Here is a 112,034-nt window from a genome sequence, read left to right as displayed (position 1 = left end):
CGGCTTTGTCGTATGGGGCGATGTTCCGGACCTGCCGACGCTTGCCGGCATTGCCATCGTCGTTGCCACCGGACTGTACAGCCTGATGCGCGAGCGCAAGAAGCTCAACGCCGCCGGCCCGGCCGCGACGGCGGACCTGCCGCGCTGACTTTCAGACCTGCCGAAACTTGCCATTCACGCTTCGCACGCCGTAAAGCAGTTCCTATGACAAAACCCTTATCCCCGGCACTTTCGGAGCGGCGCCCGACAATCGCGCTTCTTGTTGCCGTCTCAGCCGTCAATCCGCTTGCCCTCAATATCTACCTGCCGTCGATGCCGACGCTGGTCGGCATTTTCGAGACGACTGCCGGCATGGTGCAGCTCACGCTGTCGCTCTATCTGGCAGCCGTTGCCGTCGCCCAGATCGGCATCGGCCCGTTGTCGGATCGGCACGGCCGCAGACCGGTGCTGCTGTGGGGGCTGGCGATCTTCATTCTCGGCAGCACCGTCTGCACCCTGGCGGATACGATCGAGACGATGCTGGTGGGTCGGGTGCTGCAGGCGGCCGGCGGCTGCGCCGGCATCGTGCTCGGACGCGCCATCGTGCGCGATCTCTTCGATCGCAGCCAAGCGGCCAGCATGATCGGCTACGTGACGATGGGGCTGGCGGTGGCGCCGATGATCGGACCGGCGCTCGGCGGCGCTCTGGACGAGAATTTTGGCTGGCGGACCAGTTCCTATCTGATGGTGGTGCTGGGCATCGTTGTCTTCGTCTGGGCCTGGTTCGAACTGCACGAGACGAACCACAACCGCACGCCGGCGGGAGGCGGCCTGAGGGGGCTGGCGCAGAGCTATGCCGTGCTTGCCCGGTCCTCGCTGTTCATGAGCTATGCGATGACCTCCGCCTTCACGTCGGCGGTGTTCTTCTCCTTCCTTGGCGGAGCTCCCTTCATTGCCGCCGAACTGCTGCACATGACGCCGTCGACCTATGGCCTCTATTTCATGTTGGTGGCTGGCGGCTACATCATCGGCAACTGGACGTCGGGCCGGTTCTCCGCCCGGATCGGCATCGGCCGGATGATCAACGGCGGCAATGCCGTCCTGAGCGTCGCAGTGCTGGCGATCGCGGCCGCGTTCTGGACGGGGCACCTGCATCCATTGTCGCTGTTCGGTCCGATGTTCGTGGTCGGGCTCGGCAACGGCATGTCGCTGCCAAATGCGATTGCCGGTGCCGTGAGTGTCCGCCCGGATCTTGCCGGCGCGGCCTCGGGCTTCACCGGCAGCATGCAGATCGGCGCGGGCGCGATCACGTCGGCGCTGGTTGGTTGGCTCTTGTCCGGCGTGCTGTGGCCGGGCACGATCTGGCCGCTGGTTCTGGTTATGGCCGTCTGCTGCTGTATCGCCGTCGGTTCGGGGGTCGTCGCACGTCTGCTGGAGCCCTCCGACTGTTAGGGAACGCCCGGCCAGTGGTTCGGGAAGTACGGGCCGCGGGTTGCCGGCCGGGGGAGACACGAACGCGGAAAACCGGGCGCCGCGCCGTCACGACGGGGCCGAAAGCGAGGACAAGCCAATGACCAACAGACAGGATCGGCGCGCTGGTCGTGCGACGGGGACGCTCGACACGACAGGCTTCCTGCAGGTGGCCGCAAGGTTCATCGACTTGGCCAATCGCGAGAACCGCAAGATCGCCGCCACCGACCTGCAAATGGCCTTCCTCTGGGCCGCCGCGCGCTACAACGCGCATGTCGCCAAGGCGGTGATCGGGGTCGAGGATCACGAGGAGTTGGTCACTCAGATGGTGGAGAGCTATCGCGAGATGCTGCGCCAGAACCTCGCGGATCCGGAACTCGATCCGCCGGCCGGCAGCGCCTGAGGATCGTCCGGGAGACGCTGTTCACCACGTTGCGCGAACCGGTGGGTCGTCAACTGTCCTTCAGGAAGTCCTCCGCGGTCAGCGCCTCCCTGTCGAGCGCGAGATAGTCGTCGGTGGTGATAACCCTTGGGCGCGCTCCGCCGCGCAGCGGCGTATCCTCCATCTCCCACTGAGCCGAAATCCGGCAGTCGTCGCACATCTCGATCAGGGCGATCTGCTCGGCGCGCTGGAACATCCAATGCTTGCCGGAGAGCTTCTCACGGATGCGGGCGATGGAGGCTTTCGTGCCGAAGGCTTTGCCGCAGGACACGCAGGTGGCCGGCTCCTCCTCGTGCAGCACCTGCGGCCTCATCGCAGCCGGCGTGGCGTTATAGCGGGCCTCCAGCGTGATCACCTGCTCCGGACAGGTGTTGGCGCAAAGCCTGCACTGGACGCAGGCGGCTTCCGTCAGGCTCACCTGCGGTTTGTCGGGGTTGTCGGACAGGGCCGCCGTGGGACAGGCCGAGACGCAGGCAAGGCACAGCGTGCAGCCCTGCGCGGCGATGCGGATCCGGCCATAGGGCGCATGCGAGGGCAGGGCGATGATGTCTTGCGCCGAAGGGGCGCTTTCCAGCAGACGGGCAATGGCGCTGCGCGCAACATCGCGCTTGCCGCCGACCGGGTCGACGCTTGTCGGCCTGATGGCGGGACCAAGCGCGGGCAGGGCGAAGTGTCCATCGAGACGGTCCGGATCGTCTTCCACGGCGATGGTGAACATCTCGGCGGCGTCGTAGCCCATGCCGGACAGCAGGCTCTCGCAGAGCTCGATTTCCATTCGCAGCGCATCGAGTTCGTGCGCCTTGGTCGGCGGACAGAGGAAGACGACGCGCCTTGCGCCGGCAAGGGTGGCGGCGAGGATCGCGTCATGGCCGAAACTGGTGACCGAGTGGACGGCATGCGGCAGGACATTGCCCGGCAATCCCTCGCCGAAGCGGGCGAGCGCGTTGATCAGGTCGCCGCCATGCTGGCCGTCATGGACGAGAAGCACCGCGTTGCTGCCGCCCGCCTCGCGATAGGTGCCGATGAGAGCCTGGAGGCGGCGGATCTCGCCGCGGCGATCGGGATAGCGATAGCTGACCGCCCCGGTGGGGCAATGGGCGGCGCAGGAACCGCATCCGCCGCAGATGCCCGGATCGATGACGATTTCGCGTCCCATGCTGGAAATCGCGCCGGCGGGACAGGCATCGAGACAGTTGGTGCAGCCGGTTTTGCCGGAGCGGCCATGCACGCAGATCGAGGCGTCATAGGTGACATAGAGCGGCTTCTCGAAGGTGCCGACCATGTCCGCCACGTCGAACAGGGCCCGCGCCACCGCCGCCGGAGCGCCCGGATCGACGCGGACATAGCCGTCGCGCTTTGCCGGCGCGCTGACGAGCGGGGTCTCCCCGGAAAGATCGAGAATGAGACTGCATGTCGCCTTCGCTCCGTCGCGCGGCAGCGCGAAGGACGGGGCTCCTCGCGAAGAGGGCAGCATCTGGGCATAGCCGTCGACGGTCACCGAGAAATCCCCGAGCGAACCGGCAACGGTGCGGATGCGGCCGGCATGGACGGGGATCTCCAGAGTGCTGGGCAGGAGAATCTCGGACGCGTCGCTGAGCAGCAGCGAGACGGACAGTCGCCCCTCCAGCGCCCGCGCCGCGTCGAGCGCCTGCTGGCCGGCGCCGTAGACGAGGCAGACCCCGTCCGAGTCGATCGAGTGCAACACGGCGGGTTCGACCGGCGTGAGGGCTTCGGCGAGAAGCGCGGAGATCTTCGGATGCGGATCGCTTGAGGCAGGACACCAGCCCGCCCGTTCGCGGATGTTGACGAAGGAGAGATCCTGATCGGCGCCGCGCTCCTCGGCGATTTCCTGGAAAAGCGGGGCCTCCTGCGTGCACGCCACCAGTAGCGGTTCGCCGGTCGCGAGCGCTTTTTCGAAGGAGGTCATCTGGGCCCGGCACAACTGGGTGTGGATGATGTGGTCCTTCTCCAGACCGGCGATGCGGTGCGCGTCGAGACGCATGGTCTTCTCGCAATTGCACAGCAGGATTCTGGGGTTGCTCGAAGCCATGTCGTTCCTCCCCGGCATACGGCCTCAGCCTGTCTGGCAAGCCGCCGCGCCTTATGATTGCTCCGCCGGACACTAGCGCAGTTACGAAGAGTTTTCCCCTTTCGCCTGGAGGACGCAAGTCCAGTGGCAGGCGAACGCCGTGGAGGGGCCGGATTGTCTTTGCCGCGCATGTGCTCCAGAGTCATACTCTCGAGGAGAGCATCCGGACTGCGGTCTACCGGGAGGAAGTCAGGTGCACAGGGAAGTGACAGCGATGTTCGGTATCGTGCTCGAACGCCGCCCATCGCCGTCAAAATGGGCGGACTGGTCCTGGGCGGTCGTCGAGGTGATCCCCGATGCGCCGCCGACCGAAGGCTGGACGGTGATCGAGGACCAGGACGGCGTCACCCGCTACCTGTCTTCGCCGCACATGCTGGTCCTGCATCACAAGATGGTCGAGGCCTATGACGCCAATATCGAGACCGGCGAGCCGTCGATATGGGCGATGCTGGACGACGAGATCGTGGCGAGGAATCCGCCCTACAGGGTGCGCGGCGTGACGGCGGATCCGTACGAAGCGCAAGGGGTACTCGACAGTGCCGAAGGCCTCGTCGAGCGCGTGCCGATGCCGCGGGAAACGGTCGCCTGGATGGCCCAGTATCTTGGCTCCCTGCCGGAGGCGCCCGCCTTCCGCAAGCGCCGCCGCGACCGTGTCGAGTTGGAGAAGCAGATTTTCGGCAAGGAGCCGATCTTCTCGCCGCTCGGCCGCAAGGAGGAGCGGGATCAGTGACGAGAGAGGCCGACAGCGGATTCTTGTCGCGGTGGTCGCAGCGCAAGCAGGCGGCACGACAGCAGGAGAGAACCGCTGGGAGTGACGATCTGGCGGGGATGGAGCCGGCTGGGGCGGCAGATGCCGATACCACTGCGCAGGGCGACGCGGCGCTGGAAAGGCCTTCGCAGGAGGAGACTGCCGCTGCCAACCAGGCCGCGGCCGAGTCCGTCGATCTGGAGACGCTCGGCTTTGAATCCGATTATTCGGTCTTTCTGAAGGACGGAGTTTCCACCCAACTGAAAAATGCCGCCTTGCGCAGGTTGTGGCGGTCGAACCCTGTGCTGGCCTGCCTTGATGGGCTCAACGATTACGACGAGGACTATCGCAAGGTCGAGACCTTCGCGCACGGCGTCCGTTCGTCCTGGCTGGTTGGCAAGGGTTATGGCTGGATGGCCGAAGTCGACGAAAACTTGGAGGCGGTCGCGGACAGCGTCGACGGAGTGCCCGCTCCGGACCGTGCCGGTGACCTCGCTTCCGGTGACCTCGTTTCCGGTGAACCCGTGCAGGACACACCGGAGCGCGCCGAGGCGCTGCTCCCTGACGCTGCCGAGCGCGGAGGCGAGGATCCGCAAGACCAGGTGGCGGGTGCAAGCGAAGGGGAAGACGAGCGCGGGGAGGCGGGTCTCCAACTCGCCGCGCCGGCGACCCGCGAGACTGACGACACGGTGCGTCCGCACTCGTCTGCCGCGTCAGAGCCTGTCCGTCCCGCGCGGCGGCGGGTCCGCTTCACCTGACGAGACGACCCGGCGGCGAGCCTATTGCGGCGGAAACTGAGCCTCGCAATAGCTGACGGCGCGCGCCCGGAACGTGTCGTAGCGCGCCGCGTCGACCAGCCCATCCCGGCGCATTTGATCGACCGCGCCGACACGCTCGGCAAGACAGGCGTCAAGCCGAGGATCGGCGCCCGGGGCCAGTCCGGCGCGAACGGGGCCGTCGCCTTCGAATGGTGTCATGGCAACGCCGGCAAACCCGACTTTGCCGATCCACACCATCGCCGCGGCCAGACAGACCGCCACCGCGAGAGCGGCAATCCTTGCGCCGCGACCGTCGATCCCTCGCGGGCGCGACTGCCGACTATCGCGCGCCGCCGCCATCTCAGCCGCCGGTTACGCTCATGTGACGGCTGACGGCAGGCTGGCGGGTGCGCCGATCGATGATGAAGTCGTGGCCCTTGGGTTTGCGGCCGATCGCCTCGTCGATGGCGGTGTGCAGAAGGGCGTCGCTTTCGGAAGCCCGGAGCGCGGCACGCAGGTCCGCGCTGTCGTCCTGGCCGAGACACATGTAGAGCATGCCAGTGCAGGTGATGCGGACGCGGTTGCAGGTCTCGCAGAAATTATGGGTCATCGGCGTGATGAAGCCGAGACGCCCGCCGGTCTCGGCGATGCGCACGTAGCGGGCAGGGCCGCCGGTCTTGTACGGGATGTCCTCCAGCGTCAGATGCTCTGCCAGATTGGCACGAACCAGCGAAAGCGGGAGATACTGGTCGGTTCTGTCTTCCTCGATCTCGCCGAGCGGCATGGTCTCGATCAAGGTCAGATCGTAGCCGTTGCCGTGGCACCATTCGATCATGGGAACAATCTCATGATCGTTCACGCCTTTAAGGGCGACCATGTTGATCTTGATCGACAGGCCGGCCTCGCTGGCGGCGCGGATGCCATCCATGACTTTGGCAAGGTCGCCCCAGCGGGTGATCGCCCGAAAGCGGGCCGGGTCGAGCGTGTCTATGGAGACGTTGATGCGCCGCACGCCGCAGTCGCTGAGTTCCGCTGCATACCGGGCGAGCTGCGATCCGTTAGTGGTGATCGTGAGCTCCTCGAGATCGCCGCTGTCGATATGGCGCGAGAGCGAGCGGATCAGGCTCATGATGTTCTTGCGGACCAGCGGTTCGCCGCCGGTCAGACGCAGCTTGCGCACGCCCTTGACGATGAAAGCCGAGCACAGCCGGTCGAGTTCCTCGAGGGTCAGTACCTCCCGCTTGGGTAGGAAGGTCATGTCCTCGGCCATGCAGTAGACACAGCGGAAGTCGCAGCGGTCGGTGACGGAAACGCGGAGATAGCTGACTGTTCGCCCGAACGGGTCGATCATCTGCTGGGACATCGTGTGTTCCTCGCTCGGTCGGTTGGTCCGGCCTCGTGATACGCGGATCCCGATGCCTGATGCATCCGGCCTCCTCCCATTTGGGTATGAAGGTAGCGGAAAGAAGAGTTGCGTCAATTGTGCGCGCGCAGGAGATGCTGGCGACCAACACCTGCCCTTGCAGTTTGCCGAGGCGCCACTATCGTCGCCGGCACGCAAGACAACGCAACCCGGAAGGATTGGCACCGTGACCGACAGCAAGCCCTGGCCGACCGAGATCCGTCTGAGCAAGGATCGGAAGCGGTTGACCGTGACGTTCGACAGCGGTGCGGCGCACGAGTTTTCCGCCGAATACCTGCGCGTCTGCTCGCCCTCCGCCGAGGTGCAGGGACATTCGCCGGCTCAGCGCAAGACCGTGCCCGGCAAGCGGGAGGTCGCAATTCTCCAGATCGATCCGGTCGGCAACTATGCGGTGCGCCTTCATTTCGACGATCTGCACAATACAGGGATCTTCTCCTGGGACTATTTCCTGAAACTTGCCCATGACCGCGAGGAGCTCTGGGGCGGCTACCTGCGCGAACTGGAGGAGAAGGGGCTCTCACGCGAGCCGAAGCGTTGAATCGGAGCGTCGACAGGTGTGCGGAATCATCGGCATAGTAAATTTGAGAGAATCATTTCGGAGAGTGCGGATCGTGAGCGGTGATGGAGCGATGACCCCGGGTTTCGGGCTAGGCGAAGCCGGACAAGCGAAGGGGTTGAGCCGCCGCGCGCTGCTGATTGGTCTGCCGCTGCTTCTGGCTGCCTGCCAGAGCAAGGGCGGGGCGATCCGCAACGCGGGCCTGGAAATCACCACCGAGGGCAAGCCCGATTATGCGCTGGCCTATGCGGCCCGGCGTGACGGTGGCTTCAACATTCCGGCCATTCCCTGGAAAGAGTTCGACCCGAAATATCTCCGGCAGACGGTGCGTTATGTCAGCCGGCACGAGCCGGGGACGGTTGTGGTCGATCCCCACGCCAAGTTTCTGTATCTCATCCAGCCGGGCGGCACCGCGATCCGCTATGGGATCGGTGTCGGCCGGGCCGGATTCGCCTGGTCGGGCGATGCGACGATCCGTTTCAAGCGGGAGTGGCCGAAGTGGTTTCCGCCGGCCGAGATGATCGACCGCGACCCATCGCTTGAAAAGTACCGGGACGGTCAGGAGGGTGGCCCAAGCAACCCGATCGGCGCGCGGGGCCTGTATCTGTGGCAGGGCAATGTGGACACGCTCTACCGCATTCACGGCACCAACCAGCCCCGCTCGATCGGTACGAACGCATCGTCGGGATGCATTCGCATGTGGCACCAGGACATCATCGATCTTTACGACCGGGTGAATGTCGGAGCCAAGGTGGTTGTGCTCGGCTGAGATCAGCGCAAGCTGATCGCGAGCGTTTCCGCATAGGCGAGGATCGCTTCCAGATCGTCGGAGGTGAGAACGACCTCAGCGAGGGTGGCCGGACTGTCGGGTGGGCGTTCGGGCTCGTTCTCGAAGCGCAGGTGGGCCGGATGCGGGCGTCGCGCGAGGAAGGTCTCGAAGCGTTCGTGCCAGTCTTCAAGCGCGCTGATCATGATCATGAAGGACGGTGTGGAGGAGATGCCCGTCATGCGGTTCTCCGGAGTCACCACGTGACAGCGGGCACAGTGGAGCCGTGACAAGGCCTCGCCGCGTTGGGCCAGCGCCGTGTCCTGCTGGGCGCTTGCCGGCCCCGGCCCGCCGGGAGGTAGGACAGCCAGTTGGCAGCCGAGGCCGATCATCACCATGAGCCGGCGCGGCCGTCCGGCCTTCTCGTGCCGATGTGACCACCTGTACCCGGCCATGGCTGCCATCCGTGCCTCAACCGCGCGGCCCCAACTGCGCGTGCTTATGCCCGATCCGGCTCAGGATCGCCGCTGGTCGGTTGCCGGTCAATGAAAAAGGGGCCGGCGAACCCGCCAGCCCCTTCAGACCGCTGGAACCCGTGAGGCTCAGCGCTTGACCACGACACGGGTGCCGATATCGACGTTCTCGTAAAGATGAATCACATCTTCGTTGGCCATGCGGATGCAGCCGGATGAGACGGCGGTACCGATGGTCCAGGGCTCGTTCGAGCCGTGGATCCGGTAGAGCGTGTTGCCGAGATACATGGCGCGGGCGCCCAGCGGGTTGTTCGGTCCGCCCGGCATATGCGCCGGCAGCACGCGGCCCTTGGCACGTTCGCGGGCCCGCATCTGCGGCGGCGGCGTCCAGCCCGGCCACTCCGCCTTGCGGGTGATCCGCTGGGTGCCAGCCCACTGGAAGCCCTCGCGGCCGACGCCGATGCCGTATTTCATCGCGCGGCCATTCTCCTGCACATGGTACAGGCGGCGCTCGCCCGTATCGATGATGATCGTGCCCGGCGCATACGGGCCATTGTAGCGGATGCGTTCGCGCGGGATCGGCGACTTGCCGCTAGGCATGCCGTGGGGGCTGTACTCCACCCACTTGCGGGTGGCGGGATCAAAGAAGCTGTTCGCAGCCGCAGGCGTCGCGATGGTCGCGGCGACGAGCGTAACGGCAAGCATTTTGAAAAAGCGCATAGTCAGGTTCCCCATCCGATGGTCATGCGAACCAGCCACTGACCCCATGCAACGACGCGGTGGAAACCGGTGCCGTCCCCGGCGGGGAGGCGAGGCTGCCGAAAGGTCTTCGGCAAGGGGTCCGCGTGGCACTGCCTGCCGATCTGGCTCGTCGACGATACTTCCCATTGTCCCTTGCAATGCAGTTAATGCAAAGGTCTCGACAGGACAGAAACTGCCGCAAACGGACGAGGGTTGGCGTGACGGCGGTCACATGATCGTGAGTTTGCCGTTCAAGCGGCGGGCTGCCACCGTCACGCCGGAATGAGGCAAGGGATTTCAGCTTCAGCCGAGGTTCAACTCCTTGAAGAAGTCATTGCCCTTGTCGTCGATGACAATGAAGGCGGGGAAGTCCTCGACCTCGATACGCCAGATCGCCTCCATGCCCAGTTCGGGGAACTCGACCACCTCGACCTTCTTGATGCAGTCCTGGGCAAGGCGGGCGGCCGGGCCGCCGATGGAGCCGAGATAGAAGCCGCCATGGGCCTGGCAGGCACGGCGCACCTGGGCGGAGCGGTTGCCCTTGGCGAGCATCACCATCGAGCCGCCGGCGGCCTGGAACTGATCGACATAGGCATCCATGCGGCCGGCGGTGGTGGGGCCGAACGAGCCGGACGCATAGCCTTCCGGCGTCTTTGCGGGGCCGGCATAGTAGATCGGATGGTTCTTGAAATAGTCCGGCAGCGGCTGGCCGCTTTCCAGACGTTCGCGCAGCTTGGCGTGGGCAAGGTCGCGGGCGACGATCAGCGGGCCGCTCAGCGACAGGCGGGTCTTGATCGGGTGCCGCGTCAGTTCGGCGAGAATCTCCGGCATCGGCCGGGTAAGGTCGATCTTCACCACATGATCGGAGAGCGTGTCGTCGGTCACCTCCGGCATGTACTTGTGCGGCTCTCGCTCGAGCTGCTCCAGATAGATGCCGTCACCCGTGATCTTGCCGAGCGCCTGCCGATCGGCCGAGCAGGACACGCCGATGCCGATGGGCAGCGATGCGCCGTGGCGCGGCAGGCGGATGACCCGGACATCGTGACAGAAATACTTGCCGCCGAACTGCGCGCCGACGCCGGTCGCCTGCGTCAGCTTGTGGATCTGCTCTTCCATCTCCAGATCGCGGAACGCATGCCCCAATTCGGAGCCGGCCGTCGGCAACTGGTCGAGATAGCGCGCGGACGCGAGCTTGACGGTCTTCAGCGTCATCTCCGCCGAGGTGCCGCCGATGACGATGGCAAGGTGATAGGGCGGACAGGCGGCCGTGCCGAGCGTCAGGATCTTCTCCTTGATGAACTCGACCAGCCGGTCCGGGGTCAGCAGCGACGGGGTGCCCTGATAGAGGAACGTCTTGTTGGCCGAGCCGCCGCCCTTCGCCATGAAGAGGAACTTGTAGGCATCGTCCCCCTCGCTGTAGAGCTCGACCTGGGCCGGCATGTTGTTGGACGTGTTCTTTTCCTCGAACATCGACAGCGGCGCGAGCTGCGAATAGCGCAGGTTCTTCTTGAAGTAGGCGTCGCGTGCACCTTCCGCGAGCCGCGCCTCGTCGCTGCCGTCGGTCCACACGCGGCGACCCTTCTTGCCCATGATGATGGCGGTGCCGGTGTCCTGACACATCGGCAGCACCCCATGCGCGGAGATGTTGGCGTTCTTCAGCAGGTCGAAGGCGACGAACTTGTCGTTTTCGGTCGCTTCGGGATCGTCGAGGATCTTGCGCAACTGCTCAAGGTGTCCGGGGCGCAGGTAGTGATTGATGTCTGCGAAGGCCTCCTCCGCGAGAATGCGGAGGCCCTCAGGCGCGACCATCAGAACGTCCTCACCGTTGAAGGTGGCGGTGGAGACGTGATCGGATGTCAGCTTGCGGTAGGGAGTGGGATCCGCACCCAGGGGAAACAGCGTGGAATGGCGATAGTCGGGAGGGGTGGTCTCGGACATCGATCTGCCTTGGCTGGAAGCTGAGGTGGATAGGTTGGGTTGCCTTGTACGCCATCCCGTCGCCTCCCGCCAAGTCGACTTGCGCCGCAGCCCGCCAGTAGTGGGAAGCGCGACGGGCGCCGCGCTCCCAGGACCTGCTATCGGGTGGCGGTGATGACCAGTTTTACAGCGACTTCGTCACCGACGGTCGAAGCGGGAATGTCGGAGCCGATGCCGAAGACCAGCCGCAGGACCGGAACTTCCGCCTGAGCGCGGGCGGTGTCGCCATCGATCTCCAGCGTGAAGGGGAGGGTGAGGGGCACGGCCTTGCCCTTGACCGAAAGCTCTCCGGCCGCCTCATAGCGCCCGTCGCCGAGCGCGGTAATCCGCGACGATTCGAAGATGGCCTGAGGATGGGTCGACGGATCGAACCACGAACCGCTGACCAGCGTCTGGTCGACCTGCGGCTGGCCTGTGCCGACAGATCCGGTGTTGAGCACCGCGCGAATGTGGGCGCCGTCGAGGTTTTCAGGATCGAATTCGATCTCGGCGGTCCACTCCTGGAAACCGCCCTCAACGGAGTTGCCGTTCTGCGTCGCGACGAAGGACAGGCTGCTTTCGGCCTGGTCGACAGTCCAGGTGCTGGCTGTGGCCGGACCAGCCGCAAGGAGCGCGGCGAACGCCAGGCCGAGGGCGTGCGTGTGCAGCGTTCGGAGAGGGGAAAACATTGTGGTGAACCTCGTGGTTGAACGGTGCCGCGTCCAGGCGCTCCCGGGAGGGAAGGTCGTCGGTCCGGTGCGACACCTGTCTCGGTTGGGGTGTTAGCGCCGGTGTGGTTCGCTTCCAGTGCGGACCATGCGCCGCAGGACGTCGTCCCGGTTGAGGAAATGGTGTTTGAGCGCGGCGGCGACATGCAGCACGACCAGGAGCAGAAGACCGTTGGCCAGCAATTCATGCAGGCCCTTGAGCGTACGCTCCGCTTCCGCCTTGCTGCCCAGAGCGTCCGGCACCGGCAGGTGCGGGACAGGCAAGATGTCGAAAACGACCGTCGGAATTCCCCAGGGAGAGGCGGAAACCATCAGCCAACCCGACAGCGGGATCGCCAGCATCAGCGCATAGAGGCCGGCATGCCCGAGATGGGCAGCCAGCCGCTCGATACCCGGCATCGTCTCGGGCAGTGCGGGAGACGGATTTGCCAGCCGCCAGGCAAGCCGGGCGAGCACGAGGGCGAGCACCACGAAGCCGAGCGACTTGTGCAACTGGTAGAGTGCGAAAGTATCCGGCGCCATCGGGTCGAGCCCGGTCATGTACTTGCCGAACAGGAACAGCCCGATGATGAGAAGTGCCATCACCCAATGGAAGAGGATGGCGACAAGACCATAGCCTGAACGAGTGTTGCGCAGTTGCATGACGGCTTCCGTTCCTGCTGCCGTGAGAATGCGGGAGACGGACGGGGAGGCGCCCGTCTCCCGCCTGAAACCTTACTTGGCCTGCAGTGCCTCGGCGCTGAAGGAGATCGTCACCTCGTCGCTCACGAACGGCACGAACATATCCATGCCGAAGTCCGACCGCTTGACCACCGTGGTCGCGTCAAATCCAACCGCCGGGACCTTCTCCATCGGGTGTTCGCCGATCGCGTTGATCGTGACGTCGAAGGTTGCCGGCTTGGTGACGCCCTTGATGGTCAGATCGCCAGCGACGGAAAGGGTCTTCTCGCCGGTCTTCTCCACGCTGGTGGAGACGAACGTGGCGGTCGGATGGGTCGTCACCTCGAAGAAGTCGGAGCCCTTGAGGTGCTGGTCGCGCTCGCCCCAGAACGTATCGAGGCTGTCGACGTTCACCGTCAGGGAAACGCTGGAGTTGGCCGGGGTCTCCTGATCGATCACCAGTTCGCCGTTCCAGTCGCCGAAGCGGCCATCCGTGGTCGAGTAGCCGAGATGGTTGTACGAGAAGGTCAGGTTGGCGTGGGACTTGTCGAAATCATAGGCAACCGGTTCGGCGATCGCGGGTGCGGCGGCAAGGGCGACCGCGAGCACGGCGGCAGAAAGACGGATCATGAGGAACTCCTGGCATTGCTGTTAAAGGATCAGCGCTGACCGCGTCGGGCGGCCTGCCGTGGAAATCGTATGAACGCGTTGCGTCATCAACCGCGCCCTGCTGAATTCACTGTCTGCGTGCGGTGAACAATAGCAGACGGTGAGTCATGACTGTATGACGCTTGCGTGTTCCCCCCGGCTCGGGCACTTTCCCGCTGGCCGTGTCTGGACGGAGCGGCGCATGGCGGCAGAATCGAGGTCCGCCGGGTTTGAACTTTCGGAGATGCGGGACATGATCGATCTCTACACTTGGAGCACGCCAAACGGCCGCAAGGTCTCGATCATGCTGGAGGAGAGCGGGCTTCCCTACACGGTCTTCCCGATCGACATCACCAATTCAGAGCAATACGCGCCGGCCTTCGTCCATATTTCGCCGAACAGCAAGATCCCGGCGATCATCGACCGGGAGGCTGGTGTCAGCCTGATGGAGTCCGGAGCCATTCTGCTCTATCTCGCCGACAAGACCGGGCGGTTCCTGCCGCCCGAGGGGCCGGAACGCCTGCGCGTCATCGAATGGCTGATGTGGCAGATGGGTGGCTTCGGACCGATGCTCGGCCAGGCCCATCATTTCCTGCATTTCCATCCGGGCAAGGCGCCTTACGCCGAAGAGCGGTATGCCAACGAGGCGAGACGGCTCTATCGCGTGCTCGACCGCCAGCTTTCCGAGCACCAGTTCGTGGCTGGCGACTATTCGATCGCCGACATGTCGATTTGGCCATGGGCCAGTCGGTTCGCATGGCAGGGGGTCGATTTTGCGGAATATCCCAATGTCCGGCGCTGGTATCTCGAAGTTGCGGCGCGGCCAGCGGTCCAGCGCGGCTACGACGTGCCGAGTGTTTCCGCCGAGATTCCCATGCCCGCCTGAGTGGCGGACATGGGATTGCGGGTCTCAGGCGGGAATGGAAATACCGCGAACCGAGGCCGGGCGCTGCGAGCAGTCGGCGAACCAGCGCTGGACATTGGCGAGCTTGTCGAGCCCGGTGATCTCGCCGGCACCGTAGAAGCCGCCCAGCGTGCGGATCCAGGGCCACACCGAGATATCGGCGATGGTGTAGTCGTTGCCCATGATATAAGCGCGCCCGTCCAGCCGCTGCTCCAGCACCGCGAGCAGGCGTTTTGCTTCCGCCGTATAGCGTTCGCGCGGATAGGGATCCTTGACCTTGTCGGCCGCGAAATGATGAAAATGGCCGAGTTGCCCGAACATCGGCCCGAGTCCGCCCATCTGCCACATCAGCCACTGGATGCAGTGGTAGCGCTCGGCCGGATCGGCCGGGATCAGCTTTCCGGTCTTGTCGGCGAGATAGAGCAGGATCGCCCCGCTCTCGAACAGCGCCAGCGGCGCGCCGCCCGGACCGTCGGGATCAAGGATCGCGGGGATCTTGTTGTTGGGGTTTAGCGACAGGAATTCAGGTGTCATCTGATCGTTCGTCTCAAACGACACCTTGTGCGCCTCGTAGGGAAGGCCGAGCTCTTCGAGCGCGGCGGACACTTTGATGCCGTTCGGCGTGGCAAGCGAATAGAGCTGCAGCCGGTCGGGATGCGTCGCCGGCCAGCGGCGGGTGATCGGGAAGTTGTCGAGTGCGGCCATAAGTGCTTCTCCTGATGCGAGCTTTCTGTGCTTCTAGGGGATCATCGCGGGTCTGTCTCGGCGGATTTCCCGTCGCAGGCCTCCGGTTTGGGTGCAGAACCGCTCGCGGTGCAATTTTGGTCTTGGACTTGTCACGATTGCGTGCTCGGATCTGCCTCCTTGGAAATGCGAACCGCATCGGCACCGGAGCACCCGGGGGTGGAATGGTCTCTCAACGGGCCGTCAAACCAGGCCGGAAGATCGGGGGAAGGGGTAGGCATGCGCGGCAAGTTCGGGTTCTTCGGCCTCGGCGGCCTGGTGGTTCCGGCGCTCGCCGGCCTGCTGGTCTTGGGTGTGACGGAAGCTCCGCAGGCACAGGCCCAGGACGCGTCGGAGCGACGGATCGTCACGATCGACAATGCCGACTATTTCGGCGCGGATTTCGAGACGCTCAAGGACGTCGATCTCGACACCTGCAAGGCGGCGTGCCTGGACAGCAGGCAGTGCCGCGCCTTCACCTACAACACCTCGGCGCGCTGGTGTTTCATGAAATCCGATGTGGGCCAGTTGCAGGCCTTCACGGGCGCTGTGGCCGGGCGCATCGTCACGGTGGCGCGGCGCGACGATGCAAGCCGCAAGGCGCGTGGCGACGAACTGTCCTTCCTGTCCGGCTCGCTGGTGAGCGATGCGGCGGCCTATGCCCGGCGGTTGCCACGCGATTTCAGGGCGGGCGGAGAAAGCGTCGGCCAGTTGGAAAACCAGGCGCGTGCGGCCTTTGGCAGCCGCGGTTTCGATGAGGCCGAACGCCAGTTCGCCCGTGCCCTGACGGTCGATGCCGAACGCCCGGACCTGTGGACAGGACTGGCCGGATCGTTGCTGGCTCAGCGGCCCTCGGATTGGCAGCGACAGCGCCAGGTGGAGGCCGATGCAACCGGTGCCGCGATCAACGCCTATCTGGTGTCCGGCAGCCAGGACGAGCGTGTCGAGGCCCTCGATATCCTCGTCTCGGCGCTGGAGCGCCGCCAACTGTACAAGCCGGCGATCAAAGCCCTGCGGGCCGCCCTCGCGCTCGAGGAGACATCGACGCGCCGTCAGCGTTACGACCAGATGGTGGCGAGCTACGGCTTCCGCATTCTCGACCATCAGGTCGATTCCGATGCGGCGACACCGCGCATCTGCGTCGTCTTTTCCGAAACCCTGCAGAGGGGGCTGGATTTCTCGCCCTTCGTGCAGGTGACCGGCGCGGGATCTTTTTCCATCGAGGGAGACGGTGCCCAGATCTGCATTGACGGCATTCGGCACGGCGAGCGCTACGGAGTGCTGCTGCGCTCGGGTGTCCCGTCGGCGGATGGCGAGACGCTGGACAAGTCGGCCGAACTGACCGTTTATGTCCGCGACCGCGAACCCTCCGTGCGCTTCCTTGGTCGCGCCTATGTTCTGCCCTCGGGCGAGGGCGCCACGATCCCTCTGGTTACCGTCAACACCAACACCGTCGAGGCGGAGATCTACCGCATCGGCGAGCGCGGCCTTTCGCCCGCCCTGCGCGATCGCCGGATCCTGTCGCAGCTCGACAACTATCGCTCCGAGCAGGTCCGCGACGAGTATGGTGAAAAGCTGTGGTCGGGAACGGTCGAAACCGAACTCCGCCTGAACCAGGATGTGACCACCGCGGTTCCCGTCGCCGAGTTCGGACTGACCATGCAGCCGGGCATCTACGCGATGGTCGCCCGGCCCCGCGGCGACACGCAGAACGCCTGGGGACCTCACGCAACCCAATGGTTCCTCGTCTCGGATCTTGGCGTCAGCGCCTATACCGGATCACAGGAAACGGCGGTCGTCGTTCGCAGGCTGTCCGATGCCGGGCCTGTCGAGGGAGCGAAAATTCGTCTGGTCGCGGTCAACAACGAGGTGCTGGGCGAGGCCACCAGCGATGCGGACGGCTTCGCGCGGTTCCCGCCCGGCCTGTCGCGCGGGACGGGCGGCAGGGCACCGGCGCTGGTCAGTGCCGAAACTCCCGAAAATGGCGACTATGCCTTTCTCGATCTGACCAAGCCGGCCTTCGATCTGTCCGACCGGGGCGTTGAAGGCCGCGCGGCGCCAGGTCCCGTCGATGTGTTCGCCTGGCTTGATCGTGGCGTGTTCCGCCCGGGCGAGACGGTTCATGTCGGCGCGATGGCCCGCGACCGGGATGCCCGGGCGACGGCCGACGTGCCCCTGACCTTCATTTATGAGCGGCCCGATGGGGTCGAGCACAGCCGAGTGATGATCGGTGACGCTGGCGCCGGCGGGCGGTCCCACGCCCTGCAGGTCCCCGCCACCGCGCAGCAGGGGAGTTGGTCGGTCAGGATCCACGCGGACCCGAAGGGAGAGGCCTTGGCGCGCCTGTCGTTCCTGGTGGAGGATTATCAGCCGGAACGGGTGGATTTCACGCCGCAGACCGAGGCCAAGGCCTTCGACCCGGAGGCGCCGCCGACCGTCTCGCTGGAGGCGAAGTTCCTCTACGGTGCCCCCGCCTCGGGACAGCGCATCGAAGGAGAGGTCGTGGTGTCCCCGACCCGGCAGTCGCCGGCCTATCCGGGCTACACGTTCGGTCTGGCCGACGAGCAGATCTGGCCGGAACGGGCGTCCCTTCCCGACGGGATCTCGACCGATGACGACGGCAAGGCGAGCTTCACGCTTCCCGTGCCGCAGTTGCAGCCGACGACTGCCGGCTACACGGCCAGGGTGATCACCCGGGTGGTCGAAGCCGGCGGGCGCTATGTCGAGCGCAGCCTCGACCTGCCGGTCGTCGCCGACGGTCGCAGGATCGGTGTCAAGCCGGCGTTCGACGGGGGCGTCGACGAGGGAGCTCCGGCCGAGTTCGAGATCATTGCCCTTGACGCGCGAGGCGAGCGGATCGCGGCGGACGTCCAGTGGACGCTCCTGAACATCGACACCCGCTACCAGTGGTACAGGTCGGATGGACGTTGGTCCTTTGAGCCGGTAACGACGAGCCGAAAGGTCTCAAGTGGCGACCTTGCTGTTACCAAGGACGGCTTGGCCCGTCTGTCGGTGCCGGTGAAGTGGGGCGAGTATCGCCTTGAAGTGGTTGCCAACGGGCGCGAGCCGGCAGCGACGAGCTTCACCTTCAATGCCGGCTGGTACGTCTCCTCGGCGTCGTCGCAGACGCCGGATGTGCTGGACGTCGGCCTCGACAAGACGGCTTACCGGTCTGGCGAGACGGCGAAGTTGCGGTTGAAGCCCCGTTTCGACGGCACCGCGCTGGTGTCGGTGATGGCGGATCGGCTGATCGAAAGCCGCGTGGTCGACGTGACGCAGGGCGAGACGGAGATCGATCTCACCGTCACCGATGACTGGAGCAGCGGTGTCTACGTCACCGCGACGCTGCTGCGTCCGATGGATGTCGAGGCGAAGCGGATGCCTTCGCGGGCGCTCGGCCTGCAGTGGCTTTCCGTCGATCCGGGCGAGCGTCGCCACACGGTCGAGATCGAGGCGCCGGCCACCCTGCGCCCGCGTTCGACCATGGAAGTCGGCCTGACGATCCAGGGCCAGCCTGCCGGCACGCCGGCCTTCGTGACGGTTGCCGCGGTCGATGTCGGCATTCTCAACCTCACCCGTTTCCAGACCCCGGATCCGGCCGGCTGGTACTTTGGCCAGCGGCGTCTTGGTATGGAAATCCGCGACTACTACGGCGAACTCATCGACCGGACCGTGGGCGATCTCGGTGTGGTGCGGTCCGGCGGCGATGGCGGCGGACTGGCGTCCGCCGTGCCGCCGCCGCAGGAAGAGCCGATGGCGCTGTTCTCGGGCGTTGTTGAGACCGACGCCGACGGACGCGCCATGGTCTCCTTTGAGGTGCCGGACTTCAACGGAACGGTGCGTCTGACCGCCCTCGCCTGGAGCGAAAGCGGCGTCGGGCATGCCGAGCGTGAGGTGACCGTGCGCGATCCGCTCGTTGTCACCGCCACCCTGCCGCGCTTCCTTGCACCGGAGGATCAGTCGCGTCTTCTGGTCGAGATCGACAATGTCGAGGGGCAGGCGGGTGACTATGTGTTGCAGACCATCGTCGATGGGCCGGTCTGGCTGCAGGCGGAGGACGCCTCCCGCACGCTGACGCTTACCGCCGGCGAACGGCAGACCCTGCGCATTCCGCTGATGGCCGACACAGGCACGGGAGATGCGTCCCTGACGCTGACGCTCGCCGGGCCGGATGGCCCGGTCGCGGAAAAGACCCTGGCTCTCGGCGTTCGCGACACCATGCCCCCCTTGATGCGTCGCTCCTTCGTGACGCTCGCGGCCGGTGCCGGCCTGACGTTGGACGGCGGCACGCTCGCCGGCATCGTGCCGTCCGGCGCCAGCGTGACGGTCTCGGCCGGCGGCGCCGCCCGGATCGACATTCCGGGCCTGCTCGCCGCCCTTGATCGGTATCCCTATGGCTGCACCGAACAGGTGACGAGCCGGGCGCTGCCGCTGCTCTATCTGAACGAACTCGCCGTCGCGAGCGGGTTGGAGACCGATGGCGAGGTGCGCAAGCGGGTGGAGCAGGCAATCGTTCGTGTGCTTGGAAACCAGAGCTCGAACGGGTCCTTCGGCCTGTGGTCGAGCTTCGGGTCTCAGGACACGTGGCTCGATGCCTATGTGACCGATTTCCTGCTGCGGGCACGTGAGCGGGACTACGACATCCCCTCGCTTGCCCTGGAGTCCGCGCTGGAGAACCTGGAGAACCGCATCGCCTATGCGTCCGATTTCAACGATGGCGGCGAGGCGATCGCCTATGCGCTCTACGTTCTGGCCAGCGCCGGACGCGCCTCGATCGGAGATCTGCGTTACTACGCGGATGTGAAACTCGACGATTTCGCAACATCGCTCGCCAAATCGCAGATCGCCGCCGCGCTCGCGCTTTACGGCGAAGCCGGCCGCGCGGAGCGTGCTTTCGCTGCCGCGGTCGGGGAGAGCGGGCGCGCCGAGATGCTCAGCTACCGTTCGGACTATGGCACCGTGTTGCGCGACAATGCCGGTGTGCTGGCTTATGTGACCCGCGCCAGCGCCACGTCCGTTGATGCGGCGGCCCTGACACGCGATGTCGCCAATCGGCAGGACGCGACGCCCGTGCTTTCGACGCAGGACATGGCCTGGCTGCTGCTTGCCGGTCATGAACTGGAGAAGAAGGCGGAGGCCGCGCGCTTTGCCGTGGATGGATCTCCGGTGTCCGGTCGGCTCGACAGGCGGCTTGCGGGCACGGCGGTGTCCGCACAGCCCATGCGGATCGAAAACCGCGGCGACAAGGCCACCGATGTGGTGATCACCGTCAGCGGCCGGCCGGTCGAGCCGGAGCCTGCCGGTGGTACCGGCTACAGCATCACCCGAGCGTTCTACGATCTCGACGGCAATGAACTGTCTACCGAAGCGGTGCCGCTCAACACCCGCGTGGCCGTGGTGCTGACGGTCACCCGTGATCGGCCGGGCAGGGGGCGGATCATGGTGGTGGACCGTCTGCCGGCGGGCCTCGTCATCGACAACCCGCGGCTGGTGCGCTCCGGTGACCTTGGTGGCCTGGACTGGTTGTCGACGGTGGACAACACGGAGCATGTCGAGTTCCGTGACGACCGCTTCGTGGTTGCGCTGGACGAAAGCCAGCAGAACCTCGACGTGATGACCTTCGCCTATCTGGCACGCGCGGCGCTGCCGGGCAGCTTCGCCCATCCGCCCGCGACGGTGGAAGACATGTATCGGCCCGACCTTGCGGCCCGCACCGACACCGGGCGGCTGGAAGTGCTCGGCCCGCTGCGCTGACGGTGGGGCGGGAAAGGCAGGCGGATGAGGCAAGCGAAACCCGGCAGGCGGGTGCGGCGGCTGGCGATCGGCCTGTGCTGCGCCGGCCTCTTGGGTCTTGCCGCGCTCGCCGCGGCGCTGGTGGTCCAGGTTGCCACGCTGGATCGGGAGGGTCTGCCCGGCGCCGTCGAGATGTCCCGGTCGGTGAGCGACCGGAATGGCCGGCTGTTGCGCGCCTTCCAGACGGCGGATGACCGCTGGCGGATGCCGGCTTCCCCCGAGGATGTGGATCCGCTCTATCTGAGCCTGCTTTTGGCCTATGAGGATCGACGGTTCAACGATCATCATGGTGTCGACCCGCTGGCGATCCTGCGGGCCGCCGCCCAGTCGCTGGCGAACGGACGCATCGTGTCGGGCGCCTCGACGCTGACCATGCAGACCGCACGGCTGCTGACGGAGACGCCGACGCGCACGCCTGTGTCGAAGTGGCGGCAGATCGTGCTGGCGCTCGCGCTGGAGCGCCATCTGGACAAGCGGGAGATCCTGTCGCTCTACCTCGCTCGCGCCCCGTTCGGCGGCAATATCGAGGGCGTGCGGGCGGCCAGCCACGCATGGTTCGGCAAGGAGCCTGCCCGACTGACGCCGGCGCAGGCCGCGCTGCTCGTGGCCTTGCCGCAGTCGCCCGAGGCACGCAGGCCGGATCGGTTTCCCGATGCGGCGCGCGCCGCACGCGATCGGGTGCTGGCGGCGGCGCAGGCAGCGGGTCTGCTCTCCCACGAGGATGTGGTCGCCGCGCAGAAGGAGGCCATCCCCCGCACTCGCCGGCCGGTGCCGATGCTTGCACCCCATGCGACACGACAGGCACTCGCCCGCAGCGAAGCGGCCGATCAGCGCCTGACCATCGATGCGGACGTGCAGGCCCGGCTCGAGGCGCTGGTCGCCGAGCGCGCCGGACGGCTCGGCAGCCATGTGTCGGCTGCCGTGATCGTTGCCGACCACGGCAGCGGCGAGATCCTCGCGCGGGTCGGATCGGCCGGGCTGCTGTCGCAGGCACGGCGCGGCCATGTGGACATGACGGGCGCCATCCGCTCGCCCGGTTCGACGCTGAAGCCGCTGATCTATGGTCTGGCCTTCGAACAGGGGGTGGCGCATCCCGACAGTCTGATCGAAGATCGGCCCACCACCGTCGCCGGTTACAGCCCGACGAATTTCGATCTTTCCTTTCAAGGCACGATCCGTGTCCGCGAAGCCCTGACTGCCTCGCTCAACGTGCCAGCGGTCGCGCTCCTCGATGCGGTCGGCGTTGCCCGGTTCGTGTCGCGGCTGAAGCGCGCCGGCACCTCGCCGCGCTTCCCCACCGGAGAGGCGCCGGGACTTGCGGCGGCGCTTGGCGGGTTCGGCATCTCGCTGCGCGACCTGGTAGCCCTCTATGCCGGCATCGCGCGCGGCGGCGTGGCGGTTCCGCTGCGCGAGAGCCTTGCCGAGGGGAGCGGAGAGGCGCTGCTGCCGGAGGGACGCCGCTTCCTGTCGGAAACCGCGGCCTGGCGGATTGCCGACATCTTGTCGGAAGTGCCGCCGCCCGATACGGCGAATGGTGCCGGTATCGCCTACAAGACCGGGACGTCCTACGGCTACCGTGATGCCTGGGCGATCGGGTTCGACGGACGTCACACCATCGGCGTCTGGGTCGGGCGTGCCGACGGAACGCCGGTGCCGGGATTGACCGGCTACAAGTCGGCGGCGCCGCTGCTGTTCGACGCGTTTCAGCGTGTGGCCGCGCGGCGCACACCGTTGCCAAGGCCGCCTCGTGATTTCGATCCGGTGGCGGACGCGGTGCCAGCGCCCATGCGCTACGCTCGCACGGTGGTGCGTCCGGACGGCCTGCATGCCCGGCGTGGGCCCGAGATTTTCTTCCCGCCGGATGGCGCGACAGTGGACCTGGGGCTTGGCGAGGGCCGCGATGCGGCGTTGGTGGTGAAGCTCCGCAGGGGCCGGGCGCCGTTCCTCTGGCTCGCCAACGGGGCGCCGGTGGCGAGCGGGCCCTTTGCGACATCGCTGGTCTGGCAACCGGACGGTCCTGGCGCGTCCACCATCTCGGTCATTGATGCGGATGGCAATTCCGCCCGCGTGACGCTCGACCTCCGATGAGTCTACCCTGTCCGGAACTCATCGGGGGCGGGCAATCGCGGTCTCGTCTCTTGAGCCCCCCGTGTTCCGGCTTCCACGCGAGACGACGTCGGAAACCGCCGCGACAAGTGCGGTTGCCGTGACCGCGGGAGAAGTCCGGCTCAATGTTGCGTCAGTCCCGCGCGCCGACTATTGTGCGCCACCCGGGCAGCCTGTCCGGTCAAACGCCACACTCCAAGAGGTCCAGCATGTTCAAGGGATCCATCCCCGCACTCGTCACGCCGTTTCGCAACGGAGCTGTCGACGAGAAAGCGTTCCAGGAGTTTGTGGACTGGCAGATAAAAGAGGGCAGCCACGGGCTTGTCCCGGTGGGCACCACCGGCGAGAGCCCGACGCTGAGCCATGATGAGCACAAGCGCGTCATCGAGCTGTGCATCGAGGCCGCCGGCGGCCGCGTGCCGGTGATGGCGGGCGCGGGCTCGAACAACACCGTCGAGGCCATCGACTTCGCGACCCATGCGGAGAAGGCGGGCGCCGATGCGCTGTTGATCGTGACGCCCTATTACAACAGGCCGAACCAGGCCGGACTGATCGCCCACTACCGGGCGATCGATGCGGCTGTCAGCATCCCCATCTACATCTACAACATCCCCGGCCGGTCGGTGATCGACATGCAGCCGGAAACGATGGCGGAGCTGTTCAGGACGTCGCGCAACATCAAGGGCGTGAAGGACGCGACCGCGAACATGTCGCGCGCCAGCCGCCAGCGCGAGCTGTGCGGGCCGGACTTCGTCCAGTTGTCGGGCGAGGATATCACCGCGCTCGGCTTCAACGCCCATGGCGGGACGGGCTGCATCTCGGTCACGGCGAATGTTGCGCCGCGGCTCTGTTCGCAGTTCCAGGAGGCGATGCTGGCAGGTGATTTCGCAACGGCCTTGTCGATCCAGGATCGGTTGGCTCCGCTGCACAATGCGCTGTTCATCGAGCCGAACCCGACCGGGGCGAAATACGCCCTGTCGCTGCTCGGCAAGCTCGAGAACGAGCTGCGCCTGCCGCTGGTTCCGGTCTCCGAGCCGACCAAGGCTGCAATTCGCGATGCCATGACCCATGCGGGTCTGCTCAACTGACAAGGACGGTTTGCCGAGCGGCGTGATCCGCTGCCCGGCGCCGGTAAATGAAAATGGCCCAAAAGAGCGCCGCCGACAGCAACCGCAAGCTTATCGCCGACAACCGCAAGGCCCGGTTCAACTATGAGATCGAGGACACGCTGGAAGCGGGGATCGAGCTCAAGGGGACCGAGGTCAAGGCGCTGCGCGAGGGCAAGTCGATGATTGCCGAATCCTACGCCAGCTTCGAGGGCGGGGAGTTCTGGCTGATCAATTCCTACATTCCCGAATACCTGCAGGCCAACCGCTTCAACCATGAGCCGCGCCGCAAGCGCAAGCTCCTGTTGCACAAGCGGGAAATGGCCAAGCTCGCCCTCGCCGTCGACAAGGACGGTAAGACGATCGTTCCCCTGAAGCTCTATTTCAACGAAAAGGGACGGGCCAAGGTCGAGCTCGCACTTGCGCGCGGCAAGAAGCTGCACGACAAGCGCGAAACCGAGCGCCAGCGGGACTGGAACCGGGAAAAGGCGCGCCTGTTGAAAAACGCTGGATAAGCTGGGGAGAAACGCTGGGTGAGTGGTGGAAAACGCAGTGCGTGTTTTTGCTTTGTTCCTGATATTTTACTTCAGAAAACTTTCACAACTTACTTGAAGTTCACGAGATCCGGATTTTAGAGGATCGTGCTCAGAAGCGCGCGCCGTTCGCCGTCGATCGGAACCGGCCGCCTTGTGGATCGATCGACCTGTACGTGGACGAAGCGACCTTGCGCGCTGGCGGCATGTTCTTCGCCGGCAAAGAGTGCGATCTCATACGTCACCGACGAGCCCCCGAGCCGGGCGACCCTGACCCCGGCCGTCACTGTGCCGGGAAAAGTCAGTTCCGAGAAATAGGCGCATTGCGTCTCGACGACGAGAAACACCGTCTCGGAGCCTCGCGGATCGAGCACGCCTTCTTCGATCAGCCAGCCGTTCACCGCTGTATCGAAATAGCTCAGATACTCGACATTGTTGACGTGGCCGTAGATGTCGACATCCATCCAGCGCGTCGGGATCGACCGGAACAGGCGGAAAACGTCACGGGTCAGCGGTGTGGGGCGGGTCATTGGCAGACACTCCCTCTCGTCACAGCGTGCGGCGGCCGAACGTGTTCGTGCGCGGAAAGCCGTTGGGGGGCAGGCGTCCTGCCTGGGCGCGGTCGCCGCGCCAATCCGTCAACTCGTCCATCTTGCGGTTGAAGCTGCGTCCGGACGAGTCGACCCAGGACAGGCCGTCCTCGGCCTTGAACACCGTCACGTCGGACACGCCGCCGTCGCGATAGCGCTGCAGCCGCACGCCGCGCCCACGTGCCATCTCGGCGACCTGCGCCAGCGGGAAGACGAGCAGCTTCCGGTTGCGTCCGATGATCGCCACATGGTCGCCCTCGGCGGCAACGCAGAGCCGCGCCTCGATCGGTGGCGTCACATTGAGAACCTGCTTGCCCTTGCGGGTATTGGCGACGACATCGGCCTCGTTGACCACGAAGCCGCGCGCTTCGTCGGAGACGACGAGAAGCTTCCGGTCGCCGCGATAGACGAAGACGTCGATGACGTCCTGACCTTCCTCCATGTCGACCATCAGGCGGATCGGCTCGCCATGGCCGCGCCCGCCCGGCAGCTTGTCGGCGCCGAGCGTGAAGAACTTGCCGCCGGTGGTGAAGACGAGCAGCTTGTCCGTCGTCTCCGCCAGGAGGTGCAGTTTCAGGCTGTCGTCCTGCTTGAAGGTCAGCGAGGAAAGGTCGGACTGATGCCCCTTCAGGGCGCGGATCCAACCTTTCTGCGAGATGACGACGGTGATCGGTTCCTTCTCGATCATCGCCTGATGAATGTCGGTCAGGTCGTGGTCGGGTGCATCGCCGAAAGTCGTGCGGCGCTTGCCGAGCGGTGTTTCCGGTCCGTAGGCCTTGGCCATCTCGCCGATCTGCTTGCCGATCTTTGTCCACTGGCGCGCCTCGGAGCCAAGCAGCGTCAGCAACTCGTCGCGCTCGGCGGTGAGCTTGTCGTGCTCCTTGCGGATCTCGAGTTCCTCGAGCTTGCGCAGCGAGCGCAGCCGCATGTTGAGGATCGCCTCGGCCTGCACCTCCGTCAGGCCGAAGGCCGCCTTCAGCGACACCTTGGCATCGTCCTCCTCGCGGATGATGCGGATCACCTCGTCGAGGTTGAGATAGGCGATAAGGTAGCCGCCGAGCACTTCCAGCCGATGCTCGATCTGCGCCAGCCGGTGCTGCGAACGGCGAACCAGGACGTCCTTGCGGTGGTCGAGCCACTCCTGCAGCGCCTGCTTGATCCCCATCACCATGGGAATGCGGCCGCCCGAAAGGACGTTCATGTTGAGCGAGAAGCGGTTCTCCAGATCGGTGAGCTTGAACAGCGACTCCATCAGCAGCGCCGCATCGACATTCTTGCTGCGCGGCACGAGGACAAGGCGGACATCCTCGGCGGACTCATCGCGCACGTCGTCGAGCAGCGGCAGCTTGCGGGCCTGTAGCAGCTCCGCGATCTTCTCGATCAGCCGCGACTTCTGCACCTGATAGGGGATCTCGGTGACCACGACCTGCCAGGTGCCGCGACCAAGATCCTCGACCTCCCAGCGAGCCCGCACGCGGAAGCCGCCGCGGCCGGTCTCATAGGCCTCCAGGTAGGCCGCGTCGCTCTTGACCAGAATGCCGCCGGTCGGAAAGTCCGGCCCCTGGATGAACTGAAGCAGTTCCTCGGTCGAGGCGCGGGGCGTCTTGATCAGATGCTGGGCGGCGGCGCAGAGCTCGCCGATATTATGTGGCGGAATGGAGGTCGCCATGCCGACGGCGATGCCGGCCGCGCCGTTCGCCAGCAGATTGGGGAAACCGCCCGGCAGGACAACGGGCTCCTTGTCGAGCCCGTCATAGGTCTCGCGGAAGTCGACCGCGTCCTCGTCCAACCCGTCGAGGGTGCGCACGGCGATGTCGGTGAGGCGCGCTTCCGTGTAGCGCATGGCTGCCGCGCTATCGCCGTCGATATTGCCGAAGTTGCCCTGACCGTCGACCATCGGGTAGCGGACGGCAAAGTCCTGCGCCAGGCGGACGAGCGCGTCGTAGATCGCCTGGTCGCCATGCGGGTGATATTTACCCATGACGTCGCCGACGACGCGGGCGCATTTTTTGAAGCCGGCATTCGGATCGAGCTTGAGCAGCCGCATCGCGTAGAGGAGGCGACGATGCACGGGCTTCAGCCCATCGCGTACATCCGGCAGCGCGCGGTGGGTGATGGTCGACAGCGCGTAGGAGAGGTAGCGCTCCTCAAGCGCCGAACGAAGGTCGACAGGCTCGATACCGCCCGGCTGAATCAGGTCTTTTCCCATGCCCTACTCGCTACAGGCATTCGCAGTCCGAGGCAATGCGCGAGCCGTCGCCAATGGCGGTTTTCAGCCGCTTTCCGCCTCTTGGAGCTGGCGCTTGATCGCCTCGATGAACCCGTCGCGGGCCGGAGACATCTGTAGCAGGCGCGGGGCGAGAACATGCCGGTCGAGAAAGTAGCCGGTGAGGCGGAAGGCATCCTCCAGCGCCTTTCGATCCGGAAGCCTTCCTGCGAGTTCGGAAGGGATGCCTTCCGCGCGAGGGGAGGACGCTTCTGGCGCCAGAAACGGCGGCAGGGGCAGCAGGCGAGGGGCGTAAGGCAGCCCCGCCTCGCGGCAGACCGCGCGTCCCGATTTCGGCGAAACATAGATCAGGTCGTCGCTGCGTCCCGTTGCGGCGCATTCCGTCAGGTCCAGCCCGAAGCCGAGTTCGGCAAGAACCTGCAGTTCGAAATGCACCATCAGCGCACCGGCGACCAGCGGCTCGTGCAGATGGGCGATGATCGCCTCGAGCCCGTCATGAAGCTGCGGATGCGGATCGCGTTCAGGGAGGAAGTGCAGCAGGGCCGCGAGCGCCTGGATGCCGTAGACGCCGGTCGAACTGGTCATCAACTGGGCGGCGCGCAGTTCCAGCGGCTCGATGGCGTAGAGACCGAGGTGATCGTCGAGGCGGGCCCGCCAGACGAGGCCGACGCGATTTCCCGGCTGCAGTGCCGCCTGCATGCGCCGGCTGCGCCCGCCGCGCACGAGACCCAGATGCCGGCCGCGCTCGCGCGTCATCGCCTCGAGGATCAGGCTGCTCTCGCCGTGTTTCCTCGTCGCCAGGATGATGCCGTCAGCGCTCCATTCCATGGGTATGCGGCCAGATCGGTGAGAGGTGCTACCTTGGGAACTCCAGGCCCATCTCGCGGTAGCGCTCGGGGTCGTCGGACCAGTTCTCGCGCACCTTGACGAAGAGGAACAGGTGGACCGGGCAGCCGGCGGCCTCGGCGATTTCGGCGCGGGCGGCCTGCGAGATCGCCTTGATGGTGCGTCCGCCCTGGCCGAGCACGATCATCTTCTGGCTGTCGCGCTCGACATAGATCGTCTGCTCGATACGGACCGAACCGTCCTTGCGCTGCTCCCAGGCCTCGGTCTCCACCGTCGACATGTAGGGGAGTTCCTGATGCAGGCGCAGGAACAGTTTCTCGCGAGTGATCTCGGCAGCCAGCATGCGCATCGGCAGGTCCGAGGCCTGGTCCTCCGGATAGAGCCAGGGGCTTGGTGGGACGCGCTCGGCGAGATCTTCCATCAGGTCGTCGAGACCGGAGCCGGTGACGGCCGACACCATGAAGGTCTTGTCGAACTGGACGATGTCGTTGGCCTTCTGCGCCAGCGCCAGCAGTTTCTCGCGCCTGGTGACGTCGATCTTGTTGAGGATCAGCAACTTCGGCAGCTTCACATCCGCGAGCCGCTCCAGGATGCTGGCGACCTGATCGTCGATGCCCTTGCGCGCATCGATCAGCAGGGCAACCACGTCAGCCTCGCGCGCGCCGCCCCAGGCGGTGTCGACCATGGCGCGCTCCAGTCGCCGCGTGGGACGGAAGATGCCCGGCGTGTCGACGAAGATCACCTGCGAGGCCCCGTGCATGGCGATGCCGCGCACCAGGGTGCGCGTCGTCTGCACCTTGTGGGTGACGATAGAGACCTTCACGCCGACAAGGGCGTTGAGCAGGGTCGACTTGCCGGCATTCGGCGCCCCGATCAGCGCGACGAAACCGGCCTTGGTGGCGGTCTCGTTCGTCTCGGGGGACATGCCGGTGCCCTCGGTCGGGGCCTGGTCGCTGGTGCTCACTTGATATCCGTCTCCGTCCAGACGCCTTCCCGCAGGAGAGCCGTCTCTGCCGCCCGCTGTTCCGCGAGCCGTTTCGATCCGCCGGTTCCCGTGGCCGGCTCGTATCCGTCGATCTCCACCTGGACGGTGAAGCTGGGCGCGTGGTCCGGGCCGCTGCGCTCCGTCATCACGTATCGCGGGGCGGCCTTGCCGCGTCCTTGCGCCCATTCCTGCAGCATCGTCTTGGCATCGCGCAACGGGCCGGTATAGCCGGTCATCCGTGGTCCCCAGTGGCGCTCGATCAGAGTTTGCGCCGCCTCGAGCCCGCCGTCCAGATAAACGGCGGCAATCACCGCCTCGCAGACGTCGGCGAGGATCGCCATCTTGCGCTTGCCGCCGGTCTGAGCCTCGCTCTCGCCAAGGCGGATGGCATCGCCGAGCTTCAGGTCCCTGGCGACTTCCGCGCAGGTCTCCTTGCGCACAAGCTGGTTCAGCCGCCGCGCCAACTCGCCTTCCTCGGCCCTGGGAAAGCTGCGATGCAGCATCGTCGCGACCGCGAGCCCGAGCACCCGGTCGCCAAGGAACTCCAGACGCTGGTAGCTTGCCGCCGGCCCGCTACGCGCGGTGGCGCTGCCATGGGTCAGGGCGCGCGCGAGAAGCTCACCGTCGCGAAAATCATGGCCGAGGCGCTTCTGCAGTTGCGCCTCGGCCTTTTTCTGCACATCGGACTTCATGTCGAGGTCTCTAGGCCACCTGCTTCACAGCAGCTTGAACAGCCGGCTGCCGCGCACGGTCCAGGGCCACTTCCAGAACATCCAGGCCGACGCATCCTCGTCGACGGAGAAGAACAGCATCTCCGCGCGGCCGACAAAATTCTCGAAGGGAACATAGCCGACGGCGGACAGGACACGGCTGTCGGTGGAGTTATCGCGGTTGTCGCCCATCATGAAATAGTGGCCGGGCGGCACCTTGTAGACGCCGGTATTGTCCCAGGTGCCTCGGGTCGTCAGGTCCAGCGTGTCGTAGGTGACCCCGTTGGGCAGCGTTTCCCGATAGCGGGGAACACGCCGCACATTGCCGAACTGGTCGGTGGTGATGAAATCGTCGATCTGGGTCCGTTCCACCGCCGTGCCGTTGATGTGCAGAACCCCGTCGATCATCTGGATTTCGTCGCCGGGCAGACCGATGACGCGCTTGATGTAGTCGACGGAGGTATCCTTCGGCAGCTTGAAAACGGCGACGTCGCCGCGCTCCGGTTCGCTCGCCCAGATGCGCCCCTCCATCGGAACGAGCCCGTAAGGGAACGAGTATCGGGAGTAGCCGTAGCTGTATTTCGAGACGAAGAGATAGTCGCCGATAAGCAGCGTATCCATCATCGAGCCGGACGGGATATTGAAGGGCTGGAACAGCAGGGTCCGCACCACCAGGGCCAGCAGCAGCGCCTGCACAAGCACCTTCACGGTCTCGTAGAGGCCACCTTCCTTGCTCTTGCTATCGTCGGACACGCTCATTTTTTCCTTCGTGACGGTCGCTCCCCGGCGCCGGCCTGATGGCTTGCGGCCCGTCTGGGAGGCAGTCCCGCCCGTGCCGCATCGCCGCTGATCTTCGGCTGGATTCGGGAAAGGGACTGCGCCTTGTCTCCAAGGCTTGTACCGGCTTGCCCCAATTGACGCAATGCAAACGCCGCGCGCCGCGCCAGGGCGCAGGGTCCGCGCCGGTTTCCCGCGGAATTTTCAGGGTCTGGCGCTTGCCCGCCCCGCATCCATCCGCCGCCGCATTTCGCGGATTGCCGCTTCCAGGCCGATGAAGATGCCTTCGCCGACGAGGAAGTGGCCGATGTTCAACTCGGCAAGCTCAGGGATCGCCGCGACGCCTTCCACGGTGTCAAAGGCAAGGCCGTGTCCAGCATGGACCTCCAGCCCCAATGCCACGCCGTACCGGGCGGCCTCGCGGATCCGGTCGAGTTCCAGGGCTGCCGCTTTCGCGTCGCCGTCATTGTGAAGATCGCAATAGCGACCGGTATGCAGTTCCACCACGGGTGCGCCAAGGGCGACTGCGGCATCGAGTTGAGCCTTGTCGGCCTCGATGAACAGCGAGACGCGCGTACCGTTGTCGGCAAGGGCCGCGATCAAGGGCTTCAGGTGGTTATGCTGGCCGCGTGCGTCGAGGCCGCCTTCGGTCGTCCGTTCCTCGCGCTTTTCTGGCACGATGCACGCCGCGTGCGGGCGCGCCTCGAGAGCGATCTTCAGCATTTCCTCGGTTGCCGCCATCTCGAAATTCAGCGGCAGGTCGATTTCCTTGCTCAGTCGCGCGATGTCGTGGTCGGAGATGTGGCGGCGGTCTTCGCGCAGATGCGCCGTGATGCCGTCGGCGCCGGCCTGGGCCGCGAGATGCGCGGCACGCACCGGATCGGGAAACCGGCCGCCGCGCGCGTTGCGGATCGTTGCCACGTGATCGATGTTGACGCCAAGACGCAGGCGCTGACTGAGCATGGGAAACTCCTGGGGAGGTCGGTCTGTCGAACCGGAAGGCAGGTTTGCGCCACTATGTGGCTTCCATCTCCTGTCTTCAACGGGAAAGCGACTGGCGGGGTCGCTCTCGCCGCGTCAGGCGTCGGCGTCGTGCGTTGCGCCCTTGACGCCGCCGGGGAGCCGGCGCGATGCCAGCTTGAGACGGCGCGAGCGTTGATAGGCGCGCACGCTGTAGAACACCAGGAAATAGAAGATCGTCGCGGTCAGCAGCCCGAGCGGGACCGCCCCCACCAGCATCGGCTTGATCAGCGGCAGGAGCGTATCCAGCGACTTCTCGAGAAAGCCTCCGTCCAGATGCCTGTCGATGGTGCGGTGGTCGAGGGTCTTGGCCTCGCCATAGATGATCATGGAGCCGACCTTGTAGGTCGAGGCCCAGATGAAGGGAAAGGTGAGGGGATTGCCCACCGCTGTCCCCAGGGCGGCGGCGACCATGTTTCCGCCGACGATGAAGGCGAGAACGAAGCTCAGAAGGAAATGCAGCCCGATGAAGGGCGTGATCGAGGCAAAGGCGCCGGCGGCGAAGCCGAGGGCGATCGCATTCGGGCTGGCTGTCAGCCTCAGCACACGCTTCGAGAAGTACCGGGCGGAGCGAGCGAAGCTGTGACGCGGCCAGACTGCGACGCGCAGGCGTTCCAGATGGTTCGGCTTGTCACGACGTTTGAAAAGCATGCCTCGTCTTCACGTCCTCTTGTACGTCCGCCAGCGGCGATGCCCGGTCAGCCGATCTCGCGTGTGACGCTGGACACATTCGGCTTTGCCCGTAGCTGATTGATGATGCGATTCAAGTGCTTCAGATCCCATACCTCAAGATCGATAAGGATTTCATGAAAATCTGCGGCCCGTCGCAGCATTTTCAGATTGTCGATATTACCACCCAGTTCGGCAATCGTTGCGGCAATCGTCGCGAGAGATCCAGGTTCGTTGAGGGCGTAGACATTGATGCGCGCCGGGAAGCGTTCCCGCTTCTCTCCGCCCATGTCCCAGCGAACGTCCAGCCAACGATCCGTTTCATCCTCGAACGCCTGAAGTGCCGGCGACTGTATCGGATATATGGTGACGCCGACGCCCGGTGTCAGGATGCCGACGATACGATCGCCGGGGACGGCGCCTCCTTCCGGCGCAAAGGAGACGGGAAGATCGCCGGACAATCCGCGAATCGGCAGTGATCCCTCGCCGTGGCGGCCGTCCTCGCCATCCGGGATGCGGAACTTCATGCCGCTTCCGGACTCAAGGCCGAACCAGCCCGGCTCGCCGGACTGCATCGCATTTGGCAGACGGTCGTCCTGGTAATCCGGGTAAAGGGTGGTGACGATCTCGTGCGCCCGCATTTCGCCGCGTCCGACCGCGGCGAGCAGATCCGCAAGCGCGCTGAAGCCGAGATCGGGCAGCGCCCCTTCGATCCGCTCCTCGTTGAACGCATGCCCTGCCCGACGGAACGCCCTTTCGAGAATGTGCCGGCCCAGCGAGCCATATTGCTGGCGGGCGTTCTCGCGGGTCGCGCGACGGATCGCGGCGCGGGCCTTGCCGGTAACGGCGATCGATTCCCAGGCCGGAGGCGGCGTCTGTGCCTGGCTGCGAACGATGTCGACCTCGTCGCCGTTGCGAAGCTCGGTGACGAGCGGCATGATCTGGCCATTGACCTTGGCGCCGACGCAGGTGTTGCCGATATCGGTGTGGACCGCATAGGCGAAGTCGATGGGCGTTGCGCCGCGGGGCAGGGCGATCAGTCGGCCCTTCGGTGTGAAACAGAACACCTGGTCGTGGAACAGCTCCAGCTTGGTGTTTTCGAGGAATTCTTCGGGCGTATCACCCTGCGACAGCAACTCGATCGTGCGCCGCAGCCATTCGTAGGCGCGGCTTTCGTCGTTGAGCTTGTTGATGTTTCTGCCGCCCAGCTCGCCATCCTTGTAGAGCGCGTGCGCGGCGATCCCGTATTCGGCGACGCGGTCCATCGCCGTTGTGCGGATCTGCAACTCGACGCGCTGACGGCTGGGACCGACGACGGTCGTGTGGATCGACCGGTAGTCGTTCTGCTTGGGAGTCGACAGATAGTCCTTGAAGCGATCGGGCACCGCCGGCCAGGTTGTGTGGACCACGCCGAGCACCCGGTAACAGGCCTCGACCGTGCCGACCACCACGCGAAACCCGTAGATGTCCGACAATTGTTCGAAGGCGATCGACTTCGACTGCATCTTGCGGAAGATCGAGTAGGGCCGCTTCTCCCGCCCCTTGACCAGAGCCGCGATGCCACGCTCTTCCAAGCGCGCCATCAGGTCGTGCTCGATGTCGGTGATCAGGCTCTTGTTCTTGTCGCGAAGCGCCGTCAGCCGATCGGTGATCGTGGAATAGGCATCCGGATTGAGGGTCCTGAAGGCGATGTCCTCCAGTTCCTCGCGCATGTCGTGCATGCCCATGCGTCCGGCGAGCGGCGCATAGATCTCCATCGTCTCCTCGGCGATCCGGCCGCGCTTGTGCTCCGGCATATGGTGGAGCGTACGCATGTTGTGGAGCCGGTCCGCCAGCTTGACGAGCAGGACACGCACGTCATCGGCGATCGCAAGAAGCAGCTTGCGGAAGTTTTCGGCCTGCTTCGCGCGCTTGGATGCAAGATCGAGACGCTTGATCTTGGTCAGTCCGTCGACGAGCTTGCCGATCTCGGGACCGAACATCCTGTCGATCTCGTCGCGGGTCGCGGATGTGTCCTCGATGGTGTCGTGCAGCAGGGCGACAGCAATGGTCGCATCGTCGAGACGCAGATCCGTGAGAATCGCGGCGACTTCGAGAGGGTGGGAGAAGTAGGGATCTCCCGACGCGCGCTTCTGGGTGCCATGCTTCTGCATGGCATAGACATACGCCTTGTTGAGAAGCGCCTCGTCGGCATTCGGATTGTATCGCTGGACCTTCTCGACCAGCTCATATTGCCGCATCATTGCGGAAACGCCTCACACATCGGTGCGGCCGAGACCATGCCGCTGTCCCACGGGACGCCACGACAGACGACTGCAGGGACAGACGACCGCACGCCGCCGCTCGGCGGCATACGCCGCCAGGCGTCCGCGTTCAGATGTCGTCCTTGCGCTCCGGCGGCACAAGGCCCTCGAGGCCGCGCAGCAGATCTTCCTCGGACATGCGGTCGAACTCGACCGAGCTGTCGTCGACGGCGTTGACCTCGGTTCCGCCTTGACTCTGCGAGGAGGTGTTGGGGACCATCGGAACGGCTTCCGCCTCCGGCTCGTCCACCTCGACATACTTCTGCAACGAGTGGATCAGATCTTCCTTCAGATCCTCGGGGCTGATGGTCTGCTCGGCGACCTCCCGCAGGGCAACGACAGGATTCTTGTCGTTGTCGCGATCGATGGTCAACGGCGAGCCGTTGGAAATCATCCGGGCCCGATGGCTCGCAAGCAGCACCAGTTCGAAGCGGTTCTCGACCTTGTCGATGCAGTCTTCGACTGTCACGCGCGCCATAGGTATGCTCCATTTAAACGGTTGTCAGCAAGCGGCGATATGTACTGTGTTGCACCGCAAGACGCAAGCCTTACGAGGAAGGAGGCTACGGTTTTGTTTTTTAATCACGTTTCTAATTTCGCCATGTTTTCCTGTAGACTCTTTCCTTAAACCTGCAGAAGCTCAGTTGCCGCTTTATGGCAAAATGGTGTAGGTGGAAATACTCACAGACGGTTGAGTGTACCGTCCAAAGCAAAAAGACGGGATGCTTGCAGGATTGCATCCCATGGGCACGGAAGCCGGATGGAAATCCGGATTGCAGGTCGATCCGAAAACGATGTCGAGTCGAGCCTCAACTCCTGACGCGGTGGGCGAACCCGCGTCATAAGGCAGCTCGCTGACTTTCCCTTGGGTGCGCTTCTCCCTCGGGGTGGTGGTCGCCCTGCATTGCAATGAAAGGTATTGTACGAGATGTTCGATCCACGAGAGAAGGTTGCGTTGTTCATTGACGGCGCGAACCTGTATTCGACTGCGCGCAGTATTGGATTTGATATTGACTACAAGATGCTGCTTCAGGAATTCCAGAAGACTGGTTATCTTTTGAGGGCGTATTACTATACAGCTCTGATCGAGGATCAGGAATATTCGTCGATCCGTCCGCTGATCGACTGGCTGGACTACAATGGCTACAAAGTTGTCACCAAGCCGGTGAAGGAGTTCGTGGACTCGACCGGGCGTCGCAAGATCAAGGGCAACATGGATATCGAGCTTGCGGTCGATGCCATGGAAATCGTCGAGCATGTCGATCACATCGTCCTGTTTTCCGGCGACGGCGATTTTCGTCCGCTGGTCGAGGCCCTGCAGCGCAAGGGCCGAAAGGTCAGTGTCGTCTCCACCTTGCAGACCCAGCCGCCGATGATTGCCGACGACCTGAGACGGCAGGCCGATCATTTCATCGACCTCGCGAATCTTGCCAAGAAGGTCGGACGCGATCCCGCCGAGCGGCCGGCACGGCCGGCGCCACGCCGCGCCGAGGTGGAAGAAGACGACGATTATTGAGGCAGGCCGAGGTGTCAGACCTGCCTGATCCTGGACGGGACTGTCCGTTCTGCCCGCGTCTCGTGGCCTTTCGCGAGCGGCACAGGGCGGAGCAGCCTGTCTGGCACAACGCGCCTGTTCCAACCTTCGCCTCCGAGCGGCCCCGGTTGCTGATCGTCGGACTTGCGCCGGGCCTGAGGGGCGCGAACCGCACCGGGCGTCCGTTTACCGGCGACTATGCCGGGGATCTCCTCTATGAGACGTTGGTGGATTTCGGCTTTGCGCGTGGCCAGTACCAGGCGCGACCGGATGACGGGCTCGAACTCGTTGATGCCGCCATCACCAATGCAGTGAGATGCGTTCCGCCGGAGAACAAGCCGACAGGGGCGGAAATCCGAACCTGTCTGCCCTATCTCGCGCAGACCTTCGAGGCCTTGCCCTCGCTCAAGGCTGTGGTGGCGCTCGGGCGTATTGCGCATGATGCGACGCTGTCAGCCCTGGGTGTCAGGCGCGCGGCCCACCCTTTCGGCCACAACGCGCGGCACGAGCTTTCGTCAGGACCCGTTCTGTTCGACAGCTATCATTGCTCCCGCTACAACACCAACACCGGCCGGTTGACCCGCGAGATGTTCCGCGACGTCTTTGCGGCGGTGCGTGTGCAGGTGGATGCGGCGCGGGACGATTGAGGCGATCACATCACGCCGATGCGATCAGGTGGACGGGTCTGCGTCGGGCTCCGCGGCAGAAAACCAGCCGCGCGGGCCAAGATGATCCTGCGGCTGGAAGCGTGCCTTGTAGTCCATCTTGGGCGAGCCCTGCACCCAGTAGCCAAGATAGACATAAGGCAGACCCAGCGCCCTTGCGCGTTCCACATGGTCGAGGATCAGGTGGGTGCCGAGACTTCGGAGCGGAGCTTCGGGCTCGAAGAAGGAATAGACCATCGACAGTCCGTCGCTCAGTCGATCGGTAAGGGCGACCGCGAGAAGCGGGCCGGCGCCACGGCCGGTGAGGAACGTATCCGGCCCCCGTCGGCGGTATTCGATCAGCATCGTCTCCACATGGGTGTCCTCGATCATCATCGCATAGTCGAGAACGGTCATGTCCGACATGCCGCCATTGGCGTGTCGTGCGTCGAGATAGCGGCGGAAAAGGTCGTATTGCTGCGACGAGGGGGCCGGATCGCTGATGCTGCCCACCAGATCCGCGTTTCGCTTCCACAGGCGGCGGAAGGATCGGGTCCAGCGAAAATTATCGACACGCACCCGGATGGAGACGCAGGCGCGGCAGTTCTCGCAGGCGGGACGATAGGCGATGTTCTGGCTGCGGCGGAACCCGCCCTGGGTGAGCACGTCGTTGAGGATTTGCGCCCGCGAGCCGACGAGATGCGTGAAGACCTTTCTCTCCTGCTTGCCAGGCAGGTAGGGGCAAGGCGACGGCGCAGTCAGGTAGAATTGCGGTGTGTCGGTCGGATGTCGCGTCAAGTGCGTCCTTCCCGCTCAGCGCGTCTCACTACATCGAGAAGCCATAATATATGGGTGCGACAAAAGTGAAAGTCAGCCAGAGCAACAGCGCGAGCGGTGTGCCGGCGACGATAAAATCCGAAAACCGGTAGTGGCCGGGCCCCATGACGATCAGGTTGGTCTGGTAGCCGATCGGCGTCGCGAAGGAGCAGTTGGCGGCGAAGATGACGCAGGTGACGAAGGCTTCCACCGGCATGCCGCTCTGGATCGCCATGTTGACGGCGATTGGTGTGAACAGCACCGCAGTTGCGTTGTTCGACAGAACGTTGGTCAGCAGCATGACCAGCAGGAAGAGGGAGGACAGCATCACCATCGGCCGCTGACCCTCAAGTGCCAGCACCAGGAGATCGGCGATCATGCTGGCTCCGCCGGTGACTTCCAGGGCGCTGGCGGCCGCGATGGAGGCGCCAATGAGCATGAAGATCCGGCTGTCTACCGCGCGCAGCGCCTGCCGCGTGTTGAGGCACCCGGACAGCACCATCGCCAGGGTCGCCGTGATCGAGGCGATGACGATGGGGACGAGGCCGCTGGCGCTGGCCGCCACCATCAGCGCGAAGATGGCGAGCGCTCGCGGGGCCATGCGCCGCGGCGGCAGCTCTGCGGTCGACCAGTCGAGCAGCAGCACGTCGCGGTTCGTGCGCAGCTTCTGGACGCTGGAGGCGTGGCCGGCGACCAGAAGAACGTCTCCCGGCTCGAGCCGGATTTCCGTCATCGCCATGCGCGGCATCCGCGACCGGCGCTGAACGCCCATCACCACGCAGTCCGTCTCGCTGTGAAAGCCGCTCTGGGCGATCGTGCGCCCCGATAGACGTGAGGCGGGAGCGACCACCACTTCCGCAAGCGTGAGCGAACGCTGCGGCAACGACGTCTCGACCTCGGACGGCTCCTCGCTTTCCGTTGCCATCAACGGGCGCCGTTGCGAGAGGGCGGCCGTCAGCGCATGGCGTGTGGCGGCCACGATCACGGTATCTCCCGGCATCAGGGTGACATTCTCGAAAGGCGGCAGGATCGGTCGCTCGCCGCGCTGGACGAGCCGGACGGTCATGTCCTTCAGAGCGGGAAACAGGCCGGTGACGGAGGTGACGCCTTCCAGAGGATGCCCGGCGGTGATGCCGATCTGGGCGATGAACTGTTTCCCGGACGAGACCTGCAACTCTTCTGCCATCGAGCGCCGCGGCTTCAAGAGATACGGCATGACGAACAGGACATAGAGGATGCCGACGCTCGCCAGGATGCTGCCCATGCCGGTGAAGCTGAAGAAGCCCAGCCGGAGATCGCTGGTGCGGGCCGCCACATCGGCGACCAGCAGGTTGGTCGAGGAGCCGATCAGCGTGGTCATTCCGCCGAGGATGGCGATGAAGGACAGGGGCATCAGCAGCCGCGCCGCCGGTTTGCCCTGCGCCGCGGCGACGGCGGACAAGATCGGCAGGAACATGACCACGACCGGGGTATTGTTCAGGAAGCCGCTGATCACGGCGACGGCGATGAGGATCGGTGCCGCCGCCAGCACCGGACGTTTGCGTGTGGCGTCGACGATGATCTTGGCCGGTTTTTCGAGCGCATCCGTCTGGAACAGCCCCTGTCCGACGATCAGCAGGCAGATGACGGTCACCAGCGCGGGATTGGCGAAGCCGGCGAGCAATTCGGCCGGGCCGATCGTGGCGGTGCCAACGGCCGGTTGGAAAAAGCTGAAAATCAAAAGGAAAGCGACGACGGATCCGAGCGCGACCACTTCCAGGGCGACGCGCTCCAGAGCGTAGAGCACGACGGTGGCCACGATCACCACGAAGGTCAGCAACATCGCGGGATCGATCGGCAGCATGTGGCGGGCTCGTGTCCTTGGTGGGGAGCACGCGAGTTGCGTGCAGCGCGGCACGCGCCATGTGCTTTTTTAATGGGGCGGCGCACTTTCGCAAAGCGGCAATGAGCTCATCCACCGCTTGCTCTTCAGAATGGATTTGCTTGCAAAGACTATTTGGCGGTCAATCCGTTTCGCGCCCGCGGTTCACCACCACCACGCCGAGCACGATGTCGTGCAGCAGACGCTTTTCCGCATTGAAGAAGCTGACGAGCAGGACGAGCGGCGTGAGCAGGCTGAAGGAGAACCAGAACAGCAGGGCATGCATGGCCGCAATCAGCATGTCGGGGCGCCGGCCGTCCAGCATCCGCATGGTGATCCCCATGGCCCGCATGCCGGGCGTTGCACTGTGCGGTCCGCCGAGCGTGATGCTGACATAGGCGAGCGCGACGCCTGGGCCGAGCACCGGGAACAGCAGCCAGCCGAGGCCGAACGTGAAGAGGCCGAGGAACAGAAGCAGCAGGCCGCCGGCAAGGGTCAGGGCGACGATGACCGCCGCATCGATGAAGAAGGCAAGAATGCGATTCGTCCGCAAACCGTCGAACAGTCTCGGATCGAGGCCGGGGATGCCGCGCCCGTCGTCTGTCTCGCCACCGGAACCCGACGCGTTCCGCTCATACATCGTCAAGCCTCCTTGTCGTCCCTGCAGGTGGTGATGCGGGCGGCTCATGTCAAACCGCTTGTGCGCAAGCCGGTCGCCGGCGATCAGATCCGGGATTCGCCGAGATCGAGCGGGTGCACGGAATGGCCGGCGGCTTCCAGCGCCCCGTGGATGCGGCCCGCGTGATCGCGGTCGTGCGTTTCCATCGTGACGTCGAGGGTCGTGCCTTTGGCCGGCACGTTGAGAAACAGCCGATGGTGGGAAACCTCCAGGATGTTTCCCCCAAGACGGCCGATCAGGGTCGCAATCTCCCCGAGAATGCCCGGACGGTCGGCAGTGGTGATGCGAATCGAGAGCAGGCGGCCCTCGCGGGCGAGTTCCCGCACCATGATCGAGGAGAGCAGGCGTGGGTCGATGTTCCCGCCGCACAGGACAAGACCGACACGCTTACCTGCAAAGCGCTCCGGATAGGCGAGCAGGGCGGCGAGACCGGCCGCTCCCGCGCCCTCGGCCATGGTCTTCTGCCGGGTCAGATAGGCATTGACCGCCCGCTCCAGCGTTGCCTCGTCGACAAGCAGGATGTCGTTGACGGTCTGGCGAACGATCTCGAGCGTGAGCTTGCCGACATTCTTGACCGCAATGCCCTCGGCCAGCGTCGCACCGCCACAGGTGACCGGTTCTCCGCGCAAGGCGCCGATCATGGAGGGGTAGAGGGCGGCCTCCACGCCGACAATCTCGATGTCGGGCCTGGTGGCCCTGGCCGCGACGGCGATCCCCGAGATCAGCCCGCCGCCACCGACCGGAACGACCAGGCAATCGAGGTCCGGGTGGTCTTGCAGCATCTCCAGTGCAATGGTGCCCTGGCCGGAGATGATTGCCGGGTCGTCATAGGGGTGGACCCAGACGAGCCCTTCCTCGTCGGCAATGCGCTCCGCCTCTGCCTGGGCATCGGCCAGGACCTCGCCTGCAAGTACGACACGGGCTCCATAGCCGCGCGTTGCCGCGACCTTCACGAACGGGGTCGGCTCCGGCATGACGATGGTGGCCGGAATCCCGAGCCGAGCGGCATGATAGGCGACGGCTTGCGCATGATTGCCCGCCGACATGGCGATGACACCGCGCCGGCGCTCGGCATCTGCAAGCGCGGAGAGCTTGACGAGGGCGCCGCGCTCCTTGAACGCGTTGGTGACCTGCAGGTTCTCGTATTTGACGAAAACCTCCGCCCCGGTCAGTTGCGAAAGTTTCGGTGCCGGCAGGCACGGCGTGCGCATCACGGCTCCCTCGATGAGCCTTGCAGCCTGAACGATCGTATCGAGGGAAACTTGCATGTGAGTGGTCCGGCTGCGCGAAAAGTTGCGCCCAACTGCCATCAAGCCGGGATCATTTGCAAGCTCAGGATGGTCGCCCCGACCATCAGGCCGGCCAGAGCGATCCGCAAACCGTTCAGCAGACCGATGTTCCCGGTATTGCTGCGAATCCAGCTTCCCGCCAGCAGCCACAAACCGTTCAGGAAACCGCCGAGAAGCAGAAACGTCAGCGACAGGATCAGCGCATCGGCGAAGTAGCGCTCGGCCGAGACGAACTGACTGATTCCTGCGATCTGCATCGCATAGGCTTTCGGATTGAGCGGATGCACCCAGAAGCCCCGGCCGTATCCCGGGATGTGTCCCGCCTTGCTGCCGGCTTGTACCGGGCTGCGAACGATCACCCAGGCAAGATACAAAATGTATCCAAGGCAGAGCACCCTCAGCACGTCGAACACCTCCGGCGCGGCTTTCAGCAACGCGAAGAGGCCGGCGACGTTGAGCCAGTATATCACCTGAAAACCGGACATGGTCCCGAGCATGAACGGAAGCGCGGGACGCGCACCAAAGGACATGCTGTTGGCCATCAGCGACATGTTCGCCGGACCCGGGGATCCGACCATGGCCGAGACGAACAGTGCGAGCAGCCCGAACTGGGCAAGAGGCATTATGAGATCTGAAGACATCTGACGGAGGCTTTCCACGAACCGAGGCCGAACGAATGTCCGACTGCGCGCCGCCAGAATTGAGTTGAGCCAAGAGGAGATACAATAGTAACATTGTTCTTATGACAATATTTGCGGATCTGCCGGCCGGCTCGGCAACGACTGTCACCACGCGAGCGCTGGAAGCGCATTTGCGCGATGCGATCGAGCACGGCAACCTGAAGCCCGGAGACCGGTTGCCGCCGATCCGCGAGGCGGCATGGAAGCTCGGTTGCGCACCTGGAACCGTGGCCCGCGCCTATCGTGCACTGGAGCTTGCAGGCCTCGCGCACGGGGAGGTCGGTCGCGGCACCTTCATCACGGCCGGCGACAGGAAGCTCGGCTTTCCCCAGCCTGCGGAACCATCGGCGCGTGCTGTCACCGATCTCGCCGTGAACAGCTTTCTGCTCGATGACGCGACCGACCTGCTGGGGGATGCGATGGAGTCGGCGCGCCAGGCATTGGCCGGCGGCGCGCTGCCGCTTGCCTATCTGGCGCCGGGCGCCGATGCCGATATCCGGCAGGTTGCGTCGACGTTTCTCGGCAGATGGTGCGCATCTCCCGATCCCGACCGGATTGTCGTGACGTCCGGTGCCCAGGCCGCCATTGCCGCAACCTTCCTGGCGCTCACTGAAAATGGCGGCGGCATTGCCTGCGATGTCCTGACCTATCCGGGAGTGATCGGTGCGGCCAGTGCCGCGCGGGCGCGGCTGCATCCGGTGCGAATGGACCAGGAAGGCATGGAGCCGGAGGCGCTGGATGCTCTATGCCGCCGCTCCAGCATTTCCTGCGTCTTCCTGATGCCATCGGTCCAGAATCCGACAGGCAGGCAGATGTCGCTCCGCCGCTGCCGGGAACTGGCGGCTGTTGCCGAGCGGCACGGTATCGTGATCATTGAGGATCAGGTTTACGGGTTCCTGCGCGAGCCGGGATCATTGCCGGGTTTTTCCGGTCTTCTGCCTGACGCGACGGTTCTGGTGACGGGACTGTCCAAATGTGTTGCACCGATCCTGCGCGTTGGCTTTGTTGCGGCGCCGCGCCCGCTGACCAGGCAGATTCTCGCTGTGGACAACGCGCTCAGCCTGATGGTGTCTCCGGTCCTGACGCACATGGCCGGGCATGTTCTCGCCGATCCGCGCTTCGAGGGAAGGCTGGAGAGGCTCCGGCGTGCAGTGGCAAGGCGCGCGCCCCTTGTCCATGAACGGTTTCCTGCCCTGCGGCCGGAAACGCTGCAGGGCGGGCTTGCCTGGCTGCCCCTGACCGGTGGGTGGTCGGCGGATGCGTTCGCCGCCGAGGCGGAGGCGCTCGGCGTGCGGGTGGCGCCGGGACGTTGCTTTGCGGTCGAGCCGCGCGGCGCTCCGGATGCGGTCCGCATCTGCCTCGGCTCCGTCTCCGACGACGCCACATTCCTGCGCGCGCTGGAAGACCTCGCCGGCCTGATGTCGCGACCACCGCGCAGCCTGCAGGCGCTTCCCTGACGCCTGCGCCTTAGTCGATGCCCTTGAGCTTGCGCGCCACACTCACAGCGAAATAGGTCAGAACGCCATCGGCGCCGGCACGCTTGAAAGCCATCAGGCTCTCCATCATCGCCCGCTCGCCATCGAGCCAGCCGTTCCCCGCGGCGGCCATGATCATCGCGTATTCGCCCGACACCTGATAGGCGAAGGTGGGGCGCTCGAACGTGTCCTTCACCCGTCGGATGATGTCGAGATAGGGCAGGCCCGGCTTGACCATGATCATGTCGGCGCCTTCCTCCAGATCCAGCGCCACCTCGTGCAGTGCCTCGTCGCTGTTGGCCGGATCCATCTGGTAGGTCCGCTTGTCGCCGACCAGCGTCGCGTTGGTTCCGACCGCGTCGCGGAACGGACCATAGAAGGCGGAGGCATATTTCGCCGCATAGGACATGATCTGGACGTCCGCGTAGCCTGCCGCGTCGAGGCCGGCACGGATCGCGCCAATACGGCCATCCATCATGTCGGAGGGAGCAATGACGTCGGCGCCGGCCTCCGCCTGCAGCAAGGCCTGGCCCACGAGTTGGGCGACGGTCTCGTCGTTGAGGATCGTCTCTCCCGCCATCAAGCCGTCATGGCCATGGCTGGTATAGGGATCGAGAGCGACATCCGTGACGATGCCGATCGGCAGACCCGCCGCCTTGATCGCCCGGCAGGCTCGGCAGATCAGGTTCTCCGGATTGAGCGCCTCGGAGCCTGCGGCATCGCGCAAGACCGGATCGGTGTTGGGGAACAGGGCGATTGCCGGGATACCCAGTTCCGCGGCGGTTTCGACTTGGCGCGCGATCCGGTCGACGCTGTAGCGCATGACGCCGGGCATCGACGAGACAGGCTGCTCGACATCCGTTCCATCGGTCAGGAAAAGCGGCCAGATCAGGTCGTCCACCGTGAGCGTGTTCTCGCGCACCATCCGACGGGACCAGTCGGTGCGACGGTTCCGTCGCATGCGCCGCCCCCCGAGGATGCCGGGGACGTCGGCAGAGGGACGGAGGGCGGAGGGGCGCTGGTCAGCGGTCATGTCGGGTTCCGTGCAACACTGGCAATTGAGGTGGTAGACCCTAGCACCGCAGGAGCGGCGTTCGAAAGCCTGCCGCGCAAAGCATCCAAGGCCGGATTGACGCAGGCGCGGGGGCTGGCTAATCCAGCTAGCGTCAACGTGGAAGGTTGGGTTCCCCCTTGCCGGCACGGCGACAGGTTTGGGAGGACGCAGGCGATGGATTTTACGCTCGGAGAGGACCAGCGCGCGTTTCAGGATGTCGCCCGCCAGTTCGCACGCGACGAGATGGAGCCCAAGGCTCGGGAGTGGGACGAAAAGTCGTTCTTTCCCGTCGAGACGCTGCGCAAGGCCGCCGAACTCGGCTTTGGTGGGATCTATGTCGGCGACGACGTCGGTGGCTCCGGTCTGGGGCGGCTGGATGCCGCGGTGATCTTCGAGGAACTCGCCGCCGGCTGTACCTCCACGGCCGCCTATATCTCCATTCACAATATGGCCGCGTGGATGATCGACCGCTTCGGCACGCAGGAGCAGCGCGAGCGGTTCCTGCCGGAGCTGTGCTCGATGGCGCGCTTTGCCAGCTACTGCCTGACCGAGCCTGGGGCCGGCTCGGATGCGGCAAGCCTGTGCACGCGCGCCGTGAGGGACGGCGATCATTACGTCGTGAACGGCTCGAAAGCCTTCATTTCCGGCGGCGGGGCATCAGATGTCTATGTGGTCATGGTCCGTACGGGCGGCGATGGCCCCAAGGGGATTTCCTGCCTCGTCGTCGAGAAGGACACGCCGGGGCTCGGCTTCGGTGCGCAGGAGATCAAGCTTGGCTGGAAAAGCCAGCCCACGGCCCAGGTAAACTTCACCGATTGCCGGGTCCCGGTCGCCAACCGCATCGGCGAGGAAGGCGAGGGCTTCCGCATCGCGATGGCGGGCCTCGATGGTGGCCGCCTGAACATCGGCGCCTGCTCGCTCGGCGCGGCGCAGAGCTGCCTGGACCGCTCCATCGCCTATCTCAAGGAGCGCCGGCAGTTCGGACGGCCGCTCGCGGAGTTCCAGGCGCTGCAGTTCCGCCTCGCCGACATGGCGACGGAGCTGGAAGCCGCGCGGCTGCTGCTGCACAAGGCGGCGACGCTGGTGGATGCGAAGACGCCGGATGCGACGCGCATGGCGGCAATGGCCAAGCGGATGGCCACGGATGTCGGCTTTGCCGTCGTGAACGAGGCATTGCAATTGCACGGTGGTTACGGCTATCTGCGAGACTATCCGGTGGAGCGTTATCTTCGTGATGTCCGGGTGCATCAGATTCTGGAAGGCACGAACGAGATCATGCGTGTCATTATCGCCAGGGATCTTCTGAAGGATTGACCTGGAAGGACGGTAGTTCCGCGAATTATGCGCTCTATGTGTTTCGAATTAATCGAGAGTTCCGGCGAATTTTTGAGGATACTTGATGAGCGAACCCGAAGTTCTGTTTGATCGGATCGGCCATGCCGGCGTCATGACCCTGAACCGGCCGAAGGCGCTCAACGCCCTGAACCACGGCATGGTGCTCGCGATGGCCGATCAGTTGGAGCGGTGGGCAGGCGACGACGCGGTGCGCCACGTGATCGTGCGCGGGGCGGGAGATCGCGCCTTTTGCGCGGGTGGCGACATTCGCAAGATCTATGACCAGGGCATGGCAGGCGATCCGACGCGGGCACGGTTCTTCGCGGACGAATATCGCCTGAACGTCCGCATCAAGCGCTTCCCGAAGCCCTATATCGCGCTCATCGACGGGATCGTCATGGGCGGCGGAGTGGGAGTTTCCGTCCATGGCAGCCACCGGGTCGGCACCGAGCGCACGACCTTCGCCATGCCGGAGACCGGCATCGGGTTCTTTCCCGACGTCGGCGGCTCCTGGTTCCTTCCACGCATGCCGCAGGAGACCGGCATGATGGCGGCGCTCTCCGCCGGCCGCCTCAAGCAGGCCGATGCGCTGTGGACCGGCATCCTCACGCATGGAATTGCGTCCACCGACATGGAGGCGCTGGCGAGCGCGCTGACCGAGACCGACGCGGTCGACGAGGTCATCGCCGGTTTTTCGCGGCGCCATGACGCCGGCGCGGCGCCAATCGCGGCGCGTGCACCGAGGATCGCCGAGATCTTTGGCCGGGCTTCGGTTGCCGAGATTCTCGAGGCTCTCGATGAGCTGGCTGGCGCGGCGGGCGACCCCAATGCGGACTGGGCACAAGGTCTGGCGGACACAATCCGCGCCAAGTCGCCGACCAGCGTGATGCTGGCGTTCCAGCAGTTGCGACGCGGCGCGGAGCTCGATTTCGAGGCTTGCATGCGCCTTGAATATCGGATCCTCAGTCACATCCTCCAGGGGGCCGACTTCTATGAGGGCGTCCGAGCGGTGATCGTCGACAAGGACAATGCGCCGCGCTGGTCACCAACCCATCTTGCCGATGTGACGAAGGCCGACATTCTCGCGCATTTCGAGCGGCCCGAGAGCGGCGACCTCGACGTGTGAGGCGTGCTTCCGGCAGGGGGCGGAAAGGCTTTTCATGACTGCGCTGTTTCTCGATTTCCTGAAGAACAGGCCGCCCTGGTCGGTCACGCTGGTCCTGTACCTGCGGGCCATGGCCATTCTGCTGCTCTTCGCCGGTCTCATCCACTGGGGCCGCATCGTCGGCATAACGCCGTGGCGCGGCCAGTGGTTCTGGGAAATGCCGGTCGAGTGGCAGGCGGCGACGGTGTTCTTCGCCGTGCTCGACCTGGTCGCGGCCATTGGCCTCTGGTTGACGGTCTCCTGGGGCACGGTCATGTGGCTGACCAGGGCGCTCAGCCAGGTCGTCATGCACACGCTGTTTTCCGACATCTACGGTCGCCGGCCCTACGAGATCGCCTTCTATCTGACGACCATCGCGATCTATCTGATCCTGCTTTATTTGAGCGAGCGGGAACAGAGGCGTTGACGACGCTGCCGCAATCGGGGCCGGACCAACCGGGCCGGATCGTCAGGATATCGCCCGGCCATCGGGGCGGCGGGCGTGAGTGACATGGTTTGCCCGAGGGGGCGCAAAAGGGAGAAGACGCTTATGGCAACGGTCGGGTTTATCGGGCTTGGCAACATGGGCGGGCCGATGGCCGCCAATCTCGTCAAGGCCGGCCACGATGTGCGCGGGCTGGACCTTTCGGCGGACGCCAAGGCCCGTCTGAAGGAGGTGGGCGGCAGGCCCGTGGACAATCTTGCGGAGGTGGCGGCCGACGCGGATGTGATCGTTTCGATGCTTCCTGCCGGCGGTCACGTGCGCAAGGTCTACACGGGGGAGGGCGGTGTGCTCGCGCATGCCCGCCCCGGGACGCTGCTGATCGACAGTTCGACGATCGATGTTGAAAGCGCCCGGGCGGTGGCCGCCGCTGCCGAGGTGGCGGGCATGCCGATGGTCGACGCACCGGTTTCCGGCGGCGTCGGCGGCGCGACTGCGGGTACGCTGACCTTCATGGTGGGCGGCCCCGATGCGGCATTCGAGGCGGCGCGGCCGTATCTTGAGGTGATGGGCAAGACGATTGTGCATGCCGGAGGCGCCGGAACGGGGCAGGCAGCCAAGATCTGCAACAACATGCTTCTCGGTATCTCGATGATCGGCACCTGCGAGGCTTTCGTGCTGGCGGAGCGCCTCGGCCTGGATGCGCAGAAGCTGTTCGACATTTCCTCCACCGCATCGGGGCAGTGCTGGTCGCTGACCACCTATTGTCCGGTGCCGGGCCCCGTGCCGACGTCGCCGGCCAATCGGGACTATCAGCCAGGGTTTGCTGCAGCGATGATGCTGAAGGACCTCAAGCTGGCCCAGGAAGCGGCCCATGCCAGCGGCGCGTCTACGCCCCTGGGAGCGGAAGCTGCGGCGCTTTACAATCTTTTCTGCAATTCCGGCGAGGCCGATACGGATTTTTCCGGCATCGTCCGCTTTCTGCGGGGCAAGGCCCAGGATTGAGCCCCCGGAATCTCCGGCAGTCTGTTTCCTCACGGCACGGCGCGGGATACTTGTCCCGCGCCGGTTTGCGTTGCAGGGCTTGGAAAGCGCGGAACTCGGCAGCAAATATCCTTAACGGAAGGTATTTCGTGGCATCCTGCATTGCTTTTGCGTGTTAACCAGAGATTTAGTCTCCTTTTTAAGCGGATTTTAGAGGCCTGCCCGTATTGTCGGTTTCAAGGTGACGACAAACGCACCACCAACAATACATGAGGCGCAAACAAATGATGACGGCAAAGAAGGCAGTCGACGTCGCGTTGCAGGTTGAAGAAGGCGACGACATCAAGCCGCTCTACCTCGAGGCTCTGACTCTGGTCGAGCGTCTGCATCGGCGGCTGCTCGACGTGATCAAGGACGAGTTCGACCGCGAAGGGCGTGCAGACGTGAACAGCGTGCAGGCGCTGCTGCTGTTCAACATCGGCGATGCTGAACTGACCGCCGGAGAACTGCGCACCCGCGGCTACTATCTCGGCTCGAACGTGTCGTACAACTTGAAGAAGCTCGTCGACATGGGCTTCATCCACCATCAGCGTTCGCGCACCGATCGCCGGTCGGTTCGTGTCAGTCTGACGCCGAAGGGCAAGGATGTCGCGGAGAAGGTGAACGCGCTCTATGAGCGGCACATGTTGTCGGTCGAACAGGTCGGCGAGATCGGTCCGGACGATTTCAAGGTGCTCAATCGCTCGCTGCGCCGGCTGGAGCGCTTCTGGACCGACCAGATCCTCTACCGTCTCTGACAGTGCGGGACAGACAGTCCCGCGTCGTCTTCATCGAAGCCGTCTCGTGCTTGACCGCTCGGGACGGCTTCGCTGCATTCGGGCGCGGCATGCCGCCGTTTTTCGCGTTGCGACATGAATGCGCCATAATGGAGTGGCTTACGGAGACGGCACCATTCGGCTGGGATGGGGCGGTCCGGGCAGAGGTGTTGCCGCGTCGGGCCGGGGCTGGTTTCGTTTGCGCGCGGATCGTGAGTATTTGTTAAGTCCGTCGACGTATCCTTAACGGGACCTTTCTGAGCTTGATCTGGGACTGGAGTCGATACGGTGGGATTTGCAGTGACCGACCTTTTCGAAGGACGCATGTTCGGGTTGCGTGCCGGTGCGAAAGGCGCCGCACTTGCTCTTACGGGCATTTTCGCCTCGTTTGCCGCAGGGGATGCCGCCACGGCGCAGCCGGCTCCTGTCCAGATGATGCTTGAGCAGCAGCGGGTCGAATGGCGCGACCAGTTCGATACGACGATGCGGACGCTGCAGGCTGTCGAGTCGACGTTTCCAACCCTGTCTCCGGACACCGCCAGCTATGTCGAAGGCGCCATCCAGCGCTATTCCATGATCGTGCAGCAAGGTGGCTGGCCGCAGGTGACGAGCGGCCGCCAGGCCATGCGCCTTGGCGTTCGCGAGGAGCATGTGCTGTCGCTGCGCCGCCGGCTGATGGTCTCCGGCGACCTTGAGCAGACGGCCGGGTTTTCGGACACCTTCGATTCCTATGTCGATGCTGCCGTGCGCCGCTTCCAGCTCCGCCACGGGCTGTCGCCGGATGGCGTGGTCGGCAAGACCACGCTGATCGCCATGAACGTGCCGGCGGATGTCCGACTGTCCCAGTTGGAGACCAACCTGGTGCGGCTGCGCTCCATGTCGGGCTTCCTTGGCGATCGCTACGTGATGGTCAATATTCCGGCGGCGGAGATCGAGGCGGTTGAAAACGGGCGCGTGCGCTCGCGCCACACGGCGGTGGTCGGCAAGATCGACCGCCAGACGCCCATCCTGAACTCGTCGATCTACGAGCTCAATTTCAACCCGTACTGGACGGTGCCGGTTTCGATCATCCGCAAGGATCTCATCCCCAAGATGAACGAGGATCCGGCCTATCTGGAGAAGAACCGCATCCGGATCTTCGACTGGAAGGGCAACGAGCTCGCTTGGCAGCAGATCAACTGGAGCACCGACGAGGCGACCCAGTACCAGTTCCGCCAGGATCCGGGCGAGATCAATTCGCTTGGCTCCGTGCGGATCAACTTCCACAACACGCATCAGGTCTATCTGCACGACACGCCGTCCAAGTCGCTCTTCGGCTCGGATTACCGTTTCCATTCGTCCGGTTGCGTGCGTGTGCAGAATGTCAGGGAACTGATCACCTGGCTGCTGGAAAGCACCACCTCGGACTGGAGCCGCGCACGGGTTGACGAGACCATTCGCTCCGGAGCCCGCGAGGACGTGAAGCTCGGGACCAAGATCCCGATCTACATGTCCTATGTCACTGCCTGGGCGACCGCCGAGGGCGTGGTGCATTTCCGTGAAGACATCTACAACCGCGACGGTCTGCTGATGAGCGACGCGACGATGGGCAGTGCGTCCCTGCAGTGATTGTGAGGCTGCGGCACGCCGCAGCACGGGGGCACGTCGCCTGCCGGCTGCCCTGGGCGGCCTCCGACACGTCGGAGGCCGTAAGTCGTATGGCTGAAGACTGGTGCTTGCAGACGGGGGCCTGAAGCCGGGTACCTGAAGTCGGGCGGGGGAAGTCGTGACCCTGGGAAAGCCGCCGAAAGGCGAGGTCTATTTCGAATTCCATCCCATCGGGCGCCAGGTCCGGGTTGCGGCAATCGATGGCGATACCGGCACCGAGGTTGTCGTCATGGGGCCGATCCAGGCCTCGCAGGCCGACCTGCAGCAGCTCGCTCTCCGCAAGCTCATGAAGCGTCTGGCCGAAATCGGGCCAACGCGCTGAAGGGCCGGGCATCGTGAGCCGGCGTGATGTCGGGCGCCGGCAATGGCCCTTGGTTCCCGCGTGCGGCTGTGCTATCTGGCGAAGCCTTTCGGATGGACCGGACCGGGCAGCATTCAGCAGCGCTGAGTCCGGTAGGCCGGGCGTTTTCCGTTCGCCTGCGGTTGCGGCGCCTGTGGTCGCGATGCGCGGCTGATCTCACTTCAGGACTGCTAGAGGGGACCGACGATGTCGATGACTGAAACCACGCTCGACACGCCGATTTATCCGGATTTCTTCACCCGTTCGCTTGCGGACGTGGATCCGGAAATCAATGCGGCGATCACCAGCGAACTCGGTCGCCAGCGCCATGAGATCGAGCTGATCGCGTCCGAGAACATCGTCTCGCTCGCGGTGCTTGAGGCCCAGGGCACGATCCTGACCAACAAGTATGCGGAAGGCTATCCGGGCAAGCGCTACTATGGCGGCTGCGAGTTCGTCGATGTCGTCGAGACGCTGGCGATCGAGCGCGCCAAGCAGCTTTTCGGCGCACAGTTCGCCAATGTGCAGCCGAATTCCGGCAGCCAGATGAACCAGGCCGTGTTCCTCGCCCTGCTGCAGCCGGGCGACACCTTCATGGGGCTTGACCTCAACTCGGGCGGTCACCTGACCCACGGCTCGCCGGTCAACATGTCCGGCAAGTGGTTCAACGTCGTGTCCTATGGTGTACGGCAGGATGACCATCTGCTCGACATGGACGAGATCGCGCGCCTTGCCGAGCAGCACAAGCCGAAGCTGATCATCGGCGGCGGCACGGCCTATTCCCGAATCTGGGACTGGAAGCGCCTGCGCGAGATCGCCGACTCGGTCGGCGCCTATCTGATGGTCGACATGGCTCACATTGCCGGCCTGGTCGCCGGCGGCGCGCATCCTTCGCCGCTGCCGCATGCCCATGTGGTCACCACCACCACGCACAAGTCGCTGCGTGGTCCGCGTGGCGGCCTCATTCTCACCAACGACGAGGCGATCGCCAAGAAGGTGAACTCGGCCGTTTTCCCGGGGCTGCAGGGCGGGCCGCTGATGCATGTGATCGCGGCCAAGGCGGTTGCGCTCGGCGAGGCTCTGCGCCCCGAATTCAAGACTTACGCGCAGGCCGTTGTCGCCAACGCCAAGGCGCTTGCCGCCAGCCTGCAGGAGCAGGGGCTCGACATCGTCTCCGGCGGCACCGACAACCACCTGATGCTCGTCGACCTGCGCCCGAAGAACGCCACCGGCAAGCGCGCCGAGGCGGCTCTCGGCCGTGCCAACATCACCTGCAACAAGAACGGCATTCCGTTCGATCCGGAAAAGCCCTTCGTCACGTCCGGCATTCGTCTCGGCACCCCGGCGGGAACCACCCGTGGCTTCGGCCAGGGCGAGTTCCGCGAGATCGGTCGCCTGATCGGTGAAGTGCTCGATGGTCTGCGCAGCGCCAACAGCGAGGATGGCAATGCGGAGGTCGAGGCGCGGGTGAAGGAGAAGGTGATCGCACTCACCGATCGTTTCCCGATCTACCCGACTCTCTGAGCGCGAGCCGGCGCGCAGGTCGCGTGCCGGCAGCCAGTCTCCGTGGATCGCCTCTTGCAGGGGTCCGCCGGCCCGGAGCCAAGACAGCATGAAGTGCCCGTATTGCGGGTGTGACGACACCCAGGTGAAGGACTCGCGTCCCACGGAGGACAACACCGCAATCCGCCGCCGTCGGATCTGCACGGCTTGCGGTGGCCGCTTCACCACGTTCGAACGGGTCCAGTTGCGCGAGTTGACCGTGATCAAGCGCAGCGGCCGGCGTGTTCCCTTCGATCGTGACAAGCTGATGCAGTCGGTGCGCATCGCCACCCGCAAGCGTCCGGTTGAACCGGAGAAGCTGGAGCGGATGGTGAGCGGCATCGTCCGGCAGCTCGAAAGCTCGGGAGAAAGCGACATCAAGGCGAGCGACATCGGCAACCTGGTCATGGAGGGCCTGAAGGTGATCGATGATGTCGCCTATGTCCGCTTTGCTTCCGTCTACAAGAATTTTCGCGAGGCCAAGGATTTCGAGGCGCTCCTCGACGAGATGAGCGGGCCTGACGCCGCTCCCGTCGGCGAAGGCTGATCCTTGGACATGAACTGACCATGCCGGACAGTTGGGACGATGATCGTTTCATGGCCGCCGCCGCCTCTTATGCGCGGCGAGCGCTGGGACGCGTTTGGCCCAACCCGGCCGTCGGAGCGCTGATCGTGCGCGACGACGGCGACGGCCCCGTTGTCGTCGGACGCGGCTATACCCGTCCGCCGGGAGGTCCCCACGCGGAAGTGGTCGCGCTCGCACAGGCAGGAGAAGCGGCCCGGGGGGCTACCTGCTACGTGACGCTGGAGCCGTGCTCCCATCACGGGCGGACGGGGCCGTGCTGCGTGGCGCTGGCCAAAGCGGGTGTGCGGCGTGTGGTGATTGGTCTGCTCGATCCCAACCCGCGCGTCGCCGGGCGCGGCGTCGCCATGTTGCAGGCGTCCGGCGTCGAGGTTCGCTCAGGGGTGCGGGAGGATCTGTGCAGCGCGCTCCACGCAGGTCATGTCAGCCGCCTGACCCGGGGTCGTCCGCTGGTCGTGTTGAAGCTGGCGGTATCGCAGGACGGGTTCATCGGCCGGCGCGGCGCCGGCCAGATCGCCATCACGGGGGACGATGTCTTCCGCCGTGTGCATGTTCTTCGGGCCGAGTGCGACGGGATTCTGGTCGGGATCGGCACGGCGCTCGCCGACGATCCGATGCTGAACTGCCGATTGCCGGGGCTGTCCCATCGTTCGCCCGTTCGCATCGTTCTCGACACGACCGCGCGGTTGCCGCTGGAAAGCAGGCTGGTGAAGAGCGCGGGCGACATCCCGCTCTGGCTGCTGGTGGCGGCCGACGCGGAGGTCGAAAAGGTCGACGCGCTGAGCGCGGCGGGCTGCACGGTGATCCGCCTGGCGCGAGCCAAGGGAGAGCCGATCGACCCACGGACCGCCGTTCGTGCTCTTGGCCAGCGCGGCATTACCAAGCTGATGGTCGAGGGAGGCTCGGCGGTCGCCCGTGCGTTTCTCGATGCCGATCTGGCCGATGAAGTCATCATCTCGCAAAGCGATCTGACCATCGGCGACGGCGGCATCCTTCCCTTTGGGGAACGCGGGGTCGACCTGGTGACCGCTAGCGTGTTTTTCCGCAAGGTCGGGGCAAGGCGGTTCGGTGCCGACACCATGACCCATTTCCTTCGTGAAAGGAGCTGAGATGTTCACCGGGATCGTCACGGATATGGGGCGGATCGCGTCGGTCGCGACGATTCCGGCCGGACTGCGCACGCGGATCGTCACCGCCTATGATCCCGAGGGGATCGAGATCGGCGCGTCGATCGCCTGCGACGGGGTGTGCCATACGGTCACCGCGCGCGGCCGGGACGGCGGCGAGAACTGGTTCGAGATCGAGTCGGCGGCAGAGACGTTGCGTCTGACCACCGTCGGAAGCTGGACAGCGGGCGACCGTGTCAACCTGGAGCGCTCGCTGAAGATTGGGGATGAACTGGGCGGACACATCGTCCAGGGCCATGTCGACGGAACGGCCGAGATCATCGAGCGGGTCGACCACCCGGACTCGGTGTTCTTCCGCTTCCGCGTCCCGGCGGATTGCGCGCCGTTCATCGCCAGGAAGGGCGGCGTGGCGCTGCATGGCACATCGCTTACCGTCAACGAGGTGGAAGGGGACACATTCACCGTGTTTCTCATCCCGCATACCCTTGCGGTCACCACCTGGGGCGAGCGCAAGCCCGGCGACAGGATCAATCTCGAAGTCGACATGATGGCCCGCTACGCGGCCCGGCTCGCCGAGTATCGCTGACCTTCGTCCCGCCCGGTCTGCACCTTGCGCGGCTATCCCGCGGCGGCATGGCCGCCCCCGGCAATCCGCGCTGGACAAACGCGGCCCGGCATGGTTCCTACCGGCACCTTGACGCCGGCTGGACCGGCTTTCGGAGTGGCGATCTGTTTCGTCCCGCATGCGCCCGGCGACCGGGCCGCAACGATATGAAAGCGAAGAGAGCGACATGACGACTCCCCGAATCCTGATCATCGACGCCCGCTTCTACGAAGACATTGCCGATGCCCTGCTTGCCGGCGCCATGGAGGTGCTTGAAGGGCAGGGGGCGGATGTAACCCGTGTCTCCGTGCCTGGGGTCCTGGAAATCCCGGCCGCCCTCGCGATGGCGCTGGCCGCCATGGAGGCCGGAACCGCCGACTATGACGGCTTCGTGCTGCTCGGCTGCGTGATCCGCGGCGAGACCTCCCATTATGACATCGTCGCCAACGAATCCGCCCGCGCCGTGATGGAACTGGTGATCGATGCGGCGCTGCCGCTCGGCAACGGCATCCTGACCGTCGAGAACGGCGAGCAGGCCTGGGTGCGCGCCGATCCGGCGAAAAAGAACAAGGGCGGCGCCGCGGCGCAGGCCGCGCTCGACATGATCGCGATCAGGGACCGCTTCGGGATCTGACATGACCGAGGACAACGAAGCCCGGACGGAGCCGCTGGTGCGCCCCGCCAACAAGCGGGGGGCTGCCCGTCTGTCTGCCGTGCAGGCATTGTACCAGATGGATGTCGGCGGCTCGAACCTTGCCGATGTTCTGGCGGAGTTCGAGGCATTCCGTCTCGGGGCCGAACTCGACGGCGAACAGTACCGGGAGGCGGATGCGAGCTGGTTTCGTGACCTCGTCAAGGGCGTGGTCTCCGAGCAGCGCTATCTCGACCCGGTGATCCATCGCTCGCTGGTGGCCGGCTGGCCGCTGAAGCGGATCGACACGACCTTGCGCGCCATCCTGCGCGCCGGTGCCTTCGAGCTGATGCGGCGCAAGGACGTGCCGGCCCGCGTCGTGATCAGCGAGTACATCGATGTTGCCCGCGCCTTCTACGAGAAGGACGAGCCGCGTATGGTGAACGGCGTGCTCGACAAGCTGGCACGGGAATTCCGCGCGGCGGAGTTCGACGGGCCCGGCAAACCGGAGCCGGCGGAAGACGACGCCTGATCTGCCTGCCCTTGCGTGAGGAGTGAGTCCGTGGAGCTGCGGCGATTCGTCGTGGCTTGCGCCTCCTGCGCGATCCTGCGGCCCTGGCACAACTTTTCTAAATGGAAATGCCATGAGGCGGAACCGGATCAAGTGCCGGTGGAGCCGTCCGTGGAGCAGCTCCTTGCACCCGCCGGTGCGGCTCGTTCCGGGCGATTCCGGTAAATCTTCCGCAGCGTAAGGAATGGCGGCCCAGCCTTGCGGGCAGGGCAGGGCCTGATGCTGCTGGTCGTGTCTCCTTCCGCAACAGGGTGGAAACTCGTCCTTGACGGGACGCACAGGACAGATACCGTTCCTCCCGCAGGACCAGACAAGAACAAGAAAAGGTCCTTTCGCGTCCTTCATTGGGGGGAAGTATGCTCGAGCTCGTAATCGTAATCCTGTGTGGCCTACTGTCCATCGCCTATGGCGCGTGGGCCATTCAGTCCGTCATGGCGGCAGATGCCGGCAATGCGCGCATGCAGGAAATCGCCGGCGCCATCCAGGAGGGCGCGCAGGCCTATCTCAACCGTCAGTACACAACGATTGCCATCGTCGGCGTTGCCATCTTCGCAGTGGTCGCCTGGTTGTTGGGCATGCTGGTCGCCATCGGCTTCGCCATCGGCGCGATCCTGTCGGCCGCCGCCGGCTATATCGGCATGCACGTCTCCGTGCGCGCCAACGTGCGCACCGCGCAGGCGGCCAGCACCTCGCTTGCCGCGGGCCTCGAGATCGCCTTCAAGGCTGGCGCCGTCACCGGTCTGCTGGTCGCGGGCCTTGCCCTGCTTGGCGTCGCTGTCTATTTCACGATCCTCACCGAAATCCTCAACTATGAGGCTCAGAGCCGGGTCGTCATCGACTCACTGGTGGCGCTCGGCTTCGGTGCGTCGCTGATCTCTATCTTCGCCCGTCTCGGCGGCGGCATCTTCACCAAGGGTGCGGATGTCGGCGGCGATCTCGTCGGCAAGGTCGAGGCCGGCATTCCGGAAGACGATCCGCGCAACCCGGCCACCATCGCCGACAATGTCGGCGACAATGTCGGCGACTGCGCCGGCATGGCGGCAGACCTGTTCGAGACCTATGCGGTGACGGTGGTTGCCACCATGGTGCTGGCATCCATTTTCTTCACCGGAGCGGCGGCACTGGAACTGATGCTTCTGCCGCTGGTGATCGGCGGAGCCTGCGTCGTCACCTCGATCGTCGGCACCTTCTTCGTGAAGCTCGGCGCCAGCAACTCGATCATGGGCGCCCTCTACAAGGGCTTCGTCGCAACCGCCGTGCTGTCCGCTGTGGCCCTGTTCGGCATCGTGTTCTTCTGGCTCGGCTTCTCGACCGAATACACCACCTCCGGCGGGCTGACATTCTCCGGCCGGCATCTGTTCTATTGCGGGCTTGTGGGCCTTGTGGTCACCGGCCTGATCATCTGGGTGACGGAGTATTACACCGGTACAGATTACCGGCCGGTCCGCTCCATCGCCCAGGCTTCGGTTACCGGTCACGGCACCAACGTGATCCAGGGCCTTGCCGTTTCGCTGGAAGCGACGGCACTGCCCGCCATCGTCATCATCGCGGGTATTCTCGGCGCCTACAACCTGGCAGGTCTCTTCGGCATCGCCATCGCGGTGACGACGATGCTGGCGCTGGCCGGCATGGTGGTTGCGCTCGATGCCTTCGGCCCGGTGACGGACAATGCCGGCGGCATCGCCGAAATGGCAGGGCTCCCGAAGGAGGTGCGGGTCACCACCGACGCACTCGATGCTGTCGGCAACACGACCAAGGCGGTCACCAAGGGCTATGCCATCGGCTCGGCCGGTCTGGGTGCTCTGGTGCTGTTTGCGGCCTACACGGAGGATCTCAAGTTCTTTGCGGCCAATGCGACGCCGGGCTCCTATTTCGACGGGGTCGTCGTCGATTTCTCGCTGTCCAACCCCTACGTGGTGGTTGGCCTGCTGTTCGGCGGCCTGCTTCCCTATCTCTTCGGCGGCATCTCGATGACCGCCGTCGGCCGCGCCGCCGGCTCGGTCGTCGAGGAGGTGCGTCGGCAGTTCCGCGAGAAGCCGGGCATCATGGAAGGCACGGAGAAGCCGGACTATGGCCGCGCCGTCGACATGCTGACCAAGGCGGCAATCCGCGAGATGATCATCCCGTCGATGATGCCGGTCCTGTCGCCGATCGTGGTGTTCTTCGTCGTCACTGCCATTGCCGGCAAGTCTCAGGGCTTTGCCGCCGTCGGCGCCATGCTGCTCGGCGTCATCGTCACCGGCCTCTTCGTCGCCATCTCGATGACGGCGGGTGGCGGTGCCTGGGACAATGCCAAGAAGTCCTTCGAGGATGGCTTCGTCGACAAGGACGGGGTCCGGCACATGAAGGGCTCGGAAGCGCATAAGGCCTCGGTCACCGGTGATACGGTCGGCGATCCCTACAAGGATACGGCTGGTCCTGCGGTCAACCCGATGATCAAGATCACCAACATCATGGCGCTGCTGTTGCTGGCCGTGTTGGCGCATGCCTGACCAAACTGGGGCCGTCGCTTGCCGGCGGCCCTGCCGCTTCCATGCCGTGCCGCATGACAAAAAACGCCCGCAGCCTCGGCTGCGGGCGTTGCGTTTGAAGAGGCCGAACGGGCTCTAGAGGTTGAGGCTCGGGTTCTGGGCGCCGCGCAGGATCTGCGACAGGAAGCCGTAGTCGGAGCCGCCGGTGCGGGTCTTGCGGTTGAGGATGTCGACGACCTTGCCGTCCTCAAGGCTGTAATAGGCGGTGTCGCGAACGAAGCCGTCCTCATCGAAATAGACCGCAACGACCCGCTGTTCGACCGTCCGCGGGCTCATGAAGGCCGTGGTCCGCTTCACCTGCGAGATATAGTAATAAGCCTCGCCGTCGAGCCGTGAGGCGGTCGAGGGCGAACCAAGCAGCAGTTCGACCTGCTCACGGCTCGATCCCACCTGGATGTCCCGCACCCGGTCCGGCGGGATGACATGGCCGTGATTGAGCGTCGTGGTGAAGCAGCCACCGAGCGGCAGCGCCAGAACGCCTGCCAGCAATGCTCCGCGAATCCATGTCTTCATATGAAGCGTATCCTGTTGCTTTCTGGCAGCTCTCACGACCGGAAGGCAGCCGTGCGCCATCTTTATCGCTCCGCGCGTCCTTGGCAAAGTCCCTAACCTGCGTTAGGCCACTTGGCAACCTTCGTCCAAGCGAGGCAACCCATGGTCTTCGGTCTCTTTCGCCGGCGTCAGCGTCCGGAAGTGCTCGCCGCATACACCTCGATCGTGGCACAGGCGCGGCAGCCCTGGCTCTACGTCCGCTATAACGTGCCCGATACCGTCGATGGCCGTTTCGAGATGGTCATGCTTCATACGATCCTGGTGCTCAACCGGCTCCGGGGCGAGGGAGGGGAAGTCGCCAGTTTCTCCCAGGAGCTTTTCGACACGTTTTTCGCCGACATGGACGGGTCGCTGCGGGAAATGGGTGTCGGCGATCTTGGGGTTCCGAAAAAGGTGAAGAAGATGGCCGAGGCCTTCTATGGTCGCGCCGCGGCGATTGCCGAGGCTCTGGCCGCCGACGGCTTGCAGGAGCTTGCAAGCGTCGTTGACCGCAATCTTTTCGCCGGCGCGTCGGACATGGGTGCCGCGCATGCGATTGCCCGCTACCTGCGCGAAGCTGCGGACGGGCTGGACCGCCAGCAGGCATCGCAGATCGTCGCCAGCGGCCCCAAGTGGCCGGGCGAGCCGGTCGACATAGGGTAAAGCTGGAAGGAGACGTTCATGGCACTCGCTGACTTCCCTCTGTCGCACCCGCAGGACATCCAGCATCTGACCGACAAGCCGTTGGTGGTGGATCTGCGGCCGGACGAGGCGCAACTCCAGCGCCTGACCAAGGCCTACTCGCTGCTCGCCTTGGAAGATCTCGTTGCGCGGTTCGAACTGCGCCGATGGCGCCGTGACGGCGTTGCGATCGAAGGCCGGCTCCAGGCGCGGGCGACTCAGGCTTGCGTTGTCACGCTGCAGCCGGTGGAACAGCAGATCGATGAGGTCTTCACCATGCGGTTTGACCCCGATGCCACAGCCCTGTCCGGCGTCGAGGAGGAGGGCGAGATCGACATCGATGCCTTTGCCGAAGACCCACCGGATCTTTTGGAGGGGGGAAGGCTCGATCTCGGCGCGATCCTGTGCGAGCAACTGGCGCTGGCGCTGGATCCCTTTCCGCGCGTGCCCGGGGCAGAGCTCCCGGAGGGCTATGGCGAAGACGGCAAAGTCGATGCGGACGACAAACCGCCGTCGCCATTCGCCGTTCTGGAACGGTTCCGCAAGCATGAGGAGTAGGCCGCACATCTTGCGCGCGGCTGAAGGCCAGAAAGCTGTTGTCTCTCCGTTGTAAACAGGTATGTTCCCCAACGCCTCGGATGAAGGGGAGTCCAACCACTCTTTCGTGTGTCGCGGCAACGGCTGCCCGCAAGTCATGAGGTTGCACGACCTTGTGAAACGACCCGTCGGGCGGCGCAGGCAACAACAAGACAAGACGGCAGCATTGTCGTCCCGGGCCCGGGCGGTCTGGAGAATTCGGGACAGCAATGCCGATCGGCGCGCTCTCTTCCCTTCGGGTGGGGCGTCGCCGCCGATCCAGAAGACACGGACGATGGCTCAGACGGTTCGAATCTCGCTGGATGCAATGGGCGGCGACAGGGGGGCGGAAGTCGTCGTTCCTGGAGCCGCATTGGCGCTGGAACGGCGTCCCGACATCAGCTTTTCCTTCTACGGCAACTCGGATGCGGTGGCGCCGCTGCTGCAGGCGCATCCGCGTCTGCGCGACGCCTCGACGCTGCATCACTGCGAGGTCGCCGTCGCCATGGACGCCAAGCCCAGCCAGGCGCTACGCCAGGGGCGCTGGAAGTCGAGCATGTGGCGCTGCATCGAGGCGGTGAAGACCGGTCATGCGGATGTCGCCGTCTCGGCGGGCAATACCGGCGCCCTTATGGCCATGTCGAAATTCTGCCTGCGCACCATGGCGAATATCGAGAGGCCGGCGATCGCGGCGATCTGGCCGACCACACGGGGCGAATCCATCGTCCTCGACGTTGGCGCGACCATTGGCGCCGATGCCCAGCAACTGATCGACTTCGCGCTGCTGGGCGGTGCGATGGCCCGCATCCTCTTTTCCATCGAACGCCCGACCGTCGGCCTTCTCAACATCGGCGTCGAGGAGGTGAAGGGCCTGGAAGAGGTGCGCACCGCCGGCCGGCTGCTGCGCGAGGCCAACCTGCGATCGCTGACCTATGCCGGCTTCGTCGAGGGGGACGACCTCGGCAAGGGCGTCGTCGATGTGGTGGTGACGGAAGGGTTCGCCGGCAATATCGCCCTGAAGACAGCGGAAGGGACAGCGCGCCAGATCGGCAGCTACCTGCGCTCCGCCATGAATCGGACTTGGCGGGCACGGCTCGGCTATCTGCTGGCGAAGGATGCCTTCGACCGGCTGCGGGAGAAGATGGATCCCCGAAAGGTCAATGGCGGCGTCTTTCTCGGCCTCAACGGCATCGTCATCAAGAGCCATGGCGGAACCGACGCGGAAGGCTTTGCCGCCGCCGTCGAACTTGCCTACGACATGGCCCGCAACGATCTGATGAACAAGATTTCCCAAGACCTCAAAAGCTACCATCGCGGCCGGTTCGCGCCGCGGGACGGATCGGAAGGTGATCAGTGACAGTCAAGCGATCCATCGTTCTTGGGACCGGCAGCTATCTTCCGGCCCGCCGGCTGACCAATGACGATCTCGCCAGGATGGTGGACACTTCCGATGAATGGATCGTCCAGCGCACTGGTATCCACGCCCGGCATATCGCGGCGGACGGCGAGTTCACCTCCGATCTCGCGGTCGCTGCTGCCCGCAAGGCGCTTGAGGCGGCAGGGTGCGAGGCGACGAGCATCGATCTGATCATTCTTGCCACGGCAACACCGGACAATACCTTCCCGGCGACTGCCGTCACGGTCCAGCACAGGCTCGGCATCGCCAGCGGATTCGCGTTCGATGTGCATGCGGTCTGTTCGGGCTTCGTCTATGCGCTGGCAACGGCGGACGCCTATCTGCGGGCCGGCATGGGAAAACGGGCGCTGGTGATCGGCGCTGAGACCTTCTCCCGCATCCTCGATTGGGAGGACCGCACCACCTGCGTGCTCTTCGGCGATGGGGCAGGCGCCATTGTCCTGGAGGCAGCGGAGGGGGAGGGGACCACCGCCGATCGGGGTATCCTGACCTCGCACCTGCGCTCCGACGGCGCCCACAAGGACAAGCTCTATGTCGATGGCGGTCCGTCTTCGACCCAGACCGTCGGCCACCTGCGCATGCAGGGCAAGGAAGTCTTCCGCCATGCGGTGTCGATGATCACCGACGTGGTCGAGGCAGCCTTCGAGGCAACCGACACCAGCGCCGAGTCCCTTGACTGGTTCATTCCCCATCAGGCCAACCGCCGCATCATCGACGCCAGCGCCAAGAAGCTCGGCGTCGACCCCGCCAAGGTGGTTGTGACTCTGGAGGATCACGGCAACACCTCCGCGGCCTCGATTCCCCTGGCGCTCGACCAGGCGGTGCGCGACGGGCGGGTGAAGCGCGGCGACCTGATCATGCTCGAGGCGATGGGCGGCGGCTTCACCTGGGGAGCGTCGCTGCTGCGCTGGTAGCCATGCAAAGGCTTGAGCCTTGTGAACTTTTACGAACCGGAGCAAGGTCAGACTGTTGACCGTCTGCGCGCGAGCCAATAGGCTGTCTTCCGGGTTCGGTGGGCCCCGAAGGGTCAAAGAAGAATATCCCTGACACCGTCGAACCACGAGGTTCGGCCAAGGAGGGACTATGAGCGGCAGGACAGTTACGCGGGCCGATCTTTGTGAGGCGGTCTACCAGAAAGTCGGCCTTTCAAGATCGGAATCATCGGAACTCGTGGAAAAGGTCCTGTCGGAGATCGCGGACTGTCTCGTTGCCGGAGAGTCGGTGAAACTCTCGTCATTCGGGTCCTTTGTCGTGCGCTCCAAGGGAGAGCGCATCGGACGAAATCCGAAGACCGGCGAGGAGGTGCCTATCCTCCCGCGCCGAGTGATGGTGTTCAAACCGTCGAACGTGCTCAAGAAGCGCATCAACGAGACGATGATGGGAGCGTCCGGGAGCGGCGACTGAGACAGCGCCGGCGGACGATGAAGCACCATTTCAGTGACCGTCGAAAAAAGCCCTGACGCCTTTCGCACGATCAGCGAGGTCGCCGACGATCTCGACTTGCCGCAGCACGTCCTCCGTTTCTGGGAAACCCGCTTCACCCAGATCCGCCCGCTCAAGCGCGGCGGCGGTCGTCGCTACTATCGTCCCGACGATATCGATCTGCTGCGCGGCATCCGGCATCTGCTCTATGGCGAAGGCTATACGATCAAGGGCGTGCAGCGCATCCTGAAGGAACAGGGCCCCCGTTTCGTCATGCAGGTCTGGCGCGAGGATGGTATCGCGCTCGCGGCCCTTGCCGCACAGCCGGGGACGGACGAACCGGAGGTCGAGGACGTGGTGCCCCCGCCGGCTGCTCCGCCAAGGTCGCAGCCGCGCGCGCCGGATTTCGCGCCGAGCATGCAGGCACCTCGAGCACGCCAGGCGGAACCGCAGTTCGTCGATCCGGACGATGATGGAGAGCCGATCCCGCGCGGCATATTGCCCGAGGGGGCCGTGCCGCCGGAGATGCCGACGACGCGCGCCGGATTTCGTCTCATGGAGCGGCTGCTCGGCGAGCGTGTCGAGGCTCCGTCCGGCAATCTGTCGAAGGACGATATCCGCCGCCTCCAGGCGACGCTTTTCGAGCTGCTGGAATGCAAGCGCATCCTCGATCAGGCGCGGTAGATCGGCGGGAGGGGCAATGCTCGCTATTCAGATTTTGGTTTCTACTGTCCCAGTCCTCGTTGGCGCTGGTGGGTTTTATCTTGCTTTCTTAAAATGGCAGAGCGACCAGGAAGACCGTAGAGTAAAAGAACTTCGTCGAGAGGAGGTCTTTGTCTGGGTTAATGAATGTATCGATTGTTTGCGTTCCCTGATAATTTTGACTGAGCAGAGAGATTCTGCTCTTTTTGAAGGAGTTATTGACGTCAAGCGCCGAGATTTAATTATACGAACAAGTACTCTTATCGAGCGTGGGCGCCTATTTTTTCCGAACAATGAAGCGGGCTCTTGGGGTTTGCAGAAGTCTGGAGCATATCGCGGTTTCCGTCCCGTAATTCTCGATCAACTCGTTATGGCGCATCAGTTGGCTCTGATTTGGCCTGAAAGTAGAAAAAAAAGTACGACACTTGCTGCGATATGCGCTGAGAACTTCGTGACGCTCGCTCAGAAGGAAGTGGGGCGTTCGCAGTCGATATCTGCAGAACCAGCGCATGACGGGGATAGTGTCTATCTATCCAAATTTATAAACTGTCCGGAAAATTTCAGAATTCAGTGAGTTATTTTCCAGGCTTCGCCAAAAAACCCAAACTCGGAGCCTTCGCCCATCCGCACGGCAGTGTAGATCTCGCCCCTGTCGCGCGGTCGCTGTTTGTCTTGGCCGAAGGCGACGGGCTTGCAATCCCGCCGCCTTCTGATCTTGCGGGTCGAGAACGCCTACAACTGTCCTTGCGACATCTGCGAGGCGATATGGTCGGCCTGACGGATCGCCAGCGCCACGATGGTCAGCGTCGGGTTCTCCGCCGCGCCCGTGGTGAACTGGCTGCCGTCCGACACATAAAGGTTCGGGACATCGTGCGCCCGGCCCCAGCGGTTGACCACGCCGTCCCTCGGGTTTTCCGACATGCGGTTGGTGCCGAGATTATGCGTGGAGGGGTAGGGCGGCGTCGGGAAGGTGCGCGTCGCGCCGACTGCCTCGTAGATCGCGATGCCCTGCTTGTAGGCGTGGCGGCGCATCGCGATGTCGTTGGGGTGGTCGGTGAAATGCACGTTCGGCGCCGGCAGCCCATACTGGTCCTTGAGCTCGTGATTGAGCGTGATCCGGTTGGTCTCCTGCGGCATGTCCTCGCCGACGATCCACATGCCGGCCATGTTCTCGTAGGAATCGAGCGCGGTGGTGAACTCGCGGCCCCAGGCACCCGGATCCAGGAACGCTGCCATGAACGGCAGTCCGAGGGCGAGTGTCTCGAGTTCGTAGCCGCCGACGAAGCCGCGCGAGGGATCGTGCCTCGCCTCGTCCTGGACGATGCCGGCCATCGTCGTGCCGCGCCACATGCGCACGGGCTTGTCGAACACGGCATAGACCGATCCGGTCATGTGCCGCATGTAGTTGCGTCCGACCTGGCCGGAGGAGTTGGCAAGCCCGTCGGGGAAGAGGCTCGAGGCGGAGTTGAGCAGCAGGCGAGGGCTCTCGATCGAGTTGCCCGCGACGCAGACGACGCGCGCCTTCTGCAGGTGCTGGTTACCGTCCCTGTCGGCATAGAGCACGCCGGTCACCCTGCCGCCGGCATCGTGCTCGATCCGCAGAACATGGGCGTGCTCGCGCACCTCCAGATTGCCGGTGGCTTCGCCGCGCGGGATGTCCGTATAGGCGGCGGACCATTTGGCGCCCCATTTACACCCCTGGAAACAGAAGCCTGTCTGCTGGCAAGCAAAGCGGCCGTCGTTCTCCGCCGAGTTGATTGCCATGCGTCCGGTATGGACTTCCGTGTAGCCGAGCTTGCGCGCGCCGGCTTCGAAGACCTTGAAATTGTTGTTGCCGGGCAATCCTTCTCGACCGCCGGTGCGCGTGACGCCCAGCTTCTCCTCCGCCTTCTCGTACCAGGGTTCCATCTCGGCAAGGTCGATCGGCCAGTCGAGCAGGTTGGCACCCTCGACATTGCCATAGGTGCTGCGGGTCTTGAATTCGTGCGCCTGGAAGCGCAGCGACGCACCCGCCCAATGGGTGGTGGTGCCGCCGACAGCCTTGACGATCCATGCCGGCAGGCCGGAGAAGTCCTTTGCAACGCGCCAGTCGCCGGAGGTCGAACGCGGGTCGAGCCAGGCCAGTTGCCCGAAACTCTCCCATTCGTCGTTGATGTAGTCTTCCGGCAGATAGCGCCCGCCGGCTTCCAGCGCCACCACGCTGACGCCCTTCTGGGCCAGTTCATTGGCCAGGACGCCGCCGCCGGCGCCTGTCCCGATGACCACGACGACCGTGTCGTCGTTCAGGTCGAATGGTGCGGCCATGACAGCCTCCTCCCTCAGAGCCAGTTGATGTCGTCGAAACCCCGGTCGATGTAGCCGCCCAGCGAGTAGCTTTCCCCCTCGTAGCCGAAGAGGGGCCACACGGCCTTCTGGTTGTAGAGCCCGGTGACCAGCCCGCCGCGCACGGTCTGGAAGAAGGGGCTCTCCTCCATCGATCGCAGGAGGTCGACGCGCTCGCGCTCCCAGCCCATGGCGAGATATCCGGCATGCCCCTTGCCCTGGGCCGCCGCGTCGAGCGCGGCAATGCCGGCCTCGATCATCGCCGCCTTGTCGGGGGCGTCATATCCCTTGACGGCGATGGCGTAATACTCGTCCGCCACATGATCGTGCGGATAGATGTCGCGGGCCATGCGGATCAGGGTTGCCATGGTCTGCGGCTTCAGATGGGCGATCTCCATTGCCCATGCCGCGGTGTTGGCGGCCAGAAAGCCCGGTCCGATGACGAATGCGGCGCCAACTGCTGCGCTGCGTGCCAGCAGTTGGCGTCTGGTCATGTGTCTGTGGGTCAGTGTTTCGGTCATTTTCCTCCCTCCCGAAACGGTGTGCCCCGTTCAGCGATAGCGACCGTGGCGCTGCAGCACCTCGATCTGATAGCCGTCCGGATCCTGAACGAAAAAGAAGCGGGCCAGCAGAGCGCCGTCGCGGTTGAACTCCACGATCTTGCGCGGAGCGAGTCCGGCCTGCTCGAAGCGGGTGTGTTCCGCATCGAGATCGTCGACGCAGAAAGCCAGATGTCCATAGCCGTTGCCGAGGTCGTAGGGTTCCGTGCGTCCCTTGTTGACCGTCAGTTCGACCTCGAAATCCGCGTCGGCATTTCTGAGATAGATGAGGATGAAGTCGTCGAACTCGAGCCGTTCGGCAATGTCGAGCCCGAATGCCGTCTTGTAGAAGCCAACGGAACGCGTTTCATCGAGCACGCGGATCATCGCGTGTATGCATTTCGCCACGAGTGTTCTCCTGGATCAGTCCTGACGGCGGTGCCGGCAGCTTTCTTCAATCGGACAGCCTTGGCCGCAAGACCGCGGCCAGATGGCTGATGCCCAGTTCTTCCGATAGAGAAAGGATGCGTCCGGGATTCACTTCATGGGTAGTAAAGTTTTACTACAGGCGCTTTTTACTCTGCAGCCTCCAGATGCATCTGAGGAACCGTCTGGCGAAGCCGAACGAGACAGGCACAGCGCAGCAGCGAAGTGAAGTTGCGCGTCTCGCCCCGCAGTTCCAGCACCTCGGAATGCAGCTTCGAGATGAAGGCCGGCGTGCTCACGCCTTCGCTCTGCGCGATCTCGTCGATGATCTCCCAGAACGAGCGTTCGAGCCGGATGCTGGTGCTCTGTCCGTTCAGTCGCAGGCGCCGCATTTCGGGTTCGTAGTCGCCCGGGTCCTGCCCGGCAAAGATGTGGCACATGTACGTTCCTCCCACGTGACGGCCGGGTTCTTGTCGGTGCTCCGGTCCTTGTCAAGCATGGTAGCGCTGTTCGCGGATCGCACAAGTGGACCAGAGGTCGAGCCTGCCCCTCCGGACCTGCAGCCGGGGCGGAACCCGTTGCTGCGCGTCAATGGATCGGGCCGTCGATAGGCAGGTCGAGGTTGTCGCGCTCCGGGCGGGTGATCTCCGGTCCCAGGGCGAAGGCAAACCCGGTGACCCCCATGAGATCTTCCGCCACCTCGCAGCGGAAGGAGAGGTCGTACCAGCGTCCGCGTCCCTGGATCGCCGCTCCCTTTGCCTCCAGCGCCAGGCCCGTCAGCGTCGCTTCCTCGCGTGCCTCGGCGATTGCGTATTCGAACCGCAGGTCCGGATGCTCCCGGCGCAGTTGCTCGACCGCCTCATAGGTGCACAACTGAAAGATCCGCTCTTCCGGGTCGGCCAGGTCCAGTTCGGCGAGCGCCGCGCGGCCGAGCGCGGTGTCGCGCAACCGCGAGGTGTAGAGGGTGCGCGCCTCGGTGAGTTCAGGGACCCGTCGCCGGGGAGGGGCGGGCGTGATGCGGGCGGCATCCTTGGCCGTGGGCGAAGGCGGGGCGTCCGTTGACGCCCGATCGGTTGGCAAGTCTGCTGGCACCTGCTCGTCCTGCGTCCGATGTTGCTGCAATGGCGCAGGTGCTGCGGAAGACACATCGTCTGCGGGCTGCGTCGTCGTCCCCCGGGGGGCGTCCGCAACCTCCCCCAGCCGAGGCTCGGCTCGCGTTTGCAGCGGTACCAGCACCACTTCGACCGCATCGTCATACGATACGCCGTAGGGCTGTGGAGGATCCGAGAGCAGTGCAAGCATTGCGAATGCCGCGACGTGAAAGGCTGCCGACAAGGCAAGGCCGAGCGTCAGGTCCCAACGCTCCGGAGGGGCTGGGGGCTGATCGGCAAAAGCAGGTGTCGAGGCCCCCTCAGTGTCGATGGGGCCTGCCCGAACGTCTTCAAGATCGGCCTGGGTCGCGATCTCGCGCGCGCTCATCGCACGACCGGCTTTGCTGCTTGGCGTCTATGGATGATGGGGCTGAGCATGTCACGCATCGGCCCGGATATTCCGGCCACTGCATGACGATCTGAACGCCAAGCAGGGCGAGATGCGAATGGTCGGGCAGGCCGGATTTGAACCGACGACCCCTTCACCCCCAGTGAAGTGCGCTACCAGGCTGCGCTACTGCCCGACTGCCCGCTTCGCGAGCCCGTTCTTCCTATCCGCTTCGCAAGGGGCACGCAAGCGCTTAAGAACCGCAATCAACGCTCGCGAGCGGCCTTCATCCCGGCGGAAGACAGGCGCTTGACGGCCGAGGTCCGCCACGCATATTCACAGGCGATCAGACCCCAGGCGAGGCCGTAGAGCAGATAGAGATGGCGCCAGCGGTCGGTATCGATGATCGCCGACATCAGCATGTGACCGAACAGCACCACGAACACGCATTGCGCGGCCCACGTCCACGGGCGTCGCTGGTAGACCAGCGGGAACAGCCGGATCGCCGTGAAGGCGACGAGCGAGAGATAGGCGACGCCGCCGAGCCAGCCGTAGGTTGTGAAGGCTTTCAGATAGGTATTGTGCTCGTCTTCGGGGAAGAAATTGCGGAACTGCAGGGGACCGAGCCCGAACGGCCGATCGAGCACCATCTGGAAGCCGAGCGTATAGCGCGCGAAACGGCCGAGCCGCGCCGTGTCGTAGTCCTGCACCAGCCTGGCACGCTGCAGCAGCATTCCGGAGATGGACTCGACCGACAGCGCGACAGCGATCAGTGCAAGGACGGCGAGAACGCCGGCGGCTCCGAACAGGATCAGCCGCGCGCGTTCCCCGCGCTCCCGCGTCATGCAGAAGAGGATCACGTAAAGGCCGATAGCGGCAAACGCGGCAAGCCCCCAGGCCGCGCGCGAGAAGCTGAGCAGGATACCGAAGCTCAGGACACCGAGCGCCGCGATTGCGATTCCCGAGCGGGCAAGCGGGCGGGTCAGCACCGTGTGCAGGGCGATGGTCCAGGGCAGCACCAGGAAGGGACCGAAGACATTGGGGTCCTGGAAGGTGCCTTTGGCGCGGCCGTACAGGGTGAAGAGGCTGCCGGGAAGCAGGCCGAAATAGCCGCCGATGCCGAGGAGCGCAACGATGACCGCGCTCGCCGTGTAGGCATTGGCGATGGTTGCCAGACGGGAGGGATCGCTTGCGACCACCGAGGCGAAAAAGACGGAGGTCAACGCCAGGAAGCCGGTGACGGCGATATACATGATCGCAACGCCGAAATTGTCGGACATCAACGTTCCGAGCAGACCGCCGCAGACGAAGAGCACGATCACCAGCAGAAGAGGGCCGAGGGCGGGGGAGAAGCGCGGGCCGGACAGCAGCCAGCCCGACAGCACGACCACCATCGCCAGCTCGTAAGGGGCGGGCTCGCGCAGCACGAATCCGCCAAGGAAGGTCACCAGCCAGAGCGCGAGCGTGCCGATCAGCCGCGTCTCGATGCGCAGGCCGCCGCTACGCCGGATCGGAGCGGTGGGAGCTCCGGCAAGTCCGCGATGGGCGACCGTGCTCAATAGGCGTTCTCCGACTTGAACAGGGCGAAGGGCGTTGCCAGCAGGATGCGGATATCGAACAGGATCGACCAGTTCTCGATATAATAGACGTCATATTCGACGCGCTTCTGGATCTTTTCCGGCGTGTCGACCTCGCCGCGCCAGCCGTTGATCTGGGCCCAGCCGGTCACGCCGGGCTTGACCTTGTGGCGCGCGAAATAGCCGTCGACCACCTCGTCCCACATCTTCTCGTTCGTGTGGGCATTGACCGCATGCGGGCGCGGCCCCACCAGCGACAGATCGCCTTTGAGAACGTTGAAAAGCTGGGGCAATTCGTCCAGCGACGAGCGGCGGATGAAGCGGCCGACGCGGGTCACCCGCGGGTCGTTGCGGGTCACCACCTTCTTCGCGGCCGGGTCCGCCATCTCGTGATACATCGAACGGAATTTGAGGACTTCGATCACCTCGTTGTTGAAGCCATAGCGCTTCTGGCGGAAGAGGGCAGGTCCCTTGCTGTCCAGCTTTACCGCCAATGCGGTGGCGATCATGACCGGCGACAGCAGCACGATCATCAGGCTCGCCACGATGAGGTCGAAGGCGCGCTTGGCGATACTGTCCCAGTCGGCAAGCGGCTTGTGCACCACGTCGACGATCGGCACGGTTCCGATGAAGGAAGACGCGCGGTCGCGGAAGGTCAGCTTGTCGGTATGGGCGGACAGACGGATGTCGACCGGCAGGACCCACAAGGTCTTGAGGAACTCCAGCAAGCGCTTCTCGGCTCTCAGCGGGATCGTGACGATCAGCATGTCGATGCGAGCGATGCGGGCGAACTCGACAAGGTCGCTCACCGTCCCAAGCTTCGGATAGCCGGCGACGATATCCGGCGAACGGTCACCCTTGCGGTCGTCGAACAGGCCGCAGATGCGGATGTCGTTGTTCGGCTGCCGCTCGATTTCGTGAATGAAGTCTGCGGCAACCTGACCGCCGCCGACGATCACCGCCCGCCGCTCCAGCCGGCCTTCGCGCGTCCATTTGCGCACGAAAATCGTCACCAGCGTGCGCGCCGTCAGCAATGTGGCCAGTCCGAACCCGTACCAGAGGATCAGCAGATCGCCCGGCACGCCCCGCATCACGTTGCCGAATGTCTTGGCCATGAACATGGTCACGAAAACCAGGGTCCAGGCGATGACCATGCGTGCGGCCTGGGCCACCATGTTGCGCATCAGCGGGATCTGGTAGCAGTCCGAGGCCTGGAAGAAGGCGGAGGAGAGCAGCAGCGCCGCAGCGACCGACAACAATGCGGTCGACGAGACCACCGGAATGCCGCCTGAATGCAGGGAGGCAAAGCCGAAGGCCGCCACGATGGCAAGGTCGGCCAGTCGCACGGTGCCGCCCAGCACTGTCGGCGAGACCACGGAGGTCTGCAGGCCGCTGGCGATCTTGATCGCGAGCGGCGACAGTTTGCTGGTGTTCGGCAGCGGGGTGCTGTTCTCGCCCTCCGTCTCCGGCGTGCTTGGCATGACGTTCTGCAGCAGTTGCGCGGTATGATGCGGGGGCATTTCCTTTGCCTCTTTCATTCGCGCCTGCCCGACGCGCCGGCATCCCGGTTCGCCAGGGCGCTGGCGGCAGCCAGCGTCGGCGCGTCCGGGCTCCGTCCCGCCTTGTCCTGCCGCTTCACCCCGCGCGTCTCCAGATAGAGCGAGGTGATGCGATCGTTCATGAGTTCGACGTTGAAGGTCTCGGACAGGCACTTGCGCTGCCCTTCCGCGCGCCGGCACATGGTATCCGGATCCCGGAAGGCCGCAGCCATGGCGCTGGCCAGTTCTTCCGCATCGCCCGGCGTTACCAGCTTGTCGGCGAAGCGGCCGAAGATCTCCGGAATGCCGCCGACGCGGGTTGCGATCAGCGGCATCTGGGCCGCCACCGTCTCCAGCACGATATACGGCATGGCCTCCGCACGGGAGGGAACGACGACACAGCGTGCGAGACGGAAGGCTTCGCGGGCGGGCATGGCGCCGAGGAAGCGAACGCGGTCGGTAAGGCCGTGCGCCTGGACCATCGCTTCGTAGCGCGAACGATCTTCGCCCTCGCCAACGATATCAGCCCGGGCCTTCATGCCGTGGACGCTCTCCATATGCGCCAGCGCCTGAATGAACAGATCCGGCCCCTTGAGGTCGCGCAGCATGCCGATGAACAGGAAATCGGCGGCGTCGGCCTGCGGCCGCACTTGCGAGAACTCTTCCGGTGCCAGCCCGTTATAGACGACCCGAGCGGCCACCTTGGGCATGGAGACCTTTGATTCGTAGGCAGAGTACTCGTAGTCCGAGACGAAGATGAGTCCGTCGGTGAAGCGCTCCTGCAAGCGCTCGAGCGCGAAATAGATGCGTCCTTCGATCCCGCGCGGATCGTAGTGGAGGCTGCCACCATGCGGGCAGTAGATCCGGGTGACCTTGCGGCCGCGCAGCCGCAGCAAGGTGCCGATCGAACGGGCGAAGACCCCGCCCTTGGCGCCATGGCCATGCAGGACGTCGGGCTTGAGATCGCGCACATGCCGAAACAGCGACAATGCCGCACGCAGGTCGCCGGGGGTTACCTGGCGACGCATCGGAAAGCGCGCGATGCCGAGGGCAAGCTGCGGGGCAAGACGTGCGATGGCCTCGGCTTCGAACGGGCCGCCGGTGGAGGCGTCGCAGATCACTCCGACCTGATGACCGGCCCGCGTCTGGGCCAGCGAAAGGTCGGAGATATGTCGGAAAATCCCGCCGATCGGGGCGCGGACGATGTGAACGATGCGCAAGGGCGCGGCGGTCATCTGGAAACTCCCTGGCTCAACGCGGCTGCCCGTCCGGATTATCTTTCCGGATCATGCAACCTGAACCTTAGCAGACAGGGATGAGTCGCAGGTTAATCCGCCAAAAATGCGAAACCCTCGGGTGGGTTAGAAGAATCGCTCCCGCACATAGATCGTGTCGCCCGGTCGGACCGGGTCGGTGATCGGCACGCGCCCGCTGATCACCTCGCCGTTGATCTGGCGGGTGATGTCGACCGAGGACTGCTGACCGCGGGGCGTGAACCCGCCCGCCGTTGCGATGGCATTCTGCGCCGTCATGCCCGCCACATAAGGGTACTGGCCGGCGGCGGCGACTTCGCCCATGACGAAGACGGGACGGTAGGTGGCAACTTCAACCGAGACGTCTGGATCGCGCAAGTATCCGTTTTTCAAGCGATTCGTGATCTGGGCCTCAAGCTCGCGGACGGTCAGTCCGCGTGCCGCGACACTGCCGATGAGAGGCATCGCGACATAGCCGGCCTGATCCACCGTGTAGGTGTTGTTGAGATCCTGCTGACCGAACACGATCACCCGCAACACATCACTGGAGTCAAGCCTGTAGGGCTTGGTGAGGATGTCGTGGAACGCCGTTGGCGGTTGCCGGTATCCGCTGCACGCGGCGACCGTCAGGGCCAGGCAAAGAACGGCGATGAGGCGCGTGAACATTCCGATCTCCTGAAGCGACTGCGCCATTCTTTTCCGCAACGTGGTTAACTTGGGGTGAATCGGGCAAGCGCGATGCTGTGCGCACGGCTCGGGAGGTTAACTCTCCGCTTACCATGAATCGTCATCATCCTCGCAGACACCCTTCCGGAGTAGCGAGCATGAACCAGCCGCACGCACCTGACGCCCGACCGCCCGGCGTCGACGAGCGCGTCGAGATCGACCTTTCGGCGATCCTTGGCGCCTTGCGCCGGTCGCTTCGCTGGCTGCTGCCTCTTGTGGTCGGCGCCGCACTCGTGACTTTCCTGGTTCTGCAAGTCGTACCCTCCCGCTACCGGGCCGAATCGAAGGTGCTGATCGAGACGTCGAACGTCGTCTATCCTGGGGAAGCGCGCGGCGCAGAGGAGGAGCGGGCGCTTCTCGACAACGAGGGTGTCGCCAGCCAGGTCGAACTTTTGCAGTCGCGCGATCTGTTGCGCCGGGTGGCCAAACGGCTCGATCTTGCCAGCATTCCCGAGTTCGAAGCAGGCTCCAGCAGCCTGATCCAGGACATGTTCGTCGCGCTCGGCGTGATGCGCGATCCCGGCAGCAATACCCGCGAAGAGCGGGTGCTCAAGGTCTTCTATGACAATCTCGAGGTGTTTCGGGTGGATGGCTCCCGGGTCATCTCCGTCCGCTATGTCTCCAAGAATCCCGAGCTCGCCGCCAGGGTCGCCAATGCGGTGGTCGAGGAGTATCTCGACCTGCAATCATCGGTGAAGCGCGAGACGACGGACATGGCCGCGGCCTCGCTGGAGCCGCAGATCGAGCGGTTGCGCGAGGAGGTTCAGGCGGCGCAGAAGCGGGTCGAGGATTTCCGTTCGCAGAACGATCTCCTGCTCGGCGCCGACAATCAGACGCTGGATCGCCAGCAACTCGGGGAGATTGGAACACAGCTTTCCGACGCCCGCGCGGCCCAGTCGCAGGCCGAGGCGCGGGCGAAGCTGATCCGCGCCCAGCTCAGTGGCGGCGGGTCGCTCGACGGCATGCAGGACGTGCTGAACTCCCAGCTTATCCAGCGTCTGCGCGAGCGTCAGGTGGAACTCCAGGCCCGCATTGCCGAGCTCTCCACCACCTTGCTGCCGAACCATCCGCAGCTCCGGGCGCTGCGGTCCCAGCTTGATGACTTCGATCGGCAGATTCGCCAGGAGGCGGGACGTGTCGCGGCGGGGCTGGAGAACGAGGCGCGTATCCAACAGGAGCGTGTGGCCTCGCTTCAGGCAACGCTCGAGGAATTCAAGACGCGCGCGGCCCGTTCCAACGACGATCAGGTCCGCCTGCGCGATCTGGAGCGTGAGGCAGCGGTCAAGACGACACAGCTCGACCAGTTGATGACCCGCTACCGCGAGGCCGATACGCGTCGCAACGCCAGCGTTATTGGCGCCGACGCGCGCGTCATCTCGCGAGCAACCGTCCCGCTGGAGCCCTTCTCTCCGAAGGTGCCGCAGACGGTGGCGATCGCCGCTTTCGTCACCTTGATGCTGTCGGCGATGTCGGTGATTCTCGGCCAGTTCGTCTCCGGGCGCGCTTTCGTGACCCGTATCGTGGAGACGGAGGAGGCGGACCATCCCGTTGCGGCTGCATCCGCTTCGCAAACGCGCTCCGCGTCAATGGGGCGGGGAGGAGCAGCCTATGGTGCCGGCACGCCGACCTTCTCCTATGACTGGACGCCAAGCGCAGCGGTGGGCGCTTCCCTTGCCGTGAAGTCCCAGTCGACCGCGGAAGAGACGCCGTCCGACATCGCCAGATCCGCCCCGGCGTCTGGTCTCGACGGGCCGCTTGTTGCGCCCAGCCGAGAACGGCCGCGCCGCATCGCCGTGCTCAGCGTCGACAGCGACGAGATTTCGCAAAGCGTCACGTTCCGTCTCGTGCGCGCCGCGGCGGAGGAGGGCGTCATGCCGTTGTTCCTTGAGGTCCGCCCGGATCTCGCCGATCCCCAGGCGGTGCCGGGGTTTGCCGAACTGCTCGACGGCAGCGCCTCGTTCGCCGGCGTGATCTATCGCGATGCAGCCTCGCGCGCGCATGTCATCGAGGCGGGGCGACGGGCGATTGACGACGATCTCGCTCAGAACGAGCGGTTCGAAATGCTGATGGAAGCGATCGATCACACCTACGATCAGGTGTTCTTCGACCTCGGGCTGATCGACGATTCGCTGATCAGCGCCCAGATCCTGGCGATGGCTGATCAAGTCGTGGTGGCGTCGGGCGGATCTCCTGCCGATCCCGAGATGGAAGACGCAATGCGCATGCTCGAGGACCAGACCGGCGCTCCGGTGATCGTGGAAACCGTTAGCGATGGCGCAGGAAGGTCCGCCAGCGTCGGGCGAGCGGATATGGCAGCGTGAGGCGGTAGCGCGCGGCACCAGGATTGGCAAAGCAAGAGGCCGGGGCGATCCCGGCCTTTCTGCTACTCCTGCCTGTTGGCTGCGTCAGCCCTTCAGTCTGCGCATCATCCGTACCGCCTGCCACAGCTTGGGCGAACTGCGGATCCGCCGTTTGAAGGCGCGCATCTGCTTGACGCCGTTCTGTGCGATATAGCCCTTGATCGTCACCGGAATTTCGACGTCCATCAGGACTTCCTTGTCCGCCCAGGCCGTCTTGTACCGTTCTGCGCCGAGGCCGAAGTCGAACGTGTGGGCGCCCAGGCGGCAGGCATCTGCAATCACATGGTTGAGCAGGATATCGCCGGGGCTGCAGGCGGCGACGTCCTCGTCGATGCTGTTGGTATAGGCGTGGTAGCGGCCATATTGCAGGCCGCACAGATAGGTCGCCCGAATCCGCCCGCCAGCTTCCAGGGCATGGATGGTCACGTGCTCGGAGCGATCGCGGATCGCGCTTGTGATCTGATCGGCGAGGAACCCTCTGACATCCGCCGGCTCGAAGACGTTGGGAATGCCGTGCGTGGCTTGACGGGCGCTGCGTTGCGCAACCAGCGTGTCGAGGAAGTGCAGGGCCGTTTCCGTGTCGACCGCCTTGCGCCAGGCCAAGCCTCCCAGTTCCGCGAGCTTCTTTTCCTTGATCCTGAGCTTCTTGCGGGCGCTGGAACTCCGGCGTTCCTTGTAGAGCGTGTCGAAGTCGGCCTTGAGCGGGAAAGCATGAACCGCGTTCAGGCTTTCGATCGCGGTGCGGTCTATCAACGGATGAACCCGCTCGTCCAGGGTGGCGGGAATGTACTTGAGGTCGAACAGGTCGATCCGGTGTTCGCGCCCGATGCGCAGGAGCGCGCGGTGCAGGCTCTTGCCATGGATGCCCGCGAACACGTCGCGGCGCCAAAGGCCACTGTTCTGATTGCCGTGAAAGTCGCCGAGGAACCGGCCGAGACGCAAGGTGCCGCCGAAGATCTTCATCACTCCAAGCGGCAACAGGAAGCCGGGCTCGCCGTCAATCTCGCCGAGGACGATGATCGGCTCGATGCCGCGCGCGCGCCCGACGTGGTCGTACCACGACGCGAGCCAGTCATAACTCGTGAACAGCGTACCGAAGGCGTTTTCTTCGAGATGGCGCCAAGCGCAGGCCGCCTCCGCCGGATCGCGAAGGGCACGCACGGAAAATTCGCCGTTCTCGAGCATGGCATCCAGCCTCATCGCCTGAAGGTCCATCTGATCCCAGTCATTCGACTGGAGCAACCCGACCGGCCTGACCATCGTCTCCCCCAGATTCGCGATGCTCTCGTTGCTGCTGCCCCGATGGCATTCTCATTCGATTGCCAGTTTCACTAGCAAGGAGTTCTAAAGAAACCGTCGATATGCCGCTCCCAGTTGAAAAAGCTGGCGACTGTCACCGGCTTCAGGCGGTTGTCAAAACATGGATCTGCAGCGTCACCTGCTGGCTGGACGCTGTAAGCTGCTGCATTGGAGCGGGAGCGGCCACCTGCTGCCGCCACTGACTGGCGGGCGAGGTGTGATCTTTACTTGCACAGCGTGTGACCTTCTGGCGCGCCGCGTCAGTTCCCCCAAATGCCCGTCTCACCGTCACATCGGAGTTTCTGGACCATACGATCCGCCAGATACGTGCTGCCGGTATGGAGATCGTGCCGCTGGAGACCGCCGTGGCACGCATGCAGGAGCCGGACAGCGGGGGCGCGTTTCGCCGCGCTGACCTTCGACGACGGGTATCGCGACAATCTCGTCCACGCCTGACCGGTGCTGAAGCGCCACTCTGCACCCTTCACCATCTTCGTGGCGTCCGGTTTGTCGACCGCAGGTCCGGGATCTGGGGGGACTCGCAGCGGTTGGAACTGGAACTGCGCCGGCTGGCATCTATCCACGGCGTCGACCTGCCGGCCCTGGCCGAGGAACTGATCCTGAGCTGGGACGAGTTGCGCGAGATTCTGCGCGGTCCGCTGTTTTCAGTAGGCGCTCGCACCCACGACCATTATGCGCTGACGCGCGAGCGCCTGCGCGACACGATCAATCCGCATCCCGCCTGCGGCTGATCCGGAAGCCGTGCTCCATCCACCAGATGATGGCGCCGGCAGGGAGCGTCCAGGCAATTCCAGCAATCCCGAAATACAGGAGCTGCATGGCGAGCGAGGCGTGCTGCAACGTCATGTCGCCAATGACCATCGCCACGAAGGCATAGACGATCACGAAAGTGACCAGCACCAGCATGCCGATGAATTTGCGCAGCGGATTTCGCATCTGCTCTCCGGATCGGTGGGGAAGCGGCCTGTCGCCCGCACCCAATCGCAAGGGGTAGGCCAAGCGTCCAAACGATATGTTCTGAGTGCATGTGTCACAGCGACCCCTGCCGTCAAGACCTTGTCTTTCGCCGCCCATGCCTATAACCCCGCTCAGTCTCGCGGTGCCGCTGGCGCCGTTCCTTCATTTGACGATATGGTGCCTCCCCATGTCCGACACGACGGCAGCCTCGCTCGGCGCTCCGATGGATGACGCCAACGCTCGCATCGCGGCCGACCGCCGGGCGATCCGGCTCTGGCTCTATGCGATCTGCGTGCTGATCTTCGCCATGATTGTCGTCGGCGGCGCGACCCGTCTTACCGATAGCGGCCTGTCGATCACCGAGTGGAAGCCGATCCACGGCGTCATTCCGCCGCTTTCCGTTGCCGAGTGGGAGGAGGAACTGGAGAAGTATCGCCAGATCCCCGAATACCAGCTCATCAACAAGGGCATGTCGCTGGACGAGTTCAAGTTCATCTTCTGGTGGGAGTGGGGACATCGCCTGCTCGGCCGGGTGATCGGCCTTGCCTTCTTCGTGCCTCTCGTATGGTTCTGGTGGCGCGGGCGCATCGAAAAATGGCTGCTGCCCTGGCTGGTCGGGGGCTTCGTACTCGGCGGCATGCAGGGCGTCGTCGGTTGGTGGATGGTGGTCTCCGGGCTTGCCGAGCGTGTCGACGTCAGCCAGTACCGCCTTGCCACCCATCTGACGCTTGCCTGCCTGATCTTCATCTATCTCTTCGCGCTCGCCCGCTATCTCGCGCTGGTTCCGGTCGATCGCGAGGCCGCCGCCCGGCCGCAAGGGGCGCGGCCCTTCGTGGGAACGGCAAAGCTCCTGCTGGCCCTGCTGGTGCTGCAGATCTTCCTCGGTGGTCTGGTGGCCGGGCTCAAGGCCGGGCTTTCCTTCAACACCTGGCCGCTGATGGACGGCGCCCTCATCCCCTCCGGCCTGTGGCTTATGACGCCGGCCTGGATCAATCACTTCGAGAACGTGCTGACCGTGCAATTCCAGCACCGCCTGACCGCTTATCTGATCGTCGGATTCGCGCTATGGGCCATGTGGGCGGTCTATCGCTGCGAAACCGCCCGCCATCTGCGCGGCGCGGCGCATGCCGTGCTGGTCGTCCTCCTCGTCCAGATGGTCATCGGCATCGCCACCTTGCTTGGCCATGTGCCGTTCTGGCTGGCGCTTACCCATCAGGGCTTCATCGTCGCGGTGATGATCGCCGCCGTGGAGTTCTGGGTGCGGGCGCGTTTCAGCGAGGCCCTTCGCACCTGATGGTGCCGGCGCAGATATGAAAAAGCCGGGCGACATGCCCGGCTTTTCCGTTCTTCACACCGCTTTTCGATCAGACCGCGGCCAGTGCCTGGTCGAGATCGGCAATGATGTCCTCGACATCCTCGATGCCGATCGACAGACGGACGACGTCCGGACCGGCACCGGCCGCCGTCTTCTGCTCGTCGGTGAGCTGACGGTGAGTGGTCGAAGCCGGATGGATGATCAGCGAGCGCGTATCGCCGATATTGGCGAGATGCGACAGGATCTGGCAGTTGGAAACGAGCGCGACGCCCGCCTCGTAGCCGCCCTTGACCCCGAAGGTGAAGACCGCACCTGCACCCTTCGGCATGTATTTCTGCTGTTTGGCATGGTTGGGGTCGCCCGGCAGGCCGGCATAGGACACCCAGGCGACCTTGTCGTGACCGGCCAGGTGCTGTGCCACCTTCAGCGCGTTGTCGCTGTGGCGCTGCATGCGCAGCGGCAGCGTCTCGATGCCGGTCAGGATCATGAAAGAGTTCATCGGCGAGATCGCCGGACCGAGGTCGCGCAGGCCGAGCACGCGGCAGGCGATGGCGAAGGCGAAGTTGCCGAAGGTCTCGTGCAGCACCATGCCGGAATATTCCGGGCGCGGCTTCGACAGCATCGGATAGCGGTCGGTCGACGACCAGTCGTAGCTGCCACCGTCGACGATCACGCCGCCCATCGAGTTGCCGTGTCCGCCCATGAACTTTGTCAGCGAGTGCAGCACGATGTCAGCGCCGTGCTCGATCGGCCGGCACAGATACGGGGTCGCCAGCGTGTTGTCGACGACGAGCGGGATGTTGCGGGCCTTTGCGACCTTCGAGATCGCCTCGATGTCGACCACGACGCCGCCGGGATTGGCGAGGCTCTCGACGAAGATCGCGCGGGTGCGGTCGTCGATCAGCGCGGCGAAACTCTCCGGATCCTGCGCGTCAGCCCACTTCACTTCCCAGCCAAAGCTCTTGAATGAGTGGTTGAGCTGGTTGATCGAGCCGCCATAGAGCTTGTTGGCGGCGACGATGTTGTCGCCCGGCGTCATCATCGTGTGGAAGGCAAGCAACTGCGCCGAGTGGCCGGACGCCACCGCAAGCGCCGCCGTGCCGCCTTCCAGGGCCGCGACGCGCTCTTCCAGAACAGCCGTCGTCGGATTGGTGATACGGGTGTAGATGTTGCCGAAGGCCTGCAGCCCGAACAGCGACGCGGCATGGTCGACATCGTCGAAGACGAAGGACGTGGTCTGGTAGATTGGCGTCACTCGCGCGCCGGTCGACGGGTCGGGCTGCGCGCCGGCATGGATCGCCAGCGTCGAAAAACCGGGAATGCGGTCGCTCATGAATTCCTCCTAGACTGCAAGCGGCGGCATACTGGCCGATGCCCGTGAGGAGGTCAAAGGAAAGCGATTTCGTTTCAGGGATCTGAGGAGAATGGGTTTTGCGAAACGCAGCTCCCCGCGCGCTTCAGTCTCCGTCGCAGCCGCCTGCGTCGGCATCTGATGGGCCCGCGTCATAGCCGATATGATAGGAGCGCTCCCCCCGTCTTCCGGTGGCGATCATCGCGAAGCCGGCGATGACAAGCACCATGATCGCTCCCAACAGGGCGAGCGTAAGGGGGGAGGCAAGGGGGGCGAGCAGCGCTTCCATGCCCTCCTTTTAGGGGAGGGAGGGAAAGATTCCCTGAATCTCGCCGTTAGCTTCAGTCCTTCCGCAGCCCGCGGTGCTGGAAGCCGCCTTTCAAGGCCGGACGCTTTGCCGACAGGGTGCGGGAATTGACGCCGGTCCAGCCGATTTCGCCCGACAGGCGGCCATACTCAATCTTCGGGCAGCGGTTCATGACGACGCGTACGCCGGCGGCCTCCGCCAGGCTGGCCGCTTCGTCGTTTCTGACCGAAAGCTGCATCCAGATGACTTTGGGGAGAGGGGATAGCTGCAGCGCTTCCTGCGTCACGGCGAGCGCGGCGTCCGAATTGCGGAAGACGTCGACCATGTCGATGGGCGATGGCACGTCCGCGAGGCTGGCATAGACCTTCTGCCCGAGGATCTCCTTGCCGGCATGACCGGGGTTGATCGGGAAGACCTCGTAGCCCTTCGACAGCATGTATTTCAGCACGAAATAGGAAGGCCGGACGGCGTTGGGGCTCGCGCCGACCATGGCGATGGTCCTCACGTCGTCGAGGATCGCCCGGATATACGCATCCGGATAGGTGTCGTGCTGGATCTTGCTCACGGTCTCTCTCACTCGCCGCTCCACTGGGGCGTCCGCTTTTCGATGAAGGCGCCGATGCCTTCCTCCGCATCGCGGGCCAGCATGTTCTCCACCATGACCTGGGCGCAATGGCGATAGGCGTCGGCGAGCGACATCTCCGCCTGGGCGTAGAAGGCTTCCTTGCCGACCTTCAGCGTCAGCGGCGACTTGGAGGCGATGGTCTCCGCGTATTTCGCCGTCACCTGGGCGAGGTAATCGGCCGGCACGACCCGGTTGACGAGGCCGAATTCGCGCGCTGTCGAGGCGTCGATGATCTCGCCGGTGAGCAGCATCTCCATCGCCTGCTTGCGCGAGACGTTGCGCGACAGGGCCACCATGGGAGTGGAACAGAACAGGCCGATATTGACGCCGGGCGTGCAGAAGCGGGCGCGGTCGCTGGCGATCGCCAGGTCGCAGGACGCGACAAGCTGAAGCCCCGCAGCGGTTGCCATGCCGTCGACCTCGGCGATCACCGGCTTGGGGTGCGTGACGATGGTCTGCATCAGCCGGGCGCAGCGGTTCATCACCTCGGTGAAATAGATGCGGCCGCGATCCGAGTGACTGCGGGCGGCGGTCATCTCCTTGAGATCGTGTCCGGCGCAGAAGACGTTTCCTTCCGCCCGCAGCAGGATGACCCGGACCGCCGTTTCCTCGGCCGCCGCATCAAGCGCATCCTGCAGCGCCGCCATCATCTCTTCGGACAGCGAGTTGCGCCGCTGAGGCCGGTTCAGCGTCAGCCGCAGCACGCCGCCGGACAGGTCCCGGGCAATCGGTCCGCTCTCGCTGGTTGCTGCCGCTTCGGCGGCTATCGCATCGGTCATGGCGCTTTCTCCCTGTTTACCCTCGTTATAGGGCAAGCCGCAGGCCCGACAAAGCGGACCTTCGTTGCCCCTGGGACTTGTCGCCTTTTCCGGCTTACGTTAACGAAAGCGTCAAAAGAGAAAGATCCCCAGGGAAGGAACGCAATCCGTGCAGCCGATCATGACCGTCGCCGAGCTCAACGTCTTTCTGGATCGAGAGTTTCCGCAGATCCATGCGGACGGCCGCATCTACGAAATCGAGGCGGTGACGCCGGGCGAGGCGGTCTTGTCCGTGAAGGCTACGGACAAGCATCTGCGGCCCGGGGGAACGATCTCTGGGCCGACCATGATGGCGCTCGCCGATCTCGCCGCCTATGCGGTGATCCTGGCGCATATTGGTCCCGTCGCGCTGGCCGTCACCACCAATCTCAACATGAATTTCCTGCGCAAACCCGAACCCGGCGACCTTGTCGGCACCTGTCGGCTGCTGAAGCTCGGCAAGCGCCTTGCCGTCACCGAATGCGGCATTGCCGGCCGGGCAGGGGGCGACCTGGTGGCCCACGCAACAGCCACCTACTCGATTCCGCCCCGCTGACGGGCGGAAAAGCCTTCGATTTTGTGTGGTATATATATACCGTTTTTCTAATCCATTGTTTTTAATGATATATTTTTGGCGATGGCGTTTTTAAGTGCATTGACAGTGCCTGCGAAGCCGCGTACATCCTCCGCCGACAGGAAGCGGGCCCGTTTCGGGGCCCGTTTTGCTTGACCTCGGGTGATCCGCACTGATCGCGGCGCCCGCGACCAAAGACGGACCACAGCGATGAAGACCTATTCTGCCAAGACGGCCGAGGTCGAGAAGAAGTGGATCTTGATCGACGCAGAAGGCGTTGTCGTCGGCCGCCTGGCCGCCTTCATCGCCAATACGCTGCGCGGGAAGACCAAGCCGACCTTCACGCCTCATATCGACTGCGGTGACAATGTCATCGTGATCAACGCCGACAAGGCGGTGCTGACCGGCAAGAAGTACTACGACAAGAAGTACTACTGGCACACCGGCTTCCCCGGCGGCATCAAGGAGCGCACCGCCCGCGCCATTCTCGAGGGTCGTTTCCCCGAGCGTGTGCTTGAGCAGGCTGTGAAGCGCATGATGCCGGGTGGTCCGCTGAGCCGCGCCCAGCTCAAGAATCTCCGGATCTATTCCGGTGCCACGCATCCGCATGAGGCCCAGTCGCCGGTTCCGGTCGACTTCAAGGCTTTCAACGCGAAGAACGACGGAAAGAGGGCCTAATCCATGGCTGAGCTCCAGTCCCTCGAAGATCTCGGCGGCGCTCTGGGCACTGCCCAGGCCGAAGCCCCGGTGCATGTCCAGAAGCTGGACGCCCAGGGCCGCGCCTATGCCACCGGCAAGCGCAAGGACGCCATCGCGCGCGTCTGGATCAAGCCCGGCACCGGCAAGATCACCATCAACAAGAAGGACTACTCCGCGTATTTCGCGCGTCCGGTCCTTCAGATGATCCTGCGCCAGCCGATCGTCCTGACCAACCGCGACGGCCAGTATGACGTCATCGCCACCGTGTCCGGCGGCGGTCTGTCCGGCCAGGCCGGCGCGCTGCGCCACGGCATCTCCAAGGCTCTGACCCATTACGAGCCGGAGTTGCGCGGCATCCTCAAGAAGGAAGGCTTCCTGACCCGCGACAGCCGCGTCGTGGAGCGCAAGAAGTACGGTCGCCGGAAGGCGCGCCGGAGCTTCCAGTTCTCCAAGCGCTGATCTTTACCGATCACCTTGCGATATTCGACGGCCCGCCCTTGGCGGGCCGTTTGCGTTTGAGGTTGGGTCACCCTTTGCGTGACGACAACAGGATGCTGGTTTCGGAACCGGCGATGCCGTCGAGCAAGCGGACGGTGGAGAGCAGCCGATCGAATGCCTCCAGCGTGTCGGTTTCCAATTCCGCGACCACATCCCAGCGACCGTTGGTCGTGTGCAGCGCGCGGACTTCCGGAAAGCCCTGCAGTCGCCGCACCACCGATTCCGCCCGGTGCCCCTCCACCTCGATCATCATGATCGCCCGCACCCGCCCGCCAGCCTCATGGCTGCGCAGGCGTACGGTGAAACCCTGGATGACCCCCGTTTCCGTCAGTCGGTCGATGCGCGCCTTCACCGTTGCCCGCGACACGCCGAGATCGGCCGCAAGCGAGGCGACAGGAAGCCTCGCGTCGTGGCGCAACAAGGCAATGAGTCGGCGGTCCAGGTCGTCCATCTTATCACTTTGCTAGGCAGATCTTCTCAGATCGTCGGATCATACCGACAATCTGACGAATTTTCACCTGTTCGCTCACTCTTCATGCGGACATCATCCATCCTGAGCTACGCTGTTGCTGACAGCCGCCGGATTCAATCGCCCGGCGGATCCTTGATGGATGAGACAGCAGGCAGGAGACAGACGCATGTCGACCGACAGGACACAGCCGATCGCGCTTCTTGGCGTACCGCTGGAGGCGGGCACGGGTCGACGCGGCGCGGCGATGGGGCCGGCTGCCCTGCGCGTCGCGGGGCTCGCCGAGCGGCTCGAGGCACTCGGCTGGTCCGTCAAGGATTTCGGCGACGTGACGCCGCTTGCCCTCAAGACGATTGCTCCGCTTCACCTGCCGGGCAAGGCGCATGTGCCGGACGTGGTCGCCTCCTGGGTGCGGCCGCTGGCGTGCGAGGCGCGGCGCCTGTGCGACGAGGGCTATCTGCCGGTGTTCATGGGCGGCGACCATTCGCTCTCCATGGGATCGCTGTCGGGCGTCGCCAGCTACTGGCAGGAGAAGGGGCGGCCGCTCTATGTGCTCTGGCTGGACGCCCATGCCGATTTCAACACGCCGTCCATCTCGCCCTCCGGCAATCTGCACGGCATGTCGCTGGCGCTCGCTGCCGGCGAGGGGGAGTTGTTCCCCGTGATGGGGGACGCTCCCCGGGCGGTCGTGGATCCGTCCCGCATGTGCGTCTTCGGCGCCCGGTCGATTGATCCGCAGGAGCGCGAACTGCTGCGCCGCCGTGGTGTCACCGTTTGCGACATGAGGCAGATCGACGAGAACGGCGTCTCCCTTCTTATGCGTGACTTCCTGAAGAAAATCAGTCAAGACCACGGCGTTCTTCACGTATCGCTTGATGTGGACTTCCTCGATCCCGGCATTGCGCCCGGCGTCGGAACCACAGTGCCGGGCGGCGCCACCTATCGCGAGGCGCATCTGGTGATGGAACTGCTGGAGGATGCCGGCGTCACCGTGTCGCTCGACATCGTCGAACTCAACCCTTTCCTCGACGAACGCGGCCGCAGTGCCATCGCGCTTGCCGAACTGGTCGCCAGCCTCTTCGGCCAGGACGTCATGGACCGCCCGACCCAGGCTTTTGCCTGACGCTGCCCCAATCAATGGAGACGAATGTGACCCGCCTGCCCGAAGACTATATCGCCGCCGAACACCAGCTCGGAGCGCATAACTACAAGCCGATCGACGTCGTGCTCACCCGCGGTGAGGGCGTCTGGCTGTGGGACGTCGACGGCAACCGCTACATGGATTGCCTTGCGGCCTATTCGGCGGTCAACCAGGGGCATTGCCACCCGAAGATTCTTGCGGCCATGACCGAACAGGCAGCGAAGTTGACGCTGACCTCGCGCGCCTTCCGCAACGACCAACTGGCGCTTCTCTACGAAGATCTGGCAAGGCTCACGGGAGCCCACAAGATCCTGCCGATGAACTCCGGCGCCGAAGCCGTGGAAAGCGCCGTCAAGGCGGTGCGGAAATGGGGATATGAGGTCAAGGGCGTACCGCGGGAGAAGGCCGAGATCATCGTCTGCGCCAATAACTTCCATGGCCGTACCCTCGGCATTGTCGGCTTCTCGACCGATCCGGTGGCGCGTACCGGCTTCGGCCCCTTTGCGCCGGGGTTCCGCGTCGTACCCTTCGGCGATGCCGATGCGTTGGAACAGGCGATCACCCCGAACACCGTCGCTTTCCTCGTCGAGCCGATCCAGGGCGAGGCCGGCATCCTGATCCCGCCGGCCGGCTATTTCGCCCGTGCCCGCGAGCTCTGCACCGCGCATAACGTCACGCTGATCCTCGACGAGATCCAGACGGGACTGGGGCGGACCGGCAAGTTGCTGGCCGAGGAACACGAAGGCATCGAAGCGGACGTCACGCTGGTCGGCAAGGCGCTGTCCGGCGGCTTTTATCCGGTCTCGGCCGTGCTCTCCAATTCGGAAGTGCTGGGCGTCCTGCAGCCGGGCGAGCATGGCTCGACCTTCGGCGGCAATCCGCTTGCCTGTGCCGTTGCTCGTGCCGCGCTTCGGGTGCTGGTCGAGGAAGGCATGATCGAAAACGCCGAAAGGCAGGGGCAGCGCTTCATCGAGGGCCTGCGCTCGATCCGCTCCAACGCGGTGCGCGACGTGCGCGGGCGCGGCCTGATGCTGGCCGTCGAGCTTCATCCCGAGGCTGGCGGCGCGCGCGGCTATTGCGAGGAACTGAGGGCCCAGGGGATCCTGGCGAAGGACACCCACGACCATACGATCCGCATCGCCCCGCCGCTGGTGATCACGGCCGACCAGGTCGACTGGGCGCTGCAGCGCTTCGACACGGTGCTGACGCGCGCCGCCCACTGAAGCGGCTGCGTGCCAGCGCGTGTTGGCGGCCCTGAACGAGGTGAACGGTCACGATGCCGTGCGGCGATCGAGATCCTGGCGCGAGGCGTTGTCGTTGTCGGGAACGACAGTCCAGGAACGATAGACCGGATGGGCGTCGCGCATCCGGTCGTAGAGCGCCACCATGCCTGCAAGGAACGCGATCTTCGCCACGTAGGTCACGATAGTGCCGGCGATGAGCACCGGCAGGTTCTGTGTGAAGGCGCCCCACATGCCCATCGCGAAGCCGACCGCAGTCGCCAGCGACAGCAGGATGGCTCTGCGGTTGTCGTCGGTCGGGATCGGGACCACGGCCCGGTTGAGCCACACCCGCTCGCCGAAGGTGGCGCGTGCGTGCCAGGTGTTCAGCCGGCGTGGCGGAGGAAAGATGCGCGGGTTGAGCCACAGCCACAGACAGACGGTGGCGATCGACAGGCCGGCCAGCGGCCAGCCGAACCAGCCATGCGACCAGACGGCGAGATAGAGCAGGGGCAGGGTGGCAAAGCGAGTCCACACGCTCCAGCCGCTCGCGTGCCGGAGCCAAACGTCCGCATCCATGCCAAGCATCCGCAGGCGTCCGGCATTCATCGGCCGATAGACCGAATAGCGCCCCGATCTCGGCCGTGGTCTGGCCTGTTGCCGCATCTCTCGCATCTCTCGCGGACCCGGCCGGCTGGCCCCTGTCAGGGGATGCGCGGGTGCGGGTCAAGCGTTTCCTCAAGCCCGGAAGTCTAGCGCAGGTGGCCGCCGCGTGCCACCGGTGATGCCCGATATGGTTTCGAAAAGCTGCAGCTTCAGGAAAGCGTCTTGACGTAGCTGCCCGGTGCATCCTCGATGATCTTGACCCTGTTGGCGCCGGGTTTGCGGGCTTTTGCGGTATTGCCGTCGAGCTTGCGGATCCAGCCGTCCCAATGTGGCCACCACGACCCGGGGTGCTCCTTCGCCTTGGCGAGCCAGTCCTCGTAGACCCCCTTGGGGCGCGCGCCGGTCCAATATTGGTACTTGTTCCTGGCGGGTGGATTGACGACGCCTGCAATGTGCCCGGATCCCGACAGCACATAATCGACAGGTCCACCGAAGCACTGCGATCCGACGAACACCGATTGCGGCGGAGCGATATGGTCCTCGCGGGTGGCAAGGTTGTAGATCGGGATCTTCACCTTGCCGAGGTCGAGCTTTTCGCCGCCAATCTCCATCGTGCCCTTGCTGAGCCGATTTTCCAGGTAGCAGTTGCGCAGGTAGAATGAGTGGTTCGCCGCCGGCATGCGGGTGGAATCGGAGTTCCAGTACAGCAGGTCGAAGGGGAAGGGCTCGCGGCCCTTCAGATAGTTGTTGACCACATAGGGCCAGATCAGGTCGTTGGAGCGCAACAGGTTGAAGGCCGAGGCCATTTTCGAGCCTTCAAGATACCCCTTCTCCCCCATGCGCCGCTCCAGCGCCTGGATCTGCTCTTCGTCGACAAAGACCTTCAGGTCGCCCGCATGGGTGAAATCCACCTGCGTGGTGAAGAAGGTGGCGCTGGCAATGCGATCATCGCCCGTTGCCGCCATATAGGCGAGCGTCACGCCCAGCAGCGTACCGCCGACGCAATAGCCGATGGCGTTCACCTGCTCCTCGCGCGTCGCCTTTCGGATCACGTCGAGCGATTCCAGAATGCCCTCGCGCATATAGTGCTCGAAGCTTTTCTGCGCTTGTTTCTCGTTGGGATTCACCCAGGAGATGACGAAGACCGTGTGTCCCTGGTCCACCGCCCATTTGATGAACGACTTCTCGGGGGTCAGGTCGAGGATGTAGTACTTGTTGATCCAGGGTGGCACGATCAGCAGCGGCCGCTTCAACACCGTCTCGGTCGTCGGCGTGTACTGGATCAACTGGCGCACGTCGTTCTGCGCGATGACCTTGCCCGGCGTCAGCGCCAGGTTGGTGCCGACGCGGAACTTGGTCGGATCGGACTGGCGGATCTTCAAGTCGCCCTTGCCGGCCTCGATATCCTCGGCCAGCAGCTTCATGCCGCGCACGAGGTTCTCGCCGTTCGACTCCAGCGTTTCGCGCAGCAGTTCCGGATTGGTCAGCACGAAATTCGACGGCGACAGCGCATTGGCGATCTGCTTGACATAGAAATCCGCCTTGTGGCGGGTGTGCTCATCGAGATCCGCCGCCTCGACCACCATCTGCTCGGCCCATTGCGAGGTGATGAGATAGAGCTGCTTCACGAAATCGAAGAACTGGTTCTCGCTCCATTCCGGATCGCCGAAGCGCTTGTCGCGCGGGTCCGGGCTCGCGGCGGGGGCGGCCTGCTCTCCCATCATTCGCTTCAGGGACGAGTTCCACAGGTCGATATATTTGCCCCAGAGCCGCGTCTGCGCTTCCAGCGCACGCTGCGGGTCGGACATCCAATATTCGCCGACCTGCGCCAGGGTCTTGAAGATCACCGTCAGTTCGTCGCTGGTCTCGGGCTTGATCTCGCCCTTTTCGCGCGGCTCCACATAGGCCGCCATGGCGCGCCCGGCATTCTCGATGATGCGTCCCAGGTTCTGCGCAAAAGCCTCCGGATTCTTGACGATATATTGCAACAGCGGACTGGTCTTCTCGTCAGTCATCCCTGGCGTATCCTCCACTTCGGGTCCCGGTCGTCTTTGTGTCCGCAACCCAGGCGGGTCTTGGCGGACCTCATTTGCGGCCTTCGTTTGCACCCCGTGTCCGCTTGACCCCATAATAGTTCTTCATGACGCAAGACTGACAAGTTGGACAAGGCGCTTACAATGTCGTACGTCCCGGTCAGCTTGCAAGCGGTGACATTCGCGAAATTCGTGCAGGACCACGGTTACATGCGTGCAACGGTCTTCACCACTGTTTTGACCTCGGCGCTTCTCGCCGGGTGCGCCTATGCGCCCTCCGGTACGCTGGTCGACGCTCTGGAGCCGGAAGGCGTCTCCCGCAGCGGCCTGATGGCGCCCGCGACCACTGCGCGTGTACCCTCGCCGGAGGTCGCGATCCCCGCTACGAGCCTGCCGGCCGCGACGCCTCCGGTCGCCTACGGGCCGACGGGGACGATCGAAGGGGTGGGGCAGGGCGCTGCGGTTGCGGCGCCGATCCGCAGCCCCGATGGGCTGCTCACCGAGGATGCGGCGGCGGCAACCCGGACCCGTCTCCAGGAGATTGCCCGCTCGCGCGGCGGGGCATCCCGTCCGGCAAACGCCAGTAGCGTCATCCAGCTCAAGAAGCTTGGCGAAAGCCACGGTGCCCGTGCCATTTCCGAGATCGAGGCGGACGGCAGCAGCGATTGATCCCGCTTCGTAAGGCAGCCGGCGTCTTCGGTCGCAGCAGGCGCGGATATTTTGGCGCGCAGGCCTTTTTGCCGATGCGCGGCGGCGCGGCCACTGGTATGTAGCCGGCGTTCGGCGTCGTGCACAGGCCGATGCCGCATATGCGCCCGGACGAGAGGCGCGCGCAGACCACGCTTTGCGGGTGAGGATTGGACCATGGAAGAGTTCTACCAGACGCGGCGCTTGCCGCCCTATGTCTTCGAACAGGTCAACCGGCTCAAGGCGAAGGCACGCGCGGCAGGCGCAGATATCATCGATCTCGGCATGGGCAATCCTGACCTGCCGACGCCCAAGCACATCGTCGACAAGCTCACCGAGACCGTCCAGAATCCCCGGACCCATCGCTATTCGGCGTCCAAGGGCATTCCCGGGTTGCGGCGGGCGCAGGCGGCCTATTACGAGCGCCGGTTCGGGGTGAAGCTCAACCCGGAGACCCAGGTCGTCGCGACCCTCGGCTCCAAGGAAGGCTTCGCCAACATGGCGCAGGCGATTTCCGCGCCGGGCGATGTGGTGCTGGTGCCCAATCCCAGCTATCCGATCCACGCCTTCGGCTTCCTGATGGCCGGCGCGGTGCTGCGATCGATCCCGTCCGAGCCCGGACCGGAGGTGTTTCACGCGTTGGAGCGGGCGCTGATCCATTCGGTCCCCAAGCCGATCGCGATGATCCTGTGCTATCCGGCCAATCCGACGGCCTATGTGGCCGATATCGAGTTCTACCGCGATGTCGTCGCCTTCGCGAAGAAGCACGACATCTTCGTGCTCTCCGATCTCGCTTATTCGGAGATCTATTTCGGCTCGACGCCGCCGCCCTCGGTCCTGCAGGTGCCGGGTGCCATCGATGTGGCGGTGGAATTCACCTCGCTGTCGAAGACCTTCTCCATGCCCGGCTGGCGGATGGGCTTCGCCGTCGGCAACGAGCGGCTGATCGCCGCACTCGCCCGGGTGAAATCCTATCTCGATTACGGCGCCTTCACGCCGATCCAGGTTGCGGCCTCCGCCGCGCTGAACGGGCCGGACGACTGCATCGTTGCGGCGCGCGAGACCTATCGCAAGCGGCGCGACATCCTGGTCGAGTCCTTCGGCCGCGCCGGGTGGGAGGTGCCCGCGCCGGAAGCGTCCATGTTCGCCTGGGCGCCGATCCCGGAGAAGTTCCGTCACCTCGGTTCGCTGGAGTTCTCCAAGCTGCTGATCGAGCATGCCGACGTCGCCGTCGCCCCCGGTCTCGGTTTCGGTGAGTATGGCGACACCCATGTCCGCATCGCTCTGGTGGAAAACGAGCAGCGCATCCGCCAGGCGGCAAGAAGCTTGCGTCGCTTCCTTGAAACGGCGGACGAAAAATTGCACAACGTCATCCCCATCGGAGCCTCGGGTTAAGGGCGTGTCGCGTCTTGCGGCGCGCCACTCCTCAAACGGATCGCGATCTTCATGAAAGCTGAATTGCGCGTCGGCGTCGCCGGCCTTGGAACGGTTGGTGCCTCTCTCGTCCGCCTGCTTGGCCGCAAGGCAGACACTTTCGCCGCCCGTTGCGGTCGTCCCGTCACCGTCACCGGCGTCTCGGCGCGCGATCGCTCCCGTGATCGCGGCCTCGACCTGTCCGGCATCGTCTGGCATGACCGGCCGGAGGACCTCGCTGTTTCACCGCAGATCGACGTCTTCGTCGAACTGATCGGCGGCGACAGCGGCCCGGCCGAGACGAGTGTCCGCGCCGCTCTGGCCGCCGGCAAGCATGTCGTCACCGCCAACAAGGCGTTGCTCGCCCGCCATGGGGTGGAACTGGCCCGTCTTGCTGAGGAAAACGGCGTCAGCCTTGCCTTCGAGGCGGCGGCAGCCGGCGGCATCCCGGTCATCAAGGCGGTGCGCGAGTCGCTCGCCGGCAACGACATTTCGCGCGTCTATGGCATTCTCAACGGCACCTGCAACTACATCCTGACCCGGATGGAGCAGGAAGGGCTCGACTTCTCCGCATGCCTCGCTGACGCCCAGCGCCTTGGCTATGCCGAGGCGGATCCGACCTTCGACATCGAAGGCTTCGACACGGCCCATAAGCTGGCGCTGCTGACCTCGCTTGCCTTCGGCAGCGAGATCGACATCGATGCAATCTACATAGAGGGCATTTCCTCGATCACCCGCGCCGATATCGAGGCGGCAGGCGAACTCGGCTACCGCATCAAGCTCCTGGGAGTTGCCCAGAAGACCGACAGCGGCATCGAACAGCGCGTGCATCCGACCATGGTACCGCGTGCCTCGGCCATCGCCCGCATCGACGGGGTGCTGAATGCGGTCGCCATCGACGGCGACGCGGTCGGCGAAGTCGTGCTGGTTGGGCCCGGTGCCGGCGGCAACGCCACTGCCTCGGCGGTGCTGGGCGACATCGCCGATATCGCCCGGGGCCTTGCCATTCCTGCTCTCGGCCGCCCGGTCGGCAGGCTCTCGCCCTACAAAGCGGCGCGCATGCGTATGCATGAGGGCGGCTACTACATCCGCCTTGCGGTCTATGACCGTCCCGGCGCCTTCGCCGAGATCGCTCGGATCATGGCCGGCGAGGGAATCTCGCTGGAGTCCATCGTCCAGCGCGACCGAACCCGCCGCGTCGGCGACCAGACCCCGCACGGCGACACTCCGCAACCGGTGATCCTGATCACCTATGAAACCACCGAGGCCGCGGTGAAGCGGGCGCTCGCGACGATCTCCGCGCAGAATGTCGTCGCCGGCACCCCGCAGCTCATCCGCATCGAGAAACTCGGCTGACCGAACCGCCCCGCCAAGCGCCTTTCGAGGAAACCTGATGCCCAGCACCGCAGACCTTCACAGCGAAGCACTCGACCGTATCCTGACCCTGGAGCTCGCCCGCGTCACCGAGCGTGCGGCCGTTGGCGCTGCCCGCCTGCGCGGCCGCGGCGACGAGAAGGCGGCCGACCAGGCCGCGGTCGATGCCATGCGCCGGGAGCTGAACCGCCTGCCGATCGACGGCACGGTGACAATCGGCGAGGGCGAGCGTGACGAGGCGCCGATGCTCTATATCGGCGAGAAGGTCGGCACGGGCGAGGGACCGGAGGTCGACATCGCCCTCGATCCGCTCGAGGGTACGACGATCTGCGCCAAGAACCTGCCGAACTCGCTGGCTGTGATCGCGATGGCGCCGAAGGGCGGTCTGCTCAACGCGCCTGACAGCTATATGGAAAAGATCGCCATCGGTCCGGGCTATCCGGCCAATCTGGTCGATCTCGACGCGCCCGTGGCCGACAACATCAACGCGCTGGCCAAGGCCAAGGGCGTGCCGGTCGCCGAGATCACCGCCTGCGTGCTTGACCGTCCGCGCCATGCCCGGCTGATCGAGGATCTGCGCGCCACCGGCGTCGCGGTGCGTCTGATCGGCGACGGCGACGTGGCCGGCATCATTCATACGACCGATCCGGACGAGACCGGCATCGACATCTACATGGGCATCGGCGGTGCGCCGGAAGGCGTGCTGGCGGCGGCAGCGCTGCGCTGCATTGGCGGCCAGATGCAGGGGCGTCTGGTGATCACCCGCGACGAGCAGGTCGAGCGGGCCCACCGCATGGGCATCGACGACATCCATCGCAAGTACACGATGGAAGAGATGGCGCGCGGCGAGGACGTCCTCTTCGCCGCAACCGGCGTCACCGATGGCAACTTCCTGCAAGGCGTGCGCTTCGGGCGCGGCGAGATCACCACGCACACGGTGGTGATGCGCGCGGCGACGGGTACGGTGCGCTATATCAAGGCGCGCCACACCCAGCTCGACAAGTTCCACCTCGATTGAAGGACGGAGGCCGATCCCGCCAGATGCCCGGCATCGACCAGACCGGCTTGACGGATGACGGGCGCCGCCGCGTTCTCGGCGTTGCCCGCTCCGCCGGTGAGCGGACCTGGCGGGAGCGGCTGACACAGGGGCAGGGCGCGACGGCGCTGGCGATCGCGCAGCGTCTCGGCGTTCCGGAAGTCGTCGCACGGGTGATGGCCGCCCGCGAAGTCCAGCTTGAGGCGGCCGAGCGGTTTCTCGACCCGACCATCAAGGACCTGATGCCGGATCCTCTGTCGTTGCGCGACATGGAACCGGCCGTCGCCCGCGTCGCCGATGCAGTGGCCGCCGGCGCGCGCATCGCGATCTTCGGCGATTACGATGTGGACGGCGCCACCTCGTCCGCGCTGCTGTCGCGCTATCTCGCCGCCCTCGGCATCGCCAGTCGCATCCATATTCCTGACCGCATCATCGAGGGCTACGGTCCCAATGGACCGGCCATCCGCATGCTGCGGGAGGAGGGGGCGGGGCTGCTGGTCTGCGTCGATTGCGGCAGCGTTTCCTTCGAGGCCTTCGCCGAGGCCCGCGCTGTCGGCCTCGATGTGGTGGTGCTCGACCACCATCAGGTCGGGGAGGAACTGCCCGCCACTGCCGCGCTGGTCAACCCGAACCGACAGGACGATCTCTCCGGCCTCGGCCATCTTGCCGCCGTTGGCGTCACCTTCCTCTTTCTCGTCGGACTGAACCGCGAGCTTCGCCGACGCGGCCTTTTCCGTGCAAGACGCGAGCCGGATCTGTTGTCGCTGCTGGATCTCGTCGCCGTCGGCACGGTCTGCGACGTGGTGCCGCTGAAAGGTCTGAACCGCGCCTTTGTGCGCAAGGGACTGCTCGCCATGCATGGCCGGGCCAATGCCGGCCTTGCCGCGCTTGGCGACGTGTCGCGCGTCCACGGCCGGGCGACGCCCTATCACCTCGGCTTCATGATCGGCCCGCGCATCAATGCGGGCGGACGCATCGGCGATGCCGCACTCGGCGCGCGGCTGCTCACCACCGACGATATGGACGAGGCCCGCGCGATCGCCGAGCGGCTCGACGGGTTGAATGCCGAGCGTCAGGCCATCGAGGCGGAAATGCTGCTGGAGGGCGACGCCCAGGCCACGGTCGCCCTTGAGCGGGACGATCCGGCGGTGCTGCTCACCGGGTCGCCGGACTGGCATCCCGGAGTCGTCGGCCTCGTCGCCGCCCGCCTCAAGGAACGCTACCGCCGTCCGGCCTTCGCCATTGCCTATGATGTCGACGGCAAGGGAACCGGCTCCGGACGGTCCATTCCTGGTGTCGACCTTGGCGCCGCCGTACGCCGCGCCGTCGACGAGAGGATCCTGGAAAAGGGCGGCGGGCACGCCATGGCCGCCGGCCTCACCGTACGCCGCGATAGGCTGGACGACCTTGCCGCCTTCATGCAGACAGCCCTTGCCGAGGATGTCGCCGCCGCACGCTCGGCAACGGAGCTGAAGATCGATGGCGCCCTGACGGCGGGAGCGGCCAGTGCCGATCTGCTGCATATGCTGGAGACCGCCGGCCCGTTCGGTGCCGGCCATCCCGAACCGGTCTTCGCCTTTCCCAGCCACCGCATCACCTTCGCCGACACGGTCGGCAAGGGCCACGTCCGCCTGACGCTCGCCGATGGTGGCGGTAGCACGCTGAAGGCCATCGCCTTCAAAGCCGCCGACACACCGCTCGGCCAGGCGATCCTGGGCGGGCGTGGCAGCGCGCTGCACGTTGCCGGGGCGCTATCCCTGGATACCTGGCAGGGCCAGGAGCGGGTGCAACTGCGCGTGATCGACGTCGCTGACCCGCAGCGTTCGAGATTGTAGGCGCATCCGAGGCGGAATCTTCTGCCCATCGGCATTTCCTGCCGTGTTAAGGAAGGCGAAACCCCGCCCGCGCTAGCGTGCGCCAGGATGGAATTGCGGGATGGAATCATGTCACCTCGGGCCCAGTTGCGTCATTTGATGGCCGAAGTCGATACTGCTGCCGACAACGCGGAACGGGCTTTGCGGCGCCTGCAGGCACAGGGCGTCACCGCTGTGGTGCCGGAGCGCGCGCCCGCCGTGACCCCGCTGCGCGCGGGTCTCATTCTTGTCAGCCTGCTGATGGCGGCCAAGGTCCTCGTCTCCAACGACTGAGCTTGTGTTCGCCGCCGGCATTTTTGATCGCCGGCGCAAATTGTCGCCTTGATTGTGGCAGTCGATGGGGCCAGCATCCGGCTCCATGAACACGCCTTCCTCTCCCGACACCTTCCGCCTTGCGCTTTGTGCCTTCAATCTCGGCCAGGGCGGTCGCAGCCGCGAGGATTTCCTCGCCGGCATCTCGCAAAGGCTCGCCCGCGCCCATGCCCAGGGCGCCGAGCTCCTTGTACTTCCCGAATATCTGAGCGAAGCCTTTCTCGCCTGGAAGCCGAAAGGCCTGAAACCGACATCGGAACTCGCCTTCATGGCCGGCGAGGCCGAAGCCCTGATGCCCGACCTGAAGGCTCTGGTTGCCGAACACGCGGTCACCCTCGTGGCGGGCTCCATGCCGGCAGCCGATGGTCGGGGCGGCTTCGTCAACCGTGCCGTCGCATTGATCGCCGATGGTCGGAGCATCTCCCACGACAAGCTGGCACTGACGCCTTTCGAACTGGACCGTGAAAGCTGGTATGTCACGCCGGGCGACCAGGTGATCCGCTTCGAGGTCGCCGGCCTGTCGATGATGATGCTGATCTGCCTCGACGTCGAAATGCCGGCGCTCTCCTGCCTGATCGCCCGCGAGGCGCCAGACCTTCTCATCGTGCCCTCAATGACATCGAGCCTCGCCGGCTACAACCGGGTGTTCGGCTGTGCCAAGGCGCGCGCGGTCGAACTCATGTGCTCGGTCGCCGTCTGCGGCGTTGTCGGCGCCTCGCCCGGCACGACCCAGAACGACAGCAACGTTTCGGGCGCCGCGCTCTATGTCCCGTGCGAGCCGTCGCTCGGCTATCGCGGCGTGGTCGCGGAAATCGCTCCTGTTGGCGGCACGCGCGGCGAAGAGCCGTTCCTGGTTGCCGATGTCCCGGTCGCGGCGATCCGGGCCTTGCGCGCGGGCGGCGCCGAGGTCTGGCCGGGCCACTGGTCGGCCGATCACATCACCCTGTCCCGCGAGTGACCGTCATGAGCGCTCCCGATATTTCCGCGCCGTTTCGTGGCGACCGGGCGAATGGCGGTCTCCTGCTGCTGGCCGGCCTTTCCGGCGGATTAGGCGTCGCCCTGTCGGCGATGGCAGCGCATGTGCCGGGCGGCGAACTGCTGTCGAGCGCGGCCAACATGCTGCTGTTCCATGCGCCGGCCTTTCTGGCGCTGGCGGCGCTGCGTGCCACCGGTCCGCACGGCGTTCTTGCGGTCGCAACGCTCGCGCTTGCAGTTGGTCTTGCTCTGTTCGCCGGGGATCTGACCTCGCGGGTGATGCTGGGCGATCGGCTGTTCCCGATGGCGGCGCCGACGGGCGGCAGCTTGATGATCCTCGGCTGGGCGGGCATCCTGCTGGCTGGAGCCGTTCGGCTGGTGAGAAGAGCCTGACCCGCGGTCTTTTGCCACTGTCGCGGATGCGACGCAAAGCCTCGACGGGATGTCGTTTTTCCGCAAGACCGGCCGCCGGATCGGTTGCACAACAGAGCGGATGGCGTGCAGACGTGGCCTGCCGGCGACCGGCATTCCGCCTCCGCATGAGCCGCCACCGGCAAGAGGACCGCATGACACGTTTCTCCTTCTGGGACCTGGCCTTGAAGGCCCTCAACGCCCATCAGGACTGGGGCCACCAATGGCGCAAGCCTGATCCGAAACCGGAGTATGAAGTTGTCATCATCGGGGCCGGCGGTCATGGTCTTGCCACCGCCTATTATCTCGCGAGCGAGCACGGCATCACCAACATCGCCGTGCTGGAAAAGGGCTGGCTCGGCGGTGGCAATACGGGCCGCAACACCACCATCGTGCGCTCCAACTATCTCTGGGAAGAGAGCGAGGCGCTCTACGACCACGCGATGGACCTGTGGCAGGACCTGTCGCAGAAGCTGAACTACAACGTGATGTACTCTGCCCGCGGCGTGATGATGCTCGCCCATACGGTGCATGACATCCAGGTCTTCAAGCGTCACGTCCACGCCAACCGCCTCGCCGGCGTCCAGAACGAGTGGTTGAGCGCGGAGGAGGCCAAGGCGTTCTGCCCGCCGCTCAACATCGGTCGCAACATCCGCTATCCGGTGCTGGGTGCGGCGCTCCAGCGCAAGGGCGGCGTTGCCCGTCACGACGCGGTCGCCTGGGGCTATGCACGCGGCGCCGACCAGCGCGGCGTCGACATCATCCAGAACTGCGCTGTTACCGGCATTCGCCGGCACCCGGATGGTTCGGTCGCCGGGGTCGAGACCTCGCGCGGGTTCATCGGTGCCAAGAAGATCGGCGTCGTTGCCGCCGGCCATACCTCGGTCGTCATGGACATGGCCGGCGTGCGGATGCCGCTGGAATCCAACCCGCTGCAGGCGCTGGTGTCCGAGCCGGTGAAGCCCTGCTTCCCCTGCGTGGTCATGTCCAACACGGTGCACGCCTATATCTCGCAGTCGGACAAGGGCGAGTTGGTGATCGGCGCCGGCACCGACCAGTATGTCTCCTACAGCCAGACCGGCGGATTGCAGATCACCACGCACACGGTCGATGCGATCTGCGAACTGTTCCCGATGTTCCGCCGCATGCGCATGATGCGCAACTGGGGCGGCATCGTCGACGTCACGCCGGATCGCTCGCCGATCATCGGCAAGACCCCGGTGCCCGGCCTTTATGTCAATTGCGGCTGGGGCACCGGCGGGTTCAAGGCGACGCCCGGCTCCGGCCACGTCTTCGCCCACACCATAGCGCGCGACGAGCCGCACCCGATCAACGCCCCCTTCACGCTGGACCGGTTCCGCACCGGCCGGCTCATCGACGAGGCGGCTGCCGCCGCCGTCGCGCATTGAGGCCCGACATGACGCATCAGGCAGTGAATCTTGCCGGGAAGCTCGCTCTGTTCTCCGAACACTGGTCGCCGAAGATCGTCGGCTCGTTCAACGGTCACGACCTCATGGTGGTGAAGGTCAAGGGAGAGTTCACCTGGCATTCGCACCCCGACACCGACGATTTCTTTCAGGTGCTGTCGGGCCGGTTGACCATTCGGATGCGCGACGGCGATGTCACGCTCGGGCCCGGAGAACTGTTTGTCGTGCCCAAGGGCGTCGAGCATTGCCCGGTCGCCGAAGTTGAAACCCACCTGTTGCTGATCGAGCCTTCCGGGACGCCGAACACCGGCGATCCGGAGACCGCGGCACACAAGACCGAGATCTAGGGGCGAGCCGATGCTTCTGATCCACTGCCCCTGCTGCGGCGTCGACCGTCCCGAAATCGAGTTCCGCTATGGCGGCGAGGCGCATATCGCCCGTCCCGTGCAGCCGGCCGATTTCGACGATCGTCAATGGGCCGAGTTTCTCTACATGCGGACCAACCCAAAGGGCGTGATGGCCGAGCGCTGGCGCCACGTCCATGGCTGCGGCCGCTTCTTCAATGCGCTGCGCGACACGGTGAGCGATCGCTTCATCGCCGTCTACAAGACCGGCGAACCACGGCCCGACCTTTCCGCGACCGGCGGGGAGGGCGGAAGATGACCCGTTCCTTCCGCACCTCGAAAGGCGGGCGCATCGACCGCGCCGTGCCAGTGACCTTCACCTTCGACGGCAGGACGCTCACCGGCCGGGCCGGCGATACGCTTGCCTCGGCCCTGCTTGCCAACGGCATCCATCTGGTCGGCCGCTCCTTCAAGTATCACCGCCCGCGCGGCATCCTCACCGCCGGCTCGGAAGAGCCCAATGCGCTGGTCGGGGTCGCGAAATCCGCGGCGGCGGCCGCGGCCGGCCAGAGCGTGCCGAACCTGCGCGCCACCCAGGTCGATATCCACGAGGGGCTGGTGGCGGTCAGCCAGAACCGCTGGCCGTCGCTCGGCTTCGATATCGGCGCGGTCAACGACCGTCTCTCGCCGCTTTTCGTCTCCGGCTTCTACTACAAGACCTTCATGTGGCCGAAGAGCTTCTGGAACCGGGTCTATGAGCCGTTCATCCGGGCGGCTGCCGGCCTCGGCAAGGCGCCGACCGCACCGGATCCGGATCGCTACGCCAACCGCTACGCGCATTGCGATGTCCTCGTCGCCGGCAGCGGCCCGGCGGGCCTTGCCGCCGCGCTCGCCGCTGCCCGCGCCGGCGCGCGGGTGATCCTGGCCGACGAGCAGGCCGAACCGGGCGGCTCGCTGCTGCATGAGGCGGGGGCCGAGATCGAAGGCCAGCCCGCCACCGCATGGGTATCGGCCGTGATGGCCGAACTTGCCGGCAATGACCGGGTCACCCTGCTGCCGCGCACCACCGTCTTCGGCTATTTCAACCAGAACTTCGTCGCCCTTGCCGAGCGCGTCACCGACCATCTCGCCAGTCCCGACCCGTCGCTGCCGCGCGAGCGCCTGTGGCAGGTTCGTGCCCGTCAGGTGGTGCTCGCCACCGGGGCGATCGAGCGACCGCTGGTCTTCCCGGAGAACGACCGTCCAGGGATCATGATGGCCGAAGCCGGCCGCATCTACGCCAACCGCTATGGCGTTCTGCCGGGCCGTGCGATTGCGGTTGCCACCGCCTGCGACAGCGCCTGGCGCGCCGCCTTCGATATCGCAGCGCTCGGCGGCAATGTGGTTGCGATCCTCGACATGCGCGGCGAGGTCGATCCGCTGCTGAAGGAGCGTGCCCGCGCGCTGGCGATCCGGGTGGAAACCGGCTGCACGGTGACCGGCGTCAAGGGATCGAAACGCGTCCAGGTCGTCCTCCTCGGCCGCCTCGTCGGCGAGACAGTGTCGTCCGCCGGCAGTCTCGCCTGCGACTGCCTGCTGATCTCCGGCGGCTGGACGCCCAATGTCAGCCTGCATTCGCAGGCGCGGGGCAAGCTCGACTGGAATCCCGAAAAGGGCGCCTTCCTGCCGGGCGATCCGGTGCAGGCGCAGCGTTCGGCCGGCAGTTGTCGCGGCATCGACGGTCTGGCGCTGGTGCTCGCCGACGGCGCGCGCGCAGGCGCCGAGGCGGCCGAAGCCGCGACCGGAAGCCCGGCGGATGTCCCGACCTTCTCTGCCAGCGGAGGCGACGCGTCGACCGGATGGTGGCTCGGTGCCGTGCCGCATGATCGCAACCCGGCTCGCGTACGCGCCTTTGTCGACTTCCAGAACGACGTCACCGCCAAGGACGTGAAGCTCGCCGTGCGCGAGGGCATGCATTCCATCGAGCACATCAAGCGCTACACCACGACCGGAATGGCGACCGATCAGGGCCGCCTGTCCAACATGAATGCGCTGTCGATCGCCTCCACGGCGCTGGCCAACGAGATCCCGCAGGTCGGTCTCACCACCTTCCGCCAGCCCTACACGCCGGTGACCTTCGGCACGTTGGCGACGACCTCGCGCGGCGATCTGTTCGATCCCGTCCGCCGGACGCCGATCCACGATTGGGCGGCGGCGAAAGGCGCGGCGTTCGAGGACGTCTCGCTGTGGAAACGCGCCTGGTACTTCCCGAAGGGCAGCGAGGACATGCATGCGGCGGTGCTGCGCGAGTGCCGCACCGTGCGCGAGAGCGTCGGCCTCTTCGATGCCTCGACCCTCGGCAAGATCGAGGTGGCCGGACCCGACGCGGCGGAGTTCCTCGAGCGCATCTACACCAATCCGTGGAAGAAGCTCGGCATCGGACGCCTGCGCTACGGGCTGATGCTCAACGAGGCGGGCTTCATCATGGATGACGGCGTCGTCGGCCGCATCAAGGAGGACCGTTTCCACGTCACCACCACGACCGGCGGCGCGCCGCGCGTCCTCGCCCATATGGAGGACTATCTCCAGACCGAATGGGCGGACCTGAAGGTCTGGCTGACCTCCACCACCGAACAGTGGGCGGTGATCGCCGTGCAGGGGCCGAAGGCGCGCGAGGCGATTGCCCCGCTTGTCGACGACATCGACCTTGCCACCGAAGCGATGCCGCACATGTCGGTGCGCGAGGGCCATGTCATGGGGGGCATTCCCTGCCGCCTGTTCCGTATGAGCTTCACCGGCGAGGCCGGCTACGAGATCAACGTGCCGCCGTCTCGCGCGCGCCAGGTCTGGGAGGCGGTTTTCGCCAATGTCGAGCGGCTTGGCGGCTGCGCCTACGGCACCGAGACGATGCACGTCCTGCGCGCCGAGAAGGGCTATATCATCGTCGGCCAGGAGACCGACGGTACGGTGACGCCGGACGATGTCGGCATGGCCTGGGCCATCGGCAAGGCCAAACCCGATTTCGTCGGCAAACGTTCGCTCGCGCGTCCGGATCTCGTCGCGCCGGGCCGCAAGCAGCTCGTCGGTCTGCTGACCAGGGACGGCAGGGCATTGTTGGAAGAGGGCGCCCAGGTCACGGCGGAGGCCGATCCGGCGCCGCGCACGCCCGCGCTCGGCCATGTCACCTCGTCCTACATGTCGGCCGCTGCCGGTCGGCCCATCGCGCTCGCGATGATCGCCAACGGCCGTGCCCGCCACGGCGAGATCCTGCATGTGCCGATGCCGAATGGCGCGATTGCCGTCGAGGTGGTCCCGCCGCTCTTCGTCGATCCGGAAGGAAGCCGGCTCAATGTCTGACACCTTGTTTCATGCGCCCGCCGAGGCCCTTGCTCTGCCGCCGCATGCCGCTGCGGGCACCGCCCTTCACCGCGCCGGTCCGCTGGTCCGCTTCGTGTTCCGGGGCGATTCCGGCGCGGCAGCGAAAGTCGGGGAGGCATTCGGCGTGTCCTTGCCGCAGACTCCGCTTGCGGCCGGCAGGGCAGGCGATCGCGCTGCGCTCTGGCAGGGGCCGGACGAATGGCTTCTGCTCGCCCGTCCGGCCGCCGACGGACCGCAGGCTGTCGATGGGCTCGCCCGCAGTCTTGCCGGCGAGCTTGCCGCCGTGCTCGGCGACACGCCGCACTCGCTGGTCGACGTGTCGGAGCGCAACATCGCGCTGCTGCTGGAAGGGCCGGGTGTTGCCGACCTTCTCAACGCGCATGTCTTCCTCGATCTCGACCCCGTCGCCTTTCCGGTCGGCATGGTGACACGCACGCTCTTCACCAAGGCAGAGATCGTGCTGTGGCGCACCGGCAGCGACAGGTTCGTCCTGGAGTGCTGGCGCAGCTTCGCCCCTTACGTTGAGGGACTGCTGGCGGAGGGGTGATCCGGGTTGCGCTGTTCATGACAACAGGACAGGAACAGCGGCGGCGCCGGCGGCGCCGCCCGTTTTGTTTCGGCCGCGGCACTTGCGCGGCAGCGGCGGTCGTGGTGAATGTGCGGGCCGTCGCCCCTGACCGATGGGAGAGGCCCGTCCACCCCGGGGCGCCGGTGGACGATGATCCCCCAACAATCGCTGCCCAAAGCGCCGACGCTATGATATTCGGCAGTTCGCAAAGATGGTGACCATGACGCCGAATAACGATCCCAACTCCACATCCCCGATCGCCGGGATACATCCGGCCCTTGCGTCCGCTCTGGCCGCGAAGGGGTACAGCCAACTGACGCCGGTCCAGTTGGAGATGACGAACGAAGAGTATGGCGACGCCGACCTTCTTGTCTCGGCGCAGACCGGATCGGGAAAGACGATCGCCTTCGGCATTGCCATCGCGTCGACCCTGCTCGGCAGCGCGACACGCTTTGACGTTGCGGCCGCGCCGCTGGGTCTGATCATCGCGCCGACGCGCGAGCTCGCCATTCAGGTTCAACGGGAACTCGCTTGGCTCTATGCGGCGACGCAGATCAGGATCGCGACCTGCGTCGGCGGCATGGACATCCGCACTGAACGCCGCGCGCTTGAACGGGGCGCCCACCTCGTCGTCGGCACGCCCGGCCGCCTGCGTGATCACATCACGCGGGGTGCGCTGGACCTTGGCGGCATTCGCGCGGTGGTGCTCGACGAAGCCGACGAGATGCTGGACCTCGGATTTCGCGACGACCTGGAATTCATCCTCGGCGCGTCTCCCAAGGACCGCCGGACGCTTCTGTTCTCGGCGACCGTCAGGCGGGGCATTGCCGAACTCGCCAAGACGGTCCAGACCAATGCGGTGCGTGTCGAGACGCTCGCGACCACCGACCAGCATGCCGACATCGACTATCAGGTGATGCTGGTGCGGCGCGACGAGCGCGAGCACGCAATCATCAACACGCTGCTGGAGTCGGACAGCAAGAGCGCCCTGGTGTTCTGCCACACGCGCGAAGCGGTTCGCCACCTCACGGCGCGCCTCGTCAATCGCGGCTTCTCGGTGGTGTCGCTTTCGGGCGAGATGGCACAATCGGAGCGCTCGAACGCGCTCCAGGCCATGCGTGACGGACGCGCGCGCGTCTGCGTTGCGACCGATGTGGCGGCGCGCGGCATCGACCTTCCCAACCTCGACCTCGTGGTCCACGCCGACCTGCCGAGCAAACCGGAGACCCTGCTGCATCGGTCCGGGCGCACCGGGCGCGCCGGCCGAAAGGGCATCTGCGTGCTCATTGTTCCCGAAAACAGGCGTGGGGCAGCGCATCGCGTTCTGACAATGGCGCAGCTCACCGCGACCATGCGTGCGGCTCCCGGCATTGCGGAGATTGAGGCCCGCTACCGCCGGCAGATCCTGGATGCCGCCGTCTCGGCGGCGGAACCCGATGAGCAGGAGGCGGATTTCGTGGCCGAGTTGCTGGAGCGGGTCGGACCGCAGCGTATTGCGGCCGCGTTCCTCCGCCAGAACCTGGCCGCGCATCCGGTTCCGGAGGACCTCCTGCCGCTTCCTGCCGAAGCGCTGCAGAGCCGTGGTCCCGGCAACCGTGTCCGTCGGTCCGGCGAGGACCATGCGCCGACCCGCGAGCCGCGTGGCCCGAGCATGGAGGACGGCGTCTGGTTCACCATCTCGCTCGGGCGCAGGCACCGCGCCGACCCGAAGTTCCTGCTGCCGATGATCTGCAACGCCGGCGGGGTGACAAAACGAGATGTCGGCGCGATCAAGATCGACGAAAGCGAAACCCGTTTCGAGATTTCCGCCGACAAGGCTGGTAGCTACGCTTGGCAGATCCTGCAGCCTGGCAGTCTCGAGAAGGGCATCAGGATCGCGCCTGTCGGCGAGATGCGCGCAGCGCCGAGGCAATCCAAACCGAAATTCAAGCAGGACGGCAAGCCGGCCCGCAAGCACAAGGCTCCGGAGAGGGCCCCGGCAACCGATCGCGGCAAGCCGCCGAAGCACAAGAACCGCAAGCCGAAGCGCCCTCACTGATCGTGAGGGGGCTGGCGGAGGAACAAGGCGCCTTTCCGGGTGAAATGCGTCTTGCGCGCTCCGGCCGAGGGCGCCTGTCGCCAGCACCGATTGTCAGAACCTCATAGCATCAGTTTTCATCTCATTCGTTCTGCAAGGTTTACCCCCCGTTGAGACAGGGCATGTCTAGTTGTAGCCGTGAAACCGGCTGATCGGCGGATGTGTCGAGCATGCGTCTCCATGGCGCGGTCGGGAGGCCGGCACGCCCGTGTCGGCACGCTGGGGGAGGATCCAGAAATGTGCGAGATTGACCATTACGCCCTGTCGCGACGCGGCCTGCTGGGACTTGGGGCAGCGGCGGCGACGACGGCCTTCGCCGGTGGTTTCGCGTTGCCGGGCAGCGCCGCCGCCGAGCAGGCGACGAGCGCACCCAACGACATTTCCCCAGAGGACGCGCTGGCGCGGCTGGTCGAGGGCAATTCGCGCTATGTCGCCAACGCCGGATGCAACGGCGACTTCTCGGTCGGCCGCGCCGCGCGTGCCGGAGCTCAGTACCCCTTCGCCGGAATTCTCTCCTGCGCCGATTCGCGCGTCGCCCCCGAACTTCTCTTCGATCAGGGGCCGGGCGAACTGTTCGTGATGCGGGTTGCCGGCAACTTTGTGGACATCAGCGGGCTTGCCAGCATCGAGTACGGCGTTGCCGTGCTCGGCATCCCGCTTCTCGTGGTCATGGGCCATACCAACTGCGGCGCCGTGTCTGCGACCATCCGCGTGGTGGAAGAGGGCACGGAACTGCCGGGTCACCTGCCGGAACTCGTCGGCATGCTGAAGCCGGGCGTCGAGGCGGCGCTCGCCGACAAGCCCGCCGATCCGCTCGCCGCCGCGACCCGTGCCAATGTTCTGCACAATGTCGAAAAACTGAAGGCCGCCGGCCCGATCGTTGCCGAGGCCGTTGCCGGCGGCAAGGTGCGCGTTGTCGGTGCGCTCTACGATATCGCCACCGGCAAGGTCGAGGTCATCTGACCTTTGCAACGGCGGTGCGGAGACCTTCCGCGCCGTCGATCTTCGCTCACGCCGCTGGGGCTCAGGCAAAGCCGCTCTTCGCCAAGATGGAGATCGTGCTCCGGCGCGACGGCGACCGCGTCCGCCATATGGGAGTGGGCGAATTTTCCACCCTATTTGGAAGGCTTTCTCGCCGGATCGCAACGCCAGCCTTGCACCGAGATCATCGCACCATCGTCTCCCGGTTCCACGCCGCGTAATCCGGATTGCCCTCCGTGCGCACGGGGCCGTCATAGCCGAACTCGACCATGTGTACGCAGACATGATCGGCTGCGATGAACGCGACTCCGTAGCTCGCCGGCAGGTCCGAACTGGACAAGAGTTCGCGTTCGCGGAACAGCGCGATGCCGGCATGGTTCGTGCCGCGCAGCGAGGTTGTCGGCACGCCGGCGGTCGAGCCGGCCAGCGGCAGATGGCAATGCCCGAAGAAGATGTGCCGGATCCGGTCGCGGTGGCGGGCGACGGCGTCGCGGAATGCCCTCCCGTCGGCAAGGCCGATCCTGTCGAGCGGCGCGAGATGGGTCGGGAACGGATTGTGGTGCATGAACAGGAAGAACGGGCCGTCATGTTCGCGAAGCCGGGCCTCGAGCCAGGCCAGCCGGGCTTCGCAATAGTGCCCGGAATGGGTCTGCGGTTCCCAGGTGTCGAGCATTAGGCAGCGCCCCGCCGAGACGTCGCGCACGCTCTGCACGAAGCCGTTCGGGTCGGCGAGTTCGGGAAATATGTCGAGAAATGTCGGGCGGTCGTCGTGGTTGCCGATGCACAGCGCGATGGGGAGGGGCAGGTTGGCGAGCCGGTCGCGCAGGCGTTCATAGTCCGCCCGGTCGCCCCAGTCGGAAAGGTCTCCGGTGATCACCAGCAGTTCGGCATCGCCATGGTCGGCCAGCGCATGGCCGAGGGCGCGCTCGAAACTGGCGTTCGGGTCACGGCCCTGGATCGTGTGCCCCGGCGTGGTCAGATGGATATCGCTGAAATGGAGGATCTTCATCTTGTCTGGCTTGGTCTTGAGGGGCCGGATCGGCGCAGGCACGCCAGGCGTATGGCCCGGCGTGCCTGCTGTCGGAGTTACTTCCTCGGCAGCAGCTTCTGCACGTCGGCGGTCATGTCGGCGAGCACCGCATCGGGCTCCTGCGCCCGTGCGCCGGTGATGATCGAGTTCAGGTGATCCTTGATCACGTCGGTGATCTTGAGCCCGTTCTCGCCAGGGAAGGCGTACCACTTGGTCAGCAGGGCGACCTGGCTGACAGCGGTGTAGTTGTTCGGATTGTCCGTATAGAAGTCCTTGAGGTAGACGTCGTTCGCCTTCTTGTTGGGCGGCATGTAACCAGTCGTCCGCGCCATGATGGCCGCGCCTTCGGCGCCGTGCCAGAACTTCATCACCTCCCAAGCAGCCTTCTGCTTTTCGGCGTCTTTGGTCAGGATGATGCCGACATTGCCGCCCGCCGGCAGACGGCCCGTGCCCGGCACCACGTCGGGGAAGGTGAAGGTCTTCAGGTCGAACTTGCCGTCGACCATCGAGGTGACCTTGGCGAGGTCGGAGGTCGAAGTGAAGTGTAGGCCGGTCTTGCCGGCGGCGAAGGCGCTGCGCATGTCGGGCTGGGTGAGGTTCGGCATGCCGGCCTCGGTCACCAGGCCGGCGATCATGTTGATCGCGAAACGGCCTGCCTCTCCGTCGAAGGCGACCTTGCTCTCGTCCTCGCCCAGCATCGTGCCGCCACGGGCGAAGACCGGGGCCTGCCACAGCCAGTTGCCGGTAATGTCCCAGGCGTAGGTGACGCCGTTGATGTCGTCGCCAACCGACTTGATCTTGCGCGCGAGGTCAATCACCTCGGCCCAGGTGGTCGGCAGCAGCTCCGGATCGGCGCCGGCGGCACGCACAAGGTCGAGATTGACATACATGATCGGCAGCGAGATCGCGAAGGGCAGCGCGTAGACTTGGCCGTTCTGTGTGCCGATATCGTACATCGCCTTGTGGAAGCCGTCGGTCTCCAGCTCCAGATCGGCGGCGATGAAACCGTCGAGCGGCTGCGCGATGCCGCGATCGACGAAGATGCGGACGCGGTTCAGGCCCTGGAAGGTGATGTCCGGCATCTGGCCGGTGATCGCCTCGCGCAGCACCTTCTGCGTGCCTTCCTCGTAGGATTCGTAGGGCGCGCGGAACGTCACCTTGATGTCGGGATTGGTCTTCTCGAAGGCCTCCCGGATCTGCTCGTGTGTGGTGTTGAAGAGCTCGCCATAGGGGTACTGGATGACGATCTCGGTCTGGGCGGCGGCCGGGAGGACGGCAAGCGTCATCGCGGCCGAAAGCAGGACGTGCTTCAGCATGTGGATCTCCATACGAGGCTGCGGTAGAGGTCCGGCGGACGTTGACCGTCCGTTCTCGGGGTTATTTCATGCCCGTGAAGGTGATGCCTTCGATGAAGCGGCGCTGCGCGAACAGGAAGGCGATAACCAGTGGGGCGATGATGATCGTGGCCGCCGCCATCAGCGGACCGTAGTCGGTGCCGGCTTCCTCGTTGCGGAAGGCGGCGACGCCAAGCGGCGGGGTGAACAGGTGCGGCGAGTTGATGGCGACGAGCGGCCAGAAATAGTCGTTCCAGTGCGAGACCACGGAGAAGATGCCGAAGGCGGTGACGGCAGGGATCGCGGTCGGCAGCATGACGCGCCAGACGATGCCGAACTCCGATATGCCGTCCATCCGGGCAGCGTCGACCAGGTCGTCCGGAACGCTCATGAAGAACTGGCGCATCAGGAAGATGCCGAAGGCGGAGATCGTGAAGGGCACCACCAGTGCGGCATAGCTGTCGAGCAGGCCGAGCTGGTGGAACAGCAGGAACAGCGGCACAGCGGTTGCCTGTTGCGGGACGAGGATCGCGAACAGGACGAGGGCAAAGGCCGTCTGGCGTCCGATGAAGCGCAGCTTGGCCAGGGCATAGGCCGCCGGCAGGTTGACGACCACCTGCAGGGCGAAGATCGCCAGCGTCACGATCGCGCCATTGGCCAGGAAGCGCAGCAGCGGTGCGCGCTCGAAGGCGGCGCTGTAGTTCTCGACCGCGGCGAGGCGCTCCGGCCACCAGCGGATTTCCGAGAGGAAGATTTCGCCGGCCGGCTTGAGCGACGTCGAGATCATCCAGGCGAAGGGCAGCAGGGTCAGCGCGGCGAGCGCCAGCAGCGCGGCGTGGCGGGCAAGGCCGGGCAGGGCGGCGGCCAGCGAGGAGAGTGGCGGGCGCATCAGTAGTGGACCCTCTTTTCGATCACCCGCGTCTTGATCAGCGTGAGCAGCAGGACGAAGGCGAGGAACACCACCGCGATCGCTGCGGCGAGGCCCGAGCGGAAGAACTCGAAGCCCTCGGTGTACATCGAATAGAGCAGCACCTCGGAGGCCTTGCTTGGGCCGCCCTTGGTCAGCACATGCACCGTGTCGAAGACCTGGAACGAGCGGATCGCCGAGATCAGCACCACGAACATGGTGACCGGTCCGAGCAGGGGCCACGTGACCAAGCGGAACCGCGACCAGGCGGAGCGGGCGCCGTCGAGTTCCGCCGCCTCGTAGAGATGGCGCGGAATGGACACCAGCCCGGCGAGAAACAGCACCATGTTGAAGCCGAACATCTGCCACACGCCGATCGCCGCGAGCGTCGGCAGGGCGAGCGCCGGTTCGCTCAGAAACGCGTGGGTCGGCAGGCCGAACGCGGCGAGCATCAGATTGATGAGGCCGAACTGCGGATGCAGCATGAACTCGAACGAGATCGCCATCGCGATCAGCGTCGCCATCACCGGCACGAAGAACACCGCCCTGTAGAGGCTGCGCAGGCTGCGGCCGGACTCGATCAACAGGGCCACGGCGAGGCCGAGCCCGACGGAGGCGGGCACCACGATCGCCACATAGGCGAGCGTGTTGCCGAGCGCCTTCCAGAATACGCGGTCATCTAGCAGGGCGGCATAGTTTTCAAACCCGATGAAGGAAAAGCCGGAGGCGCCGAGTTGGTAGTCCGTCAGCGACATCAGCAGCACGGCGGCGACCGGCCCGAGTACCAGGAGCACCATGAGCACGCCGGCGGGCAGCAGAAGCGCCGTTGCAACGAGTTGGTGCGGGGACCGCGCGGCCGTGGCGGCCGCCTCGTTCTTCCGCGCCGACCGGCCCAAGGGCGCGGCGACGCCATCGCGGGCAAGGGGCAGGCTCGCGTCAGACATGGGCAGCCACTCCAACGCGCGGGGCAATCCGGCGGCCATCGGCGGCGAACAGGCGCGCGGCGGCCGGTACGAAGTCGAGCCCGACCGTGTCGCCGAGGCGTGTCCGACGCGCCTCGGCCTGGCTGAGCCGCACCACGACCGGAGCCTCGCACCCCTCGACCGCGAGATGAACGAACACGTCCGCGCCGAGATTTTCCGTATGGGCGAGGCGGCCCCGCAATCCGGCGTCGTCCGGCGCGCGCAAGGCGATCGCTTCAGGCCGGATGCCCAGACTGACACCCGAGCCCGGCGCCGCTGTCGCGGCGCAGCCGGTGTCGCGGCCACCAAGCCGGACGGTCCCGGCGTCGTCGACCGTGCCGTTCAGGACATTGATCTTCGGGCTGCCGATGAACTCCGCCACGCGCAGGCAAGCCGGCTCGTCGTAGATCTGGTCCGGCGTCCCGACCTGCAGGATCTCGCCCTCGG

At 65.0% G+C, this 112,034-nt stretch carries 109 protein-coding genes and 1 tRNA gene (2 of these 110 running past the window's edge); 59 read left to right on the top strand and 51 right to left on the bottom strand.

The features are described 5' to 3' along the window. The 3 genes from TSB10GB4_RS11190 to TSB10GB4_RS11180 form a co-directional block, all read left to right on the top strand. On the top strand, positions 1-148 hold the end of the coding sequence (locus TSB10GB4_RS11190) for a DMT family transporter (protein ID WP_186395810.1). 755 nt of this gene lie to the left of the window's left edge; 148 of the gene's 903 nt are visible here — the last part of the coding sequence; its start codon lies off the left edge, out of view; it ends in the stop codon at positions 146-148. A 56-nt stretch (positions 149-204) separates the two neighbouring features. Further along, positions 205-1,431, top strand: a complete 1,227-nt coding sequence (locus TSB10GB4_RS11185) for a multidrug effflux MFS transporter (RefSeq protein WP_186395809.1) — start codon at positions 205-207, stop codon at positions 1,429-1,431. A gap of 118 nt (positions 1,432-1,549) precedes the next feature. Beyond that, positions 1,550-1,852: a DUF3144 domain-containing protein gene (locus TSB10GB4_RS11180; protein WP_186395808.1), complete on the top strand. Its 303-nt coding sequence runs from the start codon at positions 1,550-1,552 to the stop codon at positions 1,850-1,852. Between the two features lie 49 nt (positions 1,853-1,901). On the opposite strand, the gene TSB10GB4_RS11175 is transcribed toward TSB10GB4_RS11180, so the two are convergent. After that, positions 1,902-3,941: a 4Fe-4S dicluster domain-containing protein gene (locus TSB10GB4_RS11175; protein ID WP_186395807.1), complete on the bottom strand. Its 2,040-nt coding sequence runs from the start codon at positions 3,939-3,941 to the stop codon at positions 1,902-1,904. A 253-nt stretch (positions 3,942-4,194) separates the two neighbouring features. Between TSB10GB4_RS11175 and TSB10GB4_RS11170 the strand changes: the two genes are divergently transcribed. Continuing rightward, entirely contained in the window at positions 4,195-4,710 is a 516-nt protein-coding gene (locus TSB10GB4_RS11170; protein ID WP_186395806.1) for a DUF3305 domain-containing protein, read from the top strand. Further along, positions 4,707-5,486: a DUF3306 domain-containing protein gene (locus TSB10GB4_RS11165; RefSeq protein WP_186395805.1), complete on the top strand. Its 780-nt coding sequence runs from the start codon at positions 4,707-4,709 to the stop codon at positions 5,484-5,486. The genes TSB10GB4_RS11170 and TSB10GB4_RS11165 overlap by 4 nt, the downstream gene beginning before the upstream one ends. 21 nt (positions 5,487-5,507) lie before the next feature. Here TSB10GB4_RS11165 and TSB10GB4_RS11160 read toward each other — a convergent pair whose 3' ends face one another. After that, on the bottom strand, positions 5,508-5,705 hold the full coding sequence (locus tag TSB10GB4_RS11160; RefSeq protein WP_186395804.1) for a hypothetical protein: 198 nt from the start codon (positions 5,703-5,705) through the stop codon (positions 5,508-5,510). Between the two features lie 142 nt (positions 5,706-5,847). Beyond that, positions 5,848-6,849, bottom strand: coding sequence for a GTP 3',8-cyclase MoaA (moaA, locus tag TSB10GB4_RS11155; RefSeq protein ID WP_186395803.1), 1,002 nt, complete (start codon positions 6,847-6,849; stop codon positions 5,848-5,850). Positions 6,850-7,075: 226 nt separating this feature from the next. Between moaA and TSB10GB4_RS11150 the strand changes: the two genes are divergently transcribed. Together TSB10GB4_RS11150 and TSB10GB4_RS11145 are read left to right on the top strand one after the other, a co-directional pair. Then, positions 7,076-7,447: a gamma-butyrobetaine hydroxylase-like domain-containing protein gene (locus tag TSB10GB4_RS11150; protein WP_244293189.1), complete on the top strand. Its 372-nt coding sequence runs from the start codon at positions 7,076-7,078 to the stop codon at positions 7,445-7,447. Positions 7,448-7,538: 91 nt separating this feature from the next. Then, entirely contained in the window at positions 7,539-8,234 is a 696-nt protein-coding gene (locus TSB10GB4_RS11145; RefSeq protein WP_186390078.1) for a L,D-transpeptidase, read from the top strand. 2 nt (positions 8,235-8,236) lie between these two features. On the opposite strand, the gene TSB10GB4_RS23650 is transcribed toward TSB10GB4_RS11145, so the two are convergent. From TSB10GB4_RS23650 to TSB10GB4_RS11115, 6 genes are all read right to left on the bottom strand, one after another. Continuing rightward, a complete protein-coding gene (locus tag TSB10GB4_RS23650) occupies positions 8,237-8,686 on the bottom strand; it encodes a hypothetical protein (RefSeq protein ID WP_208984689.1) in 450 nt (149 codons plus the stop codon). 147 nt (positions 8,687-8,833) lie between these two features. After that, entirely contained in the window at positions 8,834-9,424 is a 591-nt protein-coding gene (locus TSB10GB4_RS11135; protein ID WP_186395801.1) for a L,D-transpeptidase, read from the bottom strand. A gap of 324 nt (positions 9,425-9,748) precedes the next feature. After that, positions 9,749-11,383 (bottom strand): fumarate hydratase, encoded by a 1,635-nt coding sequence (locus TSB10GB4_RS11130; RefSeq protein ID WP_186395800.1) that lies wholly within the window; start codon positions 11,381-11,383, stop codon positions 9,749-9,751. A gap of 137 nt (positions 11,384-11,520) precedes the next feature. Further along, positions 11,521-12,090, bottom strand: coding sequence for a YceI family protein (locus TSB10GB4_RS11125; RefSeq protein WP_186395799.1), 570 nt, complete (start codon positions 12,088-12,090; stop codon positions 11,521-11,523). Positions 12,091-12,183: 93 nt separating this feature from the next. Continuing rightward, positions 12,184-12,771, bottom strand: coding sequence for a cytochrome b (locus TSB10GB4_RS11120; protein ID WP_186395798.1), 588 nt, complete (start codon positions 12,769-12,771; stop codon positions 12,184-12,186). Positions 12,772-12,843: 72 nt separating this feature from the next. Then, positions 12,844-13,419, bottom strand: coding sequence for a YceI family protein (locus TSB10GB4_RS11115; RefSeq protein WP_186395797.1), 576 nt, complete (start codon positions 13,417-13,419; stop codon positions 12,844-12,846). 271 nt (positions 13,420-13,690) lie between these two features. Between TSB10GB4_RS11115 and TSB10GB4_RS11110 the strand changes: the two genes are divergently transcribed. Then, positions 13,691-14,323: a glutathione S-transferase N-terminal domain-containing protein gene (locus TSB10GB4_RS11110; RefSeq protein WP_186389593.1), complete on the top strand. Its 633-nt coding sequence runs from the start codon at positions 13,691-13,693 to the stop codon at positions 14,321-14,323. A gap of 24 nt (positions 14,324-14,347) precedes the next feature. Here TSB10GB4_RS11110 and TSB10GB4_RS11105 read toward each other — a convergent pair whose 3' ends face one another. After that, the gene (locus tag TSB10GB4_RS11105) at positions 14,348-15,046 is read right to left on the bottom strand and encodes a glutathione S-transferase N-terminal domain-containing protein (RefSeq protein ID WP_186395796.1); all 699 of its coding nucleotides are present in this window, start codon (positions 15,044-15,046) and stop codon (positions 14,348-14,350) included. Between the two features lie 258 nt (positions 15,047-15,304). Here TSB10GB4_RS11105 and TSB10GB4_RS11100 point away from each other — a divergent pair, with 258 nt between their 5' ends. From TSB10GB4_RS11100 to smpB, 4 genes are all read left to right on the top strand, one after another. Continuing rightward, on the top strand, positions 15,305-20,818 hold the full coding sequence (locus TSB10GB4_RS11100) for an alpha-2-macroglobulin family protein (protein ID WP_186395795.1): 5,514 nt from the start codon (positions 15,305-15,307) through the stop codon (positions 20,816-20,818). Positions 20,819-20,842: 24 nt separating this feature from the next. Next, on the top strand, positions 20,843-22,945 hold the full coding sequence (gene pbpC / locus TSB10GB4_RS11095) for a penicillin-binding protein 1C (protein ID WP_186395794.1): 2,103 nt from the start codon (positions 20,843-20,845) through the stop codon (positions 22,943-22,945). 227 nt (positions 22,946-23,172) lie between these two features. Then, positions 23,173-24,051, top strand: a complete 879-nt coding sequence (dapA, locus tag TSB10GB4_RS11090; protein WP_186395793.1) for a 4-hydroxy-tetrahydrodipicolinate synthase — start codon at positions 23,173-23,175, stop codon at positions 24,049-24,051. 53 nt (positions 24,052-24,104) lie between these two features. Next, positions 24,105-24,584 (top strand): SsrA-binding protein SmpB, encoded by a 480-nt coding sequence (gene smpB / locus TSB10GB4_RS11085; RefSeq protein ID WP_186389589.1) that lies wholly within the window; start codon positions 24,105-24,107, stop codon positions 24,582-24,584. A gap of 116 nt (positions 24,585-24,700) precedes the next feature. On the opposite strand, the gene TSB10GB4_RS11080 is transcribed toward smpB, so the two are convergent. From TSB10GB4_RS11080 to rpoZ, 10 genes are all read right to left on the bottom strand, one after another. Beyond that, complete coding sequence (locus tag TSB10GB4_RS11080) at positions 24,701-25,132, bottom strand: thioesterase family protein (RefSeq protein WP_186395792.1); 432 nt, start codon at positions 25,130-25,132, stop codon at positions 24,701-24,703. Positions 25,133-25,151: 19 nt separating this feature from the next. Beyond that, a complete protein-coding gene (parC, locus tag TSB10GB4_RS11075; RefSeq protein WP_186395791.1) occupies positions 25,152-27,401 on the bottom strand; it encodes a DNA topoisomerase IV subunit A in 2,250 nt (749 codons plus the stop codon). A 63-nt stretch (positions 27,402-27,464) separates the two neighbouring features. Beyond that, entirely contained in the window at positions 27,465-28,247 is a 783-nt protein-coding gene (gene recO, locus TSB10GB4_RS11070) for a DNA repair protein RecO (RefSeq protein ID WP_186395790.1), read from the bottom strand. A 28-nt stretch (positions 28,248-28,275) separates the two neighbouring features. After that, entirely contained in the window at positions 28,276-29,190 is a 915-nt protein-coding gene (gene era / locus TSB10GB4_RS11065; RefSeq protein ID WP_186395869.1) for a GTPase Era, read from the bottom strand. Positions 29,191-29,225: 35 nt separating this feature from the next. After that, positions 29,226-29,942 carry a ribonuclease III gene (rnc, locus tag TSB10GB4_RS11060; RefSeq protein ID WP_186395789.1) on the bottom strand — a complete coding sequence of 239 codons (717 nt, stop codon included), beginning with the start codon at positions 29,940-29,942 and terminating at the stop codon, positions 29,226-29,228. Between the two features lie 24 nt (positions 29,943-29,966). Beyond that, entirely contained in the window at positions 29,967-30,719 is a 753-nt protein-coding gene (gene lepB, locus TSB10GB4_RS11055; protein WP_186395788.1) for a signal peptidase I, read from the bottom strand. Positions 30,720-30,941: 222 nt separating this feature from the next. Next, positions 30,942-31,700: a pyridoxine 5'-phosphate synthase gene (locus tag TSB10GB4_RS11050; RefSeq protein ID WP_186389583.1), complete on the bottom strand. Its 759-nt coding sequence runs from the start codon at positions 31,698-31,700 to the stop codon at positions 30,942-30,944. Positions 31,701-31,814: 114 nt separating this feature from the next. After that, the gene (locus TSB10GB4_RS11045; RefSeq protein ID WP_186389582.1) at positions 31,815-32,408 is read right to left on the bottom strand and encodes a DUF2062 domain-containing protein; all 594 of its coding nucleotides are present in this window, start codon (positions 32,406-32,408) and stop codon (positions 31,815-31,817) included. A 47-nt stretch (positions 32,409-32,455) separates the two neighbouring features. Beyond that, positions 32,456-34,669, bottom strand: coding sequence for a bifunctional (p)ppGpp synthetase/guanosine-3',5'-bis(diphosphate) 3'-pyrophosphohydrolase (locus TSB10GB4_RS11040; protein ID WP_186389581.1), 2,214 nt, complete (start codon positions 34,667-34,669; stop codon positions 32,456-32,458). 130 nt (positions 34,670-34,799) lie between these two features. Next, entirely contained in the window at positions 34,800-35,207 is a 408-nt protein-coding gene (rpoZ, locus tag TSB10GB4_RS11035) for a DNA-directed RNA polymerase subunit omega (RefSeq protein WP_186389580.1), read from the bottom strand. 450 nt (positions 35,208-35,657) lie between these two features. On the opposite strand from rpoZ, the gene TSB10GB4_RS11030 reads away from it, so the two are divergent. After that, positions 35,658-36,245, top strand: a complete 588-nt coding sequence (locus TSB10GB4_RS11030) for an NYN domain-containing protein (RefSeq protein WP_186389579.1) — start codon at positions 35,658-35,660, stop codon at positions 36,243-36,245. An 11-nt stretch (positions 36,246-36,256) separates the two neighbouring features. Next, a complete protein-coding gene (locus tag TSB10GB4_RS11025; protein WP_186390075.1) occupies positions 36,257-36,910 on the top strand; it encodes a uracil-DNA glycosylase in 654 nt (217 codons plus the stop codon). Positions 36,911-36,934: 24 nt separating this feature from the next. On the opposite strand, the gene TSB10GB4_RS11020 is transcribed toward TSB10GB4_RS11025, so the two are convergent. The 5 genes from TSB10GB4_RS11020 to TSB10GB4_RS11000 all read right to left on the bottom strand — a co-directional run bounded on the left by TSB10GB4_RS11020 (position 36,935) and on the right by TSB10GB4_RS11000 (position 42,193). Then, complete coding sequence (locus TSB10GB4_RS11020) at positions 36,935-37,705, bottom strand: arginyltransferase (protein WP_186395787.1); 771 nt, start codon at positions 37,703-37,705, stop codon at positions 36,935-36,937. Between the two features lie 28 nt (positions 37,706-37,733). Further along, complete coding sequence (locus TSB10GB4_RS11015) at positions 37,734-39,566, bottom strand: SLC13 family permease (protein ID WP_186389577.1); 1,833 nt, start codon at positions 39,564-39,566, stop codon at positions 37,734-37,736. 160 nt (positions 39,567-39,726) lie between these two features. After that, positions 39,727-40,224: an RDD family protein gene (locus TSB10GB4_RS11010; protein ID WP_186389576.1), complete on the bottom strand. Its 498-nt coding sequence runs from the start codon at positions 40,222-40,224 to the stop codon at positions 39,727-39,729. A gap of 83 nt (positions 40,225-40,307) precedes the next feature. After that, positions 40,308-41,531 carry a threonine ammonia-lyase gene (locus TSB10GB4_RS11005; RefSeq protein WP_186389575.1) on the bottom strand — a complete coding sequence of 408 codons (1,224 nt, stop codon included), beginning with the start codon at positions 41,529-41,531 and terminating at the stop codon, positions 40,308-40,310. A gap of 41 nt (positions 41,532-41,572) precedes the next feature. Next, positions 41,573-42,193, bottom strand: coding sequence for a LysE family translocator (locus tag TSB10GB4_RS11000; protein ID WP_186395786.1), 621 nt, complete (start codon positions 42,191-42,193; stop codon positions 41,573-41,575). A gap of 101 nt (positions 42,194-42,294) precedes the next feature. Between TSB10GB4_RS11000 and TSB10GB4_RS10995 the strand changes: the two genes are divergently transcribed. Further along, positions 42,295-43,689 (top strand): PLP-dependent aminotransferase family protein, encoded by a 1,395-nt coding sequence (locus TSB10GB4_RS10995; protein ID WP_256376573.1) that lies wholly within the window; start codon positions 42,295-42,297, stop codon positions 43,687-43,689. A gap of 10 nt (positions 43,690-43,699) precedes the next feature. On the opposite strand, the gene hemB is transcribed toward TSB10GB4_RS10995, so the two are convergent. Continuing rightward, complete coding sequence (gene hemB / locus TSB10GB4_RS10990; protein ID WP_186389572.1) at positions 43,700-44,740, bottom strand: porphobilinogen synthase; 1,041 nt, start codon at positions 44,738-44,740, stop codon at positions 43,700-43,702. A gap of 195 nt (positions 44,741-44,935) precedes the next feature. On the opposite strand from hemB, the gene TSB10GB4_RS10985 reads away from it, so the two are divergent. From TSB10GB4_RS10985 to TSB10GB4_RS10920, 14 genes are all read left to right on the top strand, one after another. Next, positions 44,936-46,075, top strand: a complete 1,140-nt coding sequence (locus tag TSB10GB4_RS10985) for an isobutyryl-CoA dehydrogenase (protein WP_186395868.1) — start codon at positions 44,936-44,938, stop codon at positions 46,073-46,075. Positions 46,076-46,160: 85 nt separating this feature from the next. After that, positions 46,161-47,222, top strand: a complete 1,062-nt coding sequence (locus TSB10GB4_RS10980) for an enoyl-CoA hydratase/isomerase family protein (protein WP_186395784.1) — start codon at positions 46,161-46,163, stop codon at positions 47,220-47,222. Between the two features lie 34 nt (positions 47,223-47,256). Further along, positions 47,257-47,667 (top strand): DUF6163 family protein, encoded by a 411-nt coding sequence (locus tag TSB10GB4_RS10975; RefSeq protein WP_186395783.1) that lies wholly within the window; start codon positions 47,257-47,259, stop codon positions 47,665-47,667. A gap of 123 nt (positions 47,668-47,790) precedes the next feature. Further along, the gene (gene mmsB, locus TSB10GB4_RS10970) at positions 47,791-48,687 is read left to right on the top strand and encodes a 3-hydroxyisobutyrate dehydrogenase (protein ID WP_186395782.1); all 897 of its coding nucleotides are present in this window, start codon (positions 47,791-47,793) and stop codon (positions 48,685-48,687) included. A 263-nt stretch (positions 48,688-48,950) separates the two neighbouring features. Then, on the top strand, positions 48,951-49,463 hold the full coding sequence (gene ldtR, locus TSB10GB4_RS10965) for a transcriptional regulator LdtR (RefSeq protein WP_186395781.1): 513 nt from the start codon (positions 48,951-48,953) through the stop codon (positions 49,461-49,463). A gap of 342 nt (positions 49,464-49,805) precedes the next feature. After that, complete coding sequence (locus TSB10GB4_RS10960; protein WP_186390074.1) at positions 49,806-51,089, top strand: L,D-transpeptidase family protein; 1,284 nt, start codon at positions 49,806-49,808, stop codon at positions 51,087-51,089. 157 nt (positions 51,090-51,246) lie between these two features. Continuing rightward, positions 51,247-51,450, top strand: coding sequence for a hypothetical protein (locus TSB10GB4_RS10955; protein WP_208984685.1), 204 nt, complete (start codon positions 51,247-51,249; stop codon positions 51,448-51,450). A 231-nt stretch (positions 51,451-51,681) separates the two neighbouring features. Then, on the top strand, positions 51,682-52,992 hold the full coding sequence (gene glyA / locus TSB10GB4_RS10950; protein WP_208984707.1) for a serine hydroxymethyltransferase: 1,311 nt from the start codon (positions 51,682-51,684) through the stop codon (positions 52,990-52,992). 88 nt (positions 52,993-53,080) lie between these two features. Further along, positions 53,081-53,557: a transcriptional regulator NrdR gene (gene nrdR, locus TSB10GB4_RS10945; protein WP_186395779.1), complete on the top strand. Its 477-nt coding sequence runs from the start codon at positions 53,081-53,083 to the stop codon at positions 53,555-53,557. A 20-nt stretch (positions 53,558-53,577) separates the two neighbouring features. Next, entirely contained in the window at positions 53,578-54,702 is a 1,125-nt protein-coding gene (ribD, locus tag TSB10GB4_RS10940; protein WP_186395778.1) for a bifunctional diaminohydroxyphosphoribosylaminopyrimidine deaminase/5-amino-6-(5-phosphoribosylamino)uracil reductase RibD, read from the top strand. A 1-nt stretch (position 54,703) separates the two neighbouring features. Beyond that, the gene (locus TSB10GB4_RS10935) at positions 54,704-55,306 is read left to right on the top strand and encodes a riboflavin synthase (protein ID WP_186395777.1); all 603 of its coding nucleotides are present in this window, start codon (positions 54,704-54,706) and stop codon (positions 55,304-55,306) included. A gap of 205 nt (positions 55,307-55,511) precedes the next feature. After that, a complete protein-coding gene (gene ribH, locus TSB10GB4_RS10930) occupies positions 55,512-55,958 on the top strand; it encodes a 6,7-dimethyl-8-ribityllumazine synthase (RefSeq protein WP_186389562.1) in 447 nt (148 codons plus the stop codon). Position 55,959: 1 nt separating this feature from the next. Beyond that, positions 55,960-56,487, top strand: a complete 528-nt coding sequence (nusB, locus tag TSB10GB4_RS10925) for a transcription antitermination factor NusB (protein WP_186395776.1) — start codon at positions 55,960-55,962, stop codon at positions 56,485-56,487. A 395-nt stretch (positions 56,488-56,882) separates the two neighbouring features. After that, positions 56,883-59,018 (top strand): sodium-translocating pyrophosphatase, encoded by a 2,136-nt coding sequence (locus tag TSB10GB4_RS10920; RefSeq protein ID WP_186389560.1) that lies wholly within the window; start codon positions 56,883-56,885, stop codon positions 59,016-59,018. A gap of 114 nt (positions 59,019-59,132) precedes the next feature. Here TSB10GB4_RS10920 and TSB10GB4_RS10915 read toward each other — a convergent pair whose 3' ends face one another. Next, on the bottom strand, positions 59,133-59,570 hold the full coding sequence (locus TSB10GB4_RS10915) for an outer membrane protein assembly factor BamE (RefSeq protein ID WP_186389559.1): 438 nt from the start codon (positions 59,568-59,570) through the stop codon (positions 59,133-59,135). 141 nt (positions 59,571-59,711) lie between these two features. Between TSB10GB4_RS10915 and TSB10GB4_RS10910 the strand changes: the two genes are divergently transcribed. From TSB10GB4_RS10910 to TSB10GB4_RS10880, 7 genes are all read left to right on the top strand, one after another. Continuing rightward, a complete protein-coding gene (locus TSB10GB4_RS10910) occupies positions 59,712-60,251 on the top strand; it encodes a ubiquinol-cytochrome C chaperone family protein (RefSeq protein ID WP_186389558.1) in 540 nt (179 codons plus the stop codon). An 18-nt stretch (positions 60,252-60,269) separates the two neighbouring features. Continuing rightward, positions 60,270-60,827, top strand: coding sequence for a DUF177 domain-containing protein (locus TSB10GB4_RS10905; protein WP_186395775.1), 558 nt, complete (start codon positions 60,270-60,272; stop codon positions 60,825-60,827). Between the two features lie 313 nt (positions 60,828-61,140). Next, positions 61,141-62,202, top strand: a complete 1,062-nt coding sequence (gene plsX, locus TSB10GB4_RS10900; RefSeq protein WP_186389556.1) for a phosphate acyltransferase PlsX — start codon at positions 61,141-61,143, stop codon at positions 62,200-62,202. After that, positions 62,199-63,176: a beta-ketoacyl-ACP synthase III gene (locus TSB10GB4_RS10895; RefSeq protein WP_186395774.1), complete on the top strand. Its 978-nt coding sequence runs from the start codon at positions 62,199-62,201 to the stop codon at positions 63,174-63,176. Before plsX ends, TSB10GB4_RS10895 begins: the two co-directional genes overlap by 4 nt. Positions 63,177-63,345: 169 nt before the next feature. Further along, the gene (locus tag TSB10GB4_RS10890; protein WP_186389554.1) at positions 63,346-63,666 is read left to right on the top strand and encodes an integration host factor subunit alpha; all 321 of its coding nucleotides are present in this window, start codon (positions 63,346-63,348) and stop codon (positions 63,664-63,666) included. Between the two features lie 33 nt (positions 63,667-63,699). Then, positions 63,700-64,368: a MerR family transcriptional regulator gene (locus TSB10GB4_RS10885; RefSeq protein WP_186395773.1), complete on the top strand. Its 669-nt coding sequence runs from the start codon at positions 63,700-63,702 to the stop codon at positions 64,366-64,368. A gap of 16 nt (positions 64,369-64,384) precedes the next feature. Further along, the gene (locus TSB10GB4_RS10880) at positions 64,385-64,960 is read left to right on the top strand and encodes a hypothetical protein (protein WP_186395772.1); all 576 of its coding nucleotides are present in this window, start codon (positions 64,385-64,387) and stop codon (positions 64,958-64,960) included. A 158-nt stretch (positions 64,961-65,118) separates the two neighbouring features. Here the strand turns inward: TSB10GB4_RS10880 and TSB10GB4_RS10875 are convergent, their stop codons facing one another. The 10 genes from TSB10GB4_RS10875 to TSB10GB4_RS10830 form a co-directional block, all read right to left on the bottom strand. Beyond that, positions 65,119-66,690 (bottom strand): GMC family oxidoreductase, encoded by a 1,572-nt coding sequence (locus tag TSB10GB4_RS10875; RefSeq protein WP_186395771.1) that lies wholly within the window; start codon positions 66,688-66,690, stop codon positions 65,119-65,121. A 14-nt stretch (positions 66,691-66,704) separates the two neighbouring features. Continuing rightward, on the bottom strand, positions 66,705-67,229 hold the full coding sequence (locus TSB10GB4_RS10870) for a Twin-arginine translocation pathway signal (protein WP_186395770.1): 525 nt from the start codon (positions 67,227-67,229) through the stop codon (positions 66,705-66,707). Positions 67,230-67,259: 30 nt separating this feature from the next. Beyond that, entirely contained in the window at positions 67,260-67,655 is a 396-nt protein-coding gene (locus TSB10GB4_RS10865) for a VOC family protein (protein ID WP_186389548.1), read from the bottom strand. A 167-nt stretch (positions 67,656-67,822) separates the two neighbouring features. Beyond that, a complete protein-coding gene (locus TSB10GB4_RS10860; protein WP_186389547.1) occupies positions 67,823-68,113 on the bottom strand; it encodes a ribbon-helix-helix domain-containing protein in 291 nt (96 codons plus the stop codon). A gap of 148 nt (positions 68,114-68,261) precedes the next feature. After that, complete coding sequence (locus tag TSB10GB4_RS10855; RefSeq protein ID WP_186395769.1) at positions 68,262-69,152, bottom strand: DUF930 domain-containing protein; 891 nt, start codon at positions 69,150-69,152, stop codon at positions 68,262-68,264. Positions 69,153-69,271: 119 nt separating this feature from the next. Further along, positions 69,272-69,348: transfer RNA gene (locus tag TSB10GB4_RS10850), tRNA-Pro, on the bottom strand. A 70-nt stretch (positions 69,349-69,418) separates the two neighbouring features. Beyond that, positions 69,419-70,711 (bottom strand): O-antigen ligase, encoded by a 1,293-nt coding sequence (locus TSB10GB4_RS10845; RefSeq protein WP_186395768.1) that lies wholly within the window; start codon positions 70,709-70,711, stop codon positions 69,419-69,421. After that, on the bottom strand, positions 70,708-72,249 hold the full coding sequence (locus TSB10GB4_RS10840; RefSeq protein WP_244570888.1) for an undecaprenyl-phosphate glucose phosphotransferase: 1,542 nt from the start codon (positions 72,247-72,249) through the stop codon (positions 70,708-70,710). Before TSB10GB4_RS10840 ends, TSB10GB4_RS10845 begins: the two co-directional genes overlap by 4 nt. A 14-nt stretch (positions 72,250-72,263) precedes the next feature. After that, a complete protein-coding gene (locus tag TSB10GB4_RS10835) occupies positions 72,264-73,502 on the bottom strand; it encodes a glycosyltransferase (protein ID WP_186389544.1) in 1,239 nt (412 codons plus the stop codon). Between the two features lie 126 nt (positions 73,503-73,628). Continuing rightward, positions 73,629-74,186, bottom strand: coding sequence for a polysaccharide biosynthesis/export family protein (locus TSB10GB4_RS10830; protein ID WP_186389543.1), 558 nt, complete (start codon positions 74,184-74,186; stop codon positions 73,629-73,631). Between the two features lie 77 nt (positions 74,187-74,263). Between TSB10GB4_RS10830 and TSB10GB4_RS10825 the strand changes: the two genes are divergently transcribed. Further along, complete coding sequence (locus tag TSB10GB4_RS10825; RefSeq protein WP_208984681.1) at positions 74,264-76,567, top strand: exopolysaccharide transport family protein; 2,304 nt, start codon at positions 74,264-74,266, stop codon at positions 76,565-76,567. An 84-nt stretch (positions 76,568-76,651) separates the two neighbouring features. Here the strand turns inward: TSB10GB4_RS10825 and TSB10GB4_RS10820 are convergent, their stop codons facing one another. Beyond that, complete coding sequence (locus TSB10GB4_RS10820; RefSeq protein ID WP_208984679.1) at positions 76,652-77,821, bottom strand: GNAT family N-acetyltransferase; 1,170 nt, start codon at positions 77,819-77,821, stop codon at positions 76,652-76,654. A 632-nt stretch (positions 77,822-78,453) separates the two neighbouring features. Here TSB10GB4_RS10820 and TSB10GB4_RS10815 point away from each other — a divergent pair. Next, positions 78,454-78,657 carry a hypothetical protein gene (locus TSB10GB4_RS10815; RefSeq protein ID WP_186395767.1) on the top strand — a complete coding sequence of 68 codons (204 nt, stop codon included), beginning with the start codon at positions 78,454-78,456 and terminating at the stop codon, positions 78,655-78,657. Here the strand turns inward: TSB10GB4_RS10815 and TSB10GB4_RS10810 are convergent. Next, on the bottom strand, positions 78,632-78,862 hold the full coding sequence (locus TSB10GB4_RS10810; protein ID WP_186395766.1) for a DUF2842 domain-containing protein: 231 nt from the start codon (positions 78,860-78,862) through the stop codon (positions 78,632-78,634). The two genes, TSB10GB4_RS10815 and TSB10GB4_RS10810, sit on opposite strands and share 26 nt — an antisense overlap. 208 nt (positions 78,863-79,070) lie before the next feature. Between TSB10GB4_RS10810 and TSB10GB4_RS10805 the strand changes: the two genes are divergently transcribed. Further along, on the top strand, positions 79,071-80,177 hold the full coding sequence (locus TSB10GB4_RS10805; protein WP_186395765.1) for a COX15/CtaA family protein: 1,107 nt from the start codon (positions 79,071-79,073) through the stop codon (positions 80,175-80,177). Between the two features lie 70 nt (positions 80,178-80,247). On the opposite strand, the gene TSB10GB4_RS10800 is transcribed toward TSB10GB4_RS10805, so the two are convergent. The 4 genes from TSB10GB4_RS10800 to TSB10GB4_RS10785 all read right to left on the bottom strand — a co-directional run bounded on the left by TSB10GB4_RS10800 (position 80,248) and on the right by TSB10GB4_RS10785 (position 83,260). Then, positions 80,248-81,531, bottom strand: coding sequence for an O-acetylhomoserine aminocarboxypropyltransferase (locus tag TSB10GB4_RS10800; RefSeq protein ID WP_186395764.1), 1,284 nt, complete (start codon positions 81,529-81,531; stop codon positions 80,248-80,250). A 124-nt stretch (positions 81,532-81,655) separates the two neighbouring features. Next, the gene (locus TSB10GB4_RS10795) at positions 81,656-81,838 is read right to left on the bottom strand and encodes a hypothetical protein (protein WP_186395763.1); all 183 of its coding nucleotides are present in this window, start codon (positions 81,836-81,838) and stop codon (positions 81,656-81,658) included. 52 nt (positions 81,839-81,890) lie between these two features. Next, positions 81,891-82,412 carry a CoA-binding protein gene (locus TSB10GB4_RS10790; protein ID WP_186395864.1) on the bottom strand — a complete coding sequence of 174 codons (522 nt, stop codon included), beginning with the start codon at positions 82,410-82,412 and terminating at the stop codon, positions 81,891-81,893. Positions 82,413-82,429: 17 nt separating this feature from the next. Further along, the gene (locus TSB10GB4_RS10785) at positions 82,430-83,260 is read right to left on the bottom strand and encodes an enoyl-CoA hydratase (RefSeq protein WP_186395762.1); all 831 of its coding nucleotides are present in this window, start codon (positions 83,258-83,260) and stop codon (positions 82,430-82,432) included. Positions 83,261-83,420: 160 nt separating this feature from the next. On the opposite strand from TSB10GB4_RS10785, the gene TSB10GB4_RS10780 reads away from it, so the two are divergent. From TSB10GB4_RS10780 to rpsI, 3 genes are all read left to right on the top strand, one after another. Continuing rightward, the gene (locus TSB10GB4_RS10780) at positions 83,421-83,834 is read left to right on the top strand and encodes a PaaI family thioesterase (protein WP_186389535.1); all 414 of its coding nucleotides are present in this window, start codon (positions 83,421-83,423) and stop codon (positions 83,832-83,834) included. A gap of 228 nt (positions 83,835-84,062) precedes the next feature. Next, entirely contained in the window at positions 84,063-84,530 is a 468-nt protein-coding gene (gene rplM / locus TSB10GB4_RS10775; RefSeq protein ID WP_120268039.1) for a 50S ribosomal protein L13, read from the top strand. A 3-nt stretch (positions 84,531-84,533) separates the two neighbouring features. Continuing rightward, positions 84,534-85,010, top strand: a complete 477-nt coding sequence (gene rpsI, locus TSB10GB4_RS10770) for a 30S ribosomal protein S9 (RefSeq protein WP_186389534.1) — start codon at positions 84,534-84,536, stop codon at positions 85,008-85,010. 67 nt (positions 85,011-85,077) lie between these two features. Here rpsI and TSB10GB4_RS10765 read toward each other — a convergent pair whose 3' ends face one another. After that, positions 85,078-85,500, bottom strand: coding sequence for an Lrp/AsnC family transcriptional regulator (locus tag TSB10GB4_RS10765; protein WP_186389533.1), 423 nt, complete (start codon positions 85,498-85,500; stop codon positions 85,078-85,080). A gap of 187 nt (positions 85,501-85,687) precedes the next feature. On the opposite strand from TSB10GB4_RS10765, the gene rocF reads away from it, so the two are divergent. After that, complete coding sequence (rocF, locus tag TSB10GB4_RS10760) at positions 85,688-86,641, top strand: arginase (RefSeq protein ID WP_244570887.1); 954 nt, start codon at positions 85,688-85,690, stop codon at positions 86,639-86,641. Between the two features lie 26 nt (positions 86,642-86,667). Next, on the top strand, positions 86,668-87,882 hold the full coding sequence (rocD, locus tag TSB10GB4_RS10755) for an ornithine--oxo-acid transaminase (protein ID WP_371328892.1): 1,215 nt from the start codon (positions 86,668-86,670) through the stop codon (positions 87,880-87,882). 48 nt (positions 87,883-87,930) lie between these two features. On the opposite strand, the gene TSB10GB4_RS10750 is transcribed toward rocD, so the two are convergent. Further along, entirely contained in the window at positions 87,931-88,458 is a 528-nt protein-coding gene (locus tag TSB10GB4_RS10750; protein ID WP_208984677.1) for a DUF6653 family protein, read from the bottom strand. Between the two features lie 236 nt (positions 88,459-88,694). Beyond that, positions 88,695-90,500 (bottom strand): alpha/beta hydrolase, encoded by a 1,806-nt coding sequence (locus TSB10GB4_RS10745; protein WP_186395759.1) that lies wholly within the window; start codon positions 90,498-90,500, stop codon positions 88,695-88,697. A gap of 228 nt (positions 90,501-90,728) precedes the next feature. Between TSB10GB4_RS10745 and TSB10GB4_RS10740 the strand changes: the two genes are divergently transcribed. The 15 genes from TSB10GB4_RS10740 (at position 90,729) to TSB10GB4_RS10670 (ending at position 107,336) form a co-directional block, all read left to right on the top strand. Continuing rightward, the gene (locus tag TSB10GB4_RS10740) at positions 90,729-91,187 is read left to right on the top strand and encodes a hypothetical protein (RefSeq protein WP_186395758.1); all 459 of its coding nucleotides are present in this window, start codon (positions 90,729-90,731) and stop codon (positions 91,185-91,187) included. Positions 91,188-91,382: 195 nt separating this feature from the next. Continuing rightward, entirely contained in the window at positions 91,383-92,600 is a 1,218-nt protein-coding gene (locus TSB10GB4_RS10735; protein WP_186389528.1) for an LL-diaminopimelate aminotransferase, read from the top strand. A gap of 51 nt (positions 92,601-92,651) precedes the next feature. Continuing rightward, positions 92,652-93,974 carry a homoserine dehydrogenase gene (locus tag TSB10GB4_RS10730; RefSeq protein WP_186395757.1) on the top strand — a complete coding sequence of 441 codons (1,323 nt, stop codon included), beginning with the start codon at positions 92,652-92,654 and terminating at the stop codon, positions 93,972-93,974. A gap of 37 nt (positions 93,975-94,011) precedes the next feature. After that, a complete protein-coding gene (gene glpX / locus TSB10GB4_RS10725; protein ID WP_186389526.1) occupies positions 94,012-95,010 on the top strand; it encodes a class II fructose-bisphosphatase in 999 nt (332 codons plus the stop codon). A 23-nt stretch (positions 95,011-95,033) separates the two neighbouring features. Next, entirely contained in the window at positions 95,034-96,863 is a 1,830-nt protein-coding gene (recJ, locus tag TSB10GB4_RS10720) for a single-stranded-DNA-specific exonuclease RecJ (protein WP_186395756.1), read from the top strand. Positions 96,864-96,971: 108 nt separating this feature from the next. Then, positions 96,972-97,175 carry a hypothetical protein gene (locus TSB10GB4_RS10715; protein WP_186395755.1) on the top strand — a complete coding sequence of 68 codons (204 nt, stop codon included), beginning with the start codon at positions 96,972-96,974 and terminating at the stop codon, positions 97,173-97,175. An 85-nt stretch (positions 97,176-97,260) separates the two neighbouring features. Beyond that, entirely contained in the window at positions 97,261-98,172 is a 912-nt protein-coding gene (locus tag TSB10GB4_RS10710; RefSeq protein WP_186395754.1) for a nitrilase-related carbon-nitrogen hydrolase, read from the top strand. Between the two features lie 5 nt (positions 98,173-98,177). Then, positions 98,178-98,582: a DUF423 domain-containing protein gene (locus tag TSB10GB4_RS10705; protein WP_186395753.1), complete on the top strand. Its 405-nt coding sequence runs from the start codon at positions 98,178-98,180 to the stop codon at positions 98,580-98,582. 173 nt (positions 98,583-98,755) lie between these two features. Then, entirely contained in the window at positions 98,756-100,009 is a 1,254-nt protein-coding gene (locus TSB10GB4_RS10700) for a sarcosine oxidase subunit beta family protein (RefSeq protein WP_186395752.1), read from the top strand. An 8-nt stretch (positions 100,010-100,017) separates the two neighbouring features. Continuing rightward, positions 100,018-100,374: a cupin domain-containing protein gene (locus TSB10GB4_RS10695; protein WP_186389520.1), complete on the top strand. Its 357-nt coding sequence runs from the start codon at positions 100,018-100,020 to the stop codon at positions 100,372-100,374. Positions 100,375-100,384: 10 nt separating this feature from the next. Next, entirely contained in the window at positions 100,385-100,690 is a 306-nt protein-coding gene (locus TSB10GB4_RS10690; protein WP_186395751.1) for a sarcosine oxidase subunit delta, read from the top strand. Further along, positions 100,687-103,707: a sarcosine oxidase subunit alpha family protein gene (locus tag TSB10GB4_RS10685; protein WP_186395750.1), complete on the top strand. Its 3,021-nt coding sequence runs from the start codon at positions 100,687-100,689 to the stop codon at positions 103,705-103,707. Before TSB10GB4_RS10690 ends, TSB10GB4_RS10685 begins: the two co-directional genes overlap by 4 nt. After that, positions 103,700-104,275: a sarcosine oxidase subunit gamma gene (locus tag TSB10GB4_RS10680; RefSeq protein ID WP_186389517.1), complete on the top strand. Its 576-nt coding sequence runs from the start codon at positions 103,700-103,702 to the stop codon at positions 104,273-104,275. Before TSB10GB4_RS10685 ends, TSB10GB4_RS10680 begins: the two co-directional genes overlap by 8 nt. A gap of 241 nt (positions 104,276-104,516) precedes the next feature. Beyond that, positions 104,517-106,334, top strand: coding sequence for a DEAD/DEAH box helicase (locus TSB10GB4_RS10675; RefSeq protein WP_186395863.1), 1,818 nt, complete (start codon positions 104,517-104,519; stop codon positions 106,332-106,334). 276 nt (positions 106,335-106,610) lie between these two features. Beyond that, positions 106,611-107,336 carry a carbonic anhydrase gene (locus TSB10GB4_RS10670; RefSeq protein WP_186389516.1) on the top strand — a complete coding sequence of 242 codons (726 nt, stop codon included), beginning with the start codon at positions 106,611-106,613 and terminating at the stop codon, positions 107,334-107,336. 202 nt (positions 107,337-107,538) lie between these two features. On the opposite strand, the gene TSB10GB4_RS10665 is transcribed toward TSB10GB4_RS10670, so the two are convergent. The 5 genes from TSB10GB4_RS10665 to TSB10GB4_RS10645 all read right to left on the bottom strand — a co-directional run. Then, complete coding sequence (locus tag TSB10GB4_RS10665) at positions 107,539-108,363, bottom strand: phosphodiesterase (protein WP_186395749.1); 825 nt, start codon at positions 108,361-108,363, stop codon at positions 107,539-107,541. Positions 108,364-108,440: 77 nt separating this feature from the next. After that, positions 108,441-109,700: an ABC transporter substrate-binding protein gene (locus TSB10GB4_RS10660; RefSeq protein WP_186395748.1), complete on the bottom strand. Its 1,260-nt coding sequence runs from the start codon at positions 109,698-109,700 to the stop codon at positions 108,441-108,443. 61 nt (positions 109,701-109,761) lie between these two features. Beyond that, positions 109,762-110,607 carry a carbohydrate ABC transporter permease gene (locus TSB10GB4_RS10655; RefSeq protein ID WP_186395747.1) on the bottom strand — a complete coding sequence of 282 codons (846 nt, stop codon included), beginning with the start codon at positions 110,605-110,607 and terminating at the stop codon, positions 109,762-109,764. After that, entirely contained in the window at positions 110,607-111,569 is a 963-nt protein-coding gene (locus TSB10GB4_RS10650) for a carbohydrate ABC transporter permease (protein ID WP_186395746.1), read from the bottom strand. The genes TSB10GB4_RS10655 and TSB10GB4_RS10650 overlap by 1 nt, the downstream gene beginning before the upstream one ends. After that, positions 111,562-112,034: the 3' portion of an ABC transporter ATP-binding protein gene (locus TSB10GB4_RS10645; protein WP_186395745.1), read on the bottom strand. The gene runs 676 nt beyond the window's last position; 473 of the gene's 1,149 nt are visible here — the last part of the coding sequence; its start codon lies off the right edge, out of view; its stop codon occupies positions 111,562-111,564. The genes TSB10GB4_RS10650 and TSB10GB4_RS10645 overlap by 8 nt, the downstream gene beginning before the upstream one ends.

It is taken from the genome of Stappia sp. TSB10GB4 (assembly GCF_900185745.1).
Classification (GTDB): domain Bacteria; phylum Pseudomonadota; class Alphaproteobacteria; order Rhizobiales; family Stappiaceae; genus Stappia.
The sequence above is the reverse complement of the archived record's forward strand: the minus strand, read 5'-3'. Positions and strand labels throughout refer to the sequence as shown.

Excerpts from the sequence above, each read along its gene's own strand:
- TSB10GB4_RS11080 (WP_186395792.1), bottom strand. The coding sequence starts at position 25,132 with ATGACCCGCCCCACACCGCTGACCCGTGACGTTTTCCGCCTGTTCCGG.
- TSB10GB4_RS11050 (WP_186389583.1), bottom strand. The coding sequence starts at position 31,700 with ATGCTCAGTCAGCGCCTGCGTCTTGGCGTCAACATCGATCACGTGGCA.
- smpB (WP_186389589.1), top strand. The coding sequence starts at position 24,105 with ATGGCCCAAAAGAGCGCCGCCGACAGCAACCGCAAGCTTATCGCCGAC.
- TSB10GB4_RS10905 (WP_186395775.1), top strand. The coding sequence starts at position 60,270 with ATGGCACTCGCTGACTTCCCTCTGTCGCACCCGCAGGACATCCAGCAT.
- TSB10GB4_RS11130 (WP_186395800.1), bottom strand. The coding sequence starts at position 11,383 with ATGTCCGAGACCACCCCTCCCGACTATCGCCATTCCACGCTGTTTCCC.
- TSB10GB4_RS11000 (WP_186395786.1), bottom strand. The coding sequence starts at position 42,193 with ATGTCTTCAGATCTCATAATGCCTCTTGCCCAGTTCGGGCTGCTCGCA.
- pbpC (WP_186395794.1), top strand. The coding sequence starts at position 20,843 with ATGAGGCAAGCGAAACCCGGCAGGCGGGTGCGGCGGCTGGCGATCGGC.
- nusB (WP_186395776.1), top strand. The coding sequence starts at position 55,960 with ATGACCGAGGACAACGAAGCCCGGACGGAGCCGCTGGTGCGCCCCGCC.
- TSB10GB4_RS10780 (WP_186389535.1), top strand. The coding sequence starts at position 83,421 with ATGACCGTCGCCGAGCTCAACGTCTTTCTGGATCGAGAGTTTCCGCAG.
- TSB10GB4_RS10700 (WP_186395752.1), top strand. The coding sequence starts at position 98,756 with ATGACACGTTTCTCCTTCTGGGACCTGGCCTTGAAGGCCCTCAACGCC.
- TSB10GB4_RS10740 (WP_186395758.1), top strand. The coding sequence starts at position 90,729 with ATGCGTGCAACGGTCTTCACCACTGTTTTGACCTCGGCGCTTCTCGCC.
- dapA (WP_186395793.1), top strand. The coding sequence starts at position 23,173 with ATGTTCAAGGGATCCATCCCCGCACTCGTCACGCCGTTTCGCAACGGA.
- TSB10GB4_RS11040 (WP_186389581.1), bottom strand. The coding sequence starts at position 34,669 with ATGATGCGGCAATATGAGCTGGTCGAGAAGGTCCAGCGATACAATCCG.
- TSB10GB4_RS10875 (WP_186395771.1), bottom strand. The coding sequence starts at position 66,690 with ATGGCCGCACCATTCGACCTGAACGACGACACGGTCGTCGTGGTCATC.
- TSB10GB4_RS10840 (WP_244570888.1), bottom strand. The coding sequence starts at position 72,249 with ATGCCCCCGCATCATACCGCGCAACTGCTGCAGAACGTCATGCCAAGC.
- TSB10GB4_RS10960 (WP_186390074.1), top strand. The coding sequence starts at position 49,806 with ATGTTCGGGTTGCGTGCCGGTGCGAAAGGCGCCGCACTTGCTCTTACG.
- TSB10GB4_RS10800 (WP_186395764.1), bottom strand. The coding sequence starts at position 81,531 with ATGAGCGACCGCATTCCCGGTTTTTCGACGCTGGCGATCCATGCCGGC.
- TSB10GB4_RS10920 (WP_186389560.1), top strand. The coding sequence starts at position 56,883 with ATGCTCGAGCTCGTAATCGTAATCCTGTGTGGCCTACTGTCCATCGCC.
- recJ (WP_186395756.1), top strand. The coding sequence starts at position 95,034 with ATGCCCGGCATCGACCAGACCGGCTTGACGGATGACGGGCGCCGCCGC.
- parC (WP_186395791.1), bottom strand. The coding sequence starts at position 27,401 with ATGGGAAAAGACCTGATTCAGCCGGGCGGTATCGAGCCTGTCGACCTT.
- rocF (WP_244570887.1), top strand. The coding sequence starts at position 85,688 with ATGTCGACCGACAGGACACAGCCGATCGCGCTTCTTGGCGTACCGCTG.
- TSB10GB4_RS11030 (WP_186389579.1), top strand. The coding sequence starts at position 35,658 with ATGTTCGATCCACGAGAGAAGGTTGCGTTGTTCATTGACGGCGCGAAC.
- glyA (WP_208984707.1), top strand. The coding sequence starts at position 51,682 with ATGACTGAAACCACGCTCGACACGCCGATTTATCCGGATTTCTTCACC.
- lepB (WP_186395788.1), bottom strand. The coding sequence starts at position 30,719 with ATGAGCGTGTCCGACGATAGCAAGAGCAAGGAAGGTGGCCTCTACGAG.
- glpX (WP_186389526.1), top strand. The coding sequence starts at position 94,012 with ATGCCCAGCACCGCAGACCTTCACAGCGAAGCACTCGACCGTATCCTG.
- TSB10GB4_RS10835 (WP_186389544.1), bottom strand. The coding sequence starts at position 73,502 with ATGACCGCCGCGCCCTTGCGCATCGTTCACATCGTCCGCGCCCCGATC.
- TSB10GB4_RS10670 (WP_186389516.1), top strand. The coding sequence starts at position 106,611 with ATGTGCGAGATTGACCATTACGCCCTGTCGCGACGCGGCCTGCTGGGA.
- nrdR (WP_186395779.1), top strand. The coding sequence starts at position 53,081 with ATGAAGTGCCCGTATTGCGGGTGTGACGACACCCAGGTGAAGGACTCG.
- TSB10GB4_RS11015 (WP_186389577.1), bottom strand. The coding sequence starts at position 39,566 with ATGCTGCCGATCGATCCCGCGATGTTGCTGACCTTCGTGGTGATCGTG.
- TSB10GB4_RS11115 (WP_186395797.1), bottom strand. The coding sequence starts at position 13,419 with ATGATCCGTCTTTCTGCCGCCGTGCTCGCGGTCGCCCTTGCCGCCGCA.
- TSB10GB4_RS10880 (WP_186395772.1), top strand. The coding sequence starts at position 64,385 with ATGCTCGCTATTCAGATTTTGGTTTCTACTGTCCCAGTCCTCGTTGGC.
- TSB10GB4_RS10980 (WP_186395784.1), top strand. The coding sequence starts at position 46,161 with ATGAGCGAACCCGAAGTTCTGTTTGATCGGATCGGCCATGCCGGCGTC.
- TSB10GB4_RS10855 (WP_186395769.1), bottom strand. The coding sequence starts at position 69,152 with ATGAGCGCGCGCGAGATCGCGACCCAGGCCGATCTTGAAGACGTTCGG.
- TSB10GB4_RS10915 (WP_186389559.1), bottom strand. The coding sequence starts at position 59,570 with ATGAAGACATGGATTCGCGGAGCATTGCTGGCAGGCGTTCTGGCGCTG.
- TSB10GB4_RS11145 (WP_186390078.1), top strand. The coding sequence starts at position 7,539 with ATGACCCCGGGTTTCGGGCTAGGCGAAGCCGGACAAGCGAAGGGGTTG.
- TSB10GB4_RS10820 (WP_208984679.1), bottom strand. The coding sequence starts at position 77,821 with ATGGACCTTCAGGCGATGAGGCTGGATGCCATGCTCGAGAACGGCGAA.
- TSB10GB4_RS11105 (WP_186395796.1), bottom strand. The coding sequence starts at position 15,046 with ATGGCCGCACTCGACAACTTCCCGATCACCCGCCGCTGGCCGGCGACG.
- TSB10GB4_RS10750 (WP_208984677.1), bottom strand. The coding sequence starts at position 88,458 with ATGGATGCGGACGTTTGGCTCCGGCACGCGAGCGGCTGGAGCGTGTGG.
- TSB10GB4_RS11170 (WP_186395806.1), top strand. The coding sequence starts at position 4,195 with ATGTTCGGTATCGTGCTCGAACGCCGCCCATCGCCGTCAAAATGGGCG.
- era (WP_186395869.1), bottom strand. The coding sequence starts at position 29,190 with ATGTCCCCCGAGACGAACGAGACCGCCACCAAGGCCGGTTTCGTCGCG.
- TSB10GB4_RS10705 (WP_186395753.1), top strand. The coding sequence starts at position 98,178 with ATGAGCGCTCCCGATATTTCCGCGCCGTTTCGTGGCGACCGGGCGAAT.
- TSB10GB4_RS10710 (WP_186395754.1), top strand. The coding sequence starts at position 97,261 with ATGAACACGCCTTCCTCTCCCGACACCTTCCGCCTTGCGCTTTGTGCC.
- TSB10GB4_RS10975 (WP_186395783.1), top strand. The coding sequence starts at position 47,257 with ATGACTGCGCTGTTTCTCGATTTCCTGAAGAACAGGCCGCCCTGGTCG.
- hemB (WP_186389572.1), bottom strand. The coding sequence starts at position 44,740 with ATGACCGCTGACCAGCGCCCCTCCGCCCTCCGTCCCTCTGCCGACGTC.
- TSB10GB4_RS11160 (WP_186395804.1), bottom strand. The coding sequence starts at position 5,705 with ATGACACCATTCGAAGGCGACGGCCCCGTTCGCGCCGGACTGGCCCCG.
- ldtR (WP_186395781.1), top strand. The coding sequence starts at position 48,951 with ATGATGACGGCAAAGAAGGCAGTCGACGTCGCGTTGCAGGTTGAAGAA.
- TSB10GB4_RS11120 (WP_186395798.1), bottom strand. The coding sequence starts at position 12,771 with ATGCAACTGCGCAACACTCGTTCAGGCTATGGTCTTGTCGCCATCCTC.
- ribH (WP_186389562.1), top strand. The coding sequence starts at position 55,512 with ATGACGACTCCCCGAATCCTGATCATCGACGCCCGCTTCTACGAAGAC.
- TSB10GB4_RS10795 (WP_186395763.1), bottom strand. The coding sequence starts at position 81,838 with ATGGAAGCGCTGCTCGCCCCCCTTGCCTCCCCCCTTACGCTCGCCCTG.
- TSB10GB4_RS10680 (WP_186389517.1), top strand. The coding sequence starts at position 103,700 with ATGTCTGACACCTTGTTTCATGCGCCCGCCGAGGCCCTTGCTCTGCCG.
- TSB10GB4_RS11180 (WP_186395808.1), top strand. The coding sequence starts at position 1,550 with ATGACCAACAGACAGGATCGGCGCGCTGGTCGTGCGACGGGGACGCTC.
- TSB10GB4_RS23650 (WP_208984689.1), bottom strand. The coding sequence starts at position 8,686 with ATGGCCGGGTACAGGTGGTCACATCGGCACGAGAAGGCCGGACGGCCG.
- TSB10GB4_RS10650 (WP_186395746.1), bottom strand. The coding sequence starts at position 111,569 with ATGTCTGACGCGAGCCTGCCCCTTGCCCGCGATGGCGTCGCCGCGCCC.
- TSB10GB4_RS10860 (WP_186389547.1), bottom strand. The coding sequence starts at position 68,113 with ATGTGCCACATCTTTGCCGGGCAGGACCCGGGCGACTACGAACCCGAA.
- TSB10GB4_RS10785 (WP_186395762.1), bottom strand. The coding sequence starts at position 83,260 with ATGACCGATGCGATAGCCGCCGAAGCGGCAGCAACCAGCGAGAGCGGA.
- recO (WP_186395790.1), bottom strand. The coding sequence starts at position 28,247 with ATGGAATGGAGCGCTGACGGCATCATCCTGGCGACGAGGAAACACGGC.
- TSB10GB4_RS10665 (WP_186395749.1), bottom strand. The coding sequence starts at position 108,363 with ATGAAGATCCTCCATTTCAGCGATATCCATCTGACCACGCCGGGGCAC.
- rplM (WP_120268039.1), top strand. The coding sequence starts at position 84,063 with ATGAAGACCTATTCTGCCAAGACGGCCGAGGTCGAGAAGAAGTGGATC.
- rpsI (WP_186389534.1), top strand. The coding sequence starts at position 84,534 with ATGGCTGAGCTCCAGTCCCTCGAAGATCTCGGCGGCGCTCTGGGCACT.
- TSB10GB4_RS10810 (WP_186395766.1), bottom strand. The coding sequence starts at position 78,862 with ATGCGAAATCCGCTGCGCAAATTCATCGGCATGCTGGTGCTGGTCACT.
- TSB10GB4_RS11135 (WP_186395801.1), bottom strand. The coding sequence starts at position 9,424 with ATGCGCTTTTTCAAAATGCTTGCCGTTACGCTCGTCGCCGCGACCATC.
- TSB10GB4_RS10685 (WP_186395750.1), top strand. The coding sequence starts at position 100,687 with ATGACCCGTTCCTTCCGCACCTCGAAAGGCGGGCGCATCGACCGCGCC.
- plsX (WP_186389556.1), top strand. The coding sequence starts at position 61,141 with ATGGCTCAGACGGTTCGAATCTCGCTGGATGCAATGGGCGGCGACAGG.
- TSB10GB4_RS10765 (WP_186389533.1), bottom strand. The coding sequence starts at position 85,500 with ATGGACGACCTGGACCGCCGACTCATTGCCTTGTTGCGCCACGACGCG.
- mmsB (WP_186395782.1), top strand. The coding sequence starts at position 47,791 with ATGGCAACGGTCGGGTTTATCGGGCTTGGCAACATGGGCGGGCCGATG.
- TSB10GB4_RS10735 (WP_186389528.1), top strand. The coding sequence starts at position 91,383 with ATGGAAGAGTTCTACCAGACGCGGCGCTTGCCGCCCTATGTCTTCGAA.
- TSB10GB4_RS10675 (WP_186395863.1), top strand. The coding sequence starts at position 104,517 with ATGACGCCGAATAACGATCCCAACTCCACATCCCCGATCGCCGGGATA.
- TSB10GB4_RS10995 (WP_256376573.1), top strand. The coding sequence starts at position 42,295 with ATGACAATATTTGCGGATCTGCCGGCCGGCTCGGCAACGACTGTCACC.
- TSB10GB4_RS10805 (WP_186395765.1), top strand. The coding sequence starts at position 79,071 with ATGTCCGACACGACGGCAGCCTCGCTCGGCGCTCCGATGGATGACGCC.
- TSB10GB4_RS10890 (WP_186389554.1), top strand. The coding sequence starts at position 63,346 with ATGAGCGGCAGGACAGTTACGCGGGCCGATCTTTGTGAGGCGGTCTAC.
- TSB10GB4_RS10910 (WP_186389558.1), top strand. The coding sequence starts at position 59,712 with ATGGTCTTCGGTCTCTTTCGCCGGCGTCAGCGTCCGGAAGTGCTCGCC.
- TSB10GB4_RS11175 (WP_186395807.1), bottom strand. The coding sequence starts at position 3,941 with ATGGCTTCGAGCAACCCCAGAATCCTGCTGTGCAATTGCGAGAAGACC.
- rpoZ (WP_186389580.1), bottom strand. The coding sequence starts at position 35,207 with ATGGCGCGCGTGACAGTCGAAGACTGCATCGACAAGGTCGAGAACCGC.
- TSB10GB4_RS10830 (WP_186389543.1), bottom strand. The coding sequence starts at position 74,186 with ATGTTCACGCGCCTCATCGCCGTTCTTTGCCTGGCCCTGACGGTCGCC.
- TSB10GB4_RS10690 (WP_186395751.1), top strand. The coding sequence starts at position 100,385 with ATGCTTCTGATCCACTGCCCCTGCTGCGGCGTCGACCGTCCCGAAATC.
- TSB10GB4_RS10870 (WP_186395770.1), bottom strand. The coding sequence starts at position 67,229 with ATGACCGAAACACTGACCCACAGACACATGACCAGACGCCAACTGCTG.
- TSB10GB4_RS11005 (WP_186389575.1), bottom strand. The coding sequence starts at position 41,531 with ATGCAAGTTTCCCTCGATACGATCGTTCAGGCTGCAAGGCTCATCGAG.
- TSB10GB4_RS10730 (WP_186395757.1), top strand. The coding sequence starts at position 92,652 with ATGAAAGCTGAATTGCGCGTCGGCGTCGCCGGCCTTGGAACGGTTGGT.
- TSB10GB4_RS10985 (WP_186395868.1), top strand. The coding sequence starts at position 44,936 with ATGGATTTTACGCTCGGAGAGGACCAGCGCGCGTTTCAGGATGTCGCC.
- TSB10GB4_RS10935 (WP_186395777.1), top strand. The coding sequence starts at position 54,704 with ATGTTCACCGGGATCGTCACGGATATGGGGCGGATCGCGTCGGTCGCG.
- TSB10GB4_RS10715 (WP_186395755.1), top strand. The coding sequence starts at position 96,972 with ATGTCACCTCGGGCCCAGTTGCGTCATTTGATGGCCGAAGTCGATACT.
- TSB10GB4_RS11100 (WP_186395795.1), top strand. The coding sequence starts at position 15,305 with ATGCGCGGCAAGTTCGGGTTCTTCGGCCTCGGCGGCCTGGTGGTTCCG.
- ribD (WP_186395778.1), top strand. The coding sequence starts at position 53,578 with ATGCCGGACAGTTGGGACGATGATCGTTTCATGGCCGCCGCCGCCTCT.
- moaA (WP_186395803.1), bottom strand. The coding sequence starts at position 6,849 with ATGTCCCAGCAGATGATCGACCCGTTCGGGCGAACAGTCAGCTATCTC.
- TSB10GB4_RS11185 (WP_186395809.1), top strand. The coding sequence starts at position 205 with ATGACAAAACCCTTATCCCCGGCACTTTCGGAGCGGCGCCCGACAATC.
- TSB10GB4_RS11010 (WP_186389576.1), bottom strand. The coding sequence starts at position 40,224 with ATGTATGAGCGGAACGCGTCGGGTTCCGGTGGCGAGACAGACGACGGG.
- TSB10GB4_RS11045 (WP_186389582.1), bottom strand. The coding sequence starts at position 32,408 with ATGCTTTTCAAACGTCGTGACAAGCCGAACCATCTGGAACGCCTGCGC.
- TSB10GB4_RS11110 (WP_186389593.1), top strand. The coding sequence starts at position 13,691 with ATGATCGATCTCTACACTTGGAGCACGCCAAACGGCCGCAAGGTCTCG.
- TSB10GB4_RS10655 (WP_186395747.1), bottom strand. The coding sequence starts at position 110,607 with ATGCGCCCGCCACTCTCCTCGCTGGCCGCCGCCCTGCCCGGCCTTGCC.
- TSB10GB4_RS11125 (WP_186395799.1), bottom strand. The coding sequence starts at position 12,090 with ATGTTTTCCCCTCTCCGAACGCTGCACACGCACGCCCTCGGCCTGGCG.
- TSB10GB4_RS10745 (WP_186395759.1), bottom strand. The coding sequence starts at position 90,500 with ATGACTGACGAGAAGACCAGTCCGCTGTTGCAATATATCGTCAAGAAT.
- TSB10GB4_RS10660 (WP_186395748.1), bottom strand. The coding sequence starts at position 109,700 with ATGCTGAAGCACGTCCTGCTTTCGGCCGCGATGACGCTTGCCGTCCTC.
- rnc (WP_186395789.1), bottom strand. The coding sequence starts at position 29,942 with ATGAAGTCCGATGTGCAGAAAAAGGCCGAGGCGCAACTGCAGAAGCGC.
- TSB10GB4_RS10695 (WP_186389520.1), top strand. The coding sequence starts at position 100,018 with ATGACGCATCAGGCAGTGAATCTTGCCGGGAAGCTCGCTCTGTTCTCC.